This is a genomic window from Acetivibrio sp. MSJd-27 (assembly GCF_018918095.1).
GTDB lineage: Bacteria > Bacillota > Clostridia > UMGS1840 > HGM11507 > HGM11507.
The window spans coordinates 1-115,343 of sequence record NZ_JAHLPV010000006.1 but is presented as its reverse complement, the minus strand read 5'-3'; the positions used below and the strand labels follow the sequence as shown (position 1 = coordinate 115,343).

Sequence of the window (115,343 nt, the reverse complement as noted above, 5' to 3'; positions counted from 1 at the left end):
GTTACATGACCATGGCAAGCCGCGGCTGCGACCATGTAAGTGCCGGCTTCAATCCGATCGGGAATCACACGGTGATCTGCACCGGACAAATCTTTTACTCCGCTAATTTTTATCGTATCTGTTCCGGCACCCGAAATTTCAGCACCCATACTGTTTAAAAAATTGGCTAGATCTGTGATTTCGGGCTCAATCGCCGCGTTTTCAATAACAGTCTGTCCTTCTGCCAGACACGCTGCCATGATCAGATTTTCGGTTGCCCCCACACTTGGAAAATCCAGATAGATTTTGTTTCCGGTCAGCTTATCTGTAAATATTTCAATATATCCATTCTGTTTGCTGATGATAGCTCCAAGAGCTTCAAAACCTTTGAGATGCAGATCTACCGGTCTGGCACCGATAGCACATCCTCCCGGATAAGAAATCTCAAGATGTTTATATTTTGCCAGCAGGGGACCTGCGATCAGAAAGGAAGCTCTCAGTTTATTGGTGAGTTCATAAGGAAATTTTAAATTTTTCAGCGGTTTTGGCTGAATCGACAGGGTGGTATTCCGCCTTCTTACCTGATAACCGGCATGCTTTAAAATTTCACACATATTCTCAATATCCGCAAGAGGAGGAATGGATTTTATAACGCATGGCTCGTTTGCGAGAAGTGTTGCCGCCAAAATAGGAAGGGCTGCATTTTTTGCACCGTTAATTTTAACGCATCCTTGTAAGGTATCTGCTTTCGTCAAAACAATTTTAGACATATTTTCCTCCTCGATTTATGTATTTATGCTTCTCTTATCATTATGAACAAAAAGAACAGGTTCCATTCACTCAAAAATGTAACAAAAATGTAATAAAAAAAAGATGACAAACAGCATAAAAAAATATATAATAAAGATATTAAGGAAACTGAGGTGGAAGCATGCCCTCATCATACTTTTTATCGACAATCCGTTTTACAGATATCCTGGATATCCTGATTGTCGCTTATCTGATTTATAAAATAGTGGGATATTTTAGAGAAACCCGGGCTTTTCAGCTTTTGAAGGGTATTGTTATTCTGCTTGTTTTTATGCAGTTAAGTGAGTTCATGCAATTAAACACGATCAGTTTTATTTTGAGAAATACCATGCAGGTCGGGGTTATCGCGCTTATTGTAATATTTCAACCAGAGCTTCGCCGCGCGTTGACTCAAATTGGAAATAAAAAACTGAGTCTTTTCGGCGTGGATGAAAACGAGGCAAAAACAAAGACGGAATACGTGGTTGGTCAGGTTACGGAAGCCTGCGAAATGTTATCAAAACAGCGAATTGGCGCACTGATTGTTTTTCAGAGAGAGACGAAAATCGGTGATATTATCCGGACTGGAATCAATATGGACTCAGAAGTTTCCTCTGAGCTTTTGATCAATATTTTTATTCCAAATACACCTCTTCATGACGGTGCCGTTATTATCGGAGCAAACAAAATCAAAGCTTCTGCCTGCTTTCTTCCGCTTTCCCAGAATGAAAACCTGAGCAAGGAACTCGGAACGAGGCACCGTGCCGGAATAGGAATTACAGAGAGTTCAGATGCAGTGGCCGTTATCGTATCGGAAGAAACCGGGAAAATTTCGATTGCTATGAACGGTACCCTTACCAGAAATATAGCTGGAGAAACGCTGCAAAAGGCACTTCTGAAGATGCTGGCCAGTGAAAAAAGCCAAAAGGCGGATAAGAAAAAAAGCGTCTGGAGGTTTGGGAAAAAATGAACAAAATCAGAAATGTCTTAAGACATAATATCGTTTTAAAAATTATTTCTGTCATTGCAGCTATCCTTTTTTGGATCTATGTCCAAATGGTACAAAATCCGGATATTGAATATACCTTTACAAAGATGCCGGTCAATCTTGTCAACACCAATTATCTTCAAAAAGAAGGATTTGTTCTGCCGGATAAATTTGAGGCATTCGTGGATGTCACTGTCAAATGCCAGCGGTGGAAGCTGAATGAAATCGGCAGAGATGACTTTACTGTCTATGTGGATTTGACAGAAGTCTATGAGGATGGAGATGTCACCTTGCCGGTCAAGGTTCGTGTGAACAATGAAAATATTGTGGTAGCAAATAAAACCCCTTCTTCCGTCACAATGTTTGTCGACAAAATGATCAAGGAAGAAATTCCGTTGGAGCTTCGCCTAAACGGGAATTTAAAATCCGGCTTTTATACGGATGAAGATTTGGTTTCCACAACGACTCAAAAAGCGGTTGTAAGCGGTCCAAGCACACTTATCAGTAAAATCGATAAGGCGGTCGCTGAAATTGATATATCGGATAGAAACGATTCCTTTACACAAGAGTGTAAAATTATATTGATGGATAGTGAGGAAAAGGCGGTGACCAACGACAATCTTACGATCGTTCCTCAAAACGCGGAGGTGAATGTCCGTGTACTTGCCAAAAAGGTTGTACCAATTGAAATTTCAGGAATTGATCCAAATATACAGTATGAAATTTTGCCGGGTGGTCTTGAAATAGCTGGAAGTCCGGCTATCTTGAACGCCATTGATAAATTTACCATACAGGATTTTCATCTTCTCTCCACCAATATTGGGTATGAACAGAAATATAAAATCTCTGTTCCCAGTGATATCATTCTGCTAAGTGAAGGGGAGATAACGGTGAAAATTACGCAAAATGCTGTGGAAGTTCCTGCAGAGAACCAATAGAAGGAGATTTATTTATTGAAAGCGATTTTAAGCAATATTGCCATGCCATTGGGTCATACAGAGGAAGAGTTGTTTGCAAAATGCCGGCAGAAATTAAGATGCGGCAAAGAGCAAACGTTTCAGGTTGTTAAAAAATCGGTAGATGCCCGAGACAAAAAGAATATTAAAATTGTTTATTCTGTTTCCTGTGACATGGAACGGATTTCAGGACATGCAAAACTTAATAAAGAGGTTAAATTAAGTTCTGAAAAAGAACCATTGAAGTTAAAGGAAGGAAAAGTCTTGCAGCCCGATCGTCCGATTATCATCGGAAGCGGGCCTGCAGGGCTTTTTTGCGGTTATTTTCTGGCTGAATATGGATTTCGTCCGATTATCATAGAGCGCGGCAGCGAGGTAGAACAGAGAACCAGGGAAGTACAAGATTTTTTTGAGACAGGAAAATTGCTTCCAGATTCCAATATTCAATTTGGAGAGGGCGGGGCAGGCACCTTTTCGGATGGAAAACTGGTTACCCGAATCAATGACAGCCGATGTGACGAGGTTTTAAAAATTTTTCACCGATTCGGAGCACCTGCGGAAATCTTATATGAAGCAAAGCCTCATATAGGGACAGACAAGCTTCGGCAGGTGGTCAAAAATATGCGGCTGCATATGATAGAGCAGGGCGCATCCTTTCTTTTTAACACCACTGTCAAATCTCTTCTTGTATCCAGCGAAAGAGTTAGAGGAGTAGTTACAGAAAAAGGCGAAACGTTCTCTTCCAACCTAATCATTCTCGCTGTAGGTCACAGTGCAAGGGATGTCTATGAATATCTCGCCCGGACTGGGATAGAAATGGAGAAAAAGCCTTTTTCTGTGGGTGTTCGGATAGAGCATAAGCAAGAATTCTTAAATCGTGCCCAGTATGGAATATTTTGGAATCATCCTCAGCTGAAAGCGGCGGATTATCAATTGTCCTATCGGGAAGGCGAACGGGGCTGTTACAGTTTTTGTATGTGTCCTGGCGGAATGGTTGTCGCATCCCAGTCAGAAGAGGGGACTGTTGTGACGAATGGAATGAGTGAGTATTTACGAGATGGAGAAAATTGTAACAGCGCAATTGTGAGTTCCGTATTGCCAAATGACCTGGAACATGATATATTAGCAGGTGTGCGTTTTCAAAGAATGCTGGAACGCAGGGCTTTTTCTATGGGCGGAAACGATTATTGTGCACCGGTTCAGCTCTCCCAAGATTTTCTGAATCATGAGAAAAGTACAAAATTTTTTGATGTGATACCCACCTATCCGATTGGAACTGCTTTTTCGGATTTTCATGAAATTTTTCCGGCATCCGTAAAAAAAATGCTGGAGGCCGGACTGAATGCTTTTGATAAGAAAATCAAAGGTTTCTCCAGCCAGAGCGCGGTTCTGACCGGCGTGGAGACCCGCACCAGCGCTCCGCTTCGTATCCTGAGAAATAGCGAAACGCTGGAGAGTATTTCAGCAAAAGGACTTTTCCCTGCAGGGGAGGGCGCCGGGTATGCAGGCGGTATTACCAGTGCTGCGGTAGATGGTATCCGAATCGCAGCAAAAATCATTGAAACCTATCACCCTTGCTAAAATATATTCGGTTTTTAAAAACCGAGTTTTATATATTTTAAATATTTATTTTAAGGAGGACCCAACATGGGTAAATTATTTGGGACAGACGGCGTAAGAGGCGTTGCAAATACGGAGTTGACAGCTGATTTGGCGTACAAAGTTGGTAAAGCTGGTTCCTATGTTCTTGCAAAAGAGACGCATCACAGGCCGAAAATCTTAGTGGGCATAGACACTAGAATTTCTTGTGATATGCTGCAAAACGCGCTTGCTTCCGGGATTCTGTCAGCCGGGGGAGATGTTTATATTCTCGGCGTAATCCCGACGCCTGCCGTAGCTTATCTTGTCAGAAAGCACAAGGCTGACGCGGGAGTTATGATATCCGCTTCCCACAATCCAATGGAGTATAACGGGATAAAATTTTTCAATGGCAGTGGGTTTAAGCTGAATGATGAAATGGAGGATGAGATTGAAGAGATCATTTTTCATGGCATGGAATCCCTGCCCACACCTACGGGCGGCGATCTGGGAAGAATTTATGATCTGACATCTGCAGCACAGGAGTACCGTGATTTCATCAAGAGCAAAAATCAGGAGGATTTAAGCGGGCTGAAACTGCTTTTAGACTGTGCAAACGGTGCGACTTCAAACTATGCCGGCAGTATTTTTTCGGATTTAGGCGCAGAGGTGACTGTTATTCACAATCAACCGGATGGGACGAATATCAATCAAAATTGCGGTTCCACCCATATGGAAAGTCTGAAAGAAAAGCTTCTTTCCGGAAGTTATGATCTCGGAATAGCCTATGACGGGGACGGCGACCGTGTGCTTACTATGACAGCGGATGGCGAACTGGTGGACGGTGATAAAATCATTGCAATCATCGGTAAATACTTAAAAGAACAGGGAAAACTTTCAAACAATACCATTGTAGGTACGATTATGAGTAACCTGGGATTAAAGCTCATGGCGGAGGAAAACGAGATGGATATCATTCTTTCCAACGTTGGTGACCGCTATGTTCTGGAAGATATGCTGAAAGGTAACTTCAGTATCGGAGGCGAACAGTCCGGTCATATCATTTTGCTGGATTACAACACGACAGGAGATGGTATTATGTCTTCTCTGGTTTTGCTCAATGTGATGAAACACAGCAAAAAAACATTAAAAGATTTATCTGAGATTATGACGACAATGCCTCAGGTTTTAGAGAATGTTAAAGTGCCAAACGATAAAAAAGCAGCGGTGATGGCCGATAAGGAAATCGCAAAGGAAATCAGCCGTATTGAGGAATTGCTTAATGGGAAGGGAAGAGTTCTGTTAAGACCATCCGGCACGGAACCCTTGATTCGGATTATGCTGGAAGGACCGGATGTTTCAGTCATTCAGGATGAAGCCGATATCCTTGCAAAATTAATTCAAACAAAACTTTTATAATATTTTAAAAATAAAAACAGGAAAGGATTTGATTCGTAGTATTTATAAAGCGCCAGTACTATTCTCTTTCTAAGAATAGTTGACGAGGTTCAGGGCTATCGAAGTTTTCGGCGGATACCCTGACGGAGTGCTTCCTTCGTAATGATTCTGACAAAAACTCAGGTGACTGGGAAACAAAACGGGATCAGCGAAGCAGAGAAAATTGAATAGAAATGCTATGAGTTGCTCCCTTTCCTGTTTTGGAAAATTTAGGAGGACTTTAAACATGTGCGGAATTGTTGGTTATATTGGGGAAAAGAAAGCGGCACCCATTCTGCTTGACGGGCTGTCCAAACTGGAATACCGGGGCTATGACTCCGCTGGTATTGCGACCATTGAAAACGGCGAGCTGAGTATTGAGAAATGCAAAGGCAGATTGCAGAATCTCTGCGATAAAATTCAAAACGGAGAAGCACTTCAAGGAAAGATTGGAATCGGGCATACCCGCTGGGCAACCCACGGCGCGCCTTCCGATTTGAATTCCCATCCTCATAAGTGCAGTCAATCTCTCTTTACTGTGGTGCACAATGGAATTATCGAAAACTATCTTCCGCTGAAGGAAGAACTCACCGTACATAAACATGTACCGTTCGTCTCGGAAACAGACACGGAAGTGATTGCTCATCTGCTGAGTTATTATTATAACGGTAATGTTCTGGAAACCATTCAGAGAGTCATCAATGCAGTAGAGGGTTCTTTTGCGCTTGGCATTCTGTGTCGAGACACACCGAACACTTTGTACGCTGTCAAAAAAGATAGCCCTTTGATTGTCGGAAAGGGAAATGGAGAAAATTTTATCGCATCGGATATTCCCGCTCTTTTGAATTACACAAAGGATTTCTATCTGGTTGATGACGGGGATATTGTAATGCTGAAAAAAGACAGTCTGTTCTTTTTTGACAGGAAGCTGCATCCTCTGAAAAAAGAACCGTTTGTTGTGGATTGGGATTATTCTCAGGCTGAAAAAGGCGGATACGCGCATTTTATGCTGAAAGAAATCCATGAACAGCAGAAAGCGGTCAACGATACGGTTAGCGAGCGAATCGGTGAAGAGGATATTGTATTTGAAGATTTTCATTATGGGGAAGATGAACTGAAGGCTTTACACAGCATCCGGATTGTGGCCTGCGGTTCTGCTTACCACGTCGGTGTGATCGGAAAATATGTGATTGAAAAACTCGCGCGGATTCCAGTCGAGGTTGATGTGGCCTCCGAGTTCCGCTATAAAAATCCCATTCTCCAAAAGGATGTTATGTATATTATGATAAGTCAGTCCGGTGAGACTGCGGACAGTCTGGCTGCCATGCGTGAAATCCGAAAACAGGGATATAAAGTTCTTGCGGTTGTGAATGTTCTCGGAAGCTCTATCGCCAGAGAGGCAGACAGTGTAATTTATACGCATGCCGGACCGGAAATTGCAGTGGCCACAACCAAAGCATTTAGTGCCCAATTGGCCGTGATGGATATGCTGGCGCTGAAAATAGCGCATGTAAAGGAAACGATCACCAAAGACGCCTATAAGGAAGCTTTGATGACACTCCGCAATATACCTGCCAGAATTGAAACAGTGGTTTCCAATGCGGACAAGGTAAAGAAACTTGCTTCCAGATTAAAAAATGTGGGCAGTGTTTTCTTTATTGGCAGAGATATTGATTATGCGGTTTGTCTGGAGGGTTCGCTGAAGCTGAAAGAAATTTCTTATATTCATTCTGAAGCTTATGCCGCAGGAGAGTTGAAGCATGGAACCATTTCTTTAATTGAGGAAGGTGTTGTCGTGGTTGCAATTGTAACACAGCCACATGTCCGCGAAAAAGTAATTTCCAATATCAAAGAGGTGAAAACGCGAGGGGCTTTTGTGTTTGCAGTTGCGAACGAAGGGGATGAGGAGATCCGAGATATCGTTGATTTCGTCTATTATATTCCCAAAACGAATCCGGTGTACACACCAAGTCTGTCCGTTTTGCCGCTTCAGGTGTTTGCCTACTGTGTCGCAAAAGAAAAGGGATGTGACATTGATAAGCCGAGAAATTTGGCAAAATCCGTTACAGTGGAATAAAAAAGTTTTTCTTTCAGAAAAACACAGGCTTGCTTCGCTCGTTGTTTTTTGCAACATACCACTGTGCGCAATTCCGCAAAGTTTACTATGTTGTAAAAATAAATCCGAAAACCGGTTGTAATTTTCCTTCTTCTGTAATATAATAATGATACTAATTATAAAAAGAAGGAGTGGTTGCTTTGAAAAAGAAAGGCTTTTTTATCGCATCTGCTGTCGCCGCGGTTTCAGCTGCAGCCGGCGCTGTCGCTTTTAAGTTTAATAAAGACAGAAAAACCTTTACAAAAGAGAGATGGGACAGAGATGTTGCTAACCGGTATAAAATGGCTGATTCTCTTATCCGGGATCACATTGTGATAGGGATGTCGAGAACGGAAGTGATTGAACTGCTTGGCATTAACGGAATCAAAAATAATAAAAAAGATTCTATGGAATATTATGTAGGACTGGAAACGGATCAGCCGAAAATTCTCATCATTGATTTTGATGAGGAAGATAAGGTGCAAAAATGTACAGCATGTGTTTAATATAAATAATGGCTGTATTATATCTGTCAAAAAGACGATGCAAAAAAGCATCGTCTTTTTGACAAATTGCTTGCTGTGTTTTCTCAGGTTATATTTGACTTATGCATAAATTTATAATAAAATATTTTTATGGCAAATGAAGGAGAGAAAGCATGCTGGTAAATTTAATTGATATACAAAAGAATTTCGGTGCCTTTGAAGTACTGAAACATATTCATTTAAAAATAGAAGATAACGACAGAATCGGCTTGATCGGCGTCAATGGCGCAGGGAAAACGACTCTTTTAAATATTCTGACCGGAGAAATGGAGTGTGACGGCGGGGAAATTGTCACAAAAAACGGCATTAACATCGGCTTCTTGAAGCAGAATACCGGATTGGATACTGCCAATACGATTATGGATGAAATGAAACTGGTATTTCGAGATCTTATTTGTATGCAGAAGGAATTAAAACGCCTGTATGATGAAATGGCTCTGCTTTCCGATCATCACTCAGCTTTATGTCAGGAGCTATCTTCAAAAATGGCTAAACTGCAAACCGTGTTTGAGCAGAAAGACGGCTATCAAATCGAGGTGAAAATTAATACAATTCTAACTGGTATGGGATTTCAGGAGAAAGACAATGATACCATTATTTCTACTTTAAGCGGCGGGGAAAAGACACGGCTTGCTCTGTGCAAAATCCTTTTAGAGGAACCGGATTTACTGGTTTTGGATGAACCGACCAACCATTTGGATTTCAAAGCATTGACTTGGCTGGAGGAATATCTAAAAAACTATAAAGGCGCTATTCTGATGGTATCTCATGACCGTTATTTTTTGGACGCTCTTGTAACGGAAATTTGTGAACTGCGGAAAAACGAATTGATCCGGTATCCTGGAAATTATACAAAATATAAAGTGCTAAAGCAGGAACGGTTGGAGTTTCTGGAAAAAGAATATGAAAAACAGCAAAATGAGATTTCCTCTTTGAAAGAATATATCGCCAAGAATAAAGTGAGGGCCTCCACGGCGAAAAGTGCCCGCAGCAGGGAAAATACATTGGAACGTATGGAGTTAATCGAAAAACCGGATGATTATGACAAGACCGCAAAAATCCGTTTTGAATATGATTATGAGCCGGTGAAGGATGTACTTCAGATTGAAAACCTGAGACTGACGGTGGGGGATGGCATCGTTTTAAGTGAAAGTATTAATTTTCACGTGTTAAGAGGAGAAAAAATTGCGTTGGTTGGAGCAAACGGCGTTGGAAAGTCAACTTTGCTGAAAACCATTCTTGGAAAGCTTCCCGTTTCCGTAGGAAAGATTCTGGTAGGACGCAATGTCAACACCGCCTATTTTGAGCAGGAAAATACAGAGCTTCACATGGAAAAATGTCCGTTTGAAGAACTTCATGACCGCTATCCCAATCTATTTGAACAAAAAATACGCACTGCTCTTGGCTGTGTGCTTCTCACCGGAGAGAACGTGTTTAAAAAAATCAAAAGTTTAAGCGGCGGGGAAAAAGCCAAACTCAAATTTGCAGCTATGGTACTGAAAAAAGGGAACTTTCTGATTCTTGACGAACCGACCAACCATTTAGATTTGAATACCAAGGAAATTATCGATCAAGCTCTGCAGGCATATAAAGGCACAATTCTTATGGTATCGCATGACCGCTATCTCTTAAAAAAAGTGCCGACAAAGATCATTGAAATGACAGGAAAAGAACTTTTTATTTATCCTGGAAACTATGAGGATTACCTGTCCAGGAAGAGACAGATATCTACAGAGCATGAAACGCCAAAGGAAAAGAAAGCAGAAAATAATCGTTATTACCGTTCCAAAGAGGAAAGGGCCGCGGAAGCAAAACGCAGAAATGAGTTAAAAAGACTGGAGAACGCGATTGCGGAATATGAAAATGAAATAACGGAATTGGAATCAGCTATTTCAGACGAGCAAACGGCTTCCGATTATATGTTGCTGAGTGAAAAATGCAGCCGGATGGAAATATGCAAAACAGAGTTAAACAGACTTTATGAGGAATGGATGGTATTGCAATAATGATTTTGGAAACAGAAAGGCTTATTCTGCGTGAAATGGATCAGGGGTATTTTTTTGCACTCTGTAAAATTTTACAGGATAAGGACGTGATGTATGCTTATGAACATGCCTTTGAAAAGGATGAAGTCCAGAACTGGCTAGACAGGCAAATGGAAAGATACCGTGAATATGGATTTGGACTTTGGGGTGCTGTGCTGAAAGAAACAGACGAAATGATAGGACAATGCGGCCTTACCATGCAGGATTGTGCTGGAGAACAGGTGCTGGAAATCGGTTATCTGTTTCAAAAAGCTTATTGGCATATGGGATATGCAACGGAAGCTGCTGTAGCCTGCAAGAATTACGCTTTTGAAGTACTTGGGGCAGAGACCGTTTATTCCATTATCCGGGATGTTAATCTTCCTTCTAAAAAAGTGGCTTTGCGCAACGGTATGTCAAAATGTGGTGCTTTCTTGAAACATTACTATGGGGTGGATATGCCACATGATATTTATTGTATTACAAGAGATCAGACGAATTGCTGAAACGTTCAAACGTATCATCTGTGTGAGGTTTCTTTCTATTTCCTATTAGAAAAAAGATAGTTTTTTGATGGATATTATGCTATAATGAAATCAATATTATTTGCAGATAAGCAGTAATAAACGATAATGAAATGGAGTGAATGCGAATGGAAAAGCAAATTCTTGAAATTCTTGCCGAAAACGGAAGAATGAGCGCTGAGGAGATTGCCGTTATGCTAGGCGCCTCTAAAACTGAGATTGCTGAAAAAATAGCGGAATTGGAAAAACATAAAGTGATATTTGGATATAAAGCTTTGATTGATTGGGAACAAGTGGACAAAGAAAATGTGAGTTCCCTGATCGAATTAAAGGTAACTCCACAGATGGGAGAAGGCTTTGATCAGATTGCCAACCGTATTATAACGGAATATCCTGAGGTGAATTCTGTGTCATTGATATCCGGCGGCTATGACATTCTGGTGGAACTGGAAGGAAAATCAATGAAGGAGGTCGCTCTTTTTGTCGCCAGAAAAATTGCCCCAATGGACTGTGTCCTTTCTACCGCCACGCATTTTGTTTTAAAAAGCTATAAAAAAGACGGTGTGGTGCTGGCCAATAAACCGGAAGATGAAAGAAGAGTGATTTCCCTGTGAAGAGACAATTTGACCCAAATGATTTTCTGACCAAAACAGCAAGGGAAATTCCTCCTTCCGGCATCCGGAAGTTTTTTGATTTGGCTGCAGAAATGGAAGATGCAATTTCCCTTGGCGTAGGGGAGCCTGATTTTGTGACTCCTTGGCATATCCGCCAAGCTGGTATAGAGTCTCTGAAAAAAGGCCACACCTATTATACCTCAAACTGGGGTCTGTTTGAGCTGAGACAGGAAATCAGCAGATATATGGAGCGAAAGCGCGGTGTCCACTATGATCCTGCCGATGAAATACTTGTAACGGTTGGGGGCAGTGAGGCTTTGGATCTGGCAATTCGTGCGCTTATCTCACCGGGGGACGAGGTGTTGATTCCGGAACCATGTTTTGTTTGCTATAAGCCATGTGTCACACTTTGCGGCGGAGTACCGGTCACCATAGAAACGAAGATGGAAGATCAATTTAAGCTTACGCCGGAATTATTGCGGAAAAGCATTACCCCAAAAACAAAGCTTCTTGTTTTGACGTATCCGAACAATCCTACCGGAGCTGTTATGACCAAGGGCGATTTGGAACGTATTATTCCGATTATTGAAGAACATAATCTGATGGTGATATCGGATGAGATATATGGAGAGCTGACCTACAGCGGTGAGCACACCTCTATTACCCAATTTGAAAACATGAGGGATAGGACGATTTTAATCAATGGCTTTTCAAAGACTTATGCAATGACGGGATGGCGTCTTGGATTCACCTGTGCACATAGAGATATTGTGAGCGTCATGACAAAAATTCATCAGTTTGCGATCATGTCATCTCCTACTACCAGTCAGTATTCTGCGATAGAGGCTCTGAAAAACGGCGATGAGGATGTCGCTTATATGAAAAAAGAATACAATTATCGCCGCCGCTATTTGGTGGACGCATTAAATAAAATCGGATTGGATTGTTTTGAGCCGTTTGGAGCATTTTATGTTTTTCCTTCCATTCGTTCGACCAAAATGACATCCGTGGATTTTTGCGAACAGCTTTTAATGAGGGAAAAGGTTGCTGTTATCCCGGGTACTGCTTTTGGAGAATGCGGAGAAGGGCATATCCGGATCTCTTATGCTTATTCTTTGGATCAGTTGAAGGCGGCATTGGAACGAATCGAAAAATTTATCAACAATTTATCGAAAAATGGTGATAGAGGTTGAGTAATGTTTGTATTTTGAAATGTGATACGTATGACCAGCATCAGGTGGACAAAACCATTTCAGAGCTGTTCGAGCGTTTTGGAGGAATCGGTGCCTTTGTGAAACCTGGCTGTAAGGTGCTGCTAAAACCTAATCTGATTGCAAAAAAATTGCCGGAGACAATGGCGGTGACTCATCCTGCGGTTGTCAGGGCTGTGGCAAAGCTTGCTTTGGACGCTGGAGGAGTTGTCACCATAGCAGATAGCCCGGGCGGTATATACAAAGAAAATTATCTTAACAAAATATATGAGGCGGCAGGTTTAAAAAAATTGGCCGAGGAGATGCCTGTCCGTTTGAACTATGATACCGGTTATCAGGATATCACGGCGGATATCAATGGGAAGAAAAGAAAATTCAGTATAATTAATCCGGTTATTGAAAATGATATTATTATCAATCTTCCAAAGCTAAAAACACATGTCATGGCAAACTATACCGGTGCCGTAAAAAATTTGTTTGGAACGGTTCCCGGGCTGACCAAAGCGGAATATCATTACAAATATCCAAAGAAGGAAGAGTTCTTTTCCATGATAACCGATCTGTGCGCTTATATCAAGCCAATGTTTAGTGTGATGGACGGTATCTGCATGATGGAAGGAGATGGTCCATCCAACGGTACGCCAAAAAAGGCAGATTTGCTGATAGGTTCGCCTGATCCTTTTGCACTGGACGAGATTGCGCTTCAATTGATCGGATTTCACAGGGAGGAAGTGTTAACCGCAAAAATAGCTTGGGAAAGCGGGTACACCACACAGGAAGAGATTGTAATGCTCGGACAAAGTTTGAAAGAGAGCGTTGTGCCGGATGTAAAGAAGCCAAACATTCAATCGACCACATTTGAAAAACGGATTCCCGGGTTTCTAAATAGGCGGATTAATGCCTTTTTGAATCCTGCACCGAAAATTATACAGGAACGATGTATTCTTTGCGGAAACTGTACAACAATTTGTCCTGCCAAAGTATTAAAGAAACAGAGTGGACGGATCGTGCTGATGGATCATAAGAAATGTATCAAATGTTATTGCTGTCATGAGATGTGTCCAAAGGATGCGATATATATCAGAAAACTGCCAAAATTTTTAAGATAGGATGAGATAGAATTGGGACTGAATATAGTATTAGTGGAACCTGAAATTCCGCAGAATACAGGGAATATTGCCAGGACGTGTGCGGCAATCGGAGCTGATTTGCACTTGGTTGAGCCTTTGGGATTTTCAATTGAAGACAAGTATTTGAAACGTGCGGGATTAGACTATTGGAATCTTGTTAATGTGAAAACCTATAAAAATTTAGACAATTTTTTTCAACAAAATGCAAATGGAGTTTATTTTTATGCGACGACTAAAGCGGACAAGACGTATTGCGACGTCTCTTATCCGAAGGATTGCTATATTTTATTTGGAAAAGAGACAAAGGGCTTGCCGGAGGAATTGCTTTGCGACAATATGAAACATTGTATAAGGATTCCGATGGTATCCGACGCGCGAAGTCTGAATCTATCCAACTCAGTGGCAATTGTTGTCTACGAAGCGATGCGTCAGCATCAGTTTTCTCATCTTTTACATATCGGGCACCTAACAAAATATTAGGAGGATTTCTTATGGAAAAAATTAAAATTATCACTGACAGCGCTTCCGACGTGACAGCAGATGCAATCAAAAAATACAATATTGAGGTGTTGCCTTTTACCATTGTATTTCCTGATGGTTCCGAATATTTGGAACAGGTAGATATTACATACGATGAATTTTATGATAAGCTGTCAAAATTGGAAGACTTACCGACAACCTCCCAGGTGACGGCCTATCAGTTTGAGGAGAGCCTGAAACAATTTATTGAAGAATATGATTCTATCATTATCATAACAATTTCTTCTGTGGCAAGCAACACCCATCAAAATGCTGTATCTGTTGTAAAACAGTTGAAGGAAAGTGGTGTGCAGACGAGACTGGAAATTGTGGACTCCATGACATATACCGGAGCTTATGGAGCTGTTGTAACCCATATGGCTCAGATGGCGTCAGAAGGGAAGAGCACCGATGAAATTTTGCAAAAAGGGCGCTTTATGCTGTCTCATGACCGTGTTTATGCAGTGATTGATGACCTGAAATATCTCAAAAAAAGCGGACGTATCAAACCGTTGACTTTCACCTTGGGATCCCTTTTGGATATCAAACCCATTATCACGGTGGAAGACGGATTGGTCGCTCAGTTTGATAAAGTGCGGGGTGTCAAAAAGGCCGCGGGAAAAATAATTGAACTTGCGAAAAAAGAGTCAGCGGATGGCAGTGATATGATTATTTTTGTGGGTCATTCGACCGATAATGGAACCTATGCATCTTTTTATAAACGCATGCAGGAGGAATTCCCCAAAGCAGAGTTTGTGGAAGGGAGAATCGGCAGTACAATCGGTGTTCACTGCGGTACGGGCGTTATTGTTATCTGTATGATCAAAAAGTGTTAAACATTTAACAAAAGTATTGAAATCACTTGCATTTTGTAGTAAAATATCTTTGGCAAATTTTATGGTAAAGATAAATAAATATATGAGGTGAATCAAATGTTAAACAAAAAGACAATTGAGGACATTGATGTTTCCGGGAAAAAAGTTCTGGTAAGATGTGACTTTAATGTGCCGCTGGATGCAGACAAAAACATTACTGACGAAAACAGAATCGTCGGCGCTCTGCCCACCATAAAATATCTGATTGATAAAGGCGCAAAAGTGATCCTTTGCAGCCATCTTGGCAGGCCGAAGGGAGAGTTCAATGAGAAATACAGCTTAAAACCGGTTGCAAAAAGATTGTCTGAAGTTCTTGGGCAGGAAGTCAAAATGGCAGATGATGTTATCGGTGAAAGTGCGAAAAAACTTGCTTCGTCACTAAAAGACGGCGAAGTTATGCTGCTGGAAAATGTGCGTTTTCATAAAGAGGAAGAAAAGAACGATAAGGCGTTTGCCAAAGAACTGGCTTCTATGGCTGAAATCTATGTGAATGATGCCTTTGGAACAGCTCACAGAGCACATGCTTCCACAGAAGGTGTCGCAAATTATCTGCCAGCTGTCTGTGGTTATCTCATAAAAAAGGAAATTGAAATTATGGGTAAAGCTTTGGCAGATCCGGCTAGACCGTTTGTCACAATCCTTGGCGGTGCAAAGGTATCTGATAAGATCGGTGTTATCAACAATCTGATTGATAAAGTGGATGCTTTGGTAATCGGCGGCGGGATGGCTTATACCTTCATCAAGGCAAAAGGTGGAGATATCGGTCAGTCTATCTGTGAAGATGATAAACTTGACCTGGCAAAAGAACTGATGAAAAAGGCCGATGAAAAGGGTGTCAAAATCCTTCTTCCGATCGATAATGTTGCCGCAAAAGAATTCAGTAATGATGCAGAATCCATGGTCGTAGACGCTGGAAAAATTCCTGCCGGTTATCAAGGCTTGGATATTGGACCTGAAACCATTCAGTACTTCAAAGAAACTTTGGAAAAAGCAAAAACAATCATTTGGAACGGACCGATGGGTGTGTTTGAAATGCCTAACTTCGCAAACGGAACCAAAGCAGTGGCTGAGATTGTTGCCAACGCCGATGCTGTCACTATTATTGGCGGCGGTGACTCTGCAGCTGCAGTAGAACAGCTTGGATTTGCGGATAAGATGACGCATATTTCAACTGGCGGCGGCGCTTCTCTGGAATTTTTAGAGGGGATTGTTCTGCCAGGCATCGCTGCATTAAACGATAAATAAATAGCTTTAAAATTTGGGCAGGTAGGATACCTGCCCAATCAAATGTTTACTGCTTCTACAAACACGTGCTCCTATGTGTTGTCCCCATTTCGCGGAGTTAAAACACTTGTATAGTGGCTTTTGCTTACAATGTGCGGCAAAAGCATTTCATCTTGTTATAAAATTTCGGAGGTAGCTATGAGAAAAAAAATTATTGCCGGTAACTGGAAAATGAATAAAACCCCCAGTGAAACCATTGGATTAATCAATGAAATAAAAGAAAAAAATCCCGCTCCAGACTGTGATGTAGTTGTATGTACGCCTTTTGTCTGTCTGTCCAATGCAGTGGAGACCGCAAAGGGCACAAATATCAAAGTTGGTGCGCAGAATCTATATTTTGAGGATAAGGGCGCATATACCGGGGAAGTTTCCGCGGATATGCTGAAAGATTTGGGTGTAGAATACGTCATCATTGGTCATTCCGAGAGAAGACAGTATTTCAATGAGACAGATATCACGGTCAATAAAAAAGTAATAAAGGCGCTTGAAAAAGACTTGCTTCCGATTCTTTGTGTCGGAGAAACATTGACGGACAGAGAACAGGGAGTTACTGATGATGTGATAAGAAGACAAACCAAAATTGCTTTTCTGAATGTTTCCAAAGAGGACGCTAAAAAAGTAATTATCGCTTATGAGCCGGTATGGGCAATCGGCACCGGAAAAACAGCAACACCGGAACAGGCAAACGAGGTTTGCGCTATGATCCGTGATTGCATTGAAACATTGTATGATAAGGACACCGCTGATGCACTGCGCATCCAGTATGGCGGCAGTATGAATGCAGGAAATGCCAAAGAACTCCTTTCTAAACCGGACATTGATGGAGGATTAATCGGCGGCGCAGCACTCAAATCGGACGATTTTACCACCATCATTAAAAGCTGCTAGGAGGAATATATGAAGAAGCCAATCGCACTGATTATCATGGATGGCTACGGCCATAGTGATAAGGAAAAAGGGGATGCCATCAAGGCATTTGGAAAAGGCAATATCACAAAACTGTGGGATGAAAATCCCCATACTTATATCAATGCAAGCGGTCTCGCGGTGGGATTGCCGGATGGTCAGATGGGCAATTCCGAAGTCGGTCACACAAATATTGGTGCCGGACGGATAGTATACCAGGAATTGACCCGGATCACAAAAGCAATTAGCGACGGAGATTTTTTTACAAATCCGGAACTGATTGGCGCAATCGAAAATTGCAAGACAAACGGTACAGCACTTCATCTAATTGGACTATTATCAGACGGCGGCGTTCACAGTCACAATAAGCATTTGTATGCTTTGCTGGAACTTGCAAAAAAACGCGGTTTGGAAGAAGTCTATGTGCATGCACTTTTGGATGGCAGAGATGTTCCGCCGTCTTCCGCCAAAGGATATCTGGCGGAGCTGGAAGCTGAAATCAATAATATCGGAATCGGAAAAATTGCGACCATTATGGGAAGATATTATGCCATGGATAGGGATAATAGATGGGAAAGAGTTTCAAAAGCCTACGAAGCAATGGTCTTGCTAAAAGGAGATCATGCAGTGACTGCCGCGGAAGCAATAGAAGCTTCTTATCAGAAAGAGGTTGTGGATGAGTTTGTCATCCCCTGCGTGATAGAAGGGGCAAAAGCTATTTCTGCTAACGATTCCGTTATCTTTTTCAATTTCCGCCCTGACCGGGCAAGAGAAATTACCAGAACCCTTGTAGATCCCGACTTTGGAGGATTCACCCGGGAAAAAGACTTCTTTCCATTGTATTATGTTTGCATGACACAATATGATGCCAGTATGCCCAATGTGAAGGTTGCCTTTAAGCCGGAAGCATTGATCGACACGTTTGGAGAAGTGGTCAGCAAGCAAGGTCTAAAACAGCTCCGGATTGCTGAAACAGAGAAATATGCACATGTTACCTTTTTCTTTAACGGTGGAAAAGAAGCTGTATATGAAGGAGAAGAGCGTATTTTAGTCCCTTCTCCGAAGGTTGCAACCTATGACATGCAGCCGGAAATGTCAGCATACGGCGTCACCGAGAAAGTTCTGGATTGTATTGAAAAAGAAATGTATGATGTCATTATCTTAAATTATGCAAACTGTGATATGGTTGGACATACCGGTGATTTCGATGCTACGGTAAAAGCGGTCAAGACGGTGGATGAATGCGTTGGCAAGGTAACGGAAAAGATTCTTGCCAAAGGCGGTGTTGTTTTGATCACGGCTGATCACGGAAACGCCGATGATATGTGGAATGAAACGGAGGGCATTGTCACGGCACATTCCACCAATCCGGTACCATTTATCATTGCCGGAGAAGGTGATTTAACCTTGAAAGACGGCGGAAAGCTGGCTGATATCTGTCCCACCATGCTGGATTTGATGGGAATTGAAAAGCCTTCGGCAATGACCGGAGAAAGTTTAATTCAAAAATAGAATAAATTTATTTTATCAAAAAAATGAAGAGTTATAAAAAATGCCGCAAATTTGACTTTTAAAGTCTGCTTGCGGCATTTTTATAATGAAAATCAAGCGTATGACTGTATTTTTATGGATGAGGAACCGTAAAAATACGATTTATTTCTATCAGTCATCGGATTCAATCTTTCGATCAGGGCTATATTTTCGTTCCATTTGATGACGTATCTTACGGCTTTCCACCGTGTCAAACAGGATAGAAAAATCATAATTTTCGGGATATAATTCTTTGGCAGGGATATGAAGTTTTAAGCGTTTGTGGGAAATCAAATTTTTCTCTTTTTTGATCTGAACGCCGATTTCTCCTTTTTCATTGCTTTTTTGATACACGATTCCGATTTTTTTCTGCGGATAAACGATAACACTGTCACCAATCTGAAAGCTATCCTGCCTTTTTGACGTTTTTATTGTTTGACTTTTTCGCTTTTCAAATAATATTTCTTTTTCTTCCGGAAACGTTTTTTCACTATATGCAGCTGTCTGTGCTATCTTTAATAGTTCCTCTGGAAATCCAAGGCGTTTTGCGATAAACAAAGCGCAGCTCGCTCCGGCTTCTCCAAGTTCCAAGCAGTATAAAGGCTTAAGCGTTTCCCGATCAAAGGTCATCCTCGCATTTAAAATATTCGGTGTATTTTTCGCATATTCTTTCACTTCCGGATAGTGGGTAGTCGCTATAAAAAGGCATCTTTTCTTTCTCAAGGCATGCAGGATTGCAACTGCAATTCCCATCCCCTCCGCCGGATCGGTTCCGGAGCCAAGTTCATCCAGCAGTATGAGGCTTTCGCTGCCGGATTTCTCTAAAATCGAAATAATATTTGACAGATGAGCTGAAAAAGTGGAAAGATTTTCTGTGATACTCTGACCGTCGCCAATGTCACAGAGTATGTTTCTGTGTATTGAAAAAACACTCTGACTCTCGGCTGGTACATGCAATCCTGACTGTGCCATTAAGGATAATAAGCCAATGGTTTTCAGCGCCACTGTTTTTCCGCCGGTATTCGGTCCCGTGATCACAACTCCAGATATGGAGCCGCCAATCTCAAAATCCAACGGTACACAGGATTCCTTTTTCAAAAGAGGATGTCTTCCGTTTATGATTCTTATTTCTCGTATCTCGGTAATCATTGGCTCGGAACCGCTCATTTCACAGGAAAGTTTTGCTTTGGCGAAAGCGAAATCCAGCGTTTCCAGTACTTCTATATTTGCCTGAAGGGAGGGGATGCAGTCGTCAACAAGCGACGTGAGAGTATAAAGGATTTTCCGAACTTCATTTTCCTCTTCAATCTGTAAATCTATTTCTTCTTTTTGAAGCTTCTGGATCGAATCGGGTTCCATAAAATAGGTTTCACCGGTTCCGGACACTCCGATAACAGTACCTTTGAGCTGCTGTTTGTAATCTTTTTTTACCGGCAAAACAAAACGACCGTTCCGTTCCGACACATAGGCGTCCGAAAACCAATCTTTTTTATTTCTCAGAATAGATTCCAGCTTTTGCTTTATTTGAATATGACAGCTTTCTATCTTTCTGCGAAGATTTTTTAGTTCGGTAGACGCGAAGTCATCAATTTCACCGTAGCGGATCGAACATTCTAATTCTTCCAAAAGTGCCGGAAGTTCATCCAATATTTTTCCATATTGTGAGATACCTGTCCCAAGGAGTTCCGCTTTTGTGAGATACGCCTTCATACGTTTGCAGGAGGAAAGAAATTGTGATACCGCTGTCAGCTGTTCCACAGATAACAGTGCATCTTTTCTGCAAATTTCCAGAATTTCCTTTAACTCTGCCATGATAGGCAGGGGAGGAGAACCGAAACATTCCAATATTTTTTTGGCTTCCGTAGTCTCTTTTAACCGATTTTTACATGCTTGTAAACTGGTATAGGGACTTAATTTTCTGCATTTTTCTTTGGCAGCAGGTGACAGAGCATATGCAGCCAGCAGTTCCTGAATGGTATCGAATTCTAATAATTTATTATTGTTCATTGATTATTCTCCTAAAATAAAAAGGTAATCTTTCTGCCTTTTCAGATTGAAAAAACACAAGATTACCTGTGAGAGACAAAGGAAAAAGTGTACAGTAACCAGCACACTTTAAAATCTATCCATTTGTTTAAAGTATCTGTAAAGGCAGAAAGAGGTAATAAAACAAACGGAATGAAACATTCCGCAATTTCCGCTTTCCGAATCGATTCAATTTAATGATTGAATACCGTTACAGATTCAATTAACAAACAAAACATCCTTCCTATATAAATTGTAATTATCATAACACAGGTTCGGTATTTTTTCAATATTTTTCAGTAAAAAAACTTTTCACCTGGAAATCAAAGGATATGTGAGAAAAAAGAAATATGTTTAAATTTGAGGGCTGTGATTTTCTATATTTCCTGGAATATGTACTTATCTGAGTCAGATTCCCGTTTTTCAACAATTGATTTATCCGCATGGCTTGAGTATACTATACATACTTTTGACGGGGAGGGGAAACCAATGTAGATTTTGAGAAATCACAGCGGTTATTTGAAATAAAGGAGGGGAAAGAATGAACAGACTGCGTTATCTTATGAAACTGCTGGAGGGCTTCCGGCTGAAATATTTTTTTAATCTCATTCTGGTTTTGGCTGTCGGCCTGTTAACATTGGTGAATCCATATCTGACAAAGGTTATGTCGGATGATATTATTATGAACAGAAAACTGGATATCCTGTTTCCTGTTTTGTTTTTATTCTTAATTACCACCATAGCAAGAAGCTTTATCAAATATTATTATTCCCTTAGTTATGAAAAAATTTCACAGAAAATCAACTTTGATTTGAAAAACGAAGGCTATAAAAAAATTATGCATCTGGATCAGGAATATTTTAATACTCACCGTACAGGGGATATTATGACATTAATGACGTCAGATATTGATTTAATACGCCACTTCTTTGGATTTATATTTTATAATATTATCGAGGGACTTACCATCTTTTTTGGTGCAGTGATCATTATGCTTTGCACGGTCAATATCGGTTTTACCATGTTTCTGGTAATTATGACGCCTATTATCTCGCTTTATGCAGTCAGTTTTACAAAAAAGATGTTTCCGCTTTTCAAAACAATCCGGCAGATGCGTTCCAAACTCAACAGTGTGGTTCAGGAGAATATCAGTGCAAATAGAGTTGTCAAAGCGTTTGTCCGGGAAGACTTTGAAAATCAGAAAATGCGAGAGGCAAATGATGACTTCAGAAGAGCACAGCATAACCACAACCGGGTTTGGCGTAAATTCGCGCCTTATATCACGAATGTACAAAACCTATTTTTATTATATTCCATGACAGTGGGCGGTGTTCTCGTCATGAACGGCGTCTTTTCTGTTGGAGAGCTTCTGATGTTCAACGCATTGATATATCAAATTGCTAATCCGCTTAACAACATCGGATGGATTGTAAATGATCTGTCCAACGCAATGGCCTCGTTGGATAAAGTAAAGGAATTTCTCGAGACGCCGATTAAAATAACGAACGAACAGAATCCAGTGGAGAAGAAAGCATTAAAAGGTGAAATAGAATTTATGAATGTTACCTTTAATTATGGCCAGGAACATGCACTCAACAATGTCAGTTTTCACATTTATCAAGGGCAGAAAATTGGAATTATTGGTTCTACCGGTTCTGGAAAATCAACCATTATCAGCCTAATCTCAAGGTTTTACGACCCAGATGCCGGACGCATTTATATGGATGGTATTGATATCAAAAAGATAGATTTAAATCTTTTGCGGGATAGCATTGCCATTGCCCATCAGGATGTCTTTTTGTTCTCTGAATCGATCGCCCAGAATATAGCCTACGGAAGAGCCAGCGCTTCCGAACAGGAAATCAGGGATGCTGCAGAGGCTGCGGATGCGGATTCCTTTATCAGCGAAATGGAGGAGGGCTATCAGACCATCGTCGGCGAACGGGGCGTAGGTTTGTCAGGCGGTCAAAAACAGCGTATTGCTCTGGCGAGAGCACTTTTAAAAAATCCCTCTATTCTGGTTCTGGATGACACCACATCCAGCCTAGATGCACAGACTGAACGTTACATACAGAACCAGCTGAAACGAAAAATGGGCAACCGGACCGTTTTTATCATATCCCAGAGAATATCCAGTGTCAAAGACTGTGATTTGATACTGGTTCTGGATAATGGAAAGATCATTGAACGGGGAACGCATGAGGAATTGGTTCAGCTGGAAGGATATTACCATATAATTTTCAAGCATCAATTTGGAAATTTCAATAGGGAAGAAGGTGTGAAAAATGCCTAAAGTGAACACCTTCAAAGAGGATGAGACGCTGGATATCAAGATCAATAAAAACTTTTTGCTGAAAGCGTCTAAATACGTGAAGAAGTATAAAAAAGAATTTATTCTAACTTTGATTGTTATGCTTGTATCTACCATTGCAATCATGGCGGGGCCATATATCATTAAAATTGCCGTTGATACGATGATACCGGAAAAAAACATAAAAGGTCTCATGATTTTAGGGATTATCTTTTTGATTACTGTGGTGATTGGAATCTATTCCATGAATTTTAAGCTAAAATATATGAACTATGTCGGAAGGAATATCATTTATGACATCCGCACGGATCTTTTTGCCCATATGCAGAAGCTTCCATTTCGCTATTTTGATTCCAGACCTCATGGAAAAATTCTTGTCAGGGTAGTAAACTATGTGAACTCCCTTGCCGATATGTTTTCTAACGGAATCGTGAATGCTGTGATGGAAACCATCAGCCTGATTGTCATTTTGATATATATGTTTATCACTGACTGGCGTTTGACTTTGGTTGCTTTGTTAGGAATACCTCTTCTGGTGTATGCCATTGCAAGGCTGAAAACCCGTCACAGAAGAGCCTGGCAGGATTACAGCAATAAAAATTCAAATCAGAATGCGTACCTGCATGAAAGCATCAATGGAGTAAAAATCACACAATCTTTCGTGCGTGAAAGAAAAAACCAGAAAATCTTTACATCGTTGAGTTCTGACTGTTTCAGAGCATGGATCCGTGCAAAGAAGATCGAATTTCTGATCGGTCCTCTGGTAAATGTTATTTCTGAAGTTACTATTTTTGCTGTCTATGTGGTCGGCATTCTTGTTTTAGATCCCGCCACAATCAGCGTTGGAACCTTGATTGCCTTTGTCAGTTATATCGGCCGGTTCTGGGCCCCAATTAATAATATGAGTAATATTTATAACGGGATCATGACAAATGCCGCTTACCTGGAACGGATCTTTGAAATGATGGAGGAAAAGGTTGAGATTGTGGAAAAGGCGGATGCACAGCCACTGCCCGAAATTCAGGGAAATGTTTTGTTTAAAGACGTCACATTCTCCTATGATGGAGAAAACAATATTCTGGAAGACTTTAATTTGTCTATCCGTAAAGGGGAAACGATTGCCGTAGTTGGGCATACGGGAGCGGGGAAGACAACACTTGTCAATACGCTTTGCCGCTATTATGAGATTCAGAAAGGAGAAATTTTTGTTGATTCTCATAATATCAAAGATGTGACGGTTGCTTCTCTGCGCACACAGGTGGGCTATATGATGCAGGACAGTTTTGTCTTTTCTGGAACAATTCTGGAAAATATTCGTTACGGCAGATTGGATGCAACCGATCAGGAAGTAATGGAAGCTGCCAAGGCTGTTTGTGCCGATGAATTTATTCGTGAAATGAAAGACGGTTATAACACTTTTGTCAGCGAACGAGGTTCTACCCTGTCTGTGGGTCAACGACAGCTTATCTCGTTGGCAAGAACAATGCTGAAAAATCCAAGGGTTTTGATTCTGGATGAGGCAACTGCCAGTATTGATACCAATACGGAGAAAAGGTTGATAGAGGGAATCCAGCACTTAATTTCGGGAAGAACTTCGATTATTATAGCCCATCGACTTTCCACAATCGTAGGAGCTGATCGCATTATTGTCCTTGGAAACAAAGGAATTATGGAGCAGGGAACACATGAAGAACTTATGAAAAAGCACGGAGAATACTTTCAGTTTTATCAGATGCAAAACACTATATAAGAAAGATTGCCGCCATGATGTAATCATGGCGGCAATCTGTATAAAATTTTGTTTATTGGATATTCTAAATTTATTATGTTTTAGGGAGGAATCAATTTGGAAGTAAAATTCAAAGGAAATCCAATAAGACTAAATGGTATACCGTTGAAAAAAGGAGATATTTTTCCTGACTTTAAGGTAAAAAACACACAACTGGAAGATGTAACTTTCAAAGATACGGATGGAATGCGAATTTTTTTAACCGTTCCATCGATTGATACGCCGGTATGTGATTTGGAAGTAGCACGGTTTAATAAAGAACTGATTCATTATCCTTATGTATCTTGCTATACGATATCTATGGATCTGCCTTTTGCTCAGGAAAGATGGTGCGGTGCAAAAAGAGTAGAAAATGTAACGGTACTGTCCGATTACAAGGAGCATAGTTTTGCCTTAGCAACTGGAACCTATCTGCAGGAACTGGGGCTTTTGACAAGAGCTGTTTTCGTCGTGGATCCACAAGACAAAATAATTTATCTGGAATATGTTTCTGAAGTGACCGAACATCCGGATTATGATGCGGTGTTGGAAGAGATCAAAAAACAAAACAACTAAAAAGTATTTTCACTTTACATTGAATAATATATTGAAAATAAAGAAAATTTATCGAATTATATAACTTTATGTAAATTTAATTTATAAAACAGATTTACTGTTATAAATGAAAAAATCCTTTCATAAATATTGAAAGGATTTTTTCATTTCATCTTTTATACATTAAAGCGAAACAGAATGACATCTCCATCTTTTACAATATATTCTTTTCCTTCAGAACGTACTAATCCTTTTTCCTTTGCTGCCAAGTGGGATCCGCAGGCTATCAAATCATCATATGCAACTACTTCAGCACGGATAAAGCCCCGTTCAAAATCAGAATGAATTTTCCCTGCAGCGCCCGGTGCTTTGGTACCCTTCCGAATTGTCCATGCTTTTGTCTCCATTTCACCTGATGTGATATAACTAATTAGACCTAAAAGGGAATAGCTGGCTTTTACAAGCCTGTCCAGACCGGATTCATGAATCCCCAATTCATCCAGAAATGCAGCTTTTTCCTCTTCATCCAATTCAGCTATTTCGGATTCTATTTTGGCTGAGATTGGCAGTACCAAAGAGTTCTCTTTTTTTGCAATCTCTTCTACCATTTTTACATATTGATTTTTTTCAATTCCATCAACAAAGTCTTCTTCCGATACATTGGTCGCATAAATGACAGGCTTTGCAGTCAGTAAGGAAATATCCCGGATAACATCTTTTTCTTCGTCGGAAAGCTCCATAGAACGAACACAGATTTCATTTTCCAAGGATGTTTTGATTTTTTCTAAAACATCAATTTCTTTTTGAAGTGATTTGTCTCCTTTCAACGCTTTTATAGAACGAGATAGTTTTCTTTCCAAGACATCCATGTCAGCCAGAATCAATTCCAAATTGATTGTCTCTATATCACGTTTTGGATCTACACTGCCTTCTACATGAACAATATTTTTGTCATCAAAGCATCTTACAACATGAACGATTGCATCCACTTCCCGAATATGGGATAAAAATTTATTTCCAAGCCCTTCTCCTTTGGATGCCCCCTTCACAAGTCCGGCTATATCTACAAATTCAATAACAGCGGGGACAATTTTAGCGGAATGATTCATTTTAGCCAAAACCGGAAGTCTAGCATCCGGCACACTTACAATTCCCACATTGGGTTCGATGGTGCAGAAGGGATAATTTGCAGATTCTGCTCCAGCTTTTGTGATAGCATTAAAAAGGGTGCTCTTGCCTACATTGGGTAATCCGACAATTCCTAATTTCATTTTTATTCAATACTCCTTAAACGATTAATAGACAAATTTATTATACTCGAATTAGAATAAAATTTCAATCTTTAATCTTTATTGGAAAATAACGAATTGTTTTTTATAGCTTTACAATACACAATATATATGGTAAGATAAATAAGCATTGGGCATATATTGTATGTCTTGAGATAATCACACTTTCTATGGTTTATCTAAAAAAATATATTAATAGGTTATTTGGAGGGGTTATTCATGGCATTTCCTACGGAAGAAAACTGGTTCATGACAGAACTTCAGAAAGACATCTGGTTAAAGAAATACAAAACCGGAGATGAAAACTTTGAGGAGTTTTTTGAAAGGGTCAGCGGAGGAAATAAAGAGATCAAAGAATGTATGCTGCAAAAAAAATTCCTTCCGGGAGGAAGAATTATTGCAAGCAGAGGGTTGCATAAGGACGGCAGAAAAATTACATATTCCAATTGTTATGTTATAAGTCCTCCCGAGGATAATATTGAAAGTATTTTTGAATGCGCAACAAAGCTTGCCAGAACCTATTCTTACGGCGGTGGCTGCGGCATTGATATCTCCGGTTTGGCACCGGCAGGCGCTGTCATTCATAATGCCGCAAAACAGACCACGGGCAGTGTTTCATTTATGAACCTTTACTCTCTGGTCACTGAACTGATTGGCCAGTCGGGGAGAAGGGGAGCACTGATGATTTCATTGGACTGTGATCATCCGGACTTGCTGAGTTTTATTGATATAAAGAATGATTTGACAAAGGTTACGAAAGCAAACATTTCTATCAAAATCTCTGATGACTTTATGACGGCGGTAAAAACAGATGATGACTGGACGCTGTCTTACACCAGAAAAGAAACCGGCGAAGTGATTGAAAAGAAAGTAAAAGCGAGAGAAATCTTTGCAAAGCTGGCTTTCAATAACTGGGATATGGCGGAACCGGGAGCTCTTTTCTGGGATAGGATAAAAAAATGGAATCTGCTCAGTGAGGACAAACGTTTTTCCTTTGCCGGAGTGAATCCCTGTGCCGAGGAACCTCTGCCGGCAGGGGGAAGCTGTCTGCTTGGAAGCATTAACCTCTCTGAATTTATCCTCAATCCTCACGATGTCAGTGCTGAATTTGATTTTGATGAATTCAAAAAAGTGGTTGAATATTCTGTTCGCTATTTGAATGAGGTTTTGGAAGAAGGGCTGCCTCTTCATCCATTGTTAGAACAGCGTGAAAGCGTTAACAATTGGCGGCAAATCGGTTTGGGCATCATGGGATTGGGTGATGCTTTAATTAAGCTAGGTGTACGTTATGGAAGCGAAGAAGCCTTAAAACTATGTGATAAAATCGGATTTATCATGGCGGATACTGCTATTTATACCTCCTCACTGCTTGCAAAAGAGTTTGGTGCGTATCCTATGTATGATGAGAGTGCAGTCATGCAATCTCCCTATTTTATTGCCAATACCAGCAAGCGTACGAAAGAAAGCGTGAAAGAACATGGAATGCGAAATTCCCAGCTATTGACCATTGCCCCCACCGGATCCATATCGACTATGCTGGGTATCAGCGGCGGAATTGAACCGATCTACAACATATCTTACACAAGAAAAACGGAATCTCTGCACGGAGAGGATCGCTTCTATAAAGTGTATACGCCAATTGTCAAAGAATTAATGGACAAAGCTGGCATTGAAAAGGAAGAAGATCTTCCGAAATATGTTGTCACTGCGATGACACTCTATTACAAGGAAAGAATTGATATGCAGTCCGTCTGGCAGAAACATATTGACGCTTCTATCAGTTCAACGGTAAATGTTCCTGAAGAATTTACGATAGCAGATGTTTCAGAACTCTATATGACAGCTTGGGAAAAAGGCCTGAAGGGAATTACAATTTATCGTGACAATTGCCGCAGAAGCGGAGTACTCCTAAACAGTCCAAAAGATGAGGAGGAAGATTTCAAATTTGATGCGGTAAAACCGATCAGCCGTGCCAAGTTGGGTAAAACCTTTGGAACAACTACAAAATATACAACAGCCTGTGGGAATTTATATGTGACAATCAACCGAGATAAAAATGGAAACATTGTGGAATCCTTTGTGAATACATCCAAGAACGGTATTTGCAAATCCAATATTGACGGATTGAACCGGATGATTTCACTTTGCCTGCGCAGCGGCGTTCTTGTGTCCGAAATCGTGGATCAGCTCCGAAATATTTCTTGTCCGGCCTGTGTAAGGGTGAAATCAAAAGGAGAATCTTTGGACGGTTCCTCGTGTCCTGATATTATTGCAAAAGCTATTAAAGAAGAATACGATACAGAATTGTTTGTAAATGGTTCTGGAAAGAAACAGGAGATTGCTGAAGAAGATAAAAATCAGGTGAGTTTTGATTTAAGCACCAATGTAGAGCATTTAACCGTTTGTCCGGAATGTGGCGAAAGACTGAGGCACGAAGCCGGCTGTGTTCAATGTGTTTGCGGTTGGTCAAAATGTATGTAAGGAGTCATTCAAATATGAAAATAAGAGGTTTTGAAATCTGTAAAGGATTTTCTGAGATTAATTTGCCTGCTAGAAGTACAAAATGCAGTGCTGGTTATGATTTTGAGGCGGCAGAAGATACGGTTATTCCTTCCTACTTTAAATTGATTTTAAAAAAAATAACAGCCAAAGAGGAAGAGATTATCAAACCCACCTTTATAAAAACCGGAGTGAAGGCTTATATGCCGCAGGATGAGGTGCTTCATATTTATAATCGTTCCTCCAATCCTGGGAAAAAGGGATTGGTGATGGCTAATTCTGTTGGAATCATAGACAGCGACTATTATGGTAACTCGGATAATGACGGTCATATCATGTTTGCTTTTTATAATTTTTATCCTTTTGATATTACAATCAAGAAAGGGGAAAAAATAGGACAGGGAATTTTCCAGAAGTACTTACTAGCGGATAACGATGCTGCCGATGGAGAGAGAACTGGTGGCTTTGGCAGTACAGGAATTTAATAGAAAGGAACGGTTTAATATATGAGAAAAATAAAAAAAATATCCAGTATATTTCTGGCGGTTGGAATAATGATTTCACTCTTTGGATGTTCTTCTGCCCAAAATGAAACGACTGGACAGCAGGAGAGCAAGCAAAGTTCACAGTACCCATTTGAAATACTCGATACAAAAGAGCCAATCAAAGCGGAAATCGAGATGGAAGACGGAGGAATCATCGCATTGGAATTAGATCCTGAAACAGCTCCAATCACTGTTTCTAACTTCGTTTATCTGGCAAAAAAAGGTTTTTACGATGGGCTTACCTTTCACCGAGTCATAGAAGGGTTTATGATTCAGGGCGGTGATCCGCAGGGAAGCGGCACAGGTGGTCCTGGATATACTATCAAAGGCGAATTTTCCAATAATGGAGTAAAAAATAATATAAAACATGAACGTGGCGTCATTTCCATGGCAAGAACGAATGATATGAATGGCGGCGGCTCACAATTTTTTATCATGCATGCAAATAATGAAAGCTTGAACGGAAATTATGCTGCATTCGGCAAGGTTACCAGCGGAATGGATATTGTAGATAAGATTGCAAATGTCCAGACGGACAGCAATGATAAGCCATTGAAGCCAGTCGTTATGAAAACAATCCGAATCTTAGAGTAAAATTTTTTAATAGCTTGTACATAAAAATGTACAAGCTATTTTTGTGTCAGCGAAAACCACCAGCAATTTGATGGTGTACCAAAAAGCTTTAGCTTATGAATAGGTTCACCAAAATAAGAAAACAATTTTTATTTTATACAAAATAAAAATTTTGTATAAAATATACTTAAGAAAAAAGAACTTTTATAAAAGTTCTTTTTTCTTAAGTGTTTATTGATTGAAGAATTCATTTGCAATATCAACGCTTCGCTTTGCATCCTTTGCATAATAATCAGCACCAATTTTCATTGCATAATCTTCAGTTAGTACTGCACCTCCGACAAATGTTCTGCAGTCCAATCCAGATTTTTTTAATGCCTGAATCGTCTCTTCCATACTGACTAAAGTGGTTGTCATAAGTGCACTCAAACCGATAAGCTTTACCTTTTCTTTTTGAGCTGTCTCTACAATTTTTTTAGCCGGAACATCTCGCCCTAAATCAATGATTTCAAATCCGTAATTTTCCATGATAACTTTCACAATATTTTTGCCGATATCATGAATATCTCCTTTTACCGTGGCTAAAATAACCTTGCCTTTTGAAATGCCGATGGTTCCTTTTTGCTGGATTTTTTCTTTGATTACTTCAAATGCCACTTTTACAGTTTCAGCGCTTTGAATCAACTGTGGCAGGAAAATTTCTCCTTTTTCATATTTCAATCCCACAATATCCAAGGCAGGAATTAGATATTCGTTTACAATAATCATTTCATCCATGTTTTCTAACATTTTTATGGTTTCTTGACGCGCTTCATCCTTTAGCCCTTTAATAACAACTGTTTTTAAATCTTTGACGGAAGAGGATGGTTTTTCTGTTCTCACTTGCATATCTGCATACTTTTCAATATATTGATTTGCATTTTTATCAAGATTATACAGCACTTTATAGGAAGAAATTACTCCCATCATTCCCTGCGCATTTGGATTGATAATCGGTAAATCCAAACCATTCGCCAAAGCAAGGGAAAGAAAGGTTTCATTGATAAGTGCTCGGTTCGGAAGGCCAAAAGAGATGTTTGAAACTCCCAGAACTGTCTTTAGACCTAACTGTTCTTTCACCATTCGGACAGCCTTCAGTGTCTCAGCAACTTCTTCCTGTTGAGCAGAAACGGTTAATGTCAAACAATCAATGAAGATATTTTCTTTCGCAATTCCATATGAGAGTGCCGTTTCGTAGATTTTTTTTGCAATTGCAAAACGTTGCTCTGCTTTCGGTGGAATCCCCTCCTCAGAAAGAGTTAAACCTACCACGGCGGCACCGTATTTTTTGACGATTGGAAGAATATTTTTTAATACTTTTTCTTCACCGTTTACAGAATTAACAATTGCTTTCCCGTTATAATACCTTAAACCTGCCTCAATTGCCTGAGGGTTGGAGGAATCAATTTGCAAAGGAACAGGAAGTATACTCTGAATTTCCTTGACTACTTTAACCATCATTTCTTTTTCATTAATCTCTGGCAGTCCAACATTTACATCAAGAATATCAGCGCCTGCATCCGTTTGCTCCACAGCTTGCTTCAGAATATATTCCATATTATGCTCAACCAAAGCTTGTTTGAATATCTTTTTACCGGTAGGATTGATTCGCTCCCCAATCACTTTCACGGAATCAAGTTCAATCAACTGTGAAGGAGTGCATACAGCGGACGTTTTAACCGGGTTGTTTCTGCCCTTCTCCACCGTACGCAATCCATTTTTGATTTCATCGATATATTCCTGGGATGTACCGCAACAGCCTCCTACAATAGAGACGCCTGCTTTTACAAATTCCAATACAATTTCAGAAAATTGGTGTTTGTCAATATCAAAATTCGTCTTACCGTCTATTATAACAGGAAGGCCTGCATTGGGCTGTACCATGACTGGGACAGAAGAATATTTAAGAATTTTGGAAACAACCGGTTTTAGCTGCATTGGCCCTAAAGAACAATTCACACCTAATGCATCAACACCCAATCCGGAAAGCGTCGCAACCATACTCTCTACGCAGCATCCTGTGAAGGTTCTCCCGTTTTCTTCAAAACTCATTGTGACAAATACCGGAAGCTCACAGGATTCTTTTGCCGCTAAAACCGCTGCTTTCACCTCATATAAATCCGTCATTGTCTCAATCAGAATAATATCAACTCCCCCCGCTTTTACTCCAGCATCAATCTGACGTTTAAAGATAGCGTAGGCATCGTCAAATTCTAAAGTCCCCAATGGCTCCAGCAATTCACCGATCGGTCCAATATCAAGCGCAATGAAAGCATCATCATAGCCTGCTTTTGCTTCTTTTGCAATCTGAACAGCGGCAGAGATGACCTCTTCCACAGAGGCGCCGCTGCCGGCCAGTTTATGTTCGTTTGCGCCAAAAGTATTTGTGGTTATCACCTGACTGCCACTATGCAGATATTCTCTATGAATTTCTTTGATAAGTTCCCTGTCGGTCAAATTTAAAAGTTCAGGAATTCCACCCAGCTTTAAGCCTTTCTTCTGGAGCATTGTTCCCATTGCACCGTCAAAAAGCAACACATTATCTTTGATATATTCTCTGACTTTCACTTTACACTCTTCTTTCTGAATTTACAGTTTGCAGTACAATTTTCGCACTTTACACCTTTTTTGCAGATTTGATGCTCTGTTACACCGAAAAATCCGACCACTGACTTTTGGGGCAAAAGGCCATAGTGCTCGGTTATGTGGACTCCAATTCTTTTTTGAGCATCCAGTATATCTACTATCCGCTTATTCCATTCCAGTGGAATGTCCTGATTGCCGGGACACATAATCTCCGTAAGATAGAAAGTATCTGTTTCATATAGATTTTGAAGATACTTTTCTAATTGCTCAATAGCATTTTCCATCATTACATTTGCGGCAGCATCCGCAATAATTGCCTTGGTCACATAAGTTTTCTCATAATACAGTATTCTGTTATCAACTGCCGCACCTAATGTGAGGACAAATAAAATGTTTTTTTTAATTTGTTCATCTGGCACCAAATTTCTATCTACTGTCAGATGACAAAACTTTACTTGGCCAATTTCAATTATCTCCTTGATAACTTCCTTTATCAATAATTCCAAATTGTCTGGAATCTTTGAATTTTTATGTTCCAAAAAGTCTAAGACTCTGCGATAATCTATTTTCTTTTCTATCATTTGTCTATATTTTCTATAATATAACTTGCAACTTTCGGATTATTCATTGTATATAAATGGATTCCGTCTATGCCATGTGCAATCAGATCGTTGATTTGTTCTACTGCGTAATCCAAACCTGCTTTATAAAGCCCCTCATCATCATTAAAATACTGACTGAGTACTTTAGAAAGTTTTCCGGGAATTGATGCGCCGCACATACCAGTCATTCTCAGAATCTGCTTTAAATTGGTCACAGGCATAATTCCCGCATGAACAGGTTGATGGATCCCCAATTTTCTGATATCGTTCAAAAAACGATAAAAAATTTCATTGTCAAAAAACAATTGAGTAATCAGATGCTCGACTCCGAGCTCTACTTTATGCTTCAGATGAAGCAAATCTTTTTCATAACTTTCACATTCGGGATGAGCCTCTGGATAGCATGCTCCATAGAGATGAAAATTGCCGTTTTCTTTTATATATTGAACCAGTTCATATGCATATTTAAAATCCTTTGTTTCTTCCATATCTGGATTCCGATCTCCGCGAAGAGCAAGAATATTTTCAATTCCGTGGGCTTTTAAATCTGTCAAGATTTCCGAAACCTGATCTTTAGTGGAATTAATACAAGTCAAATGCGCAATCGCCTTGATATGATGTTTGTTTTTCACCAGAGAAGCCAGCTCGCAAGTTTTATTACTCTGCCTGCTCCCCCCTGCTCCGTAAGTAACGCTAATAAAGTCCGGGTTCATCTGAGCAAGATTTTTAATGGCATCATAAACCGTTTCTATGGAAGACGTTTTTTTAGGAGGAAATATTTCAAAAGAAATTTCATAAGATCTTGTCAAGCTTAACAGCCCCTTTCCGTTTATAGGTGAAAAACCACACTTTAAATATGCTTTTGTAAAAATAATTAAAATTATTATATAATAATCTAAAGAAAAAGTAAAGGGAAAGCTTGGGAAAAAACATTAGAAAAAATTTATTTAACAAAACATCTTTACAAACAAAATAATTTGTGCTATAATTCTTTTTGTTGGAAAACAAATGCACCTTTAGCTCAGTTGGTAGAGCAACTGACTCTTAATCAGTGGGCCTAGGGTTCGAGTCCCTAAAGGTGCACCAGATGTTAAATCCGAAATTATTTCCTATTGGAGATCGTTTCGGATTTTTAACATATTTATTTGTTTTATTATATTTTTAAATTTAATTGTTGACAAGTATTATAAAGTCTGTTATAATATAATCGTTGTGGAGAGATGGCTGAGCTGGTCGAAGGCGCACGACTGGAACTCGTGTAACGGGGAAACTCGTTCGAGGGTTCGAATCCCTCTCTCTCCGCCAAATAAGGACTTCAATTTTTCTAGAAAAATTGAAGTCCTTACTTTTTTAATCAAGTTGATATAAACTGAAGGAGGAATTTTGATGAAAACAGTACTCAAGCTCTTGGTTGCACTGATGAGCATTGCCACTGGCTTATTCTTAGGAATTACATTACTTCAAGGCTTTATATTGTGGAAAGTGCTTGTTTTCGCAGGATCATGCGGTGTCATTGGGCAATTTGTTTATAAACTGCTGCGTGTCATAGATAAAAAATATAGTGTAAAATAGCAGTAAGCTCCTTTGTAATTTATTTTCAAATAAAACTTGCTGATGCAGAAATCCTTATATCAAAATTAAGATATAAGAATTTCTTATAATATAGAAAATTTAAAAATTATAAGAAAATAACAAAAGCCTCATTTTTTTGCTTCAAAGTGAATTTGAATAATTTCCGGACGATTGAAGATCCGAAATGGGAAAATGCTTTTTCCCAGTCCACGGGATACAATCATTTTTGTATCATTTTCCTCATACATATCGCGATAATATTTTGGAAAGAAACCCTGCTGAGGTGCACAGATTCCTCCAATCAAGGGAAGGATGATCTGTGCACCATGCGTGTGTCCGCATAAAATGAGATCTATTTTATAGTCTTTATACTGAATCTGCCGAAAGTGAGAAAAATAGTGAGGAAAATGCGATAAAAGGATCTTATATGCCCTTTCTCTCTCAAAACTCTCTGCAATTTGTTTTACTTCTTGTTTTGTAATCAGACGTTCCGCCATCCCTAAAAGCGGAATTGTATTTCCTTTGACAGAGATGCTTAAGGTCTGATTTATCAGCAGATGGACGCCGGTTTCGCGAATTTTGCGAATAACCTCTTCCCTATACGGATATTCACACTCGTGATTTCCCAAAATCATATAAACAGGTGCGATCTGATTTGCGTCGTATAAAAACCGAATACCGGTCTGATAATACTTAGAGCGCTTATAAATGACATCTCCTGTATAAAAAATAACGTCTGGCTTTAATTCTCTGACTTTTTCCAGCAATTTTTTATTCTGTCTGCCAAAAGATTTATTATGCAGATCAGAGAGATGAACAGCAGAAAAAGATGCATTTAATTTTTCAGAATGTATGGAATGCTCACTGACGCAAAGCCTATTGTTCTGATCATATAAAAACCAGATAAGAAGAGCTATGCATCCTATCAGCCCTAACAAAACTACAATAATTTTCATAAATAATCTCCATCGAAAGGAAGGGCCGTATTTTTTAATACAGCCCTTTTTTATAACCTTCTTACGAAATATTTTCTACCTCCGCATGCGGTCAGGATTCGATTGCTTCTTCTTCATCTCTGCGCAGAAGCTCATTGTAAGCTTTCATCTCTTCCTGTTCATCCTCGATAAAAGAAAAGACTTCTTCCCCATCCTTTTCGATTACCTTCAGCATGGAAACTTCCACTGTCTCATCTTCATCAACATCCAGTGATTCCGTGACTGCGGCATAGACATTGTCATTCAGCTCAAACACATCAATGATCTCAAATTCAATTGGATTGTTATCCTCATCATAAAGGACAATAATATTTTCATCCATAGAAAAATCCTCCTTTAAAGACTATCCAGATAGCCCTGTAATATAAATACCGCAGAAACGGTATCAACAATATTTTTTCTCTTTTTGCCTCTGACATTGTTTTCCGAAAGCACACGGTGCGCGCTGACTGTCGTCAGCCGTTCATCCCATAGGATAACCGGAAGATTGGTTTTGTTTTTCAGTTTTTCACTGAATTTTTTTGCCTTTTCACAGCGTTCCCCTATGGTACCATTCATATTTTTGGGATAGCCGACAATAAATTTTTCAATATCATATTCTTTAACAGCTTCCAATACTTTTTTGACAGCATCGTCAATTCCTGTATTCTGAACCGTGCCAATCCCCTGCGCAAGAAATTTCATTTCATCGGAAACAGCTACTCCTGTTCGCACATCGCCATAATCAATTCCAACAATTCTCATGATTTCTCCCAACTACTTTACAACAATATTAAACAGTTTGCCGGGGACATAAATCACTTTGACAATCGTTTTTCCATCGGTATAGGACTTCACGGCTTCTCTCGCCAAGGCGACAGCCTCAATCTCTTCCTTGGAAATATCCTTTGACACAACTATTTTATCGCGTACTTTACCGTTAATCTGAACGGCTACTTCGATTTCACTGTCAATGGTTTTTGCTTCGTCAAACACCGGCCACTTTGCTTCATTCAACATGCCGGAAAAACCGGATATCTGCCACATTTCTTCCGTGATATGCGGTGCAAATGGATTAACTAAAATCAGCAAATTCCGCAACTCTCCTTTTGTAATTTTTCCGGCTTTATTTATTTCATTCAACAGGGACATGATTGCAGCAATTGCTGTATTAAATTTCAGGTTTTCAATATCTTCCGTTACCTTCTTGATGGTCTTGTGGAATGATTTTTCCAAATTGGGCTGATATTCTTCCCCATCCTTCACACATTCCAAAAGCGCCCAAATTCGTTCCAGAAAACGGCTGCATCCCTTGATTCCCGCGGCACTCCAAGGAGCGGATTTTTCAAAGTCCCCGATAAACATCTCATAAAGACGCATCGTATCCGCACCGTAATCTCTTACAATATCATCCGGATTGACCACATTTCCCCTGGATTTAGACATTTTCTCGCCGTTCTCACCAAGTATCATCCCATGGGATGTACGCTTTGCGTAAGGTTCTTTTGTGGGGACAACGCCGATATCATACAAGAATTTATGCCAGAAACGGGAATAGAGCAAATGCAATGTCGTATGCTCCATACCGCCATTATACCAATCTACGGGAGTCCAATATTCCAATGCTTCTTTTGAGGCAAATTCCTCATCATTGTGTGGATCCGTATAACGCAGGAAATACCAGGAAGATCCAGCCCATTGCGGCATTGTGTCGGTTTCCCTTTTTGCGGGCTTTCCGCATTTCGGACAAGGAACATTGACCCAATCATCCATTTTGGCAAGCGGAGATTCTCCGGTTTCGGTCGGTTCATAGGAATCTACATCCGGCAATGTCAAAGGAAGTTCTTCCTCTTTCAGCGGTACTGCACCGCAATGCTCACAGTGGATAATCGGAATCGGCTCTCCCCAGTAACGCTGCCGTGAGAATACCCAATCACGCAGTTTATAGTTTATTTTCTTTTCTCCGATTTTGTGTTCTTCCAGCCATTTTATAATCGCTTCCTTTGCATCCTTGACTTCCAAACCATCTAAAAATCCGGAATTTACAAGTTTCCCTGTCGCCACATCTGTAAAAGCTTCTTCCTGCACGTTACCGCCTGCGACAACTTCTATAATCGGCAGATTAAATTTCTTCGCAAATTCCCAGTCGCGGGTATCGTGAGCCGGAACTGCCATAATTGCACCGGTACCGTAGGACATCAAAACATAATCTGATACATAGATCGGAATATGGGTTCCGGTTAAAGGATTGATTGCGGAAACGCCTTCGATACAAACACCGGTTTTATCTTTTGCCAGCTCCGTGCGTTCAAAATCAGATTTTTTCATTGCCTGATTCCGGTACTCGATCAATGCAGTATAGTTTGTTATCTGCTCTTTCCACTTTTCAATATACGGGTGCTCCGGCGAGATAACCATATATGTAGCCCCAAATAGTGTATCCGGCCGTGTGGTAAAGACGCGCAGTTTGTCTTTGGCAGTTGTTTCAAAATCCACTTCCGCTCCGATGGATTTTCCGATCCAGTTTTTCTGCTGTACCTTAACTCGTTCAATATAGTCAACATCGTCCAAATCCTGAATCAACCGCTCTGCATACTCGGTGATTTTCAGCATCCATTGGCTTTTTACTTTGCGTACAACCTCACTGCCGCAGCGTTCACAGACCCCATTCACAACTTCCTCATTGGCAAGCACTACCTTACAGGAGGTACACCAATTGACCGCCATTTCTTTTTTATAGGCCAAGCCTTTTTCAAATAATTTCAAAAAAATCCACTGAGTCCATTTGTAGTATTCCGGATCGGTTGTATTGATTTCTCTCGACCAGTCAAAAGAAAAACCGAGAGACTTTAACTGTCTTTTAAAGTTAGCAATATTATCCTCTGTCACTTTTTTTGGATGAATCTTATTTTTTATGGCATAGTTTTCTGTCGGAAGTCCAAAAGCATCCCAGCCCATTGGATACAATACGTTATAGCCTTCCAGTCTTCTCTTTCTTGCCACAATATCGAGTGCGGTATAGGATCTGGGATGCCCTACATGAAGTCCTTGTCCGGATGGATAAGGAAATTCAACCAAAGCATAAAATTTTGGTTTTGTATAATCGTCGGTCGCTTTAAACGTTTCTTTTTCGTCCCAGATATTCTGCCATTTCTTCTCTATTTCTGAAAAATTGTAGTTCATTTGTTTTTATACTCCTCTTTCGTGCTTTTCTTGACATCTACTCACTGATCCATTCGGATACGTCTACTTTTTTGGCATCTGTCCAAAGTCGTTCCAGACTGTAATACATTCTAGACTCTTTGTGAAAGATATGAACGATAACATCCGAATAATCCAGCAAAATCCAGGAAGCCGTTGCATATCCTTCAATATGGCCAACAGGGACCCCTCTTTCTTTCATCTGATATTCGACTTCGTCTGCAAGCGCTTTCAGCTGCGGTTCCGAGTTGCCTGTGCAAATTACAAAATAATCAGTAATTGCCGTTACATCGCCGATTTCGATAACGTCAATATCATATCCCTTCTTTGAATCAAGAATTTTTACAATCTCTTTTACTTTTTCCAACGAATTCATAGATGCACCCCTTTGTTTAATAAACTTTCTTTGATATGATAAGATTCCTTTAAAACGTTCAAACCGTTTTTCTTTAAATAATTGATATTATTTTCGATCGATAAGAGAAGAGCTTGATCCAAATTGATAAAAGCGAGAGTCCTCATCCTCTCAACCAATGCAAAAGTCCTGTTCTCCTCGATCAGATCAGCCAGATAGATGATTTTTTCCAGAAGCGTCATATCAACTCTGCCAATGGTATGATAGCGGATGGCGGATAAAATTTCTTTATCCTCTATTTCAAAAACCTCTTTGGCAATGACACTGCCGGCAATGCTGTGCAGCAGCTGGGGATTATCGAGTTCCCCGTCATAAATAGGAAAGCTGCTTCTCTTTGTAAGATTCCGAAGTTCATCCTCCGGCAAATTTTTTGCACAGTCATGCAATAGCCCAGCCAAATAGGCCTTTTCTTTATCAATTTGATAATGTACAGCCAATTTTTCTGCCATTTTTGCGACGCCAATCGTATGGCGGAACCGCTCGGGGCAAAGGAATTCCTTTAACTGCTTCATATACAGCATATATTCCGGCTGGTACAGGCGATGCTCCTTTATATATTGTTCCACCTGTGGAGGAACCAATCCTGTGATCGGCTTTCCAATCTCTATACGTTTGCGGATATCTGTTGCAGATATATCAACTTCATCCACCGAAAATACTTCGATAGAAGCATGAAAATCTTTTTTTAGCTTTTCTATCTCCGTCCAGTTGATCGGATAATGCGGACGCGCAAAAAAAATAACATCAGCAAGAAGAAAAATATCTTTCGGCCTCCGCCAGCCTGCAATTTCATCTATATTGTCCGCTCCGGCGATAAAATATAATTTGTCATCCGGATATTTTTTTTTCAAATATCCGAGGGTATTATAAGTATAACTATACTCCTGACCGTTTACCTCATATGTGTCAACAAAAAAGTCTTCTCTGTTTGCCGCTGCAAGTTCAAGCATAGCCAGTCTGTCTTCCGCGGAAACAGAAACGGTTTGCTTGTGCGGAGGATTGCCATTGGGAATCAAAATTAATTTGTCCAAATGATAATATTCTGTCACTTTTTCGGCTACAAACAGATGCCCGTTGTGTACCGGATTAAAGGTACCGCCTAAAATCCCGACCTTTTTCAAAGCTTTCACCTACTTCTTCGGCAATATGATCTGCTTGTTCTTTTTGGATTCGCGGTAGAGGACAATTTTTAGCCCAACCGCCGAAACCGGTTCTGCTTCAAGAGACTTCGCCAAATCACTGAGTGTTGTCCTAGGATCTAAAAAGGCATTTTTCAAAATCGTTATCTTGATTAATTCTCTAGCCTCTAAAGCGTTATCAAACTGCGTGAGCATATTTTCGGTTATGCCTTCCTTTCCAATCTGATAAAGCGCATCAATTCCGTTTGCTAATCCGCGCAGATAAACGCGCTGTTTGCTTGTTATCACTGTGTCACCTCATATTTCATTATATGTTCCAATAAGGATTTGCTTTGTCATTCCATGATTTCAGCGGGGTTAAAGCTTCCGCTGAAAAGTTATGCGGAACTCCCCTGCCCCCAAAAAGATAACGGACATTGTTAAAAATATCCTCTGCTTTCGAGGTTGAAACGCGTTTAAGGCAATTTGTGTAAAAACGTTTTCATCTTATTATAAACACATAACAGGGCTGTTGAAAGCCCTGTTATGTATAGCATTCCCATTTAAATATATTTTACAACACTTGACTGCACTTGTAAATACTTTTTTCTGTTATCCCTGTAAAAAAAGCGGAATCGAGAAAGCAATTGTACTAAACAGCATCAAAATCACAATAATCATTGCAACAATACGCCTTACTTTCATTTTCTTTTTCAATTTTAAATCATCTCCTATAAAAAGCTTTTAAAGGCGAGAAAGCGGAACTTAACGTCTACGGGGCAGGAGTACACTTCATTTTCTTATAATTTAATGTTTAAAAGGATGTGCAAGGAAAAATTTCCAAGCACATCCCCTTTTGTTATACACAGCAACGGAGAATATCGCCTAAGTATTGTGATTCAATGATTCTCCGAAGCTCTTGACCTTTTTAATGTCTTATAGTGCAAAGCGGGCTTTTTTCAGAATAAAAACCTTTTTAAATTCGCTTTTCTGCAATTTCCTGCAATAACTCTGCTTTGAAGGCTTCCAGACTGACGGTTCCCTTATCTCCTTCTTTTCTGGAGCGAACAGCAACTGTATCCATCTCCATTTCCTTATCGCCCACAACCAGCATATAAGGAATCTTTTCCAACTGCGCTTCACGAATTTTGTAGCCAACTTTTTCATTGCGCAGATCCGTTTCAACACGTACGCCATAGCTTCTCAGTATATCTCCGATTTGTTTTGCATAGCCATGGTGTGCTTCCGCAATTGGAAGCACTTTAACCTGAACCGGTGCAAGCCATGTCGGAAATGCACCTGCATATTTTTCAATCAGTAAAGCCAATGTTCTTTCATAGCAACCGATAGAAGTCCGATGTATGATATAAGGATTCTTTTTGATACCGTCCTTATCTACATATTCCATACCAAATTTTTCAGCCAGCATCTGGTCAATTTGAATGGTGATTAAGGTGTCCTCTTTGCCATGAACATTTTTGATCTGAATATCCAGCTTTGGACCATAGAAAGCTGCTTCTCCTATGCCTTCGACATAGGGAATTTCCAAGTGCTCCAAGATCTTTTTCATCACGCCCTGCGCCTCATCCCATTGCTCGGGTGTGCCGATATATTTCTCTCTGTCATCTGGATCCCATTTGGAAAAACGGTAGGAAACATCCTCATAGAGACCAAGTGTCTTCAGCATATAAATAGCAAGTTCCAGACAACCTTTAAATTCATCTTCCAGCTGTTCCGGCGTACACATCAAGTGCCCTTCGGAGATGGTAAACTGCCGTACACGGATAAGGCCGTGCATCTCTCCGGAAGCCTCGTTGCGAAACAGAGTGGAAGTCTCGTTGTAACGCAGAGGCAGATCGCGGTAGGAACGTCCGCGGTTTAGATAAGCCTGATACTGGAAAGGACAGGTCATAGGGCGCAGGGCAAATACTTCTTTATCCTCCGGATCTCCCATAATAAACATGCCATCCTGATAATGATCCCAGTGTCCGGACAGTTTATATAAATCACTCTTCGCCATGTAAGGAGTTTTGGTCAGCTGCCATCCGTGTGCGGCTTCCGTATCCTCCACAAAACGCTGCAATACCTGCAGGATCTTAGCTCCTTTCGGAAGCATAATCGGCAACCCTTGTCCAATTAAATCCGAAGTAGTAAAAAGCTCGAGCTCTCTTCCAAGTTTATTGTGATCTCTCTTTTTGGCTTCCTCAACCTGCTCCAGGTAAGCAGTTAGTTCACTGTTTTTTGGAAAAGCAGTACCGTAAATACGGCTGAGCATTTTATTTTTTTCACTGCCCCGCCAATAAGCACCATTGACGCTTGTCAGCTTAAATGCTTTCACGCTTCCTGTCCGCAGCAAATGAGGCCCAGCGCATAAATCTGTGAAATCCCCCTGCCGATAAAAAGAAATCACCGCATCTTTCGGCAGATCATTGATCAGTTCTTCTTTATAAAGCTCTCCGGCTTCCTTCACTCTTTTGAGTGCTTCTTCTCGAGGCAGTTCAAAACGTTCCACCGGGATATTCTCTTTGATGATTTTTTTCATTTCGGCTTCAATTTTACTCAAATCGTCGTTGTCAAATCCGCCGTCTCTGTCGAAGTCATAATAAAATCCTGTATCAATTGCCGGACCAATTGCCAGCTTTGCCTCAGGATAAAGCCTTTTGACTGCCTGAGCCAAAATATGAGAGGTTGTATGCCAATAAATATGTTTTCCTTCTTTATCCTGAAATGTAAGAATGGAAACCTCGCAGTCCTCCGATAATTCAGCGCTCAGCTCTGCAACCTGCCCATTCACCAATGCGCCCAACGCAACTCTCGCCAGACCTTCACTGATATCCTTGGCAAGTTCAAGAACGGTAAGCGGCTGATTGTATTCTTTTACTGAGCCGTCTTTCAAAGTAATCTTGAACATAAAAAACTTCCTTTCGTTTGGAACTTCCCTACAACAGAAATTCCGAATTTGGGAACATTCAGTTCCAAGCCTCAACCTTCCCTATTATATAATTTATATCCTCTATATCATATTTGTCAAGATATTTTTCAATTCCTTCCACTGTATCGCGCGCTGCGTATGGATTTACAAAGTTTGCTGTCCCCACAGAGACAAGACTGGCACCGGCCAGCATAAATTCCACCGCATCCTCACCGGTGGAGATACCGCCCATGCCGATCAGAGGGATTTCAACGGCGTTTTTCACCTGCCATACCATGCGGACAGCGATCGGCTTCACACAGGGGCCGGACAAACCGCCCACATTGTTTCTAAGAATCGGCCTTCTTTTGTGGATGTCAATGGACATTCCCAAAAGCGTGTTGATAAGGGATAAACCATCCGCACCGCCAGCTTCCGCTGCTTTTGCCATCTCTGCAATGTCGGTCACATTCGGAGATAGCTTTACGACCAATGGAATTTTGCAATGCTTTTTCACCTTATTTGTAATCTCATAGATGGTATCCGGATTTGTGCCGAAAGCAACACCTCCCTGCTTCACGTTCGGACAGGAGACATTCATCTCAATGATATGGCATCCGCTGTCTGAAATGATATCAGCCATCTCGCAATATTCCTCCATTGTATTTCCAGAAATATTGACAATGATATTGGTGTCAATTTTTTTCAGCTGAGGAAGAACATATTTTAAAAAAGATTCCACACCGGGATTTTGCAGGCCAACGCTGTTGAGCATGCCGGAAGGAGTCTCGGCAACACGAGGCGGAGGATTTCCTGTTCTGGGTTTTAAAGTAAGGCCTTTGACGCCGATTCCGCCCAGAGCTGAAATATCATAGTAATCATTATATTCCTTTCCGAATCCAAAGGTACCCGATGAGGTTACCACCGGATTTTTAAACTTCACACCGCAAAAATCAATCTCCATGTTTCTACTCATCCAGCATTACCTCCTTTGCATCAAATACAGGCCCTGCCTTGCAGACATGAAAGTAGGTATAGTCTTCCCCAACCACCGGACTTTTCACCTTTGTCGCACAGCAAAGACAGGCGCCGATACCGCATGCCATCCTTTCTTCCAGGGAAACCTCACAGAATATGTTGTGTTCCAAAGCAATTTTGCGCACCGCTTTGATCATTGGCATCGGACCGCAAACAAAAATGGCATCCACTGTTTTTTTCGATAATATTTCACACAGACTGTCTGTGACCAGCCCTTTTCTGCCATAGCTGCCATCATCTGTTGTGATGATAACATCCTTGCTTACTTTTTTAAAATCATCTTCCAGTGTAATCAGCGACTTATTCCGGAATCCAAGAATTGTGATCGGATTCACTTCCTTTGCAACCTGCAAAAGAGGATAAATACCGATTCCTCCACCGATAACCACTGGAGTTTGATAGGTTTTATTGGTGGTAAACCCGATTCCCAAGGGACCCAAAATATCCAGAAAATCCCCTTGCTCATTCTCTGCCAGTTCCCGGGTACCTTCTCCTTTTACTTCAAAAAGAAACCGTAGTTTATTCTCAAAAAGCTCACAGATGCTGATAGGGCGGCGGAGATAAACTCCGTCGCCGCATTTGATATGAATAAACTGACCGGCCTTGCTCTCCCGAAGCGCATTGTCCGCATCGATAATAAATTCAAAAATATTGGGAGCAACTTCTCTTTTTTGCAATATTTTTGTTTTGACCAGTTCCTTTTTCATACATTTCAACCTTTACTTTCTCAGAGTTGTAATATCAATCAGCGAAAGCTCTTTTTTCCGCTTTTTGTCTTCCAATGTTTTCGCAACCGCGCGCGCCGTATCCAAGGAAGTAAAACAGGGAATGGAATGTTCCACAGCTTTTCGACGGATTTTAAACCCGTCTCTTAAGGGTTGCCGTCCCTTGGTCGGCGTGTTAATGATTAAATCAAATTTATTCTCATTCATCATATCCATAACATTATTTTCGCCATCATCAATCTTTTTAACCACATTTGCTGCAATAAAATTATGGTTCAAAACGTTTGCTGTTTTTCCGGTTGCAAAAATATTATATCCCAAATCCTGATATAACTCCGCAATTTCTACAGCCTCCTGCTTATCACTGTTACGGACGGAAATAAACACATTTCCGTTTTCCTTCACATTGATCCCAGCTGCAACCACGCCCTTATAAAGCGCTTCGTCAAGTGTTTTGCCGATCCCGAGAACTTCCCCCGTAGACTTCATTTCCGGCCCGAGACTAGCATCCACACCGTGCAGCTTTTCAAAAGAGAAAACCGGTACTTTCACACAGACGTATTCACTTTCACGATACAATCCTGTGCCATATCCCAGTTCCTTCAGAGGAGTCCCCAGAATAACTTTGGTAGCCAAATCCACCATCGGAACGGTCGTAACCTTGCTGATATAGGGAATGGTTCTGGAAGAGCGGGGATTCACCTCAATGATATAAACCTCATCCTTATAGACAACAAACTGGATGTTGACAAGTCCTTTGACATGTAAAGCCATCGCCAGTTTTTCCGTGTAATCAATAATCGTGTTTTTAATACGGTCAGACAGAGACTGTGCCGGATAGACAGAAATACTATCGCCTGAATGAACGCCTGCCCGCTCCAGATGTTCCATGATACCTGGAATCAGAATATCTTTTCCGTCGCAGATGGCATCTACTTCAATTTCCTTGCCTTCCATATATTTGTCAACAAGGATGGGATGTTCCTGCGTGTGAATGTTGATGATATCCATAAATTCTATGATGTCATCATCACAGTAAGCAATTTCCATTCCCTGCCCGCCAAGCACATAAGAAGGGCGGACGAGAACCGGATATTCCAGTTCATGAGCAGCATTTAAAGCTTCTTCTGTCGTAAATACAGTATGCCCCTGCGGTCTTGGAATATTGCACTGTTCCAATATTTCATCAAATTTTTCACGGTCTTCCGCCGCATCAATATCTTCAAGCTGTGTACCGATGATCTTAACTCCCAACTCTGTCAATGCTTTGGTCAATTTGATTGCGGTTTGTCCGCCAAACTGAACAATGGCGCCGTCCGGCTGTTCCACGCGGATCAGATTTGCCATATCCTCTTTGGTCAGCGGCTCAAAGTACAGCTTGTCCGAAGTATCGAAATCGGTGGAAACCGTTTCCGGATTATTGTTTGCAATGATGGTTTCATAACCCTCTTCTTTAAGTGCCCAAACACAGTGGACCGAGCAGTAATCAAACTCAATTCCCTGTCCGATACGGATCGGTCCCGAACCCAGCACAAGAATTTTTTTCTTGTTCGTACGCAAGCTTTCATTGACCTCGTCATGGGTGGAATAATAGTATGGTGTCTGCGCCTCAAATTCGGCCGCACAGGTGTCCACAATTTTATAAACGCCTTGTTTTGATTCGAATTCCAATGGCTTGCCGGATAAACGCTCAATAACAGTGTCCAAAAATCCATATTTTTTTGCGGTATCATAAACTTCCAGTGTCAGATTTTTTTGAATCTGTTTTTCGATCTCAATGATATGTTCAAACTTTTTCAAGAAAAACAGATCGATCTGGGTTATCTTATGAATTTCTTCTATTGACGTAATTTCTCTGCGCAGACCTTCGCAAATTGCATAAATACGCTCGTCATCGCAGGTGTTAATTTTTTCTATAATTTCTTGATCGGAAAGGGATTTATGTGCTTTAATTTCCAGATGATCCGTTCCAATTTCCATTGAGCGGACAGCCTTTAAAATTGCCTCCTCAAAATTGTTGGAGATTGCCATAACCTCTCCGGTAGCCTTCATCTGAGTCCCAAGAGTTTTCTTGGCTTTTACAAATTTATCAAACGGAAAGCGCGGAAATTTAATCACACAATAGTCAATGGTAGGTTCAAAACACGCATATGTTTTCTTTGTAATGGCATTTACAATTTCATCCAATCCGTATCCGATTGCAATTTTTGTCGCCACCTTTGCAATTGGGTATCCAGTCGCTTTTGAAGCAAGTGCAGAGGAACGGCTGAGACGGGGATTTACCTCGATCACCGCATATTCAAAACTGTTTGGCTCCAAAGCAAACTGTACATTACACCCACCCTCAATTTTAAGAGACGAAATAATATCCAGCGCAGAGCTTCTAAGCATCTGATATTCCTTGTCTGCCAGAGTCTGGCAGGGCGCTACAACGATGCTGTCACCGGTGTGCACACCAACCGGATCAATGTTTTCCATACTGCAGATGGTAATGACATTTCCCTTGGAGTCCCGCATAACTTCAAATTCAATTTCTTTCCAGCCGGAAATACATTTCTCAATCAGCACCTCGTGTACACGGCTTAGACGCAAACCGTTCGTTCCGATCTCCGTGAGCTCCTCTTTGTTATAAGCAATACCGCCTCCAGTGCCACCCAGCGTATAAGCCGGACGGACAATGACAGGATAGCCAATCTCCTCAGCAAAATCCAGTGCATCCTGTAATTCATGTACTACCTTGGATGCGATGCAGGGCTGGTTGATGCTTTCCATCGTATCCTTAAACGCCTGACGATCCTCCGCCCGCTTAATCGAATCGACATTGGTACCCAGCAGCTTTACATTGTGTTCCTCAAAGAATCCTTCCTCCGCCAGTTCCATTGCCAGATTCAAGCCGGTCTGTCCGCCCAGTGTCGGCAGAACGCTGTCCGGTTTTTCTTTTAATACCACTTTTTTGACTGTCTCTGTATTTAAAGGCTCAATATAGACATGATCCGCAATGTTATCATCGGTCATGATTGTTGCTGGGTTGGAGTTTATCAAAACAACTTCCAATCCTTCCTCTTTCAGCGCTCGGCATGCCTGGGTTCCGGCATAATCAAATTCAGCGGCCTGCCCGATTACAATCGGACCAGATCCAATGACCAGTACTTTTTTAATATCCTTATTCTTCGGCATCTTTTTTGCTCCTCCCTTTCTTCTCCACCATCAGTGATACAAAATCATCAAACAGATAACCGGTATCCATTGCACCTGAAGAAGCCTCCGGGTGGAACTGAACCGTAAAGACTCCGTTATTATAACGAACGCCTTCTACCGTATCATCGTTGATGTTAATATGGCTCACCTCTCCTATTTCAGGAGAAATCGAGTCAGCCAACACAGCATATCCGTGATTCTGACTGGTAATATAGGTTCTGTCATGCTTCAGATCCTTGACAGGGTGGTTGGTTCCACGGTGTCCGTATTTCAGTTTTGCCGTATCGCCTCCCATTGCCAAAGCTGTCAGCTGATGGCCTAAGCAGATGCCGAACATGGGTATTCCGCTTTGAAACAGCTTTTTGATATTCTCAATGATATCCTTACAGTCCTTCGGATCCCCCGGCCCATTGGACAGCATGATACCATCAGGACACGTCTTGATGATCTCTTCTGCGGATGTACTTGCCGGATAGACAGTTACTTCGCATCCCCGGCGAACCAGTGAACGCAGTATATTTCTTTTGAAGCCAAAATCATACAGAGCCACACGGCATTTTGTGTTGTCACACACATGTGTTTCTTTTTCGCCCACTGTTACCTCATAAACCGGTTCTTTTATGGTATACTCGTCAATCTCTTTTAAGTAGGACGCAATTTCGCTTTCGGTTGGCTCTCCGACAATAATTGCTCCGTTCAGTGAGCCCTTTTCCCGAAGTATCTTTGTAAGCGCTCTTGTGTCAATTCCTTCGATTGCCACAATATTGTTTTCTTCTAAAAATTGATCCAGTGTTTTATCACATCGGAAATTGCTTGGATAGCTGCACATTTCTCTTACAACAAAGCCTTTAACAACAGAACCATGGGATTCATAGTCAAAGTGATTGATGCCATAGTTTCCGATTAAGGGATATGTCATTGTCAGAATCTGTCCTGCATAGGACGGATCGGTCAGGATTTCCTGATATCCTGTCATGGATGTATTAAATACAACTTCACCAATAGAATGATGCGGCTTTCCATGAATGATGCCTTTGAATACAGTGCCGTCTTTTAATAGTAAAATACCCTTTTGCATTCTATATACCTCCTAAATACCGCAAAATACGGCTCTTGTTTTTATCGGCCCGTAAGCGCGTTTATGTTTCTTATGCGGTTATTTTTTCAGAATGAAAAAATTTTTTATTTGATAAAGCTGACGATTTCATCCCGCATACGGATAGCTTCATCCCGTGCGGCGGCAGCGTAATCTTCTTCTTTATAATTACCTTTCTTATAAGCACACATAATGCCTCGAGAAGAATTTACAATCGCTCCGAGACCATCTTTATTAAAGGAATTTGCAACATCCTTTGCCTTGCCTCCCTGAGCACCGTATCCCGGCACCAGAAAGTAAGTATGCGGAATCAGTTCCCGCAATTTTTTTGCTTCTTCCGGATAAGTGGCACCGACAACAGCCCCCACATCGGTATAACCTGATTTTCCAACAGACTGCTTTCCCCACTCATCGACGAGAAGAGCCATTTTTTCAAATACGGTCTGGCCATTTTCCAATCTCATATCCTGCAGTTCTCCACTGGATGGATTTGAAGTTTTCACTAAAACAAAAATACTTTTCTGATATTCTTTGCAGTTCTGCAAAAAGGGAAGAATGCCGTCACTGCCCAGATATCCGTTTACTGTCAGGGAATCGGCCTCAAATGCCGGAGAAAAAATATCATTTTCATAGACTGCTGTCCTGCCAAGATAGGCTGTAGAATAAGCTTCGGATGTGGCTCCGATATCGTTCCTCTTCCCGTCCAGAATAACATACATCTCTTTGCTTTTTGCATATTGGATGGTTTTATAGAGGGTTTCTATTCCATAGTATCCATACATTTCATAGTAAGCACTCTGCGGTTTTACAGCCGGTACAATATCGCATAGTGCATCTATCAAACCTTTGTTATAAGAAAGGATGGCTTCCGCTGCCCCCTTCAAGGTTTTTCCGTAATTTTTAAAGCTTTCTTTTACGATATATTGGGGTACATAATCCAGTTTGGGATCCAAACCCGCAACCGATGGATTTCCCTTTGCCTTAATTTTTTCAATCAGCAGATCCATGGACATTTTCTCTTCCTCCTATGCAAACATTTCATTTTCTATCACAATTTTTCCATTTACAATAACATCTGTAACTTTAACATGGAAATTCCAGCCGCTGAAAGGTGAATTTTTACTCTTGGATACAAAACTATCCGGGTCACAAATCCAATCCTTTGAACAGTCAATTAGAATGATATCCGCCTTTTTTCCTTCGGCGAGCTTTCCGCCCTCAATCCCCAGCAAATTGGAGGGTTGATAACTCATCAGCTTCACCAAATCCTTTATATGAAATCCATTTTCCTCAACCAGAATCTGATACGCCAGAGCAAAGGCGGTCTCAAAGCCTACAATTCCATTCAGCGCTTTGTCAAATTCACAGTTTTTTTCATCTCTGTGATGAGGAGCATGATCGGTGCCTATCATATCTAAGGTGCCGTCCCTAAGTCCCTCTATTATGGCAAGTCGATCCTCCTCTTCTCGAAGAGGAGGATTCATCTTCGCATTGGTATTGAAGCCTTCGCAAGCTTTATCTGTCAAAGAAAAATAATGCGGGCAGCTGTCCGCCGTTACTTTGACTCCCTGCTTTTTGGCAGTTCTTATCATTTCCACTGCGTTTTTTGTGCTGACATGTGTAATATGAACCGGCGTCCCCGTTGTTTTTGCCAAAATGATATCCCGTGAAGTCATTGTCTCCTCCGCAGCTCGGGTAATGCCCTTGATTCCCAGACAGGTCGCGGTAAACCCTTCATTCATTGCACCGCCTTCCAGCAGTGTCAAATCCTCGGCATGAGAGATAACCGGTATTTTCAGCATATCCGCATAAATCATAGCTTTTTTCATCAATCCGGAATCCATCACCGGCTTTCCGTCGTCGGTAACCGCCACAATTCCTGCTTCCTTCATTCTTCCCATCTCAGAAAGCTCTTTTCCTTCCAAGCCCTTTGAGATGGTGCCAGCCTGATAGACATGAACAACAGATTCTTTTTCGGCCTTGTTCAGAATATACTCTACAACAGACTTATTGTCAACAACCGGCTTGGTGTTCGGCATCGCTACAATTCCTGTAAATCCGCCTTTTGCAGCGCTTCTGGAACCGGTTTTAATGTCTTCTTTGTATTCATACCCAGGATCGCGCAGATGGCAGTGAATGTCAATCAAACCAGGAAGAACCATTTTTCCAGAAGCGTCAATTACCTTATCTGCTTCTTCCTTTAATCCTTCACGCATTTTCACGATTTTTCCATCCACTATATATATATCACATTTTTCTTCTTTATCATAGTTGATTACTGCTGCATTTTTGATCAAAATTTTCATGCTATTTCTCCTTTCTGGTCAAAAGATATAGCACAGCCATGCGGACGGCTACACCATTTTGAACCTGTTCATCAATAAATGACCTTTCGTGGTCATAAAGGGAAGATGAAATTTCAACACCGCGGTTGACCGGCCCCGGATGCATAATAATGGCGTCCTCTTTTGCCAGCTTCAGTCTTTCATCGTTCACACCGAAAATTTCAGAATATTCGTCAATAGAAGGAAAAAGACCTGTCTTCTGCCGTTCCAGCTGAATGCGTAGCCCCATGACTACATCTGCATTTTTGAGAGCCTTTTCTACATCAGTATACGCTTTTACGCCCAATTTTTCAATCTCATAAGGCATCAATGTGGAAGGTCCCGCCACAACAACTTCAGCTCCGAATTTGTTGAGAAGATAGATATTGCTTCTCGCCACTCTGCTGTGAAGAATATCACCTACAATTGCGACTTTCAGCCCTTCCAGCTTTCCTTTTTTCTCTACCATGGTGAAAGCGTCCAGAAGTGCTTGTGTGGGATGCTCATTCATTCCATCTCCTGCATTGATGACAGAAGCATCAACATTCTGGGCCACTAAATGGGGAGCTCCCGCGGATGAATGACGTATGATAAGAACATCCGTTCCCATCATGTCAATGGTTCTGGCTGTGTCGATCAGGGATTCGCCTTTCTGAACAGAGGAGGAAGCTACTGCGACATTTGCCGCATTTGCACTCAGATATTTAGAAGCTAACTCAAAGGAAAGCCGTGTCCGTGTACTGTTCTCGTAAAAAAGTGTAATGACGCTCTTTCCCTGCAGATGCGGTCCTTTCTTATTGTTCTGCTGAAGCAATGTCTTCATGATTTTTGCATTTTTTAAAATCTCATTGATTTGGTCCACACTCAGGTTTTTAATCCCAAGGAGGTCTTTTTCAAAAGTCATAGGAATCACCTCAATGTTTCGAAATGTTTTTGGAAAAGGAGGAAGTCAACAAAAAGTTTTTTGTTGTTCTCCCCCCTTTCTGAATTAGTCTTTATTCTCTTCTGACATAAATACGTAGTCGTTGCCCGGGATTGCTGCATTCAGCACAATCCCAAGAATTGCGGCGATTGCCAGTCCTGTCAGTGTAATGGATACAGAGCCGATATGGAAGGTAAGTCCAGTATCGGCAAAACCAAGGGCTGTAACCAATATTACCGCGACAATAATCAGATTGCGGCTTTTTGTAAAATCCACTTTATTCTCCACAACGCTCCGCAAACCAATACCGGAAATCATTCCGTATAGGATAAGGGAAATACCGCCGATAATCGCATAAGGAATGGTGCTGATAATTGCAGCAACCTTTGGAGAGAAGGACAATACTACTGCTACACAGGCGGCAATCCGGATGACTTTTGGATCATATACCTTTGTCAGTGCCAAAACTCCTGTATTTTCTCCATATGTAGTATTTGCAGGTCCTCCGAAAAGAGAAGCAAGTGTTGTCGCAACGCCGTCCCCCAGCAAGGTACGATGAAGACCGGGGTCAGCCAGAAAATTACGGTTACAGGTGGCGCTAATTGCAGAAATATCACCGATATGTTCCATCATAGTAGCCAGAGAAATCGGGACAATTGCAATGATAGCGGTTATTGCCATCGAACTATTCTGAAAGGCATTAAAAGCAAATGCTTTGGAATCCAGAGGAAGACCAAACCAGGCAGCTTCCTTTACCGCAGTAAAATTAATCTCACCCATAAATATTGCAACAATATAGGATACCACAATCGCTATGATAATCGGGATGATTTTTACCATGCCTTTTCCCCAGATATTACAGACAATGATTGTTCCTAATGCAATAACAGCCAAAATCCAATTCTGCTGGCAATTAGTAATCGCACTGGGAGCTAAAGTTAAACCGATCGCAATGATAATCGGCGCGGTAACCACCGGCGGAAAGAACCGCATAATTTTGTTGACTCCAAACACTTTGAAAAGCGCTGACAAAATAAGATATACAAGACCCGCAGCAGCAACTCCCAAACACGCATATGGAAGCATTTCCTTATTCGGCACATTATCTGCAAGCATTGGTGCAATGGCCGCATATCCGCCAAGAAACGCGAAGGAAGAGCCCAAAAAAGCAGGCACTTTTCCTTTTGTAACCAGATGGAAGAACAATGTTCCTAAACCGGCCATCAGAAGTGTCGTAGAAACGCTTAGACCTGTCAGCAGCGGAACCAAAACAGTTGCGCCGAACATTGCAAACGCATGCTGCAATCCCAAAATAAGCATTTTAGGCAAACCAAGTTGCCTTGCATCATGGATCCCCTCAGATCCGATATTTGTTTTCATCCCCATTTTATTTCTCCTTTTATTTTTTTTGCTCAATTACAATATTCTCTTCTCCGTCAAATTCAGTAATGTGGACTTTGACCACTTCTCTTGTGGAAGTTGGAAGATTCTTTCCCACATAGTCTGCCATGATAGGAAGTTCCCTATGTCCCCTGTCTACCATGATAGCAAGCTGAATACATTTTGGCCTTCCCAGATCCATAATCGCTTCAATAGCAGCCCTCACTGTGCGACCGGTATAAAGCACATCATCCACCAGAACGATTTTTTTTCCTTCAATCTGAAAATCGATGTTGGTTCCGTTTAAAACAGGGTGTTCATTCAACAGACTCAAATCGTCACGGTAAAAAGTAATATCTAATATCCCGCGTTCTACTGGCTTCCCTTCAATCTCTTCTATTTTTTCCGCAATCCGCTTGGAAAGGCTCACGCCTCTTCTCTGAATTCCAATGAGCGCCAGATCTTCAATTCCTTTGTTTTTCTCAATGATCTCATAGGAAATTCTAGTCACTGCCCGCTCCATCGCCGCCGCGTCCAAAATAATTTTTTTTCCCATGATATCCCCCTTTCCGCTTGTCCTGTTTCAGACAAAATAAAAACCGTTTATCCAGACTGATAAACGGTGTATACACTCTTATAACCCTACAGCATGACTCAGTTATGCCAAGGACTTAAATATAATACCTTACCAGCCTCACAGGACTAATTTAAAGGAACTTTTTTCATATTTTCTTTATTATACAGGAAACTTTGCAATTTGTCTACAAAAAATTCAAATTTTTATATAAAAAATTTCCCCCCAATATTTGTTCAGTAAATTTCTGCGATTTCGCCATCCTCATAAGTAAACTCCTTTTCTTTTATGTTATCACATTCAGGAATGAATTTTCTGGAAGCATCATTTTTATAACCTCGCAGTGATGTTTTTACGATTATTTTTCAAGACTGGAAAGCAATTTCGAAGCAAACGAATTGTAGATGCTTCATTTAAAAACGTTTCCATTTCATTTTTCCGCAATCTATTATTTTGTGATATTTCTCAGTTTTTCTAAAACCTGTTGAAATAGTTCCGGCGGCTCTTTGGAAAATTCCATATACTCCCCTGTTTTCGGATGGATAAATCCAATTTGATAGGCGTGAAGCAGCTGCCCAATCAGATGAGGAAACCGTTTATTATTTTTGGGACCATATACCGGGTCTCCGAGAATTGGCTTGTTTAAAGAGGCCATATGCACTCGAATTTGATGCGTTCTGCCGGTTTCCAATTTACATTCAATCAGAGTGTACCCTTCAAAGCGCTCCATTACTCTGTAATGAGTTATGGCCTCTTTTGAATTTTGATAGACAATCGCCATCTTTTTTCGATTTTTCGGATCACGCCCAATCGGTGCATTTACCGTTCCCTCTTCCTCTTTTACAACCCCAATGGTAACAGCCATATACCTTCGGTTTACACTGTGGTCCTTAATCTGCTGTGCCAAAGACAAATGCGTTTCATTGTCCTTCGCGATTAGTAAAAGCCCACTGGTATCCTTATCGATACGATGAACAATACCCGGCCTGATAATCCCATTGATCTGGGAAAGCGACTCCCTGCAATGCCCCATCAAGGCATTGACCAGTGTGCCTTCAAAATTGCCGTAAGCCGGATGCACTACCATGCCCTGTGGCTTATTGACAACCAGCAGGCTGTCATCCTCATAGACAATGTCAAGCGGAATCTCCTCTGCCTTTGCGGCAAGCACCTTGGGAACAGGCAAGTGTACCGTAATTTCATCTGACTCCCGCAGTTTATAGTTTGATTTTACCGCTTTTCCGTTTACAAAAACTTCCTCCTCCTCGATCAATTTCTGAATATGGCTCCGGGTGAGATCGGTAATCTGCTCTGCCAGATATTTGTCTATTCTGCATTTCTCATTTTGCTTTGACACCTTTTCAAGCGTTAAGATTTCCATCTTCTGTTTCTCCGTTCTTTCCGTCAAAAAATAGTATATATATACAGAGTAAAATGCATCCGCAGACAACACAGATATCCGCTATATTAAACACGGGAAAATGAATCAGCCGCACATCAATGAAATCAATAACATAGGAAAGACTGATACGATCAATCAGATTGCCGATTCCGCCCCCCAGAATCAAGGCCAGCGATACAAGCAGCATTTTATTTTTGGGTTCTTTCCAGGCAATATAAACAATAATCGCAATCATTGCCAGTATCGTAACAGTAATAAAAATCCAGCGGTGATTTTGCAGTATGCCAAAAGCAGCTCCTCTATTTTCAACGTATGTAAAATACAAAACGTCCTTAATAACAGGAATTTCTTCCAAACGAAACATATGGTAAGCAAGCATTTTGGAAAAGAAATCACTAATTACGCAAACTGTAAGAATGATAAATACAAAAAGCATATTGATACTCCGTTTCTCCGACCTAAAGGCTATTAATTTAATAATGAAACCGATGTTTCAAATCTTTTTTCAGCTGTTTGCTGGAAAAGACAAACATCGCAATCAAAGAAAGAACAGCGCTCAGAGCACATACTGCGCTGGGCCAAAGTATTTTGGTGACTTTACATACGAATAGTAATACCGGAAGAAAACCCATAGCTGTCATAGCAATCGCATAGCCGATATATTCGTTCCACATCTTTTTTCTCGAAAAAAAGGCTGTCATCATGGAAAGGATAGATGCTGTGAGCAAAAAAGGAATCGCCCAGTTTAACGACCATCGATGATAGCCTGAATTGGCATCAATAATATATAGTAACAAAGAAATACCAACTGTCTGTAAAATAAGCTTCGCCCCTTTTCGCGAAGCGGATAAGATGGTATTGCCAATCAAAAGCCATAGATAAAGAACCGCTGCCACCACATAGAGAAACCAAAGTTTATGTCTGGCCTGTTCATAGGTTAGAAGATTGACAAAGCCACTGATCAAGCAGAGCGCTATCGAGAGAAAAAGACAGATTCTGTATGATAGGCGCTGCATTTTCTTTAAGCGGGGCGTTTCATAATCAGGATACCAGCGTTCCTCCCTGTCTTGCTCTTTCCTCATTTTCTGGTGGCATAAAGGACAGCTTGCCAAATTTTCTGATACAAACACATGACAATTGCCACAACGATTCACTCTTCCATCCCCCAATCATTAGAATACACCGTAATATCCAATCCTGTCTCATCGGCAAGAAAGCGAAAAAAGTATCGAATGATATCCGTTTCAGCGATATTGCGGGTAAACGTGATATTCAATTTGTCATTCATAGAAAGAATACTGCAATTTACAGGACTGTTTATAGTAGGATATAAAATAGCCTCTCCAAAATCAATATCCTTTTTCATCTCTTCTGGAACTAAAATATTCCCCAAATTTGTCAATGTTGCTGTTCTTCGCTTTTCTGCTCGATTTTTAAAAGATAGCTTCAATATAAATTGCTTAATAAATAAGGGCACAAATTTTACCATTAAATTTTTTTCCAGTCGGACGTTTTCTGCTATCGCCCGTTCTAAAAATTCCTGCTTTGTTTTTTCTTTCATTTGGCAGACAACTTCCGCTAAAATTTTTTCAAAATTCAATTCCTGTCTTGCCGGAACGCTGATATAAATGACGCAAAAAAAGTTACGCAGGGTTTTGGATGGAAATTTCTTTCTCAAATTAACCGGCACAGCAATTGTAATAATATCATGATAAATACCATATCTCATGTTTTGAGCATAGATAGAATACAGAAAGAGCGCCACCAGATATTCCGTTATGGTTGCATTCTTCTGTTTCGCGGCTTGATTCATTCCGGAAGCAGACAAAACACCCTGTATAACATTATGACCAAAAGGTTCTAACGGTGTCCCTTCAATACGAAAAGCTTTTTTTAGCTTCTCTTCTTTGGAATACTTAATGCCCCGATCATATTTTAAATAGCTGTCTTCCATTTCATATTTGCTTATCATACTTTCCGGCAGACGGATTAAGTTCTGCGCTTCTATTTTTCTGCCGCTGAGAATAAGATACTCGTATACGATTGTTTTCAAAAATTCTAAAGCCCCTGTTCCGTCGGTTAAGGCATGAAACACCTCTAGGGAAATTCGTTTCTGAAAATACAGTACTCTCAGAAAGTGTCCATGATTTTGATGCGGATGTATATCATGACAGGGATATTTGCTTTCCTTCTGTACCAACAGAATCATCTTATTTTCATCAAAAAAATTCCAAAATAGTCCTTTGCGAATTTTGACACATAGCATAGGAAAACGCTTTACTGATATATCAACCGCATTTTGCAGCAATGCGGGATCGATTCTCTCTTTGAGGATAATCGATACACGGAAAGTAGCACTGTTTGATGAATTCGCCACGGCTGGGAATAGCTTCGCCGCATTATCAAGCATATAGTATGTGTCCAATTCTATTCCCTCCTTCTTTATATAATTCTTATGTACCTTTAATGGCATAATATCCAATTTCAGTATCCGGATTTATTCCGTATGAGATGTCTAGACATCCTATATAAGATGCCTTGCACATATTATACCACAATTTGCATAAGGAAAAAAGAGTATTTTTTCTTCTTTTTCTTACTGTCATATTTTCGTTGCGGACAGCATACCTATTCTATAAGAAAAAGGTTGGTGCTTCCGTTGAAATCTTATGAACCTGTGCGGGGGCGGAAGCTGTTATGAAAAGCCGGCGCACAGCGGCAGAATGGAGTAAAAAATGAGTGCAGTAATTTCTTCTGAAAGTATGAAAACATCAAAAACAATCGCGGTGGATTCCAATAATGTTATCTGTGAATGGGACATCATCGTGCCGGATTCCAAACCGGATATCGGTTCGGTTTTAAAAACGGATACCTATGCGGATATCACCAGCTGTGAAGTGATGCAGGATCGGGCTGTAGTAAACGGAGTGTTAAAGCTCAATATTCTTTACATTTCAGCGGAGGAGGAAAGCCCTTCTGTAAAATCAATTGAAACTTCTCAGAATTTTTCACACGTAATGGAATTAAAAGGGCTTCGACAAAATATGGATCTTGCTTTGGACGCTTCTGTCAGTTCTTCCAGCACCAATGTAATCAACAGCAGAAAAATAAATTTTGCATCTACCATATCTCTGGATGCCTGTGTACAGGATCAGAGTGAAATGGAATTTGTCTGTGAAATGGAGGATGAAAACATCCAAACATTATCTAAGGAACTGAAAACCTATAAAACAGTATGTGAAGGGCAAAATGAAATTGTATTGCGGGAAGATCTGGAAGTCCCCATGGGAAAACCATCTATTTCAGATATTTTAAAAGTTGATGTCAAATTGGCCAACAAAGAAGTAAAACCGATCAATAATAAAATTGTGGTAAAAGGAGAACTCAGTGTTGCAACGCTATATAACGGTGATATTGAAGATACAGGACTGCAGTATATGGAGCATGAAATTCCCTTTACTGAAATTTTGGATGTGGAAGGTATGCAGGAAAACTGCGAGTGCGATACTGATTTTGTCGTAGCAGATCTTCAGTACTTTGCACAGGAGGACGAAGAGGGGCAAAAACGCCAGCTTTGTTTGGAAACAAAATTGAAACTGAGCACAAAGTCCTATGAAAATGTAACTTTTCATGCAATTGTAGATGCCTATTCTACAAAATACGAAATGGAGATTGAAAAAACGGACTACAGTATCGATGAAATAGTAGGAGATATCAACACGCAACTTTTAAACAAATCAGATGTTCATTTTGATGATATTCCAAGCATCAGCAAAATCTATAGCTTTAATGCAAATCCTAAGATAGATGCAATTTCCGTTACAAATGGAAATATTAGAATTGAAGGAACTGTTCAAACAGATATTCTATATACATCAGCAAATGCCGAAAAACCGATTTACAGTGTATCAAAAGAAGTTCCGTTCGTTAACAATCTTCCCTGCGATGATGCCAAAGCAGGTACGGAATGTGAAGCAAAAATTGATTTGATACATTCCGGTTATAACATAACAAGCGACTATGATATAGAGCTTCGAACCACTTTAGGGTTCCGCGCAAGACTGAAAAATACCTCTAAGAATAATTTGATTAAGAGTGTCAGCATTGATGAAGAGAAGGCATTGGTGAAAAAACGTCCGAGTATTGTTATTTATTTTTGCAGCGAAAATGAAAATTTATGGGATATCGCAAAAAAATATAAAACGACAGTAGGCGATATTATAGAAGCCAACGGCCTCTCAGGTGATAAGGCTGTCGTCTCCGGGATACAGCTTTTAATTCCATAAAAGACATAATAAAACTTTTTAAAATCATCTCCGCTATAATTTGACATAATATTATAAAAATATTAAATTAGTTTATTTAATCAGTATTTTAAATGATGTAAAGCAAAATAACTTTTCAGCAAAAATCAATAAAATAAAGGGAGCTGTACAGAATGTACAGCTCCCTTTATTTTATAACATAGGAAATTGCGCAGAATCGTGCGCAATTGCATGTTTCAAAAAACAGCATACGAAGTCCGACTGCGTTTTTCGGCATGAAAAACTTTTTTATTTAAGCATTATATTCATAGCCTTTTTTTATGGCTGTCTGATTCAATTCCAAAAGCTCCGGTTTAGACGCTGGAACCAGCTTTTTCACAGCTTCCAGTACTTCTTCCAATGTGAATACACCAGTTTCTTTAATCATTTTTCCTGTAATAATCATATTTGCAAGTTTACTGGCATTGATATCATCGGCCATCTTAGTCGCAGGAATTGCAATATATTCAATGTCTGCTCTTACGGGTTTCACATCTATCAATGTACTGTCATATATCATTTTTCCGCCTTTGACAATACTGTTTTCGAACTTTTGGAAGGACGGTCCATTCAACGCAATCACTTCCGTTGGTTCAACAACAACAGGAGAACCTACCAAATCATCTTTTAATATAATATGGCAATTACAGGTTCCGCCTCGCATTTCAGGCCCATAGGAAGGCAGCCACGAAACCTCTTTGTCCAGCATCATTCCGGTATACGCCAGTAATTTACCGGCAAACAGAACACCCTGTCCGCCAAAACCTGCGATTACAATTTCATTATTCATTGTTTTCCGCCCCCTTATCTTTAAATACGCCCAGCGGATAGTGTACCATCAAATTGTTTCTCAGCCATTCCAGTGCTTCCACCGGAGACAAGCCCCAGTTGGTAGGACAAGTTGACAGAACTTCAATCAAATTGAAGCCCTTTCCTTCGATTTGATATTCAAAGGCTTTCTTAATAGCTTTTTTGGCATTTTTAATATTCTTTACATCGTCTACGGAAACCCGTTCCAAATAGGAAGGACCCTCCAGAGTGGCTAGCATCTCACAAACTCTGATTGGATAGCCTTGCGTTTCAATCTTTCTTCCGTAGGGGGTTGTCTGGGTAATCTGCCCCACCAAGGAGGTCGGTGCCATCTGGCCGCCTGTCATACCGTATATTGCATTATTGATAAAAATAATCGTAATGTTTTCGCCTCTTGTTGCCGCATGAATCGTTTCTGCCGTGCCGATGGCAGCCAAATCACCGTCTCCCTGATAGGTAAAAACAATATTATCCGGATTTGCCCGTTTAACACCTGTTCCAACAGCCGGCGCGCGCCCATGAGCTGCCTGTACCATATCACAGTTAAAATAATTATAAGAGAAAACGGAACAGCCAACCGATGCGACGCCAACTGTTTTCCCCTCAATTCCCAGTTCATCCATTACTTCTGCAACCAAGCGGTGAACGATACCATGGGTACATCCGGGACAGTAATGAAAAGGCACATCTGTCAGTGCATGTGGTTTATCGAATACTGTTTTCATTATTTGATACCTCCCGCAACTTCTTTGATTTTTTCCAATATTTCAGTTGGCTGAGGGATGATACCTCCGGTTCTACCTGTGAAGTAGACCGGCGCTTTGCCATTTACAGCAAGTCTGACATCTTCCACCATCTGACCCATGCTCATTTCTACTGAAATAAATGCTTTTGCCGTAGAAGCGATATCGTTGATCGCTTTGGCTGGAAACGGCCAGAGGGTAATCGGTCTAACCAATCCAACTTTAAGCCCCTCTGCTCTGGCTTTTATCATAGCATTCTTCGCTACTCTTCCGATTGTGCCATAAGCAACCAAAACAATATCCGCATCTTCCACGGAATCCGTTTCATATTTCACTTCATTTTCCAAAATATAATCATATTTTTTCTGCCGTGCAATAACCGTATCTTCCAATTCTTTGGGATCGATATACAGGGAGTTGACAATATTGTGTTCCCTCTTCATATTTGTACCGCTACAAGCCCATGTTTTTTCAGGAATTTCTCTTCCTTTATGCTCGCCGAATACAACCGGCTCCATCATCTGACCAAGCATACCATCTCCCATTATCATAACAGGAAGGCGATATGTATCGGCAATATCAAATGCTTCAAAGGTTAAATCTACACATTCTTGAATAGAGGAAGGAGCGAGGACAACCAGATGATAATCACCGTGTCCACCGCCCTTTGTGGCTTGAAAATAGTCGGACTGCGCCGGCTGAATTCCTCCCAGACCAGGGCCGCCCCTTACGATATTTAAGATAACACAAGGCAAATCAGCACCTGCAATATAGGAAATTCCCTCTGACTTCAGACTGATGCCGGGACTTGACGAGGATGTCATTGTTCTGACACCTGCGGCTGCAGAGCCGTATACCATATTGATTGCCGCCACTTCACTCTCGGACTGTAAAAACAGACCGCCTACCTTCGGCATCTTCTTGGACATATATGCAGATACCTCTGTCTGAGGGGTAATAGGATAACCATAGAAATGCCGGCAGCCAGCTCTGATTGCGGCTTCGGCGATTGCCTCATTCCCCTTCATTAATAACTTTTCCATAACAATTCCTCCACCTGTTCTACTTTTTTACGCGGATGACAACGTCCGGACAGATTGTTGCACAAAAACCGCATCCGATACATTTATCCTGCTCGATCACTTCTGCCGGATGAAACCCTTTTATGTTCAGTTTATCTTTTGATAAATGGACAATTTTCTTGGGACAAGCGGTTGTACACAATCCACAGCCTTTACATGCATCCTGGTTGATAATTACCTGCGCCATATATTCACACCTCCGATTTATTCCTGCCAAGGCATAACCATAAATTTATGCAGCGGCATAACTTCGTGTTCTGTATGCTTTTTATATTCCTCCGCCAAATCTTCTTTGACAGTACTCCAAATAAAAGGCACATCAAGTTCTTTTGAGACTTCAAGGACAACTTTTTCACCGTCTTTGATATCTTCTATCCGCGTATCCGCGGCAATATTGGTATTGTTGATCAACCCTGTGGGTTTCAATCGAGATTTCTCAGCAATGCCTAATAGAATTATTATAATATTTTCTTTCGTCTCCGTCAAGGGGCGTTTGGTATTTATAACAACAAACATGTCATACGAGTCATTTTGAAAATGTGAAAAGTATTGCCCCAAAGCAGTTGCACCGTCGTCATCTCCTCCGACATCAAAAATTACCTTTTTAGATTTGTTGGCAAATACCTTGTACACATCAGACGGCAAAGTCATCATTTCTACATTTGTGTTTGCAAATAATGGCGAGATCACTTCAATCCCTTTTTCCTGCAAAAAAATTTCCGCATCCTTCGTGCGGTAATACGGATTGACAATGTCCAGGTCTACGATCACAACCTCTTCCCCCTGCTCTTTCAACTTCAGCGCATAATTGATTGCATTTTCCGTTTTTCCGCTTCCATAGTGACCTGTAAATATCGTAATTCGTTTCATCTGCTGTACTCCTTTCAAGTATCATCCAAAAAATTTTCGGTGAAAATTTTGATTTTTCAGCGAAAACAAAAGATACCCCCTGCTGCAGAAACAGTCCTTTTTCTTTAATTGTGAATAATATCGGTGATCTCACTGTCTATTATCAACTTTTTTTCGCATTTCTTTAACACAAAATAAAAAAATCCTACCAGAACGACAGAAAAGCAAATAGAGAACATTGGTTCTAAATATCGCGAAGACACCAAATATACTGTAATAAACACCAAAATGGGTAAAAAATATAAAATAAAAGCAGATTTCAGTACCTGTCTGCTGCAAGAAGTTATTCTTACAACATCACCGCATTTGGCTCCCATAGGATTTTTCACAACCGTTAGGATTTCCCTATTGCCACAGGCATTGCAGGCGGCACAGTTTCCCCCGCAGGAGCTTTCCCGCACTACCTTGACAACAGCGGTTCCATCATTCACTTGCTTTACCAATCCGTAAGTTTCCATGTCATTTTTCCCTCTTATACATCCTGGAAAGTGCAAGCATCTCACCGGCATTTTCCAGGGTAGAGTCAGTAATTTTTACGCCGCCGATGATTCTGGCGATTTCCTGTACCTTTTCCGCTTCGTTAAGGTGTGAAACCGTTGTAAGCGTCTCATCCGCAACCACATTTTTTTCAATTAAATAATGATGATCGGCCATTGCAGCAATCTGAGGTAAGTGAGTAACGCAAAGTACCTGACGATTTTTTGAAACTTTATAGAGTTTCTCAGCAATCTTCTGTGCTGCCCGACCGCTGACACCGGTATCAATTTCATCAAAAATAAGAGTCTCTGCACCATCCTGCTCAAAAACTGCTGATTTGATTGCCAGCATAATCCGTGACAACTCTCCACCTGATGCAATTTTAGACAGCTTGTCCATGTTTTGTCCCACATTGGCACTCAGCAGAAATTCAATTTTTTCCTGCCCGTATTCTGTAAATTTCTTGGTATCTTCTATCATGGAAAAAGAAACATGAAACTTGGTATTGGGCATATTCAATTCCGACAATTCGGACATAATCTGCTGTTCCAGTTTGACCGCTGCCTTCTTACGGGATTCTGTCAGGATTTCCGCTGTATTTTGAAGCTTTTTTTCAGCCTGAGAATACAACACCTTTAACTCGGAAAGCTTTTCATCTAAATGAAGAATGCCGGAAAGCTCTTCCTTTGCCTTCATAAGATATTCTTGAATATAAGCCAAACTTCCGCCATAACGTCTTTTCAGATCATTTATCAAACTAAGTCTAGCTTCTATCTCATTGACTTCCGCTTCATCGTACTCAAACCCATCGCGGTAATGCCGGAGAGATTCCGCTACGGACTCCATATTATAATACACATCATAAGCGCTGTCTTTTATCTGATTCAAAGAAGTATCATAACGGCTGGCCTGTTCAATACACTTTACCGCATCCCCCATATCCTCATATGCATTTGCCGAACCATATAAAAGCTCATAAGCTCTGCTCACATTCTTTAAAATATTCTGTGCGTTAGACAGAATATTTCTTTTTTCTGTCAGCTCTTCTTCCTCATTCGCTTTTAAATCAGCTGCTTCAATCTCTTGTATTTCAAACTCCAGCATTCTCTGCCGGCGTATTTTTTCTTCTTCATCAATATGAAACTTGCTGAGTTCTTTTTCTATTTGTCTATATCGGTGATAAGCTTGCCGGTAATCATACAGCTCTTTTTCGTTGTTGCAGAATTCATCTAGGATATGTAAATGTTTTTCCGGATTCATCAAAGATTGATTGTCATGCTGTCCATGAATATTTACCAAGGAATCTGCAATTTCTCTCAGAATAGAGGCCGTAGCCAATTTCCCGTTTATCCTTATCGTGCTCTTTCCGGAAATATTTATTTCACGGTAGAGCATCAGCTCCCCCTCCTCACAGGGAAAACCATTTTCTGAGAGATAATCCTGCACTTTTTCCTGCACCATAAAAATAGCTGAAACACTGGCAGACTCTTCACCAGTGCGTATCAAGTTTTTTGACACGCGGTTGCCTAAAATCATATTGAGTGCATCGATAATAATCGATTTACCGGCACCGGTTTCCCCGGTTAAAATATTAAGACCTTTATCAAATTCAATCTGAACGCTTTGGATTACCGCAATTTGATGGATTGTAAGGCTTACCAGCATAACTATCCCTCTCTCAGTTCGAAAAATTCAATAAATTTTTTAGCTTTTCAGAAAGTTCTTTGGCTTTCACTTCACTTTTCGTGATGATCATAATGGTGTTATCGCCGGCAATTGTGCCCATAATACTATCATCATTCAGAGCATCCAAAACAGCTGCAACCCCCTGCGCCATACCCTCCAATGTTTTTATAACAACCAAATTCACCGCATAATCAACCGATAGAACCGTATCATTAAAAATACTGGTCAATCGGTTCATCGCATGGCTGGCCGGATTTGTGTTTCTTGTCTCCAGATATCCATATTTGCTGCCCTTGCTGTGTTCGGATGGTACTTTCAGCAGCTTTAGTTCCTTGATATCGCGGGATACCGTTGCCTGCGTCACCTTGAAACCCATTCGGTTTAAATATTCAGAAAGTTCTTCTTGTGTTGTAATCTCCTCTTTTTTTATCAAATCGAGTATTGCACGTTGTCTTTTTATTTTCACGTTCAAACACCTCTTTCCGTCAATTTCTCTTTCAAAATAGAATAAAAATTTTTGTCCGTAACGCGAAGTAATTTCGTGGTGTATTCCGCCTTCTCTATGATAATGCTGCTGGAAGGAGGAACGATAATGTTTTCCATTCCATCCACACTGATAAAAGCGGTCGCATTATATGCCTCATCTAATCCGACTTTGACCTTTCTTTGCCCGCTTATAATCAACGAACGGGATTTGATGGAATGGGGACAAATGGGCGTTGCAATAATCAAATCGGTGCTCGGTTCAACAATAGGGCCTCCTGCAGAAAGAGAATAAGCAGTGGAGCCGGTTGGCGTCGCCAAAATCAGACCGTCGGCAATGTATTCTTCCACACATTGATTTTCCACATGAATATTAAAATGAATCATCCTTGGCATTGCACCTCTGGATATCACAATATCATTCAGACCATAATAACATTTTGATTCCCCGTCAGATAAGATGGTGCATTTTAACATCATGCGCTCTTCAATTTGATACCGACCATGAAGCATACGCTCTAATATTTTTAAATCTTCCTTTTCCAGTTCCGATAAAAATCCCAGATGGCCGAAGTTAATTCCTAAGATCGGAATGCCGTGAATTGCTGCATCCTGTGCGATTTTTAAAAGAGTTCCATCCCCTCCGAGCACAATGATTAAATCCACAATCTGATAAAATTTTTCAGCCGATACCATGTTAGCAAACGGTTTCTTTGGCAGCTCACAGCTAAAATAGATTTCTTTATTGTGATTATGAAGCATTTCAATCAGATTGTCCAAAATGTCAATCTGGCTTTCGCTTTTTAGAATAATTCCAACCTTTTTAATTTCCATTCTGCTATCCGTCCTATAATTCCGTATGAGATTTCTCGACAACGCTGTCCATTGCGGAAAGATCATACATTTCTTGGCCTTCCCCTTTTACAAGATGTATCAGATATTCTATATTGCCTTCCGGTCCTTTAATAGGAGAAAAATCAAAACCGGTGACGGAAAAACCCGCTTCCACTGCAAAGTCCGCTATCATATGGCACACTTCCTTGTGAACGGATAAGTCTCGTACGACACCTTTTTTACCGACCTTTTCTCTTCCCGCTTCAAATTGTGGTTTGATTAATGCCACAATCTCTTTTCCATCGTTCAGGAGTTCTTTTAAAACCGGCAGTACCAATTTTAATGAGATAAATGCCACATCAATAGAGACAAAATCCAATTCATCAATAATCAAAGCGGGATCCAGATAGCGGATGTTTGTCCGTTCTAAATTGACAACACGGTCATCTGTGCGCAGCTTCCACGCCAACTGACCATATCCCACATCAACGGCATAAACTTTTGCCGCGCCATTTTGAAGCATGCAGTCCGTAAATCCGCCTGTAGAAGCTCCTACATCCATACATATTTTCTCATTTAAATTCAGGGAAAAACACTGCATTGCCTTTTCCAGTTTATGTCCGCCGCGGCTGACATATGGATCCCGCTGTCTCACCGTTATCTCAGAATCCACAGGAACCGCCATGCCAGGCTTGTCAAATTTTACTTCACCGATATATACATTTCCGGACATCAGAATGCTTTTGGCTTTTTCACGGCTTTCCGCCAGTCCTTTTTCAACCATCAGCACATCAATCCTGGCTTTTTCTGTTTTCAAGCAAAAAGCACCTCTTTCATTTCTGAAAATACAGATTCGCTGTCCAATCCGCAAACCTTATGAAGCTCCGAGACACATCCGTGTTCAATAAACGCATCTGGAATACATTTAAGAAGCAGTTTTGTATTGGGAATATCCTTTATACAATCTAAAACAGACTGCCCCAATCCACCGCTTTTTACATTTTCCTCAATCACGACCATTCTGCCTGTGCTCCGGGCATACATTTGCATCAAATCAACATCCAAAGGTTTAATGGAACGAACATTAATTACAGCCGAATAAATATTTTCCTGACGAAGACGGTATGCGGTTTCCAATGCTACGGAAACCATCCTACCTTCCGCTACAATAACCGCGTCCTCCCCGTCCAGGAGCACGACGCTTTTTCCGGTTTCTATTGGAGGACATTTGGGCAGAACCGCTCCTTCTCCGCCTCTTGGATAGCGGATAGCCGTCGGCGAGTTCATATACTGCACCGCATATTCCAACATCATTTCCAATTCCTGAAAACTGGCAGGAGATAAAATGGTTAAATTCGGAATATGGCTAAGATAAGACAAATCAAAAATTCCCTGATGTGTCTCTCCGTCTTCTCCGACCAATCCCGCCCGATCGACACAAAAGACTACATGTGTATTCATCAAGGCTACATCCGTTAAAACCTGATCATAACCTCTCTGCAGAAAGGAAGAGTATACTGCAAAAACAGGAATGCATCCTCCCAATGCAAGACCGGTAGCCAAGGATACTGCATGCTCCTCCGCAATTCCTACATCATAAAAACGTTCCGGATATAGGCCGGCAAACGCACTTAATCCGGTGCCGTCAGGCATAGAGGCAGTGATGGCTGTGATACGCGAATTCTGCTGGGCAAGTGCACAAAGTTTTTCCCCAAAAACAGAGGAATAATTTTTCTTCTTCGTCTTTGCAATACCGCAGCTGGAATCAAAAGCAGGCACTCCGTGATATTTTTCCGGTGCAATTTCCGCCGGCAGATATCCCTTGCCTTTTTTGGTGATTACATGAATCAAAACCGGATGTTCAATATGTTTTACTGCTTGAAAGACATCGCACAGTTCACTGATATTATGTCCGTCATAAGGGCCGTAATAGGAAAAACCCAGTTCTTCAAATATTGCCCCTGACACCAAAACATGTTTCAATACATTCTTTGTATTATGAATCAGTTTTTTCAATTTCGGTGTATTTTTAAACATATTCTCAATGGAATTTTTTGCATCCAGATAGCGGATCGTTGTACGAATTTTACTCAGATAGTTTGAAATTCCGGTAGTATTTTTGGAGATTGACATCTGATTGTCATTGAGCACAACTATGACATTGTCTCTGCCTTGTCCCGCATCGTTCAACGCCTCATAGGCCATTCCGCCGCTCAAAGCGCCATCCCCGATCAGAGCAACAACTTTACTTTTATTTCCTGTCAAATCAAAGGCGCGGCGGATTCCGAGCGCAACCGAAATAGAATTAGAACTGTGTCCTGTATTTAAGGTATCATATTCACTTTCATAGGTTTTTGGAAAACCGGAAAGTCCTTTATATTGGCGAAGAGTAGAAAATTGCTCTTTACGCCCCGTCAAAATTTTATGAACATAACTTTGATGTCCCACATCAAAAATAATTTTATCCTGTGGAAGCTGAAAGGATTTATGTAAAGCGATGGTCAGTTCCACCACCCCCAAATTGGAGGCAAGATGTCCTCCGGTTTCCGATACGGATTGAATCAGAAACTCCCTTATCTCTTCACAAAGGGCAGGAAGCTGCTCATCGCTTATTTTCTTTATATCATTTGGCTGGTTTATAAGATCTAATAATTTCATTTTTTTAAACAGTTTCCTTATCTTACTTTTTCCCAAAGCCGAACAAGCTTAAAACATTTGCTGCAAAATGAACAATATAATAAGATTTTTTTATGGCAAGAGATTTTCCCATTGCCTTGCCGCCGACTGTCAAAGCCGCAACCAGTGCGGTGACGATCATGCCCGGAACAATATCGGATTTTGTATGAAATGCATTCACAATATATATAACGATCACCGCTGAGGTAGAGCCGCTTATAATTCCGGCGATATCCCCCACAACGTCATTGCAGAAACTCGATACCTTCTCTGCGTTACGAATTAACCGAATTGCAGCTTTCGCTCCTTTTTTCTTTTTGGAAGCCAAGGCGTGAAACGGTGTTTCATCTGCCGCTGTAACCGCAATCCCAATGATGTCAAAAACAATTCCGACTGCGATAATAGACAACAAAATCAGTCCGGCAAATACAATATTTAAATTCTCGGTCAAACTATTCGTGACAAAGGACATTGTGATAGATATGACAAAAGTCATGGTAACCACTAAAGCAATCCATGACGCATTACTTTTTTTCTTTTTTTTCTTTTTGCACGTACTGCCATCGGTTTTATCCAACCAGTCCCACCTCTTCAAATTTATAATGAAATAATATCTTTTCTGGCTCTCCGCTTCTGTGTGCGGCGGTGAATCGCTTTCTTTTTCAGCAGGAGTTCTATCTCCTGCTGATTGAATGAATGATAGGGAATGCCCCTTATTGAATCAGATAATAAAAAGTAGACGGTGATAATTTGTGTAAAGTTTGTGGCTTAGGTCAAGTAAGATTTCCTAAAAGAGTGCCGCCCGTTGCCGTAGCGGTGGTTCCCCATTAAACCCTTTTTTGCATAGTCGCCTGATGCAAAACTTGATCACCACTTAGTCCACACTGCAATCCACAAATTACTTATAAAACAGTCTAGAAGATTTCCTCAACGACTTTCATCGAATCTTAGCCTCTTTTGCAAACATGGTTTCAATGAGCGATAACCTCTGCCTATAGGCCTCTAGGCAGAAATCTGATCTCACGTCCCCCATATCCACTTCAAGGCAGGCTACTCTACTCACAGCAGAAACACCGCATAGTAGGTTCTTATCCTAAGTCGTAGCCTCCTCCTTGCGCCCAAAGGCACAGAAGAGAAAGGCCACAAGCTTAAGTCTCCACGGAAGCAGGTACGAACTTCACATGCCATTGCGAAACGCCCCGCAACCTTAACTCCCAGCATCCACCCCAGACTGGGCGTCCAAAGCGGACACCAGGAACTTCATCGATATGCCCGACAGCGGATTTTTAGGCCCGCCTTCGAAATCGAATCAGCCGACTAGAATACTGCACCGTCTAATTTACAATTTATTATACCATAAATCTGCCGTCAAAACGAAGTTTTGAGTGCGCGAAAACGTTCGCGCCGTTGTCATGTTTGACAACACAGCAGTATTTTCGGTGTAATCAAAATCATTTTTGCATTTTATAAATACAAAAAGCTTGCTTTGCAAGCAATTGAAAAGATTTCTATCTTTTCAATTTGATTTTATTATACCATATTGTCTAATGAAAAGCAACCGCCTGCACTTCCTATTTTTTAACAAATGGCCTCTCTGCACTGAAAATTGCAAGTTTTTTCAACAGCTATAAAGGAAAGACAAGACCGATTGCAATACCCAAAATTGCCCCCATCAATACCTGCAAAGGTGTATGCCCAATCAGTTCCTTTAAACGGTCTTCCATCAGCATATCAGAATCAGGAAGCCATTCTTCTACAATCATATTTATGGTTTTCGCCTGCTCTCCGGCTGCTCTGCGGACTCCCATTGCATCATACATAACAATAACCGCAAATGCCAAAGCGAGGGCAAACGTCGTGGATGAGATTCCATCTGCTCTGGCAACCATAACAACCAAAGTCATAACCAACGAAGAATGTGAACTTGGCATGCCGCCTGAGCCTACAAATCTCTGCAAATCAAACTTACGGTTCGTTATCAAAACAAAAACAACCTTTAATGCCTGGGCAGTGAACCAACTCAAAAGTACCGCCATCAATATAGAATTTGAAAAAAATTCAATGATATACTTCATTTATTATCCTCACCCGGGATAAAATCACCCGTTATTTTTTCCTGTTTAACAGCCATAAGGCTAGTTCCTTTAAAAAATCCGCTCTCTCTTTAAAAAGATCCAGGCTTTTTATAGCTTGCTCCGTCAGCTGCTGATTCAAATTTTGACATTTTTCTAATCCAAACAGAGAAACGTAAGTAGTTTTATGATTTTTCTCATCGCTGCCAACCGGTTTTCCCAGTTCACTGCTTGTGGATGTTACATCCAAAATATCATCTTGTATCTGGAAAGCAAGACCCAGCAGTTTACCAAACTCTCTCAGATGTGCTGTCTCTTTTTCATCTGCCCCGCCGAGTACAGCACCGGCTCCGCAGGATGCAGAAAGCAATGCGCTGGTTTTCAATTCCTGCAATTTTTCCAATTTCTCAGCGGAAATTTCCTTTCCTTCACTTTCCATATCGATAACTTGACCGCCGATCATGCCTTCGCTGCCAGCATAGAAAGAAATGATTTCTCCCGCTTTCATCGCTCTCGGATGAGAGGAAGAAAAAATTTTCTCATAAGCTCTGTTAAGCAATGCATCCCCTGCCAAAACAGCCATTGCTTCGCCAAATTTCACATGACAGGTAGGATTTCCTCTCCTGAGTTCATCATCATCCATACAGGGCAGATCATCATGAATCAGGGAGTAGGTATGAATATACTCCATCGCCGCACAAAAAGGCAAGGTTTCTTCCGTATTATCGGAAAACAGCTCATAACATGCCATCAGAAGAACCGGGCGAATGCGTTTTCCGCCGCTTTGTACACTGTAATTCATAGCCTTGTAAACTGTGCTGTAATAGCATTCTTCTCTTTTCAGATCGCTTTGAAGATATCGATCAATTTTAGCCCGTTTCGTCTGCCATTCCGATTGAAATGTTTGCATATCCATAATAAAACTCCGTTCTTATACTCCGGATCCTTCCGGAAAATCTGTCTCTTCTATCGCATCTCCGTCTTTCACCAACAGCTTCACTTTTTTTTCAGCCGTTTCCAGCATTTTTTGCATTTCTTTTGTCAAAGCAACTCCGCGCTCAAACAAAGTGATGGATTCATCCAGGGCAGCCTCTCCCCGTTCCAGTTTAGCTACAATGGATTCCAATTCCTCCATTCCTTCCTCAAAGGTGACTTTTTTTACAGACATATTCTCTCCCTCATTTCTCAATATCATGAACGACACATTTTGCTTTTCCGTCATGAAAGGACAGATGTAGAATGTCCTTTTCATGTACTTTGGCAATACTATCAATGACCTGTCCATCTTCTTTTTCCACAAAAGAGTACCCTCTCTTTAAAACCTGCAAAGGGCTGAGAGAATCCAGTTTCGAAACATTACGAATAAAATTTTGCTGTTTTTCTTTCAGTGTTTTCTCAAAATATAAACTCATTTTCAGAGAATAATCGCTGAGACGTTGTATTTTATCTTCTATTAACAGCATTGGATGACTCAAAAAACGATTTTCTGCGGCATGCTTCAGCTTCGCCTTTTTCACATCGACAGAACTTTTCAAAGCGTTCATCAATCTCACGTGGGAGATTGAAACATATTGAATTAGCTCTGTGATATCAGGAACCGCAAGCTCTGCCGCCGCAGACGGCGTGGGAGCCCTCAAGTCCGCAGTGAAATCTGCAATCGTAAAATCTGTCTCATGCCCTACTGCAGAGATCACCGGAATTTCAGAATCAAAAATCGCCCTTGCCACCATCTCCTCATTGAAACACCATAAATCCTCGATAGAACCTCCGCCTCTGCCCGCTATAATTGTATCCACTTTCTGTACTTTATTAAAGTACAAAAGCCCTTCCACAATCGTATATTTTGCTTCTTCGCCCTGTACCTGAGCGGGAAAAATGTAAACTTGGCATATGGGATAGCGGCGGGAAATAACATTCAGAATATCCCGAATCGCCGCACCTGTCGGGGAAGTTATAATGCCGATTTTTTCAGGATATTTCGGGATCCCTTTTTTTAACCGTTTGTCAAACAGCCCCTCCTTGTCCAATTGATCCTTCAATTGATTGTATCGGATATGAAGAGCACCTATACCGTCTGGCTGCATCTCGTTGATATAGAGCTGATAAACACCGTCCCTTTCATAGACAGATACCCGTGCATTGACGATCACCTTCATGCCGTTTTCCGGTGCAAATTTTAATTTGGAGGCAGCGCTTCGGAACATAACCGCTTTTACAACACCGCCCTCATCTTTCAACGTCATATAGCAATGCCCAGAAGCATAATGCAGTTTAAAGTTGGAAAGCTCCCCCTTTATATATACATTATTTAAAAGTTCATCATAGTCCAGCAGCGTTTTAATGTATTTATTCAATTGTGATACTGTTATGATCTGCATGATTGCCGCCTTTCTATTTGAGCTCCCAGCATACTGAGACCTACAGCGTTGTCAGAGGATAATTCCAGAGACGCGAAGTGAATGTGCTCTTCTTCCAGAAGCTTCCGAATGATAGAATTTGCAGCCACACCGCCAGAAATGACAACCTGCCTTATTCCATATTTTCTTTGCGCTGCATTCACCCAATCTTTTGTGAGTTCACCAATTGTCCGAAACAGAACCGACACCTGTTGTCCCGGGGGCAAAGCCGAAATTTTATTCTCCAAGCCTGATATATTAAATTGGAGATCCTCTGACATTTTTACACGAATTTTTTTACAATCTGCAGAGATTTCTCCTGCGTTATCCATATGTTTTCCGCAAGGAAACGGATACCCCAAGGAAACACCAATCCGGTCAATAAGCTGTCCAAAATTCAAGTCCAATGTCCCGCCGATCTTTTCAATATGCATTCCGCCGCATTGTCTGTGAACCTTTAGTAATTCCGTCGTTCCACCAGAAAGATGAAGGGCCAGAAAAGGAACTGAAACTTCTTCCGTTCCGTATAAAGCGGCCATCACATGACCTTCTTGATGGGAAAATGTTTGAAAAGGGATATTAAGAGATGCGGCAATTGCCTTCCCGTAGCCCGTTCCGACAGTGAAAACCGGCATATAAGAGCCTTCTAGCCTTCTTGGCCAAGCGCTTACATTGACGGAAGAAATCGTTTGAAGGTTTCCACGGAAAGACTCCAAAAGTTCAGGCAGATTTTTATTGTGTTGAAAAACCGCTTCACTCTGCCGAAGACCGCGGTCGCCTGATTTTACCGCTAATACTTTTCTTTCCTGCACATATGTATTCTTCTCATCATTATAAAGCGCTATCGATGTGGTATAGGCACTTGTGTCGATTCCCAGATGAAGTGCCATTATCCTTCTCTTCCCCGGACAAAAGAACCTAAGATCCCATTGGAAAATTTCTTCGACTCCTCTGAATCAAATTGTTTTATAATTTCAACCGCTTCATTGATTGAAACATTTTCAGGCACATCCTTCTGAAAAAGGATTTCATAGATTGAGAGACGCATTGCAGCAAGCGCAGCACGCGATATCCGCTCCAGACGATAACCTTTCGAATAAGTTTCAATGATTGAGTCGATTTTTTCCAAATTTTCTTCCACACCCAAAACAGTCTGTTCAATGTACTTAAGATTCTCCGGTTCCAGCTCGTCCTTATCAATCACTGAGTTGATATTGTTAAGCGCTTCTTTCGCCGTATACTTGGTAAACGGCAGGCTAAAAATAATATAGAAGGCATATTCCCTTAATTTTCTTCTGCCCATAATGATCCTCCGCTTCCTAATTCACTCTGTATATTATACAGCATTTTACGAAAAAAATAAACCCTAAAAAAGGGTTTATTCAGTTTCCTCGACATATATTTCCTCGACAAGAACGTCAATATTTTTTACTTTGATACCGATCATATTTTCAATTGCATCTTTTACTTTTTCCTGAACCGCTGTAGAAACGGAAATGACATTGCTTCCATAATCCAAAACAACACTGATCTCCAAGGAAAGCTCGGTTTTTCCTTCAAACATAACCTTGACACCGCTTACCTTCTTTGCACTCTTATTTAGAAAGCCTACGGATCTTTCCAGCGTCATAGAATGAACGCCAGGTACTTCAAGAGTCGCCTTTTCTACCATAGCTGCGATTACATTTTGTGCCACATTTACATTTCCGCTCTCCGCAATAAACTGATCTAAATTCTTCTTTTCCACACAGCTCACTCCTTTTAATCAATATAAAACAGCATATCTGAATAAGTCGGCAACGGCCAGATATCCTTTGATACAATCTTCTCCAGTTCATCACCTGTTTTCCGCAAAGCCTCCATAGCAGTCGCTACCTTGTCACGGTATGCGCATGCCGTTTCATAGGTACCGCTGACAACGTTCTTTGCAAATTCGGTTTCCTTCTCCAGAACCTCAATCTGGCTGCTGAACAGATTCATCAAGCTATTTGCTTTCTTTAATAGTTTCTCCTGTTCTTCCATATTTAAATCAAGCCCGGTGCTTTTCATCTCATTTAATGATACAGCGATCTCTTTTGCAAAACGCATAACAGCAGGTAAAATCTCTCTTCTTGCAATTTCGATCATGGTGAGAGCTTCGATATTAATTTGCTTGATATAAATGTCTGTATATATTTCATAACGGGCATCAGACTCCACACGGCTCATAACGCCAAACCGCTCCAGAACCCGGATATTTTTTTCCACTTTGTAAGCCATCAATGCGTCAACCGTATTTGTGATATTGGGAAGTCCTCTGCTTTCTGCCTCTTTCACCCAATCGCCGGAATAACCGTTGCCGTCAAAAATAATCTGTTTATGATTTTTCACAATGTCACGAACCACACGGTTGACTTCTTTTTGAACGTTTTCCGCCTTTTCCAGACGGTCTGCAATCTGACTTAACGCTTCCGCCACAATAGTGTTCAGTATGATATTAGGACCGGATATAGACGCGCTGGAACCAACCATACGGAATTCGAACTTATTTCCTGTAAACGCAAAAGGTGAAGTGCGATTTCTATCCGTGGAATCTACAGGAATTTTGGGCAAGGTAGATACGCCTATTTCGATCACTCCAGAATTTCCTGCTTTGGAATCCTCCGGATCTTTTTCCTCAATTCGACGCAATATTTCTGCCAGCTCTTCTCCAAGGTAAATTGAAATAATGCTGGGAGGAGCCTCATGTCCGCCTAAACGGCAATCATTTCCGGCATTTGCCGCCGATGCCCGAACCAAATCAGCATATTCATCCACCGCCTTGATCACAGCACTCAAAAATACCAGAAACTGCGCATTATGTTGTGGAGTATCTCCCGGATCAAACAAACAGAAGCCGTCATCCGTCTCCAAGGACCAATTATTATGTTTGCCGGATCCATTGATTCCCTGAAAAGGTTTTTCGTGAAGCAACGCTACAAAATCATGGTGGCTCGCCACTTTTTTCAAGGTTTCCATAATCAGTTGGTTATGATCTGCGGCAATATTATTGGAAGCATAAATCGGCGCGAGTTCATGCTGGGCAGGCGCAACTTCATTGTGCTTTGTTTTTGCGGTCACCCCCACTTTCCAGAGTTCCACATCCAGTTCCTTCATAAACATTGCAACCCGCTCTTTTAAAGCGCCGTAATAATGATCTTCCATCTCCTGGCCCTTTGGAGGCATAGAACCAAAAAGAGTTCTCCCTGTAAAGATCAAATCCTTGCGCTTTGCATAGCATGCCTTATCAATCAAGAAATATTCCTGTTCTGCACCAACACAGGTGAGAACCTTTTTCGACGAGGTGTTTCCCAATGCGCGCAAAACCCGCAGCGCTTGAGAAGAAACCGCTTCCATAGAACGAAGCAACGGCGTTTTTTTGTCAAGAGCAACCCCTGTATAGGAATAAAAAGCAGTTGGAATGCAGAGGGTGAGACCTGCCTTATCTTCTTTTAAAAACGCAGGAGAGGTACAATCCCAAACAGTATAACCTCTTGCTTCAAAGGTTGCGCGCACTCCTCCAGATGGAAAGGAAGACGCATCCGATTCACCTTTTACCAGTTTTTTGCCTGAAAGTTCATCTATCACGCCGCCGTCAGCCGTTGGCATCAAAAAAGCGTCGTGTTTCTCGGCCGTTACACCATTTAAAGGCTGAAACCAATGGGTATAATGGGTTGCTCCTTTTTCCACCGCCCAATTTTTCATAGCGTTGGCAACCACATTTGCCACCTCTGGTTCCAAAGGTTTGCCCAAAAGTATTGTTTTCTTTAAAGAAGAATAAATATTTTTCGGCAGCCTTTCCTTCATAACCCTGTCGTCAAAAACATGAGTGGCGAATATATCCTTTACATCAACGTTTTTATAATCCATATGTCTCCTTTTCCCCCTGTTTTATATCTACTACAATATCATAACATTTCAGGCCATATTTTTCAAACATTTTTTTGTGTTTCACCATCGGTCCTATCATTTTTGTAGAAATGATAAATTTTTTTTGATTTTCTTTCAAATTTTTTACCATTTGCTTCTTTTTTATGGTATAATAACCTCACGAAACAAAACGAAATCAGAGATTTCTGTGTTTCGGAGAACAATTGTATCATGCCACTTTCCAATATGTGGCTTGTGACCATGGTATACTATAAAATCAAATTGCAAATGTTGGAGTGAAAAACCTATGGTAAATTTGTTAAAACGTTGGAATAAATGCTTTAAACCTGTTGTTCATCCCTTTAACTTAAACAATGACGGCATAAAAACCTATTCTATGTGGCAATATGAAAAGGGAGAGGATACGATAAAATTTTATCTGGATTATCTCTCAAAGGATGAAATGTTTCGCGACAAAGAAATCCTGGACATCGGCTGCGGAGCCGGTGGAAAATCTCTTTACTATGCATCCTGCGGTGCAAAAAAAGTAACCGGTGTTGATATTGTACCCAAATATGAACAAGATTCTATGGAGCTTGCAAAAAAATTAAATCTTCAAAACAAATTTCAATTCTTTATAGCTGACGCTTCAAAGCTTCCTTTCCCATCCCACAGCTTTGATACAATTATCATGAATGATGCGATGGAACATGTGGCTCAGCCGGAAGCAGTTTTAAGAGAAGTGATGCGCGTTTTAAAAAAAGGCGGAAAAGTTTTTATCAATTTTCCTCCCTACAATCATCCCTTCGGAGCGCATTTAAGCGATGTGATTTTTATCCCATGGGTTCATCTGTTTTTCAGTGATAAAACCTTAATCAAAGCTTATAAAGAGCTTGTTAAGGATCTGCCCGACGGTGAAGAGCGCATTTCTTTCCGTATTTCAAAGGATCAAAAAGGCAGAGAATACTTTTCTTATATCAATAAAATGACTTTGAAACGATATAAAAAAATATTGAACAAATTACAGCTCACTCCTGTATATTATAAGGAAGTACCTTTGAGGGGATTCTTGAAACCAGTTGCAAAGCTTCCTTTTTTCCGAGAATACTTCGTTAAAATGGCAGTCAGTGTTATAGAGAAATAGCAAAGGGGAAAAATCCGTCCGGTTTAGATGATAGAGAGTGGACCGCCACATACCCCTGCACTTATTAAATTCCCGCCTTTTCGGATTGTTAGTCTTGCAAGACGTCAGACGTGTTGCACCCTTACGCGCAGAAAATTTACTTGTATAAATTCATTATTGTGTTCAACTTCCTAAATACTTAAGAGCAATGTTCGCTTTTGATCCGTAAAAGCGTTTTTCTTATTCTTAAATAAAGCAGAACAGGTTGTGCTACATTTGATACGGCACAACCTGTTTTTTCATACTTTTTAATAAGATGCTTTCATTGCCATTTAACAAAGAAAGAAATATTTTATTCTGTAATTTCCACATGGTTTAAATGAAAGTCCTTCTGTTTTCGAAAAACAGAAGGGGCTTGGCCCATATATTTTGAAAATACTCTGGAAAAATAGTATGCACTTTCAAAACCTGCTCGCAAAGCAATATCTGAAACAGACAGATCGGTTTCTTTTAACATAACCAAACTTTTTTCCAACCGGTACTGTGTCAGATACTGAAGCGGCGACATATTCAACTCTTCCATGAACAAACGGTATAAATGGCTTCTGCTCAAACCCACATGGCCTGCAATATCCGTCACCGAAATATTGAAATAATAGTTTTCAGAAATATAGTCAAAGGCTTTGTGTACATACAGCTTTTTATAATCTTCATCCTTTCCGGAACCCGAAGAACGCTCTATTATCTCTGAAAATAAAAGATAAAGGCAACCAATCATATGGGATTGCTGATAAGGATATAGCCCTTGTTTTTCTGTCATTTTCTCGATATACGGAACCAAGCAGTCTGGCAGATGCATAATAGGGCTTTCTTTTGTGAAATCCGTATTTTTTAATAGATCTTTTAATACCGCACCATTAAAATTAACCCAGTGAAATATATAAGGGATCGTAAAAGTATCAATTGTTGCCAATGAATTCGGATAGATAAGAACTGCATCACCGGCTTTTGTATGGAACTCGTTTCCAAGTACAGAATAACTGCCTGTACCTTCCAGCACATAGTGCAGTGTATAGTATTCAACCGGCTTAGATTCCCAATGCCAAGGCTTTTTATAGGTGTTTTTTCCAACGGAAAAAAGGTTTAGTGATACGTTATAGAGACGCTCTGTTAAAAAACCATAATTCTGTTTTTCGTAGATTGCCATCTTATTCTTCCTTTCAGCACCAAAGCTATAAATAACTACTTGCACAATTATCTATTTTCTTTATTATCCCATTTCTTTTTAAAAAAAGCAATCAAATATCGATATTTTATGAAAAATCACTGCATAATAGAAAACACTTTTACAAATCAAAAATCGCCATAAAAGCGTCCCAACCTCACTAATATTGTACATTTTCTGAAAATCTTAATAAATTTAATTGACAAACTAATTGTAAACAGCTATAATGTCTTATATAGCGATAAAAACCCCTTTATTGCTGTATAAAATGAATTCGAAATCCCCACTGAGTTCATTTTAAGCTTACTCCTTTATGGAAAGGCCGCTTTTTAGTGGTCTTTTTATTTGTGTTAAAAGAAATTATATGATATACTTACTTTAAATAAACGAAAAAAGAAAGAGTGCTGTTTTAAAATGTACTGGACGATACTTCTGCTTTTCATCTCAAATATTTTTATGACGTTTGCCTGGTATGGGCATCTGAAATTTAAATCTGCTTCCCTCTTGATTGTGATACTGTGCAGTTGGGGAATTGCCTTTTTTGAATATATTTTTCAGGTTCCGGCAAACCGCATCGGTTCAAACTATTTCACCACCGCACAGCTTAAAATTCTTCAGGAAGTTATCACATTGATTGTGTTTTCTCTGTTTACCATCTTCTATTTAAAAGAAAGGTTTACCTGGAATTATGTGTTTGCCTTTCTGTGCATGGTAGGCGCTGTATTCTTTGTATTCAAGGGTTAGGAGGTGTTTTAAATTGATCGCTTTTATGCAGTGGATTCAAAGTTTTTCGACTCCTGCTCTGGATCAATTTTTTCTGTTAATCACAAACCTGGCAAATGAAATGCTGTTTGTTTTTTGCGTTGTAATCCTATACTGGTGTGTCAGTAAAGAAAAAGGGCTTTTGCTGGTGTGTTCTTTGGTTTTCAGCATTTTCATCAACATTGATTTGAAGCACATATGGAAAGAATCGCGCCCTTTTTCTTACAGCGACATAATTCGAAAGGATTTGAACACCAGTTATGGTTATTCTTTTCCAAGCGGTCACTCACAAATGACAGCATCCTTTTTCACTTCCCTATGGCTGCAATTCCCTTCGCGTATTCTTCTGATTTTCGGAATTGTTATGACACTGTTAATTGGGTTTTCCCGAATTTATCTAGGTGTACACACTCCGCTGGATGTTTTCTGCGGAATTTTAATTGGTATTTTTCTTATCATTGCAGTACAATTGCTGATGAAAAAAATACTTAGTAACAAAAAATACTGGATGCTGTATCTGTTTCTCATACCAGGTCTCCTTGGTATTGCGCTTACGGACGATCCTGACATTTTAAAAGTGTCTCCTCTGTTCTTAGGCTTTTTATTGGGTTTTTCGCTGGAACAAAAATTTCTTGATTTTCAAGTGAAAGCAAAACTTTCAGAACAGATCCGGAAGGTGACAAGCGGTATTTTGATATTGGTGTTTATCCAATTTGGCCTCAAATTAATTGGTGATTTCTTCTGGCTGAATCTAATACGGTATTTTCTGACCGGTTTTGCTATCACATTTATCTGTCCTTATCTCTTTCAAAGATTCAAAAAAATAAGGGTTAGTAAAAACTAGCCCTTATTTTTTATCAAATAATTCTCTATATCTTTTACCGTTTTAACCGGTTCAAATTCTTCGTCCTTGATATCGATATGAAAAGCATCTTCAAAAGCCATCATCAAATCTGCATAGTCCAGAGAATCTGCTCCTAAATCCTCCTGCAGTTTTGTTGTCCTGGAAATGTTGTCTTTTGAAACATGAAAATGCTCTGCAAGAACCCTTTGAATCTTTTCAAACATTTCCCGTCACCTACATTTCTTCAAACATACCGATGGCACGGTATTTTTCATATCGTTCTCTCAGCAAATCGTCTATGCTTTTCGTTTCCAGCTTGGCAAGCGTATCCTCCAGATAACGTTTGATATTTTCGGCGGTTCCCTCCACATTTTTGTGGGCAGCGCCGTCCGCCTCCTCAATAATTGCATCACACACGCCAAGTTTATATAAATCTTGCGCAGTGATACGCATCATATTTGCCGCTTCCTCTTCACGGGTAGGATCTTTCCATAGAATTGATGCAAAGCCGCGAGGTGAAATGACAGAACAAATTGCATTGGAAAGCATCGCAAATTCATCACAAACACCTAACGCAAGTGCACCGCCAGAGCCTCCTTCCCCCATCACAATACTAACAACAGGTACTTTCAGATCAGACATTTCCAGCAAATTTTTTGCGATTGCTTCTCCCTGACCGCGCTGTTCCGCTTCGATGCCGCAAAAAGCCCCTGACGTATCAATAAAGCAGATAACAGGACGATGAAATTTTTCTGCCTGCTTCATCAAACGAAGCGCTTTTCGATATCCCTCCGGGTGGGGCATACCAAAATTTGTTTTTTTATTTTCATTGATATTTTTTCCTTTTAAATGACCGATAACAGTCACAGTCTGTCCTTCAAACACACCGATCCCGCCCAAAATTGCCCTGTCATCGCCATATAGGCGGTCACCATGCATTTCATAAAATTCGTCAAATATCAACGGAACATAGTCCTTTAAATTCGGCCGTTCCTTATGGCGAATGAGCTGCAATCTTTCGTATGCTGACTTTTGATTTGCCATTTCCTAGACCTCCTTTTCGCTGTGATACCGCAGCAATTTGGCCAGTACGTTCTTCATTGCTTTCCGGTGAACAATCATATCAACAAAGCCATGCTCCAGCAAAAATTCCGCACTTTGAAATTCCTCCGGAAGTTTTTGCTTGATCGTGCCTTCAATGACTCTTCTGCCCGCAAAACCAATCAGCGTTTTCGGTTCAGAAATAATAATATCTCCAAGCGAAGCAAAGCTGGCAGTCACGCCGCCTGTCGTAGGATCGGTCGGGACAGCGATATATAAAAGTCCTGCTTCCGAATGTTTTTTGACTGCTGCGCTTGTCTTGGCCATCTGCATCAGTGAAATAATACCTTCCTGCATTCTCGCACCGCCTGAGGCTGTAAAAATAATGACCGGAAGCCGCTTCTCAATCGCCCGCTCAAAGAGCCGTGCAATCTTTTCTCCCACAACACTTCCCATAGAGCCCATCAGAAATTTGGAATCCATTGCTCCAATGGCGCAGGGGTAGCTATTAATCGTACATTCACCAGTTACCACCGCCTCATTCAAGCCGCTGATACTTTTCTGTTTGCGCAGCTTTTGCTCATATCCATCAAAGCCGATGGGATTGACTGAATGCATCTCCTTATCATATTCTATAAACGTGTTTGTGTCTGCAATCATATCAATCCGTTCTTTTGCACTGATTCGAAAATGATAACCGCACTTCGTGCAGACCATATTTTCCTTTTCCACATCATCTCGAACCAGAGTCGCATTGCATTTCGGGCATTTCAGCCAAAGGTCATCCGGAATGTCCACCTGGGATTTCAATTCTGAAATTTTGATTTCCTGCCCGTCATCATAAAATTTATCTTTTACGTTTTTTAATAAATCTTTCAGCATATTCATTCAGCACCACCTAAAATTTCTTTTCCGTCAGAAAAGAAACATTGAAATTTCCCTCTACATAATCCTTGTCCTTCAGGATTGACAAAAGATAGTCCTCATTCGTTTCAATATCCGCAATAATCATTTCCGCAAGAGCGGAACGCATTTTAACAATCGCTTCTTTCCGGTTATCTGCATGTACAATAATCTTTGCTATCATAGAATCATAGTATGGTGGGATCCGATATCCCTGATACACCGCACTATCCACTCGAACACCGGGACCTCCTGGAATATGAAGACCAGTAATCTCTCCAGGACAGGGACGAAAATTTTCTTTTGGATTTTCCGCGCAAATCCGACATTCGATGGAATGCCCGTTCAGAATAATGTCTTCCTGTGAAAAGGACAGCTTTTCTCCCTGTGCAATGCGTACCTGTTCTTTCACAATATCCACGCCGGTAATCATCTCAGTGATCGGATGCTCCACCTGCACCCGGGTATTCATTTCCATAAAGTAAAAATTTTTATATTTATCAACCAGAAATTCAATGGTGCCCGCATTTTTGTATCCGACTGCTCTTGCTGCATTTTTGGCTGCCTCTCCCATTTTTCCGCGGATTTCTTCCCCTAGGAATTCAGCGGGAGCCTCCTCGATAATCTTCTGATTTCTCCGCTGAATGGAACAGTCTCTTTCACCGAGATGAACAATATTTCCGTGTTCATCAGCGAGTATCTGAATTTCAATGTGCTTCGGTTCTTCGATGAATTTTTCAATATACATTCCGTCGTTTCCAAAGGCAGCCTTTGCCTCCGTTTTTGCGGAAAAGAAACTGTTTTCCAATTCTTCCTTCGCGCGTACCAGACGGATTCCTTTTCCCCCGCCGCCGGCTGACGCTTTGATCATGACGGGATAGCCTATCTCCTCCGCAACCTCATAAGCAGATTCAAGATTGTCCACTTCTCCATCGGAGCCTGGCACAACCGGAACTCCCGCATTTTTCATTGTCGTTTTTGCTGTAGCCTTATCGCCCATCATCTCAATGATGGATGCATCCGGACCGATGAATTTGATTTTTAAAAGCTCGCACATACGGACAAAATTGGGGTTTTCAGACAGGAAACCAAATCCGGGATGAATTGCCTGACATCCAGAAGCAATGCAAGCCGTTAATATATTCTGCATATTTAAGTAGCTGTCCTTCGACTGAGGAGGACCGATGCAGATAGCTTCATCTGCCAGTTGGACATGCAGGGCATCCTCGTCCGCTTTGGAATAAACCGCCACGCTTTTAATACCAAGCTCGCGCAATGCACGAATGATCCGGACCGCAATTTCTCCCCTGTTTGCAATCAATACTTTTTGAAACATGTCACACCTCATTCAATCGCAAAGGTAATTTCACAGGAGCACACAACGTCACCATCACCGTCATAGGCCACCGCAGAACCAATTCCGATTTTAGACAGACTGCGGATAATTTCCACTTCCAGCCGCAGTGTCATACCCGGCACTACCTTTTTGCGGAATTTCGCTTTGTTTAATCCGGCGAAATAGGCTGTTTTCCCCTTATTCTTCTCCAGGGAAAGCGCGCAGACCGCTCCGGCCTGCGCAAGAGACTCTACCTGCAAAACCCCTGGCATCACCGGATTTCCGGGAAAATGCCCTTTGAAATAATATTCATCCTCGGTCACATGCTTCAGCGCCACTACCCGTTTTCCAGGTTCCATTTCCAGTACTTCATCGATCAGGAGAAACGGTGCCCTATGAGGAATGATCTCCATGATTTGTTCTTTGTTCAGCATTCCAATCCCCCTATTCTATAATCATGATCGGCTGTCCGTATTCCATCAGATCTCCATCCTGAACCAATATCTTTTTTACAACACCGCTGTAATCGCTCTGCACTTCATTGAACAGTTTCATCGCCTCGATAATACACACGACATCCCCTTCCTGAATCGTTTGACCGACTTTTACAAATGGTTCTTTCTCTGGGGAGGATGACTGATAGAATGTTCCTACAATAGGAGCCGTAACAATATTCCCTTTTAATGCGCTTTCCTGCTTTTCTTCCTGTCTTGCGGCATTAAGAGAACTATTTTGGGAGATGGAATCCGGTTTGACAGAAGATGTTACATCACCTTTTTCCAACTTTAAGGTAAACTCTTTTTCTGTCAGTTCCAGATTTGTAATGCTTGAATTTTCCATTTTTTCAATCAATTCCAATACATGCTTAAATTCCATTCTTTGCTCCTCCTAAACCCTTTTGAATAATACAGTAGCATTATGTCCGCCAAATCCCAGCGAATTGGAAATCGCCACATTAACCTCTTTCTGTATCGCCGTGTTGGGAACAATGTTTAAATCGCATTCCGGATCACTCGCTTTATAATTCGCGGTAGGAGGGATCACCGAATCCCGAATCGCAAGGCAGCAGGCAATTCCTTCTACCGCGCCGGCAGCACCCAGCAAATGCCCTGTAACACCTTTGGTGGATGAAACATTCAGTTGATAAGCATAATCGCCGAATACTTTCTTAATAGCCGCTGTCTCAAATTTATCATTCAAGGGCGTACTCGTTCCATGCGCATTAATATAGTCTACATCAGAGAGATTTAAACCGGCATCTTGCACCGCCATCCTCATGGCAGCTGCAGCTCCCTCGCCTTCCGGATCGGGACTGGTAATGTGGTATGCATCAGAAGTGGATCCATATCCGGCTACTTCCGCATAGATTTCAGCGCCTCTTTTCACCGCATTTTCATAGGTTTCCATAATGAGGATACCCGCGCCTTCTCCCATGATAAATCCGTTGCGTTCTTTATCAAAAGGCATGGAACAGCGATCCGGATCCTCCGAAGTGGAAAGTGCCTGCATATTTTGAAATCCGCCTACAGCAAGCGGTGTAATAACCGCTTCCGCACCTCCGACAACCACTGCATCCATATAACCGTGTTTAATAGCCCGGTAAGCCTCACCTATTGCGTGGGTAGAAGATGCACAGGCGCTGGTTACGGCAAAGCTGGAGCCTTTTAACTGATAGCGCATCGAAATCATACCGGACGCCATATTCGATATCATAGAAGGGATCATAAATGCTGAGATACGCACGGAATCCTTCGCAAAATACTTGTCACACTCTGTTTCAAAGGTCTTAATTCCGCCAATACCGGAACCGATGATACAACCGACACGGTACGGATCATAGAAAGAAAAGTCAATGCCGCTGTCCGCAACCGCTTCCTGTGTCGCCGCAATCGCAAACTGACAAAAGCGGTCCATTCTCTTCGCTTCTTTTTTATCAATGTAATCCTCCGGATGAAAATCTTTGATTTCTCCGGCCAGCTTTGCCTTAAAACGTTCTGTGTCAAAGGATTCGATTTTGGAAAAACCATGTTTTCCATTTACGATATTTTTCCAAAAGGTTTTGATGTCTTTTCCGACCGGAGTGATGACTCCAATCCCTGTAATCACTACTCTACTCACGTTATTCTATCCTCCGTTTTGTTATAACTATAAACTCAAACCGCCGTCCACCTGGATAACCTGGCCTGTAATATATCTCGCTTTTTCCGATGCAAGAAAAGACACCGCATTGGCAATATCTTCTGCTTCACCAAGGCATTTGAGCGCCGTGTTTTGAATGATCGTCTCCTTAAAAGTATCGCCGAGAACATCCGTCATTTCTGTCTGGATAAAACCGGGAGCAACTGCATTTACTGTAATTCCACGGACGCCAATCTCTTTGGCAGCACTCTTGGTCATTCCAATCAAGCCAGCTTTGGAAGCGGCATAATTCATTTGTCCTTTATTTCCGTAAATACCGACAACAGATGAAATATTGATAATTCTCCCGCTTCTCTGTTTGAGCATAATCGGTGTAACGAAAGACATCATGTGAAACGCACTGGTCAGATTTGCGTCAATGACATTTGTAAAATCCTCTGGTTTCATTCTAAGAAGCAGATTATCCTTCGTAATTCCAGCATTATTTACCAGAACATCAATGCTTCCGAAGGTTTCTTTTGCCTTGGAAACCAACTGGCGGCAGGCCTCATAATCCGATACATTTGCCTGAACTGCGATGGCCTTCACCCCGTAAACCTCACATTCAGCCACCGTCTCGAGCGCCTTCCTTTCATTATTTAAATAGTTGACAACAATTTGGAATCCATCCTTTGCCAATCCAATCGCAATCGCCTTGCCGATTCCGCGGGATGCGCCTGTTACAATTGCACATTTCATTAAAAACTCCTCCTACCATTCCAGCAAAAAAGCACCATAGGTTAATCCTGCGCCAAAAGCAGTGAAAATTACTTTATCCCCTTTTTGTGGTTTTCCCTGTTTTATCAAACTGTCAAAGCAGAGAAGATTACTTGCTGATGACGTGTTTCCATATTGCCGAATGGTTTTAACCGCTTTTTCCGGATTTAATTTTAATCTCTTTACAGCAAAATCTATAATGCGCTCATTTGCCTGATGGGGAATAACATAGTCCACGTCATCGATCGTGATTCCCGCTTTTTCACAAACTTTTTGGCAGGCGTGTACCATCGCACGAGTGGCGAATTTATAGACCTCAGGTCCATCCATTTTTAGAAAATAATCATTGCAATCCGGAAATTCATTATATTTTTCCGCAATCTCCGGCTTCACAAAAGGGCTGTGATTTGTAATCGCTTTGCCATACAGGCTGAAACCGCCTTCCCCTTCCGAGGCAAGATGAGATGCCAGCATTTTTCCGTCTCCTACGGAAGAAACAACACAAGCTCCCGCGCCGTCGCCAAACAAAACACAGGTGCTTCTATCCGTATAGTCCGTCACAGCGGAAAGACATTCTGAACAGACGATCAATATATTTTTATATTCACCGGTTCTCAAATATTTCTCCGCCACGTCAGCAGCATAGATAAAACCGCTGCAGCCGGCAGTCAGGTCAAAGCAAAACGCATTTACCGCTTTGATTTCTTTTTGTACCAGACAGGAAAGCGACGGATAAAAAAAATCAGGTGTTGCAGTTGTAGCAATAATCATGTCGATGTCCTCAGGTTTCATTTTTGCATGATCCAAAGCCTGCAAAGCCGCGCATTTTCCCATATACCAGGTGGATTCTCCCTGAGAGATACGGCGTTCTTTAATCCCCACCCTTTTGGTTATCCACTCGTCATTGGTATCTACTATATTAGAAAGTTCTTCGTTGGTAAGAACATATTCCGGAATGTAAGTTCCCATCCCGCGTATATTAAAATTTGCCATTATGCTTCTCCTTCTTCAAATGGTAAGTCATAAAACTTCTTTTATTCATTTGGTCAAAACCGCCGCTCTCTACAGTGACATTTTCTCAAGGAATTCCTCTAAAGTTTTGCAGTCCTCTATATGGAACGTCCGCACGCTGCGGTTTATTTTTTTGATTAGTCCGCACAGTGTCTTGCCGGATCCAAGCTCTATAAAAGTGTCCACTCCATCGGCACACATATTTTCTATTATGGTAACCCACTGCACCGGGGAGATCATCTGCGTTTTTAAATAATTGGCATCGATTCGCTCCACAGGCTTTCCCGTAATATCCGAATAGCAGATCATCTGCGGCTTTTGGAAAGAAAAGCCGTTCAATGCTTCTCCGAAAGCTTCTGATGCGGATTGTATCATTTTGCTGTGGAAAGCTGCATTTACATTTAATCGAACGGTTTTAGCACCATAATCCTCCGCCAGCTTTTTTGCCGCAATCTGTACTGCCTTTTCCTCTCCAGCAATTACAGTCTGTTTCGGCGCGTTGTAGTTGACAGGCGCAACATACCCCTCCGTGATTCCATTGCAAACGGCTTCAATCGTTTTTGCATCACTGTTTAATATAGCATACATTATCCCGCCGAATTCTTCTGCGGCCTTTTGCATCGCTTCTGCGCGAAGTTTAACGATTTGAAATCCATCCGATAAACAAAAAACTCCAGCACAGCAGCAAGCCGAGATTTCCCCTAACGAAAATCCTGCAATTTCATCTGCTGTTATTCCCTTTTCCTTCAAAATCTCTAAAACAGCCATAGACAACGTAAAAATAGCAGGCTGTGCATTTAAGGTTTTGGAGAGTTCCTCCAGTTCCCCTTCAAAACATAGTTGCAGGAAGGATTCTCCAAACACCTCTCCCGCCTGATCATAGACCCTTGCTGCTGCTTCATATTTTTCAATCAGCTCCCTGCCCATTCCGATATACTGTGAGCCCTGGCCAGAAAATACAAATGCTGTTTTTCCCATATCTTCACTCCTCATTTTTCTTGTAGTTTTTATATTTTCTCATCAATGTCTGTATTGTAATTAAAGCGTCATTCAAACGGATAATTTCATGGTCAGTAAAACAGCCAAATTTTTTGCTCAATCCCCTCATATATACCTTTTTATAACGCATGAAGATTTTTTTCCCTTTTGGCGTCAGCGCAACATAAATTTTTCGCCGATCCGTCTGATCATTGACCCTTGTAACATATCCATCCTGGAGAAGTTCCTCAATATACTTGGAAAAATTAGAACGGCGGATATTAAGCACATCTGCAATGTCCCTCATCGAAGAACTTTCATACTCGTAAATCACCGATAAAATATTAAATTTTAAAATACTCAGATTCCGCTTTTTTTCCGCTTTCTCAAAGCGCATCACATTTCGCAGGGAGAAACCGGTTTCCAGCAGAAGCAATGCGGTGAGTTCCTTGTTACTCATCATCATTGTTGAGATATCTATATTTTTCTCCATAAAAACACCTCTGCCTAAATTCAATAAGGGATATTGTCATAATTTTTTATTCAAAACAGCTCCGGTAAGATTATCACGTTATCTCACAGTTTCAAAGAGAATGTTTAATTAGTTATATTATATAACTATTGTATTATATAACAATACGGTTAAAATTGCAATGATTTTCTGAAAAAGCCTCATAACTAGTGATATTTCGACATAAAAAAAACAGATGAAAGGAATTCCTCTCATCTGTCATCACTCATATATTATTCGGCATCCGTTGTTTCTTCAGCGACAGGTTCAACTGTGGTTTCTTCCGATTTTACTTCCTCTGCAGCAACTTCTTCTGACGGAACTGCTGCCTCAGCCGCTTTTCCCTCTTCAATCAGAGCACGGATACTCAAACTGATTTTTTGTTTCTCAATATCTAGTTCGATGATTTTGGCATCAACCTGCTCTCCGATTGTAAGAACATCCGCTGGTTTTGCAATTCTCTTATCCGAAATCTGAGAGATGTGAATCAGACCATCCACAAACGGAATCACTTCTGCAAATGCACCGAAAGGAACCAGTCTCACGACTTTAACATTGATAACATCGCCGACTTTCATTTCATTCTGCACTTTCAGCCAAGGGTTGTCCTCTGCTTTTTTGAAGCCCAGAGAAATCTTTTTGTTCTCTGTATCCAAATCCTTGATATATACGTCAACGATATCGCCTACATTAACAATTTCAGAAGGATGTTTGATTCTTCCCCAAGACAACTCTGTGATATGAATCAAACCATCGACACCGCCTAGATCGACAAATGCACCAAAGTTTGTAAGAGATTTCACAACGCCTGAATAAGCCTTCCCCACTTCAGCATCCGCCCAGAATTTTTCCTGCTGTTCTTTTTTCTTTTCCATCAGAACCGCTTTAATGGAACCCACAGCCCGTCTTCTCTGCTCATTGAAATCTATGATTTTCAAGGAAACTTCCGTCCCCATCAAAAAGCTGATATCCTCTGTATATCTCTCGGTCGCCAAAGAATTGGGAACGAATACCTTCACGTGGTTCACAAGAGCGGAAAGACCGCCTTTGTTAATCTCAACCACTTTACCGGTTAAAATTTCCTGCGTTTCAAAAGCTTCTTTTATTTTCTCAATGTTTTTCATGGAATCAACGCGTTTCTTAGAAAGCTGCACAATTCCTTCCACATCGTTGGTCTTAATAACAAACGCTTCGATTTCATCACCAACATTCAAAAGATCATTCGCTTTTACCTGGGGATCATCTGTCAAATTATCAAGAGAAATGACACCTACCCCTTTATATCCCGGGATATTTACATTCACTTCGGTAGCAGACACGCGGTCTACTGTACCCTTAATCACCTGCCCTGTATGTATAGATGAATTAAGATATTGCTCTAAAATATCAGCGAAGTTTTCTTCACCATTTGAAATATTTTTTTCTTCTGACATAATGTTCAGAACCTCCTTAATTATATAAGCCGGTGTTGAAGCACCCGCTGTAATTCCAATTTTTTTGCCGGAAAACCGCTCTTTACCGGCTAATTGATCCGCTGTCTGGATCAGATAAGTCTGCGGACAGAGATGTTTGCACTTCAAATACAGTTCTTTGGAATTAGAGCTGTCTTTCCCGCCGACTACAATCATTACGTCAGATTCCTTTGCTATCTTTTCCGCTTCGTCCTGACGCTTGGATGTTGCACTACATATTGTATCAAAGATTTGTATCTCATTACAATAGTTTTTTAAAATTTTAATAATTTTGTAAAATTTCACTTTATCAATAGTAGTTTGCGCAACAATCGCCATTTTATCATACTTTTTCAAATCTTGCAAACATTTTTCTTCATCATAAAGAATTGTAGCCGTATTTTCACACCATCCGTTGATGCCAATCACCTCGGGATGCTGGCTTTTCCCAATGACTACAATATGATATCCATCCAAAAATTTTTCATGCACAATATTATGAATTTTTTTTACATAGGGACAAGTACAGTCCAAATATTCAATGTTTCTCGCTTCCAATTCATCATAAATTTGTTTTGATACGCCGTGTGCCCGAATAATAACTTTGTCGGTTACCGGATTGACATCTTTCAGATTTTCAATCACAGAAACCCCTTTCTTTTCCAAATCGGCAATAACTTGTTCATTGTGAATGATTTCACCCAAGGTAAATAGTTTTTTTTCGCTTTCCTTGAGCTGTTCATAGGTCGCCGATACCGCCCGGTCAACACCAAAACAAAATCCAGCGTTTTTTGCCACCTGTATCATAATTCCCCCATCAGTTTGCCTATCTCTTCCATTACACATTTCGTCAATGGCTTTAAATCTTTTGTATCTGCATATTTTTCCATATCAATTGGTTTGCCGTAAATAATTTTTGTTTTTCGAAAGAGCTTTGGTTTTCCATTTGTCGCACAAGGGATTACCGTAGCTCCGGTTTTCTTTGCAAGAAGAGACACACCGTCTTTTCCCTCTTGAAGTTTTCCATCTTTGCTGCGCCTTCCTTCCGGAAATAAAACCAGTGCATGCCCCTCTTTTAAGATGGTCATCGCCTTTTTGATTGCCCCTAAATCACCGCTGTTTCGTTTCACAGGAAATGCATGCAGACTTCGTATCAACCTTCCGAACAGCGGCACCTCAAACAATTCTTCCTTTGCCATGAAGGAAAAATCCCTTTGCTTGATGCAGCCAACCATAACCGGATCAAGATTACTGTTGTGATTGCAGCAGCAAATCACAGCTCCTTTGGCGGGGACATTCTCCTCATTTAGATATTCAATTCGAAAGAAAATTTTCAAATAAATTCTGCAAACCTGCCTTGCAAAATGATAAAAACTCATTTTAACCGTTCCTTTATGATATTTTTAATTCTCTCCACTGTCTGTTCCAGCGTGTCCTGCGTATTGTCCACCATAATTGCATCAGAAGCCGGCTTTAGCGGATCTATTTTCCGGTTGGAATCATTTTCATCCCGAAACCGGATACTTTCTAAAATCTCATCGTAAGATGCTTGCATTCCTTTTTCACGCATTTCCGCCATTCTTCGTTTTGCCCGTTCCTCACAGGTTGCGGTCAAAAACAATTTCACATCAGCATCCGGAAACACTTTTGTGCCAATATCACGTCCGTCCATCACGACATTTTGCTTTTCCCCAATTTCGCGTTGCAGCTTTACCAGCTTCTCTCTGACACCACCGATAACGGCCACTTGCGAAGAGCCGGTTGATACTTCCGGCGTCCGGATCAAATCCGTCACGTTTTTTCCATTCAAAAAGATGTTCTGCATTCCATCTATGTAGCGAAGAGATATTTCAATGTCATTTAAATGGGAAAGCACAACCTCTTCATTTTCCAGCGGAAGACGCTTTTCTATATAATACAGGGCAATCGTTCGGTACATGGCTCCGGTATCCACATAGGTAAAGTGAAAAAGAGAAGCCAGTCTCTTGGCTATCGTACTCTTTCCCACACCGGCTGGTCCGTCAATCGCTATTTTGTATGTTTTCATTTATTGCACTGCTCCTTACATCCAATACTCTGTGTCCCAGGCCAATGGCAATCTCATTTAGGTGAAGCAGCCCTATCCCGAAGAAAACAGCAACTGAAATATGGTCTTTATACCGCGCAACTGCTATCTTGCCCCCCACATTCAGTCCAATCGCCTTAGGCATAATCTGTGCCAGTGCCTCTCTTGTTGCTCCGGCTACCGAGCCCTCTTCCACATGGGAGTGATCGATCACCCCTTCCCTCTTTGCGCATACCACTGCCCGCTCAATAATTTTCATAATGGAGGAGATAAATTCTCCGCCAAAATTCACAGCACAGCAAAGGATATCCTTATCCCGGTATTCTTTTTTTAATCGGTCCTCTTCCGATTGGTTTTTCGAAACGCTTAGCGTCACTGCACAGGCAGCAATGTCTTTACTGTCATAATGATAATCCATAAGGCCTTCCACCTCTCTTTTTAAACATTCTCCCCCGCCAGATGACCAGTGGAAAAAGCGACTTGCAGATTAAAGCCACCTGTATATCCGCAAACATCCAAAACCTCTCCGGCAAAAAATAGATTGGGAAGCAATTTCGATTCCATCGTTGACGGATTGATTTCCTTTACATTGATACCACCGTCAGTGATAATGGCCTCCTCGATCGGCCGTTTCTTTTTATAAGTAAAAGTGAATCCTTTTAAAACGGAAATCAACGTTTTCCGCTGTTCCTTTGTTATCTGGTTGATTTTTGTATCCGGATGGATACCGCTGTTCTTTATTATAACGGAAATCATCTTTTTAGGCAACAATTCATTTAAACTATTTTTAAAATCCTTATTCTGAAATTTTTCAAAGTCCCTCAGCAACCGTTTTTCCAGCTGCTGTTCCGTAAGTGCAGGTTTTAAATCGATTACAATACGGTAACTCCCCTGTTCTTTTATATGGGAAGATGCGGATATCACCAGCGGCCCGCTAATCCCAAAGTGAGTAAATAACATCTCGCCAAAATCTTCATAAACGGCTTTTTCCCGCTCCGAATCGATCACTTTCAAAGACACATTTTTTAGAGATAATCCCTGCAGCTCTTTTACTTCCGCTTCTTTCAGTTCCAGCGGAACCAGCGCGGGCTTGGGCGGCACAACAGAATGACCTGCCTGTCTGGCAAGCCGATAGCCGTCTCCTGTACTTCCTGTCAGCGGATAGGAGACGCCTCCGGTAGCGACTATCACCTTGTGCGCCTCCAAAATGTTATTATCTGAGAGACAGACGCCCTGACAGCGTCCTTCTCTTATAAACAGGCTTTTCACCGTTCCTGATATAAACTGTACATTCCCTCTTTGACAATACCTTTTCAGTGCGCCGGCAATATCCCCTGCCCGATCCGATTCCGGAAAAACTCTCTGTCCCCGTTCAATCTTCAAAGGTACGCCCAATTCGCGAAAAAGTGCCATCGTATCCTCATTGGTAAAAGAATAGAAGGCACTGTACATAAAGTTTCCATTTCGAAATATCTGGGGGAAGAAGTCGCTGATATCCGCTGCATTTGTCACATTACAGCGCCCTTTTCCGGTGATTAAAATCTTTTTTCCCAAACGGCTGTTTTTCTCAACAATCCCAACATTTTTATATTTCCCGGCAGCTGTGCCGGCTGCCATTAATCCCGCGGCTCCGCCGCCGACAACAATCACATCATACATTTTTACACCTATTCCTGGGAAACATCATAAACCTGATACTCTTCCCAAATTCTTTCCAATTTCTCAAAAGTTTGCGCCATTTCATCCTTCTTATTCATTGCGAGGGATACAATCAGTGCATTGATAAGACTCAAGGGGGCAACGAGAGAATCTACAAAAGAAGCCATATCACTTCTGGCGATCAAGGAATAGTCCGCTGTCTTATTCAACGGAGACATATTGCTGTCTGTAATAGCGACAACCTTTGCACCGCTTTTATGTGCGAACTCCATCGCTTTTAAGGTTCTCCTGGAATAACGGGGAAAACTGATACCGATCGCCACGTCCCCTTCCCCTATCCCTATTAGCTGTTCGAACATTTCGCTGACAGAGTTCGTGTGGATCAATTTTACGTTTTCAAACATCAGGTTAAAATAAAATCCAAGAAAGCTGGCCAGAGATGCTGCGCTTCTGACACCCAGTATATAAATTTTTTTCGCTTTTTGAATGGAATGAACCGCTTGATTAAACGAATTTCTATCCACTGTATTAAGTGTCTGTTTCAATTTGTAAATATCGGAATGAATCACATTTTTCAGAATATCCTGTTCCTTAAAATTTGAGGATGCAATCTCAATTCTCTGAACGGAAGTAAGCTTTGTCGGAACCATTTCCTTCAGCTGTCGAAGAAGTTCCGGGTAACCGTCCAGTCCCAATTCAGCTGCAAATCTTACCACGGTTGATTCCGAAACCTTTACCACTTCCGCTAATTTTGCAGCCGTCATAAAAGCAACCTTTTCATAATTATTGACAATATAATCTGCGATCAGCTTCTGACTTTTTGAAAAAGTATGATAGGATTCCTGAATGACTGTAATAATATTTTTCTGCATGATAAAAGTTCCCCTTATATCAAAATATGTCAAAGTATAGAACAACAAATATCTTAATCAAGAAGCAGATAAAATACAATATAAGCTTCCTTTTTATAAAGTACAAATTGCATTGAAAAGAAATTTCCGATTGATTATATAATTAGCTGATGATATAGATGCCCAATGTATTATATGCACTCTATTGCTGAGTTGGCATTGCGAACTACTATATCGCAACAACGAAGATGACAGGATGTCACCACAGTATTGTGATTCAATCTTCTTCGAAACTCTTGATATTTTTAATGACTTAGAGTTATGAAAGTTATTATATCATAAAACAGAAATTTCCGCAATCATTTTGCAAATTTCAAATACAAAAATTGCAAAAATACATATTTTATCAATTGATTCAATAAATATATTGTTTACAAACTGTCTGCTCCGTCTTCAAGATTACAGAAATATATCCAATTTATTTTCCGCAAATTTGCTGATTCCAAGAAAGATATCTTTCTAGATCAATGCAATAATCTTCCGATACTTTGATCCCCTCTTGCACGAGTAACTGCTTTTGTATTTCCATTCCGCCAAATGCCTTTCCTCCGCTTAAGTATCCCCGGGTATTGACAACGCGGTGACAAGGAAGTTCTAATTTTTCCGGACAAACGCGCAACGCATGTCCCACAGCACGGCTTGCGTTGGGTTTCCCTGCTAAGGCCGCAATCTGACCGTATGTCATTACATTTCCCTTTGGTATTTGAGCAACAATTTCATACACTTTTTCATAAAACGTCAAATGACTCATCTCTTTCTTATTCTAATAAGGATTATTTTATCACGTATAGATCTATCTTTCAATTCTGATTTCATCATAAATACATCATCAAAGTATACATTTTCTTTTATTAAAATTGTATTATCATCATTTTTTTGTATTATTATACTTTTCCCAGTTGTGATAACTATACAAAAGTTAATTAATTAACAAAGTCTCTATTAAGCATTTCCACGTTTTTTCTCTGTTGGCAAATATATATGGTGCTGTAAGGTTTACAACACCTCAGAAAGTATGTTAATATATCTAAGGAAAGATAACAGGAATGGTTATTGTTAAATAAAGGAGAGATGAGAAATGGATTTCAACACAGAAAAAGCGTTAAAAGATATTAACGTAAGAGACTTTATTGTCGAAAACTACACCCCTTATGACGGTGATGACAGTTTTCTGGTTGAGCCGACAGAACGTACAACCAAATTATGGGATGAACTTTCTGAACTGCTCAAAGAAGAGCGCAGCCGCGGTGGTGTATATGATATTGATGAAAAAACGATTTCCACCATTGCTTCCCATGAAGCAGGATATATTGACAAAGACTTGGAACAGATTGTCGGTCTTCAGACAAACGAACCTTTAAAACGCGCGATTATGCCGTTTGGCGGTATCCGTATGGTCAAAACATCTTTGGAAGCTTACAACAAAACAATGGACAAGGATGTCGCCAACGTATTTAAATACCGCAAAACTCACAATGACGGTGTTTTTGACGCATATACCGACGAGATGAAAAAGGCGCGTCATACCGGTATCATCACTGGTCTTCCGGACGCGTACGGCCGTGGCAGAATCATCGGGGACTATAGAAGAATCGCTCTTTACGGCGTTGACTATTTAATTGAACAGAAGCAGCAAGAGAAAAAAGATCTGGTGATGGACATTATGGACAGTCCAACCATCCGTCTTCGGGAAGAGACTTCCGAACAGATTAAAGCATTGAATGAACTCAAAGAAATGGCTGCAAAATATGGCTTTGATATCTCAAAACCCGCCAAAAATACAAAGGAAGCCATTCAGTGGCTGTATTTTGGTTACCTCGGTGCGGTAAAAGAACAAAACGGCGCAGCAATGAGTATTGGCCGTATTTCTACTTTTCTTGATATCTATGCAGAACAGGACCTGAAAGACGGTACTTTTACAGAGTCTGAAATTCAGGAGCTGGTGGACCATTTCGTTATGAAATTGAGAATTGTCCGTTTTCTGAGAACGCCTGCCTATGATGAACTTTTCTCCGGCGATCCTACCTGGATTACCGAGTCCATCGGAGGAATGTGCTTAGATGGCAGACACATGGTCACCAAAATGTCTTACCGTTTCCTGCATACGCTGGTAAATCTGGGGCCTGCTCCGGAACCCAATATGACAATTTTGTGGAGTCCCAGACTGCCTGAAAACTTCAAAAAATTCTGCGCTAAGATTTCGATTCAAACTTCATCCATTCAGTATGAAAATGATGATTTGATGATGGAAAAATTCGGCGATGATTATGGAATAGCCTGCTGCGTTTCCGCTATGCGCATCGGGAAACAGATGCAGTTCTTTGGTGCCCGTGCAAATCTGGCCAAGGCTCTCCTCTATGCCATCAATGGCGGCAAAGATGAGCGCTATGGCGATCAGGTTGGTCCGGAACTGGCGCCTATCACATCCGAATATCTGGATTACGAAGAAGTCATGCGCAAATTTGACAGTGTGTGCGATTGGTTGGCAAACCTGTATATCAACACTTTGAATATCATCCATTATATGCACGATAAATACTGCTACGAAAGACTGCAGATGGCACTTCATGACAAAGACATCTTAAGAACATCTGCCTGCGGCGTAGCCGGACTTTCTGTTATTGTGGACAGTTTGTCCGCAATCAAATATGCCAAGGTAAAACCAATTCGCAACGAAGCAGGTCTGGCAGTTGATTTTGAAATAGAAGGGGATTATCCGAAATTCGGAAACAACGATGATCGTGTCGATATTATTGCGGAAGAAGTTATCCGTGGTTTTATGAAAAAACTGAGAAAGGTAAGAACCTATCGCGACAGCATTCCTACTCTTTCCGTTCTTACCATCACGTCAAACGTTGTCTATGGCAAAAAGACCGGTTCAACTCCCGACGGCAGAAAAGCCGGAGAACCCTTTGCTCCGGGTGCCAACCCGATGCACGGGAGGGATGAAAACGGCTGTATCGCTTCTATGAAATCAGTTGCTAAAATCCCCTATGATTACAGCGAGGACGGAATTTCCTATACCTTTTCCATCGTACCCGGTGCTCTTGGAAAAGCGGACGATGAAAAAACCGCAAACTTGGTGCAGCTGATGGATGGATACTTTATGGACGAAGGTCATCATATCAATGTCAATGTGCTGAACCGTGAGGTGCTTCTGGATGCTATGGATCATCCGGAGAAATATCCTCAGCTTACAATACGCGTTTCCGGTTACGCTGTCAATTTCATCAAACTGACAAGAGAACAGCAGATGGATGTCATCAACCGGACATTCCACACCAGATTCTAATGATCCCCCCTGAATTGGTTATACTAAAAAGGACAAACAGTTTGTTTGTCCTTTTTACGGAAAGGAGAAGCGTTTTATGAGTATCACCGGAAGGATTCATTCTCTGGAGTCATTTGGGGCGGTAGATGGCCCCGGCGTGCGTTTTGTAGTGTTTTTTCAGGGCTGCCCGCTGCGTTGTCTATTCTGCCACAATCCGGATTCCTGGGATACAAACGGCGGTATGCTGATGGAGGCAGACCGTTTAGCTGAAAATATTCTTTCTTACAAAAATTATCTTTCCGGCGGTGTGACATTTTCCGGCGGGGAACCCTTGCTACAATCCGTGTTTTGCGAAGCACTGATGGACCAGCTGCAAGAAAACGGAATGCATATAGCAATTGATACCTCCGGAGCCATTCCTCCCGAAAATGTAAAAAATATTCTGGACAAAGCAGATTTACTTTTATTGGATATTAAGTCTATCGATCCAACAATGTGCAAGACAATTACAAGGATGGATAATCATAATGCGCTTAAAACATTGCAATACCGGGAAAAAATCGGCAAACCGGTTTGGATCCGCCATGTCATTCTTCCAGATTATACACTTGATTATCCCATGCTGGAACAAATGGCGGAAAAATTACAAAAGTTTTCCTGCATTGAAAAAATTGAGCTTCTCCCCTTTCATAAAATGGGAGAATACAAATGGGAAGCCCTAAAAGAGCCTTATCAGCTGGAGAAAATTGAGCCGCCCTCCAAAGAAGATATGGAAAAAATAAAAGAAATTTTTCGGAAACATCATTTTGAAGTATCTTAAAAATCCCCTCTGCAAGAATAAAATATTATTTTTAAATAAATAATGCCTGAGCACCCGAGGAGCCCAGGCATTATTTTCAGAGAAAAATCTTTCTCATATGATTCATTATTCCTTTAGCTCTTTCCCGGCATAAGTCTCATAAAAGTAATCCGCATACGGATTTTCCCATACCTCTCCATCTGAGAAAGTTACCTGATAAGGGCAGGCATACAAGTAGACAATCTCCCCCGCATTATATGCCATCCATCCGCTGTCTCCTCCTGTGGTTGCACCGCTTTTAATCTGTTGATCTGATTTTCCCCACAATTCATATTTACCTTCTTTATTGAACTCAGATTTTATTTTTACAGGCTTTTTATCCTTATCAAATCCCAAAATCAAAACTTCCATACAGTTAACTGTTTTATCAGATACATTCTGAAAAGAAACGGACAGCAGATCATATCCCCAATACTGCTGATTGAGAATTTTCGTGCCGGCAACCTTTACTTTTTGCTCTGATTTGGCTTTTTCGGCCATGAATTGATATGCCCTATGCACAAATTCATCATCTTCTTTCAGAAGATTCGCAACTCTGTCAATAAACACTTCACCCAAATTAAAGGTACCCGCGCTTTGCATACTATCTAATTCTTCCAGCGCAAGTTTCTTGATCTTTTCTGCATTTTCACTGATGAAATCAGACGCAATTTGATAATTCTTATCATCGAGCGGATCTACTTGCCTATATTCAATCGCAGCATTCAGGATATCTTGTTCGCTTTTATATTTATTCCCCTGCTGAAAAGCAAGCCTTGAATCGCTGATTGTTTTCAGATCCTGCTCATATCCTGTGATATTTACAAAATTTTCATAACAGCTCAGTTTTTCTATGGCAGTATCATAACTGTAATTTTCTTTTTTATAATTTTTATATATTTTATCAACCTGTTTGGTAGCAAAATACTCCATTTTTTTCATGAAGCTTTTGTTATGCCGGTTTTCTTGATAGATTTGTTCTATTCTTCCGTTGTCATTCGCAGAGATTGCCATTCTGCATGTTATATAAGCAAAATGAAATCCTGCATAGATAACCGCAGTTATCAGCATAACACTGGCAACGGATATCAATAGGATATTCCGTTTCCTTTTGTTTTTCCAAAATGGCTCTCTTTCTTCTGTCTCCATGAAGCCGCTTTCAACAGAATATGGATTTTCAGATAATTTACAGCCACAAGCAGGGCAAAACATGGAATCCTCTTCCACCACAGTACTGCAATCAGGACACTTCTTTTCTTCCTCTTTTACCTGCTGAAGCTCACTTGCTGCCTCTGAATGGCTGTTTAAAACGTCTTCCTTCCGTATTTCTTCGATACGGTTCCCGCAATTTTTACAGAAAATAGAATCTTCCTGATTTTCCGCCTTACAGTTTGGACATAACATCAAAAATCCCTTCTTTCATAAAGCATATTTTATCATTCCAGTTATTATTTTACATTCAATTCTTTCATTTGTCAACGTATTTTCTCCCAACCGATTAAATTGACTTCTATTTTGAATCATGATACAATAAATGATGCTATTCTCCTGCCATGCGGCTGTTTCCATATCTTTTCTGTTGGAGGTTGCAGTTATTGTGATCTCACAAAACGTTAACGACGCAATGCCCTTATTGAATGACTAAAAATTCAAGAATTTCTAGAAAATATTGCATCACAAATACACGCTGTAAGCGGAAACAAGCTTCTGACCAGCTGATTCCTTATTGAATCATCCATTTATTTTGTTGTGCAAAACCTGGAAAATACCGGATTTTACTTGCATAAAGTAAATTGTAATATATAGCAAAATCAATTTCTCAAAAATTACAAGATATATTTTTGAAATGAAAGTGTGATGATAATATGTTTCAATCGGATTCTCTTACAATGAATATCATTGCCGGACTTATCATGGTTTTTATTGCTTTTGTGACAGTTTGGGTTTTAATTTCTTTTATTCTGATTATCAAATACATAATTACAAAAAAATAACGAAAGAAGAAAGGTTGATTTTATGCCCTTTTGCCCGAATTGCAGAACGGAATATGTAGACGGCATTGTTACCTGTGCCGATTGTGGAGTGCTCTTGGTCGATAATTTGGAAAAACTGCCCGATTTACCGCCTGAGAAAGAGGAACCCATTTTTTTGATGACGCTGTCCGGCAGTTTTTACGCAAACTATATCGAATCTTATTTAAAAGAAAACCGTATTCCTGTTTTGAAAAAACATCACGGTGCCGGTGCCTATGTCGAGGTGGTAATGGGAAATTCCTCTATGGGCATTGATCTCTATGTTAGAGCTAGTGACTTCGAAAAGGCTACCCAACTGGTTAACTCCATAACGACGCCGGCGGAATTTCCAGATAAATTGGAACAGTATGAAAAAAAAGAAGAGTTTTCCTCCTCTTCTCATGTGATACAATTCTTCTTTTGCTTTTTTTTACTCTTTATTCTTCTGATATATTTCTTCAATATAAAAAAGTAATAGGAAGATATATTCGGGCTGAAAATGCCCTTGCCTTTTCAGACACTTCCTTTTTCAGCGGAAGTGCAACCTCCCGCTGAATTGTTGAATGACAGGGCAATGCCCTTATTAAAAAGGAGTTTTCGTACATGACAGAACAAATTATCAAACATTTTATCAAAAACAGAAATGATATCAAAAATCCCTCTGTGCGGGAAAGTTATGGTAAGCTGGCCGGCTGGGTTGGAGTTTTCTCCAATTTCTTTTTATTTCTCATTAAGATTTTGACAGGGATTCTGTTTCGCAGTATATCTATTACCGCTGACGCGGTCAATAATCTGTCGGATGCAGGCTCCTCTGTTATTACTCTGGTAGGATTTAAGCTCTCAGGCAAACCGGCAGACGAAGAACACCCCTATGGTCATGCCAGAATGGAGTATATCACCGGCTTGATTGTATCCTTTGTGATTATCTTTTTAGGTCTTCAGCTGATCTCTTCTTCTGCGGATAAAATATTTCATCCCGATGAAATTCATTTCAGTTATATTACCATTTTTGTTCTGTGTATTTCTATTCTTATAAAGCTTTGGCAGGGCATGTTTAACAAAAAGGTCGGAAAGATTATTCATTCTGCTGCTTTGCAAGCAACGGCTACCGACAGTTTGAATGATGTCTACGCAACTTCTGCCGTCCTTCTTTCCACGATCATTGCAAGGTTCAGCGGCTTTCAGTTAGACGGTTATATGGGGGTAGCGGTGGCACTGTTTATTATTGTATCCGGTGTGAAACTGGTCATAGAAACCGCCAATCCGCTTCTTGGAACCGCTCCCGACAAAGAATTTATAGATGTTTTTTATCAAAAGATTTTATCTTACGACGGCGTTATTGGGCTGCATGATCTGGTGATTCACAACTATGGTCCCGAACGCTGTTTTGCCTCTGTTCATGTGGAAGTTCCCGCCAAACAGGACATTATGTTAAGTCATGATATCATAGATAACATTGAATATGATTTTCTAAATGAGCTGAATATTCATTTGGTCATTCATTTAGATCCTATCGTAACGGATGACGAAAGAGTGAATCGTTTAAAAGAACAAATTATAGAAATTGTCCGAACTATCTCCGAGGAATTATCGATCCATGATTTTCGTGTTGTGTTCGGCAATACTCATTCAAATCTTTTGTTTGATATCACGGTTCCGTTTTCCTTTTCAATGAATGACAAGGAGCTCTGCCATGTGATTGATCAAAAAGTGAAGCAGATTGATGAGACTTATAATACCGTGATTACAGTAGACAGAAGTTATATCTCTACCACCACCAAGAATCAATAGGATGTTTTTCTTTATCCGCAATAGGAGGGGAACAAATGAACCATTCCAACTTTCTGTTTCGTATATTGGTACACCCTGTGAAATACATAAAAAGTGCGGACTGCATTACTTACGATTTTGAAAAACTGTTTCGTATTTACCGGTATGTGTGCGGTGTGATAGCCGCCGGCACTTCATTAAGAATGTATTACCCAAAAATCAACGGTTCTCCGTTTCATGCGGTTTTTGTCACTTTGATTGTCACGTCTCTATCCCTTGCATTGGCAAAATTCGGATATCATCTTAGAATTTATATCGATGAGGCTCTCTTTCATTTCATAGGGGCTAATCACGTTTTTTATGACCAGCTAAGGATTTTGTTTTTGCCGTTTATATTGATAAATATCGTTTTAAATTTTATATTTTTCTCCATTTCCGCTATATGTCCAATAATCAATTTAAAAATAATAGGAAGCGTAATTTTTGCAATTCATATCGGCATGATTTGTCACTATAAGCTGAAAATAAAAAACACAAAAATGATACTCGTTTTTCTATACTTACTTTTTAGCTGCATATTGAGTTTTCTCCCCAAAAAATAATACACGAAAAAGGGAGCTGAAATTTCAACTCCCTAAAAAATATTTTTTACAGATGCCACCTTTTTATTGCATTAATATTTTGCTACAATCGCCTTCATCTGCTCCATTTTCTTTTCCATATCCGCCACCAGTTTAAACTGGGTTCTTGTACGGTCTAGGTTCTGTTCCGGATAGTGGATTTTAAAATAGTGATCCCCCTCCAGATAGTCCGTCAGAAAGCGAATTCCGCACTCAAAGGTCATCAGCTTGGCAGAAAAGGGCATGAATTCCCGTTCCGTTTTCGTCAGCGTGCTCCCCATCTCTTCTATGAAGCCCTTGGAAAACTGTTCAAACAATTCAATATCCATATAGACCTTGGTCAAGTCTTTTTCATCCTCACTGGCAGGATTGGTGCCGAAACGCAGAGAATCGCCGTAATCATACAGCAAAGAGCCGGGCATGACTGTATCCAAATCAATCACACAGATGCCCTCTCCGCTTGCATCATCTATCATAATGTTATTGAATTTTGTATCATTATGTGTCACACGAAGCGGTATTTTCTTTTCTGCAATCAACTCCACCAGAATAGAGACGTCCTTTTCCCGTTCCATAGCAAAAGCGATCTCCGCCGCGACCTCTTCCTTCCTGCCCGCCTTATTTTCAGCAACCGCTTTTTTCAATGCCTCGAACCGCTTTAGCGTGTGATGGAAGTTTGGAATCGTCTCGTACAGTTCATCCGCCGGAAAATCGTTCAAAAGCTTCTGGAAACGCCCGAACGCCTTTGCGGCGTTGTAGAAATGGACAGGCTGTTCCACCACCTGATAAGTTTGCGCATTCTCGATAAAATCATACATTCTGAAATAGTTACCGTCCGGCGTCACAAAAAAACTTTCCTGTTCCTTTGTAGGAATAACCGTTAATGTTTCTCGAAGTGGATCGCCGCCGTTTTCCTCAATCTTCTTTTTCAAATGTTCCGTTACTTTTACAATATTGCTCATTAACTGCTCTGGATGATGAAACACATGATGATTCATTCTCTGAAGGATATATCTTTTTCCCTCGCATTTAACCTGATATGTATCATTGATATGCCCTTCCCCGTATGGTTCACAGCTGATAAAAGTCTCAGGTACCTGAAATTTTTCGACAATCTCTTTAAATTCCATGATATCTCCCTTCTTCCGTCAGTTTTATCATTGCCTGTTTCACCATTTCCATATCCTGGCGATAGGTGACACCATACCACTTTTCCGGAGTAGAGAGAACCCTTACTCGTTTTTCTCCGCTTTGAATCAGCTGGTCAACAACGCTTGGAAGAAAAAATTCACTTTTTTCTTCCGTTCCTTTTTCCTCGCAGAATTGGGAAAATCCTTCCTCGAGATAATGGAAAATGGAAGTGTCAAAGCCCCACAGATTCATGGAAGCTATGGAATCTTCGGGCAAGGGTACCCAATGCTCTCCATCCTCTGTATATTTGGAATCCTGAATTTTGGTACGCTCTGTAATTGTCTTTAAATAACCGTTTTCCGCTTCGCAGATCCCTCTTGCAACGGTTCCGTTTTCCGTCAGTGTGTTCTTCAAAAGAAAGCCTACCATTGCGTACTCTTTAGAACTGCTTTTCAAATGTTCCGCCATTGTCTGATAGGCAAAGGAGCCATAATAATCATCTGCATTGATAACTGCAAAGGGCGTCTTTATTCTATCTCTTGCGCATAAAATTGCATGACCAGTTCCCCAGGGTTTTTTTCTGCTTTCGGGAACGTGAAATCCTTCCGGAACCTTGTCAATCTCCTGAAACGCATAGTCGACATCAATCATTTTTTCAATATGCTTTCCAGTCATCTCACGGAATTCTTTTTCAATCTCTTTTTTTATGATGAAAACAATCTTATCAAATCCGGCCTTCTTTGCATCATAAACAGAATAGTCAATAATAATCTCACCGTTTGGACCGATAGGTTCAATCTGCTTTAAACCTCCGAAGCGGCTTCCCATTCCAGCCGCCATAACCGCCAATGTAATTTTATTTGTATCCATTTGGGTTCGCCTCCTGCCATCTAAAACTATCTTTGCACATATCAAACAATGATTTTTCCGCATGGAATCCCAGCTCATTTTCTGCTTTTTGCGGGTCTGCATAACAGCAGGCGATATCTCCCGGTCTTCTTGCAGTAATCTCATAAGGCACTTTTTTTCCGCTGGCCTTCTCATACGTCTGGATCATTTCAAGTACACTGTATCCGGTTCCTGTTCCCAGATTATAAGTCACTACGCCGACAGATTCCTTAATTTTTTCCAGCGCTTTTAAATGACCGTTTGCAAGGTCAACCACATGAATGTAGTCCCTCACTCCCGTTCCGTCCTTTGTATCGTAATCATTGCCAAATACGTTTACCTTTTCTCTTTTTCCAACCGCAACCTGTGCGATATAAGGGACCAGATTATTGGGAATTCCGTTGGGATCCTCGCCAATCATTCCGCTCTCATGCGCACCCACTGGATTAAAATAGCGAAGAAGAGCGATATCCCACTGCGGATCGGCATGATGCAAATCTCTCAGTATGGTTTCCAGCATTAATTTTGTTTGTCCATAGGGATTGGTTGCAGACAGCGGAAAATCCTCCTTAATGGGAACCGTATGTGGATTTCCATAAACCGTTGCAGAGGAACTGAACACAATTTTTTTCACACCATGTTTCTGCATGGTTTCGCAGAGAATTAGTGTCCCTGTAATATTATTATCGTAGTATCGAAGAGGCTGGGCTACGCTTTCCCCCACCGCTTTCAAACCGGCAAAGTGAATCACCGCATCAAAATTATTTTTCTGAAATACCGATTCAACCGCCATCCGATCGGTCAAATCGACCTTGCAAAAAGAAAATTCTTTTCCTGTTATCTTTTTCACTCTTCTGAGTGATTCTTCACTGCTATTGCAAAGATTATCCAATACCGTTGCCTCGTAACCGGCCTCCAGAAGCTGAACCAGCGTATGGCTGCCAATATATCCGGCACCGCCTGTAACAAGAATATGCATGATTTTAACCTCCTTCTTTTTTCTGATCCATATCATATCACTATCCCAACAAAAAATATTTACATTTTTGGTCAGAATATTTGCATTTTCAGACATTTTAATATATAATAATCATATTCTAAAAAATGGAGAAAGAAAAATGGAAGAGGAACAGTACATCAAAACAACGTTAGAGGAAGAGCTTATCATTAAACGAATTGTGACAATTCATTACTTTGAATACCGCAAGGATTTCGTCTTTACCGGCGAAAAGCACAATTTTTGGGAATTGGTATACGTAGATAAAGGAGAAATTAATGTAACAGCTGATGAGCGCGTTTTTCGTCTGGAACACGGTGAAATGATTTTTCATAAACCAAATGAATTCCACACGCTTTCTGCCAATGGAAAAGTGGCTCCCAATCTGGTTATCATCTCTTTTGAATGTAAATCCAAAGCTTCAAAATTTTTTCAGAATAAGCTTTTCTCCGTAAACCAGGCCCAAAAAAAACTTCTTTCCCAAATCATTAAAGAGGCTGAAGATTCTTTTTTAACTCCTCTCAATAATCCTTATACAACAGAGCTCATGAAATCCCCCAGCCATCCTTTTGCCTCTTTTCAGATGATTAAGCTTTTGCTGGAACAGCTGATGATCTCTTTATACCGCGCAAATCTGATGCAAAAGGAGGAAAAGAAGCCGGTTTCCATTATCAAAGAACGCTTTGAACAGGATATTGTGGAAGAAATTATCTCCTTTTTAAATGAAAATATCGGACAGACTCTGCATTTCAAGGATATCGCCGCCTATTCAAACATCAGTGAAACCGCCTTGAAGACCGCTTTTGCCGGAAAAATGGGAACCGGAGTCATGCATTACTTTAATCAGATGAAAATTGAAAAAGCAAAAATTTTCATCCGAGAGGAACAGTATAATTTCACCCAGATAGCCGCACTTCTCGGCTATGACAGCATTCACTACTTTTCCCGTCAGTTTAAACATTACACCGGCATGTCACCCAGTGAATATGCAAAATCAGTAAAAGCAGATTAACGCCAAAGGCTTTCCAGGAAGCAGGAAAAAACCGCAGTTTTTTATATACTGCGGTTTTTTCCTAATTATATTAAATTGGCAAAGATGAGGCTGATTGAGCTGGCATTTTTCCCAGCTGACGAATAATCCCATATCCGATAAAAAATAATATAACAGAAGCTGCAAGTTCCCATCCAGACGGTATGCCCGGAAAAATCTCCGGGACAGCTCCGCATACAAAGCCTATGATTAACAGAAAAGTACCTTTGGGGTGCTTCTGCATACACTTTTCTAATACACCTGTTGTCAGCAAAATGCCCGCAACTGCTCCTATCCCCAGCGGTAATAAAAAGAATACATCAAATCGGCTGATTGCCTGAAGTGTCAAATCATATAATCCAAGCATCAGCAGCATATAGGAAGCACTTATTCCGGGAAGTACCAATGCAATCGCGATGATAAAACCGAACACTCCCATCCAAATAAACGAAAAGTGTTCTGTGTCACCGGCTAACAGGTTTGAGGGCAAATTACCCAAAAGCAATACAATCAAAATTCCAAGCAGAACATATCCGGCTGAGGAAAAGGATACTTTTCTTTCTCCGGTTTTTTGAAACAGCATCGGAATACTGCCCAAAACTGCTCCGAGAAACAGGAACATCATCGGCTTTTCAAAGCATTCGACAAGATATAAAAGCAATCTTGCAAAGAGAAGAACTCCTGCCAAGCCTCCACAGAGAAAGGTAAGTAAATAAACTGTGTGATTTCGCATATCCTTCCGGAACGTGCTAACCGCATGAACCAGTTTATCATACTCTCCCAATATAATTGCCATTGTTCCTCCGCTGACGCCTGGAATAAGCATGGATGCACCTATACATACACCCTTTATCACTGTCTGTACTGTGTTTTTTTTCATTTTTGATGCCCTTCGTTTGTTTTCCGTGATTGATTCTAATACGTTTTTGGAAATAATGCAATCATCCGATTTTGGCCTATATATAAATCGCAGATGTATTTTAAGACCATTTTTTCAATTTATCCCCCTATTTCCTTTCATTTCTGAGTTTTTCTTTTGATTTTCATAGGTTTTACTATTTGGTTTCTTTTTCGATTTATTGTATAATAAATCATATTATCTGTTGAAATGTGGGTTCTTTATGTCCATGAAGCTTAAATTTGCCTTTATATACATCGTTATGGTTTTCTGTATTTTAACAGTCGGCATCGTATCGACCGTTTCTTTTTATTCCATCAGTGAGGATATCGATTCCATGATTGAAACCAATTACAGAAATATTCAGTCCGTTGATGAAATGCTGGAGATTATTGATCGTCAGGACAGCGCTACACTGATGTATATGACAATTGGTAAAAATGATGGAATTGCTGTTTTTACGGAAGGAATGCAAAACTTTTTAAATTGGTTTTACCTGCTGGAAGCAAACAATCCGGAAATGCAAAAAATTCGTTCCAATTATGATATTTATTGTAAAAATTTTTCATTTTTACAGGAAGAGGTAGCGAAAAACGGATTAAATGCGGGTGTTGATTACTATAACCATTCTCTTTCTCCGCTATTTCAATCACTGAAAGAAGATATCAGGGCGATCCGTGATACAAATATCAACGAGATGCTTGCCAGAAAAAAGCAGGCGACTGAAAATGCGAGGATGCAGTCTGTATTTATTTTTCTTTTAACTTTGTGCGTAGCACTTGGCGCTTATTTCTTCGCCACAATTTTAGTCAGGCGAATGCTAAGCCCCTTGACTGTTTTGAGTAATCATTTAAAAAAGGTTTCAAACGGAGACTTTACGCAGCCGGTTCATATGAACCGTTCTGACGAAATCGGTGTAATTGCAGATGAATTTAACCATATGCTCACACGTTTGCAGGAATATGAAACCATAAATGTGTCAAATCTCCTGGCCGAAAAGAAAAATTTAGAAACGCTCACCAACAACATTGAAAATCCCTTTCTGATTGTCGATTTCCAGTTTATGATAGAACTTCTGAATCCAGCAGCGGAACGTTTTTTTGAGACAAATGCAAAATCTGCTGAGAAACGGCATATTATTGAAATCATTCAGAATAAAGAGATATTGGAGCTTCTGAAAACCCTTTCTCTAACAGAGGAAGAGCGAAGGGAAAAAGTTGTCTTTTTTCCGGTAAAAGAAAAAACCTACCATGTAATTGCAACAAAAATTACAGATCAAAAAAAATATAGTCTATTAATGCAGGATGTCACCACCATTAAGGAAACGGAAAAAATCCGCACCGATTTTATCGCGACCGTTTCACACGAACTGAAAACGCCTCTAACCTCCATTCTGATGGGTTCCAGTATCTTGAGCAACAGCGGATTGGAGAAGGGACAACAGGAGATTATAGATACAGTAAAAGATGATGTAAGCCGGCTTTCAAAATTAATTGATGAACTGCTGGAACTTTCTAAAATACAATCGGGAAACATTACTTATCATCTTTGTCCCGAATCTGTATTTGAAATTGCAAATCATTCTATATCACAATTTAGTGAAGTTTCAAAATATCATAAAGTTACCATTATAAACGAAATTTCAAAAGAACTCCCTCCTGTCAAAGCTGATTTTGAAAAATTGACACTTGTCTTTAATAATATTTTAAACAACGCTTTTAAATATACAGATGAAGGCGATCTTATCCGTTTAAATGCGATTGAAGAAGAGAATTTTATCAAGATAAGTATTCAGGACACCGGTCTTGGAATTTCAGAAGAAAATTTAAAGCAGTTATTCCAAAGTGATTTTCGACATAGCGATGACAATATAGAGTACAGAGGCAGCGGGCTCGGTCTTTATTTATCCGGTCAGATTATCAATGCCCATCACGGTACCATTCGTGCTGTGAGCCAGCCCGGAAAGGGCAGCACTTTTGTATTTACTATACCAACTTTTAAGGAGGAAACCAATACTTGAAAAAAGTTCTGATTGCGGATGATACAAAGAATATCCGCCTAATGCTTCAAAAATTCTTTGAAATAGAAGGATATCATGTCACCTTGTCTGATAACGGATCCGACACCCTTGCCAAACTCCGCAAAGAAAACTTCGACTTGGTTATGCTGGACATCAAAATGCCGGAAATGTCCGGTACGGAAGTTTTAAGGCAAATACGCAAAGCGGGAATCAAAACGCCGGTTATTGTGATGACCGCATACGGCACCATCAAAAATGCAGTGGAAACCACCAATTTGGGAGCCGTTTGTTATCTTCAGAAACCTTTCACAACAGACAAAATGCAAAAAATTCTGACACAGCTGAATGATGACAACGTTTTATCCGCTTTGGACGAGCAGCTTTCCTCCATTAAGTTTATGATAGCAGGCAGTCAATATCAGGAAGCTTTGGACAAGTTAAAAGTTCTTTTAAAAGAATATACATTGAATCCGGAAATTTACCATCTTCTCTCTATCTCGAGTTATGCGCTGGAGAATTTTGAGGAAGCAAGACAATATGAGGCTTTATGCAAAGCCTTGCAGGAATCCGTATAAAAGGGAGTAGCTTGCAGCGATATGCTGTAGTATGTTGCGTCATTCCGGCAGTACTTCTGCCCGCACTTACTTGAAAAAGCAAGACTTTTATTGCAACCGTTTTTGATTGCAGTAGAAGTCTTTTTTTATAGATACTTAAAGCAAAGGAGAAATGAAATGGAAACACTTTTTGCAAACATCTTTGAAATCCAGTGGCAGCAGGTTGTAATGTGGCTGATTGGGGGGCTTTTGATTTATCTGGCCATCAAAAAGGATATGGAACCGACACTTCTTCTGCCCATTGGTTTTGGAGCCATTCTGGTCAACCTGCCCCTTTCAGGAGCAGTCAACCAAATCTTTGACGGGGTAACAGAATACGGAGCAATTGATACACTGTTTCAAGCAGGGATTGCCAATGAACTGTTTCCTCTGCTGCTCTTTATCGGGATTGGTGCTATGATCGATTTTGGTCCGCTTCTTTCAAATCCTAAAATGTTATTATTCGGCGCGGCGGCACAGTTTGGAATCTTTTTCACTCTGAGCGTGGCTTCCCTGTTCGGATTTGATTTGAAGGACGCCGCTTCCATCGCCATCATCGGCGCCGCTGATGGCCCAACCTCTATTTTTGTGGCAAACTTTTTTAACTCCAACTACATAGGCGCCATCATTGTGGCAGCATACTCTTATATGGCGTTGGTTCCTATCGTACAGCCGCCGGTCATTCGCCTGATTACAACAAAAAAAGAGCGTCTAATCCGCATGCCGTATGCGCAGACAAGCGTATCCAGAACGACAAGGATTCTCTTCCCTGTCATCATCACAGTAATTGCCGGTATTATCGCGCCAAAGAGTGTTTCTCTGATTGGCTTTTTAATGTTTGGAAATCTGATAAGAGAATGCGGTGTTTTAAATTCCCTTTCAGACAGCGCGCAAAATCAACTGGCAAATCTAATTACCCTGCTCCTGGGACTCACTATCTCGACAAAAATGCAGGCGGCACAATTTCTGACTCCCCAAACACTGCTAATTATGTGCTTAGGCCTGGTAGCGTTTGTTTTTGATACGGTAGGCGGCGTATTCTTCGCCAAATTTATCAATCTCTTTACCAAAAACAAAGTGAATCCCATGATAGGTGCCGCAGGAATTTCCGCTTTCCCGATGTCAGCGCGCGTCATTCATAAAATGGGACTGAAAGAAGATCCGAACAACTTCTTGCTGATGCATGCGGTTGGCGCAAATGTTTCCGGGCAGATTGCTTCCGTCATTGCCGGCGGTTTGATTATCGCCCTAATTGTTTAAGGAGGGATCAAGATGAATATACAGGCTTTGCTCCATTCTCTTCCCATTATGGGAAAAGGAATGCTGGGAATCTTTATTGTTATCCTTGTGATATATGTTTGCATTAAATTGCTCAATAAGCTATTTCCTGCAAAATCAGAATAAAAAAGTGAAATGCCAGGAAGATGAATAAAATCTTCCTGGCATCAGCCTGTCGAAAAACGCATGGATTCCATCAAGCGAATCCACGCGTTTTTGTGTCTATTGGGAATAAAAACATGAGTATCCGATGCAGCGTGCCATGGTTCCCATCCCGCCACTTCCACATGGCCAGC

At 40.7% G+C, this 115,343-nt stretch carries 107 protein-coding genes and 2 tRNA genes (1 of these 109 running past the window's edge); 38 read left to right on the top strand and 71 right to left on the bottom strand.

The window, feature by feature from the left end:
• A protein-coding gene (murA, locus tag KQI32_RS03960) for a UDP-N-acetylglucosamine 1-carboxyvinyltransferase (protein ID WP_177689853.1) crosses the window boundary here: on the bottom strand, window positions 1–749 show its 5' portion. Its footprint begins 499 nt before the window's first position; only the first 749 of its 1,248 coding nucleotides appear in the window; its start codon is at window positions 747–749; its stop codon lies beyond the left edge, outside the window.
• A 161-nt stretch (window positions 750–910) separates the two neighbouring features.
• Here murA and cdaA point away from each other — a divergent pair, with 161 nt between their 5' ends.
• From cdaA to gpmI, 16 genes are all read left to right on the top strand, one after another.
• Window positions 911–1,738, top strand: a complete 828-nt coding sequence (gene cdaA, locus KQI32_RS03955; RefSeq protein ID WP_177689852.1) for a diadenylate cyclase CdaA — start codon at window positions 911–913, stop codon at window positions 1,736–1,738.
• Window positions 1,735–2,694: a YbbR-like domain-containing protein gene (locus KQI32_RS03950; RefSeq protein ID WP_216424056.1), complete on the top strand. Its 960-nt coding sequence runs from the start codon at window positions 1,735–1,737 to the stop codon at window positions 2,692–2,694. Before cdaA ends, KQI32_RS03950 begins: the two co-directional genes overlap by 4 nt.
• Before the next feature lie 15 nt (window positions 2,695–2,709).
• Window positions 2,710–4,293 (top strand): NAD(P)/FAD-dependent oxidoreductase, encoded by a 1,584-nt coding sequence (locus tag KQI32_RS03945; RefSeq protein WP_177689850.1) that lies wholly within the window; start codon window positions 2,710–2,712, stop codon window positions 4,291–4,293.
• 66 nt (window positions 4,294–4,359) lie between these two features.
• Window positions 4,360–5,709: a phosphoglucosamine mutase gene (gene glmM, locus KQI32_RS03940; protein ID WP_216424055.1), complete on the top strand. Its 1,350-nt coding sequence runs from the start codon at window positions 4,360–4,362 to the stop codon at window positions 5,707–5,709.
• Window positions 5,710–5,974: 265 nt separating this feature from the next.
• Complete coding sequence (glmS, locus tag KQI32_RS03935) at window positions 5,975–7,804, top strand: glutamine--fructose-6-phosphate transaminase (isomerizing) (protein ID WP_177689848.1); 1,830 nt, start codon at window positions 5,975–5,977, stop codon at window positions 7,802–7,804.
• A 179-nt stretch (window positions 7,805–7,983) separates the two neighbouring features.
• A complete protein-coding gene (locus KQI32_RS03930; RefSeq protein ID WP_216424054.1) occupies window positions 7,984–8,328 on the top strand; it encodes an outer membrane protein assembly factor BamE in 345 nt (114 codons plus the stop codon).
• A gap of 152 nt (window positions 8,329–8,480) precedes the next feature.
• A complete protein-coding gene (locus tag KQI32_RS03925; protein ID WP_216424053.1) occupies window positions 8,481–10,373 on the top strand; it encodes an ABC-F family ATP-binding cassette domain-containing protein in 1,893 nt (630 codons plus the stop codon).
• Window positions 10,373–10,897 (top strand): GNAT family N-acetyltransferase, encoded by a 525-nt coding sequence (locus KQI32_RS03920; RefSeq protein WP_216424052.1) that lies wholly within the window; start codon window positions 10,373–10,375, stop codon window positions 10,895–10,897. The genes KQI32_RS03925 and KQI32_RS03920 overlap by 1 nt, the downstream gene beginning before the upstream one ends.
• Before the next feature lie 146 nt (window positions 10,898–11,043).
• On the top strand, window positions 11,044–11,529 hold the full coding sequence (locus tag KQI32_RS03915) for an Lrp/AsnC family transcriptional regulator (protein ID WP_177689844.1): 486 nt from the start codon (window positions 11,044–11,046) through the stop codon (window positions 11,527–11,529).
• Window positions 11,526–12,722, top strand: coding sequence for an aminotransferase class I/II-fold pyridoxal phosphate-dependent enzyme (locus KQI32_RS03910; RefSeq protein WP_308167034.1), 1,197 nt, complete (start codon window positions 11,526–11,528; stop codon window positions 12,720–12,722). The genes KQI32_RS03915 and KQI32_RS03910 overlap by 4 nt, the downstream gene beginning before the upstream one ends.
• Complete coding sequence (locus KQI32_RS03905) at window positions 12,719–13,849, top strand: DUF362 domain-containing protein (protein ID WP_177689843.1); 1,131 nt, start codon at window positions 12,719–12,721, stop codon at window positions 13,847–13,849. The genes KQI32_RS03910 and KQI32_RS03905 overlap by 4 nt, the downstream gene beginning before the upstream one ends.
• Window positions 13,850–13,861: 12 nt before the next feature.
• A complete protein-coding gene (gene trmL, locus KQI32_RS03900; protein WP_216424051.1) occupies window positions 13,862–14,350 on the top strand; it encodes a tRNA (uridine(34)/cytosine(34)/5-carboxymethylaminomethyluridine(34)-2'-O)-methyltransferase TrmL in 489 nt (162 codons plus the stop codon).
• Between the two features lie 11 nt (window positions 14,351–14,361).
• Window positions 14,362–15,225, top strand: a complete 864-nt coding sequence (locus tag KQI32_RS03895) for a DegV family protein (RefSeq protein ID WP_216424050.1) — start codon at window positions 14,362–14,364, stop codon at window positions 15,223–15,225.
• A 96-nt stretch (window positions 15,226–15,321) separates the two neighbouring features.
• The gene (gene pgk, locus KQI32_RS03890) at window positions 15,322–16,509 is read left to right on the top strand and encodes a phosphoglycerate kinase (RefSeq protein ID WP_177689840.1); all 1,188 of its coding nucleotides are present in this window, start codon (window positions 15,322–15,324) and stop codon (window positions 16,507–16,509) included.
• Between the two features lie 177 nt (window positions 16,510–16,686).
• Complete coding sequence (tpiA, locus tag KQI32_RS03885) at window positions 16,687–17,436, top strand: triose-phosphate isomerase (protein ID WP_177689839.1); 750 nt, start codon at window positions 16,687–16,689, stop codon at window positions 17,434–17,436.
• Between the two features lie 9 nt (window positions 17,437–17,445).
• On the top strand, window positions 17,446–18,966 hold the full coding sequence (gpmI, locus tag KQI32_RS03880; RefSeq protein ID WP_216424049.1) for a 2,3-bisphosphoglycerate-independent phosphoglycerate mutase: 1,521 nt from the start codon (window positions 17,446–17,448) through the stop codon (window positions 18,964–18,966).
• Between the two features lie 150 nt (window positions 18,967–19,116).
• Here gpmI and KQI32_RS03875 read toward each other — a convergent pair whose 3' ends face one another.
• A complete protein-coding gene (locus KQI32_RS03875; protein ID WP_216424048.1) occupies window positions 19,117–20,991 on the bottom strand; it encodes a DNA mismatch repair protein MutS in 1,875 nt (624 codons plus the stop codon).
• Between the two features lie 559 nt (window positions 20,992–21,550).
• Here KQI32_RS03875 and KQI32_RS03870 point away from each other — a divergent pair.
• From KQI32_RS03870 to tpx, 3 genes are all read left to right on the top strand, one after another.
• Complete coding sequence (locus tag KQI32_RS03870) at window positions 21,551–23,302, top strand: ABC transporter ATP-binding protein (protein WP_216424047.1); 1,752 nt, start codon at window positions 21,551–21,553, stop codon at window positions 23,300–23,302.
• On the top strand, window positions 23,295–25,070 hold the full coding sequence (locus tag KQI32_RS03865) for an ABC transporter ATP-binding protein (RefSeq protein WP_177689834.1): 1,776 nt from the start codon (window positions 23,295–23,297) through the stop codon (window positions 25,068–25,070). The genes KQI32_RS03870 and KQI32_RS03865 overlap by 8 nt, the downstream gene beginning before the upstream one ends.
• Window positions 25,071–25,166: 96 nt before the next feature.
• Window positions 25,167–25,664, top strand: a complete 498-nt coding sequence (tpx, locus tag KQI32_RS03860; protein ID WP_216424046.1) for a thiol peroxidase — start codon at window positions 25,167–25,169, stop codon at window positions 25,662–25,664.
• A 155-nt stretch (window positions 25,665–25,819) separates the two neighbouring features.
• Here the strand turns inward: tpx and ychF are convergent, their stop codons facing one another.
• Entirely contained in the window at window positions 25,820–26,914 is a 1,095-nt protein-coding gene (gene ychF / locus KQI32_RS03855) for a redox-regulated ATPase YchF (RefSeq protein ID WP_216424045.1), read from the bottom strand.
• Window positions 26,915–27,151: 237 nt separating this feature from the next.
• Here ychF and KQI32_RS03850 point away from each other — a divergent pair, with 237 nt between their 5' ends.
• From KQI32_RS03850 to KQI32_RS03840, 3 genes are read left to right on the top strand one after another with little or no spacing between them, the layout of a single operon-like run.
• Window positions 27,152–29,413 carry an adenosylcobalamin-dependent ribonucleoside-diphosphate reductase gene (locus tag KQI32_RS03850; protein ID WP_216424044.1) on the top strand — a complete coding sequence of 754 codons (2,262 nt, stop codon included), beginning with the start codon at window positions 27,152–27,154 and terminating at the stop codon, window positions 29,411–29,413.
• A 14-nt stretch (window positions 29,414–29,427) separates the two neighbouring features.
• Entirely contained in the window at window positions 29,428–29,916 is a 489-nt protein-coding gene (locus KQI32_RS03845; protein WP_216424043.1) for a dUTP diphosphatase, read from the top strand.
• 21 nt (window positions 29,917–29,937) lie between these two features.
• Entirely contained in the window at window positions 29,938–30,570 is a 633-nt protein-coding gene (locus KQI32_RS03840) for a peptidylprolyl isomerase (protein WP_216424042.1), read from the top strand.
• 210 nt (window positions 30,571–30,780) lie between these two features.
• Here the strand turns inward: KQI32_RS03840 and KQI32_RS03835 are convergent, their stop codons facing one another.
• Genes KQI32_RS03835 through metF form a run of 3 tightly spaced genes read right to left on the bottom strand, consistent with a single transcriptional unit; the run spans window position 30,781 to window position 34,585 of the window.
• The gene (locus tag KQI32_RS03835; RefSeq protein WP_216424041.1) at window positions 30,781–33,156 is read right to left on the bottom strand and encodes a homocysteine S-methyltransferase family protein; all 2,376 of its coding nucleotides are present in this window, start codon (window positions 33,154–33,156) and stop codon (window positions 30,781–30,783) included.
• The gene (locus tag KQI32_RS03830; protein ID WP_216424040.1) at window positions 33,153–33,755 is read right to left on the bottom strand and encodes a vitamin B12 dependent-methionine synthase activation domain-containing protein; all 603 of its coding nucleotides are present in this window, start codon (window positions 33,753–33,755) and stop codon (window positions 33,153–33,155) included. Before KQI32_RS03830 ends, KQI32_RS03835 begins: the two co-directional genes overlap by 4 nt.
• Window positions 33,752–34,585, bottom strand: coding sequence for a methylenetetrahydrofolate reductase [NAD(P)H] (metF, locus tag KQI32_RS03825; RefSeq protein ID WP_253291031.1), 834 nt, complete (start codon window positions 34,583–34,585; stop codon window positions 33,752–33,754). The genes KQI32_RS03830 and metF overlap by 4 nt, the downstream gene beginning before the upstream one ends.
• 201 nt (window positions 34,586–34,786) lie before the next feature.
• Between metF and KQI32_RS03820 the strand changes: the two genes are divergently transcribed.
• The 3 genes from KQI32_RS03820 to KQI32_RS03810 all read left to right on the top strand — a co-directional run bounded on the left by KQI32_RS03820 (window position 34,787) and on the right by KQI32_RS03810 (window position 35,348).
• Window positions 34,787–34,862, top strand: a tRNA-Lys gene (locus KQI32_RS03820).
• A gap of 128 nt (window positions 34,863–34,990) precedes the next feature.
• Window positions 34,991–35,081 (top strand) — tRNA-Ser (locus tag KQI32_RS03815).
• An 81-nt stretch (window positions 35,082–35,162) separates the two neighbouring features.
• A complete protein-coding gene (locus KQI32_RS03810) occupies window positions 35,163–35,348 on the top strand; it encodes a hypothetical protein (protein ID WP_216424039.1) in 186 nt (61 codons plus the stop codon).
• A 128-nt stretch (window positions 35,349–35,476) separates the two neighbouring features.
• On the opposite strand, the gene KQI32_RS03805 is transcribed toward KQI32_RS03810, so the two are convergent.
• The 21 genes from KQI32_RS03805 to KQI32_RS03705 all read right to left on the bottom strand — a co-directional run bounded on the left by KQI32_RS03805 (window position 35,477) and on the right by KQI32_RS03705 (window position 59,051).
• The gene (locus tag KQI32_RS03805) at window positions 35,477–36,304 is read right to left on the bottom strand and encodes a metallophosphoesterase (protein ID WP_216424038.1); all 828 of its coding nucleotides are present in this window, start codon (window positions 36,302–36,304) and stop codon (window positions 35,477–35,479) included.
• A gap of 91 nt (window positions 36,305–36,395) precedes the next feature.
• A complete protein-coding gene (locus tag KQI32_RS03800) occupies window positions 36,396–36,665 on the bottom strand; it encodes a DUF1292 domain-containing protein (protein ID WP_216424037.1) in 270 nt (89 codons plus the stop codon).
• A gap of 14 nt (window positions 36,666–36,679) precedes the next feature.
• Window positions 36,680–37,087, bottom strand: a complete 408-nt coding sequence (gene ruvX, locus KQI32_RS03795) for a Holliday junction resolvase RuvX (RefSeq protein WP_216424036.1) — start codon at window positions 37,085–37,087, stop codon at window positions 36,680–36,682.
• Between the two features lie 12 nt (window positions 37,088–37,099).
• On the bottom strand, window positions 37,100–39,505 hold the full coding sequence (gene leuS, locus KQI32_RS03790) for a leucine--tRNA ligase (protein ID WP_216424035.1): 2,406 nt from the start codon (window positions 39,503–39,505) through the stop codon (window positions 37,100–37,102).
• Window positions 39,506–39,542: 37 nt separating this feature from the next.
• On the bottom strand, window positions 39,543–39,899 hold the full coding sequence (gene rsfS, locus KQI32_RS03785; RefSeq protein ID WP_216424034.1) for a ribosome silencing factor: 357 nt from the start codon (window positions 39,897–39,899) through the stop codon (window positions 39,543–39,545).
• Entirely contained in the window at window positions 39,896–41,059 is a 1,164-nt protein-coding gene (locus KQI32_RS03780) for a nicotinate-nucleotide adenylyltransferase (RefSeq protein WP_216424033.1), read from the bottom strand. The genes rsfS and KQI32_RS03780 overlap by 4 nt, the downstream gene beginning before the upstream one ends.
• A 9-nt stretch (window positions 41,060–41,068) precedes the next feature.
• Window positions 41,069–41,365: a ribosome assembly RNA-binding protein YhbY gene (gene yhbY / locus KQI32_RS03775; RefSeq protein ID WP_216424032.1), complete on the bottom strand. Its 297-nt coding sequence runs from the start codon at window positions 41,363–41,365 to the stop codon at window positions 41,069–41,071.
• A gap of 667 nt (window positions 41,366–42,032) precedes the next feature.
• Window positions 42,033–43,967: a threonine--tRNA ligase gene (gene thrS / locus KQI32_RS03770; RefSeq protein WP_216424031.1), complete on the bottom strand. Its 1,935-nt coding sequence runs from the start codon at window positions 43,965–43,967 to the stop codon at window positions 42,033–42,035.
• A gap of 58 nt (window positions 43,968–44,025) precedes the next feature.
• Window positions 44,026–44,943: a dihydroorotate dehydrogenase gene (locus KQI32_RS03765; RefSeq protein ID WP_216424030.1), complete on the bottom strand. Its 918-nt coding sequence runs from the start codon at window positions 44,941–44,943 to the stop codon at window positions 44,026–44,028.
• A complete protein-coding gene (locus KQI32_RS03760; RefSeq protein WP_216424029.1) occupies window positions 44,936–45,712 on the bottom strand; it encodes a dihydroorotate dehydrogenase electron transfer subunit in 777 nt (258 codons plus the stop codon). Before KQI32_RS03760 ends, KQI32_RS03765 begins: the two co-directional genes overlap by 8 nt.
• A 12-nt stretch (window positions 45,713–45,724) precedes the next feature.
• On the bottom strand, window positions 45,725–48,907 hold the full coding sequence (gene carB, locus KQI32_RS03755; RefSeq protein WP_216424028.1) for a carbamoyl-phosphate synthase large subunit: 3,183 nt from the start codon (window positions 48,905–48,907) through the stop codon (window positions 45,725–45,727).
• Complete coding sequence (locus tag KQI32_RS03750) at window positions 48,894–50,006, bottom strand: carbamoyl phosphate synthase small subunit (RefSeq protein WP_216424027.1); 1,113 nt, start codon at window positions 50,004–50,006, stop codon at window positions 48,894–48,896. Before KQI32_RS03750 ends, carB begins: the two co-directional genes overlap by 14 nt.
• Window positions 50,007–50,110: 104 nt before the next feature.
• On the bottom strand, window positions 50,111–51,037 hold the full coding sequence (pyrF, locus tag KQI32_RS03745; protein WP_216424026.1) for an orotidine-5'-phosphate decarboxylase: 927 nt from the start codon (window positions 51,035–51,037) through the stop codon (window positions 50,111–50,113).
• A gap of 12 nt (window positions 51,038–51,049) precedes the next feature.
• Complete coding sequence (locus KQI32_RS03740; RefSeq protein WP_216424025.1) at window positions 51,050–52,330, bottom strand: dihydroorotase; 1,281 nt, start codon at window positions 52,328–52,330, stop codon at window positions 51,050–51,052.
• Between the two features lies 1 nt (window position 52,331).
• On the bottom strand, window positions 52,332–53,252 hold the full coding sequence (locus tag KQI32_RS03735) for an aspartate carbamoyltransferase catalytic subunit (RefSeq protein WP_216424024.1): 921 nt from the start codon (window positions 53,250–53,252) through the stop codon (window positions 52,332–52,334).
• 84 nt (window positions 53,253–53,336) lie between these two features.
• Window positions 53,337–54,656, bottom strand: a complete 1,320-nt coding sequence (locus KQI32_RS03730; protein WP_253291030.1) for a uracil-xanthine permease family protein — start codon at window positions 54,654–54,656, stop codon at window positions 53,337–53,339.
• A 13-nt stretch (window positions 54,657–54,669) separates the two neighbouring features.
• The gene (gene pyrR, locus KQI32_RS03725) at window positions 54,670–55,209 is read right to left on the bottom strand and encodes a bifunctional pyr operon transcriptional regulator/uracil phosphoribosyltransferase PyrR (RefSeq protein WP_216424062.1); all 540 of its coding nucleotides are present in this window, start codon (window positions 55,207–55,209) and stop codon (window positions 54,670–54,672) included.
• Between the two features lie 463 nt (window positions 55,210–55,672).
• Window positions 55,673–56,605: an RluA family pseudouridine synthase gene (locus KQI32_RS03720; RefSeq protein WP_216424023.1), complete on the bottom strand. Its 933-nt coding sequence runs from the start codon at window positions 56,603–56,605 to the stop codon at window positions 55,673–55,675.
• Window positions 56,586–57,062, bottom strand: coding sequence for a signal peptidase II (gene lspA, locus KQI32_RS03715; RefSeq protein WP_216424022.1), 477 nt, complete (start codon window positions 57,060–57,062; stop codon window positions 56,586–56,588). Before lspA ends, KQI32_RS03720 begins: the two co-directional genes overlap by 20 nt.
• Before the next feature lie 37 nt (window positions 57,063–57,099).
• Window positions 57,100–57,780 (bottom strand): DUF6320 domain-containing protein, encoded by a 681-nt coding sequence (locus KQI32_RS03710; RefSeq protein ID WP_216424021.1) that lies wholly within the window; start codon window positions 57,778–57,780, stop codon window positions 57,100–57,102.
• Window positions 57,777–59,051: an alcohol acetyltransferase gene (locus KQI32_RS03705; RefSeq protein ID WP_216424020.1), complete on the bottom strand. Its 1,275-nt coding sequence runs from the start codon at window positions 59,049–59,051 to the stop codon at window positions 57,777–57,779. Before KQI32_RS03705 ends, KQI32_RS03710 begins: the two co-directional genes overlap by 4 nt.
• 310 nt (window positions 59,052–59,361) lie before the next feature.
• On the opposite strand from KQI32_RS03705, the gene KQI32_RS03700 reads away from it, so the two are divergent.
• A complete protein-coding gene (locus tag KQI32_RS03700) occupies window positions 59,362–60,912 on the top strand; it encodes an SPOCS domain-containing protein (protein WP_216424019.1) in 1,551 nt (516 codons plus the stop codon).
• Between the two features lie 271 nt (window positions 60,913–61,183).
• On the opposite strand, the gene KQI32_RS03695 is transcribed toward KQI32_RS03700, so the two are convergent.
• The 20 genes from KQI32_RS03695 to KQI32_RS03600 all read right to left on the bottom strand — a co-directional run bounded on the left by KQI32_RS03695 (window position 61,184) and on the right by KQI32_RS03600 (window position 78,986).
• Entirely contained in the window at window positions 61,184–61,720 is a 537-nt protein-coding gene (locus KQI32_RS03695) for a 2-oxoacid:acceptor oxidoreductase family protein (RefSeq protein ID WP_216424018.1), read from the bottom strand.
• A complete protein-coding gene (locus tag KQI32_RS03690) occupies window positions 61,713–62,465 on the bottom strand; it encodes a thiamine pyrophosphate-dependent enzyme (RefSeq protein ID WP_216424017.1) in 753 nt (250 codons plus the stop codon). The genes KQI32_RS03695 and KQI32_RS03690 overlap by 8 nt, the downstream gene beginning before the upstream one ends.
• A complete protein-coding gene (locus KQI32_RS03685; protein WP_216424016.1) occupies window positions 62,465–63,526 on the bottom strand; it encodes a 3-methyl-2-oxobutanoate dehydrogenase subunit VorB in 1,062 nt (353 codons plus the stop codon). Before KQI32_RS03685 ends, KQI32_RS03690 begins: the two co-directional genes overlap by 1 nt.
• A 19-nt stretch (window positions 63,527–63,545) precedes the next feature.
• Window positions 63,546–63,752, bottom strand: coding sequence for a 4Fe-4S dicluster domain-containing protein (locus tag KQI32_RS03680; RefSeq protein ID WP_216424015.1), 207 nt, complete (start codon window positions 63,750–63,752; stop codon window positions 63,546–63,548).
• A gap of 17 nt (window positions 63,753–63,769) precedes the next feature.
• Window positions 63,770–64,435 carry an ATP-binding protein gene (locus KQI32_RS03675; protein ID WP_216424014.1) on the bottom strand — a complete coding sequence of 222 codons (666 nt, stop codon included), beginning with the start codon at window positions 64,433–64,435 and terminating at the stop codon, window positions 63,770–63,772.
• A 104-nt stretch (window positions 64,436–64,539) separates the two neighbouring features.
• On the bottom strand, window positions 64,540–64,932 hold the full coding sequence (locus KQI32_RS03670) for a SoxR reducing system RseC family protein (RefSeq protein ID WP_216424013.1): 393 nt from the start codon (window positions 64,930–64,932) through the stop codon (window positions 64,540–64,542).
• Between the two features lies 1 nt (window position 64,933).
• On the bottom strand, window positions 64,934–66,616 hold the full coding sequence (gene recN / locus KQI32_RS03665) for a DNA repair protein RecN (RefSeq protein ID WP_216424012.1): 1,683 nt from the start codon (window positions 66,614–66,616) through the stop codon (window positions 64,934–64,936).
• 13 nt (window positions 66,617–66,629) lie between these two features.
• Window positions 66,630–67,103 carry an arginine repressor gene (gene argR, locus KQI32_RS03660; protein WP_216424011.1) on the bottom strand — a complete coding sequence of 158 codons (474 nt, stop codon included), beginning with the start codon at window positions 67,101–67,103 and terminating at the stop codon, window positions 66,630–66,632.
• Window positions 67,104–67,105: 2 nt separating this feature from the next.
• Window positions 67,106–67,954 (bottom strand): NAD(+)/NADH kinase, encoded by an 849-nt coding sequence (locus KQI32_RS03655; RefSeq protein ID WP_216424010.1) that lies wholly within the window; start codon window positions 67,952–67,954, stop codon window positions 67,106–67,108.
• A 13-nt stretch (window positions 67,955–67,967) separates the two neighbouring features.
• Window positions 67,968–68,771 (bottom strand): TlyA family RNA methyltransferase, encoded by an 804-nt coding sequence (locus KQI32_RS03650; protein ID WP_256443629.1) that lies wholly within the window; start codon window positions 68,769–68,771, stop codon window positions 67,968–67,970.
• The gene (gene dxs, locus KQI32_RS03645; protein WP_216424009.1) at window positions 68,768–70,612 is read right to left on the bottom strand and encodes a 1-deoxy-D-xylulose-5-phosphate synthase; all 1,845 of its coding nucleotides are present in this window, start codon (window positions 70,610–70,612) and stop codon (window positions 68,768–68,770) included. Before dxs ends, KQI32_RS03650 begins: the two co-directional genes overlap by 4 nt.
• Before the next feature lie 22 nt (window positions 70,613–70,634).
• The gene (locus KQI32_RS03640) at window positions 70,635–71,207 is read right to left on the bottom strand and encodes a hypothetical protein (protein WP_216424008.1); all 573 of its coding nucleotides are present in this window, start codon (window positions 71,205–71,207) and stop codon (window positions 70,635–70,637) included.
• Window positions 71,208–72,255: 1,048 nt separating this feature from the next.
• Window positions 72,256–72,705 (bottom strand): divergent PAP2 family protein, encoded by a 450-nt coding sequence (locus KQI32_RS03635; protein ID WP_216424007.1) that lies wholly within the window; start codon window positions 72,703–72,705, stop codon window positions 72,256–72,258.
• Window positions 72,706–72,736: 31 nt separating this feature from the next.
• The gene (locus KQI32_RS03630) at window positions 72,737–73,618 is read right to left on the bottom strand and encodes a polyprenyl synthetase family protein (protein ID WP_216424006.1); all 882 of its coding nucleotides are present in this window, start codon (window positions 73,616–73,618) and stop codon (window positions 72,737–72,739) included.
• Window positions 73,619–73,633: 15 nt separating this feature from the next.
• Window positions 73,634–73,870, bottom strand: a complete 237-nt coding sequence (locus tag KQI32_RS03625; protein WP_216424005.1) for an exodeoxyribonuclease VII small subunit — start codon at window positions 73,868–73,870, stop codon at window positions 73,634–73,636.
• 10 nt (window positions 73,871–73,880) lie between these two features.
• The gene (xseA, locus tag KQI32_RS03620; protein ID WP_216424004.1) at window positions 73,881–75,080 is read right to left on the bottom strand and encodes an exodeoxyribonuclease VII large subunit; all 1,200 of its coding nucleotides are present in this window, start codon (window positions 75,078–75,080) and stop codon (window positions 73,881–73,883) included.
• Window positions 75,068–75,988: a hypothetical protein gene (locus tag KQI32_RS03615; protein WP_216424003.1), complete on the bottom strand. Its 921-nt coding sequence runs from the start codon at window positions 75,986–75,988 to the stop codon at window positions 75,068–75,070. The genes xseA and KQI32_RS03615 overlap by 13 nt, the downstream gene beginning before the upstream one ends.
• On the bottom strand, window positions 75,988–76,401 hold the full coding sequence (gene nusB, locus KQI32_RS03610; RefSeq protein WP_216424002.1) for a transcription antitermination factor NusB: 414 nt from the start codon (window positions 76,399–76,401) through the stop codon (window positions 75,988–75,990). Before nusB ends, KQI32_RS03615 begins: the two co-directional genes overlap by 1 nt.
• 75 nt (window positions 76,402–76,476) lie before the next feature.
• Window positions 76,477–76,845, bottom strand: coding sequence for an Asp23/Gls24 family envelope stress response protein (locus tag KQI32_RS03605; protein WP_216424001.1), 369 nt, complete (start codon window positions 76,843–76,845; stop codon window positions 76,477–76,479).
• 14 nt (window positions 76,846–76,859) lie between these two features.
• Window positions 76,860–78,986 carry a glutamine synthetase III gene (locus KQI32_RS03600; protein ID WP_216424000.1) on the bottom strand — a complete coding sequence of 709 codons (2,127 nt, stop codon included), beginning with the start codon at window positions 78,984–78,986 and terminating at the stop codon, window positions 76,860–76,862.
• Window positions 78,987–79,293: 307 nt separating this feature from the next.
• Between KQI32_RS03600 and KQI32_RS03595 the strand changes: the two genes are divergently transcribed.
• Window positions 79,294–80,130: a bifunctional 2-polyprenyl-6-hydroxyphenol methylase/3-demethylubiquinol 3-O-methyltransferase UbiG gene (locus KQI32_RS03595; protein WP_216423999.1), complete on the top strand. Its 837-nt coding sequence runs from the start codon at window positions 79,294–79,296 to the stop codon at window positions 80,128–80,130.
• Window positions 80,131–80,461: 331 nt separating this feature from the next.
• On the opposite strand, the gene KQI32_RS03590 is transcribed toward KQI32_RS03595, so the two are convergent.
• Entirely contained in the window at window positions 80,462–81,316 is an 855-nt protein-coding gene (locus KQI32_RS03590) for an AraC family transcriptional regulator (RefSeq protein ID WP_216423998.1), read from the bottom strand.
• A 432-nt stretch (window positions 81,317–81,748) separates the two neighbouring features.
• Here KQI32_RS03590 and KQI32_RS03585 point away from each other — a divergent pair, with 432 nt between their 5' ends.
• Both KQI32_RS03585 and KQI32_RS03580 read left to right on the top strand, forming a co-directional pair.
• The gene (locus KQI32_RS03585) at window positions 81,749–82,078 is read left to right on the top strand and encodes a DMT family protein (RefSeq protein ID WP_216423997.1); all 330 of its coding nucleotides are present in this window, start codon (window positions 81,749–81,751) and stop codon (window positions 82,076–82,078) included.
• A gap of 13 nt (window positions 82,079–82,091) precedes the next feature.
• Entirely contained in the window at window positions 82,092–82,940 is an 849-nt protein-coding gene (locus KQI32_RS03580; protein ID WP_216423996.1) for a phosphatase PAP2 family protein, read from the top strand.
• Here the strand turns inward: KQI32_RS03580 and KQI32_RS03575 are convergent.
• The 18 genes from KQI32_RS03575 to KQI32_RS03490 all read right to left on the bottom strand — a co-directional run bounded on the left by KQI32_RS03575 (window position 82,937) and on the right by KQI32_RS03490 (window position 98,452).
• A complete protein-coding gene (locus KQI32_RS03575) occupies window positions 82,937–83,164 on the bottom strand; it encodes an acyl carrier protein (protein WP_216423995.1) in 228 nt (75 codons plus the stop codon). The genes KQI32_RS03580 and KQI32_RS03575 overlap by 4 nt on opposite strands.
• A gap of 10 nt (window positions 83,165–83,174) precedes the next feature.
• On the bottom strand, window positions 83,175–83,984 hold the full coding sequence (locus tag KQI32_RS03570) for an acetyl-CoA carboxylase carboxyltransferase subunit alpha (RefSeq protein ID WP_216423994.1): 810 nt from the start codon (window positions 83,982–83,984) through the stop codon (window positions 83,175–83,177).
• Window positions 83,985–83,987: 3 nt separating this feature from the next.
• Entirely contained in the window at window positions 83,988–84,863 is an 876-nt protein-coding gene (accD, locus tag KQI32_RS03565) for an acetyl-CoA carboxylase, carboxyltransferase subunit beta (protein ID WP_216424060.1), read from the bottom strand.
• Window positions 84,864–84,879: 16 nt separating this feature from the next.
• On the bottom strand, window positions 84,880–86,220 hold the full coding sequence (locus tag KQI32_RS03560; protein WP_216423993.1) for an acetyl-CoA carboxylase biotin carboxylase subunit: 1,341 nt from the start codon (window positions 86,218–86,220) through the stop codon (window positions 84,880–84,882).
• Window positions 86,221–86,228: 8 nt separating this feature from the next.
• Entirely contained in the window at window positions 86,229–86,654 is a 426-nt protein-coding gene (gene fabZ, locus KQI32_RS03555) for a 3-hydroxyacyl-ACP dehydratase FabZ (RefSeq protein ID WP_216423992.1), read from the bottom strand.
• 10 nt (window positions 86,655–86,664) lie between these two features.
• Window positions 86,665–87,096: an acetyl-CoA carboxylase biotin carboxyl carrier protein gene (accB, locus tag KQI32_RS03550; RefSeq protein ID WP_216423991.1), complete on the bottom strand. Its 432-nt coding sequence runs from the start codon at window positions 87,094–87,096 to the stop codon at window positions 86,665–86,667.
• Window positions 87,097–87,108: 12 nt separating this feature from the next.
• Entirely contained in the window at window positions 87,109–88,338 is a 1,230-nt protein-coding gene (gene fabF / locus KQI32_RS03545) for a beta-ketoacyl-ACP synthase II (protein ID WP_216423990.1), read from the bottom strand.
• Between the two features lie 27 nt (window positions 88,339–88,365).
• A complete protein-coding gene (gene fabG, locus KQI32_RS03540) occupies window positions 88,366–89,097 on the bottom strand; it encodes a 3-oxoacyl-[acyl-carrier-protein] reductase (protein ID WP_216423989.1) in 732 nt (243 codons plus the stop codon).
• A 12-nt stretch (window positions 89,098–89,109) separates the two neighbouring features.
• On the bottom strand, window positions 89,110–90,108 hold the full coding sequence (locus tag KQI32_RS03535; protein ID WP_216423988.1) for a beta-ketoacyl-ACP synthase III: 999 nt from the start codon (window positions 90,106–90,108) through the stop codon (window positions 89,110–89,112).
• A gap of 69 nt (window positions 90,109–90,177) precedes the next feature.
• Complete coding sequence (locus KQI32_RS03530; protein ID WP_216423987.1) at window positions 90,178–91,104, bottom strand: ACP S-malonyltransferase; 927 nt, start codon at window positions 91,102–91,104, stop codon at window positions 90,178–90,180.
• A gap of 4 nt (window positions 91,105–91,108) precedes the next feature.
• Window positions 91,109–91,597, bottom strand: coding sequence for a MarR family winged helix-turn-helix transcriptional regulator (locus tag KQI32_RS03525; protein WP_216423986.1), 489 nt, complete (start codon window positions 91,595–91,597; stop codon window positions 91,109–91,111).
• A 251-nt stretch (window positions 91,598–91,848) separates the two neighbouring features.
• Complete coding sequence (locus KQI32_RS03520; protein ID WP_216423985.1) at window positions 91,849–93,873, bottom strand: bifunctional 4-hydroxy-3-methylbut-2-enyl diphosphate reductase/30S ribosomal protein S1; 2,025 nt, start codon at window positions 93,871–93,873, stop codon at window positions 91,849–91,851.
• A complete protein-coding gene (locus KQI32_RS03515; protein ID WP_216423984.1) occupies window positions 93,870–94,445 on the bottom strand; it encodes a 1-acyl-sn-glycerol-3-phosphate acyltransferase in 576 nt (191 codons plus the stop codon). The genes KQI32_RS03520 and KQI32_RS03515 overlap by 4 nt, the downstream gene beginning before the upstream one ends.
• Window positions 94,442–95,113 (bottom strand): (d)CMP kinase, encoded by a 672-nt coding sequence (gene cmk / locus KQI32_RS03510; RefSeq protein WP_216423983.1) that lies wholly within the window; start codon window positions 95,111–95,113, stop codon window positions 94,442–94,444. Before cmk ends, KQI32_RS03515 begins: the two co-directional genes overlap by 4 nt.
• On the bottom strand, window positions 95,088–95,549 hold the full coding sequence (locus KQI32_RS03505; RefSeq protein WP_216423982.1) for a HutP family protein: 462 nt from the start codon (window positions 95,547–95,549) through the stop codon (window positions 95,088–95,090). The genes cmk and KQI32_RS03505 overlap by 26 nt, the downstream gene beginning before the upstream one ends.
• Before the next feature lie 20 nt (window positions 95,550–95,569).
• Window positions 95,570–96,790, bottom strand: a complete 1,221-nt coding sequence (locus KQI32_RS03500) for an NAD(P)/FAD-dependent oxidoreductase (RefSeq protein ID WP_216423981.1) — start codon at window positions 96,788–96,790, stop codon at window positions 95,570–95,572.
• 8 nt (window positions 96,791–96,798) lie between these two features.
• The gene (locus tag KQI32_RS03495) at window positions 96,799–97,662 is read right to left on the bottom strand and encodes a MurR/RpiR family transcriptional regulator (protein WP_216423980.1); all 864 of its coding nucleotides are present in this window, start codon (window positions 97,660–97,662) and stop codon (window positions 96,799–96,801) included.
• A 457-nt stretch (window positions 97,663–98,119) separates the two neighbouring features.
• Window positions 98,120–98,452, bottom strand: coding sequence for an MGMT family protein (locus KQI32_RS03490; protein ID WP_216423979.1), 333 nt, complete (start codon window positions 98,450–98,452; stop codon window positions 98,120–98,122).
• Window positions 98,453–98,779: 327 nt separating this feature from the next.
• Here KQI32_RS03490 and pflB point away from each other — a divergent pair, with 327 nt between their 5' ends.
• Both pflB and pflA read left to right on the top strand, forming a co-directional pair.
• Complete coding sequence (gene pflB / locus KQI32_RS03485; RefSeq protein WP_216423978.1) at window positions 98,780–100,993, top strand: formate C-acetyltransferase; 2,214 nt, start codon at window positions 98,780–98,782, stop codon at window positions 100,991–100,993.
• A 76-nt stretch (window positions 100,994–101,069) separates the two neighbouring features.
• Window positions 101,070–101,792 (top strand): pyruvate formate-lyase-activating protein, encoded by a 723-nt coding sequence (pflA, locus tag KQI32_RS03480; protein ID WP_216423977.1) that lies wholly within the window; start codon window positions 101,070–101,072, stop codon window positions 101,790–101,792.
• Window positions 101,793–101,897: 105 nt separating this feature from the next.
• Here pflA and KQI32_RS03475 read toward each other — a convergent pair whose 3' ends face one another.
• Complete coding sequence (locus tag KQI32_RS03475; protein ID WP_253291034.1) at window positions 101,898–103,214, bottom strand: DUF5780 domain-containing protein; 1,317 nt, start codon at window positions 103,212–103,214, stop codon at window positions 101,898–101,900.
• A gap of 612 nt (window positions 103,215–103,826) precedes the next feature.
• On the opposite strand from KQI32_RS03475, the gene KQI32_RS03470 reads away from it, so the two are divergent.
• Together KQI32_RS03470 and KQI32_RS03465 are read left to right on the top strand one after the other, a co-directional pair.
• The gene (locus KQI32_RS03470) at window positions 103,827–104,297 is read left to right on the top strand and encodes a putative signal transducing protein (protein ID WP_216423975.1); all 471 of its coding nucleotides are present in this window, start codon (window positions 103,827–103,829) and stop codon (window positions 104,295–104,297) included.
• Between the two features lie 128 nt (window positions 104,298–104,425).
• Window positions 104,426–105,613, top strand: coding sequence for a cation diffusion facilitator family transporter (locus KQI32_RS03465; RefSeq protein WP_216423974.1), 1,188 nt, complete (start codon window positions 104,426–104,428; stop codon window positions 105,611–105,613).
• A gap of 652 nt (window positions 105,614–106,265) precedes the next feature.
• Here KQI32_RS03465 and KQI32_RS03460 read toward each other — a convergent pair.
• From KQI32_RS03460 to galE, 3 genes are read right to left on the bottom strand one after another with little or no spacing between them, the layout of a single operon-like run.
• Window positions 106,266–107,342: a phosphotransferase enzyme family protein gene (locus KQI32_RS03460; protein WP_216423973.1), complete on the bottom strand. Its 1,077-nt coding sequence runs from the start codon at window positions 107,340–107,342 to the stop codon at window positions 106,266–106,268.
• Window positions 107,332–108,213 (bottom strand): sugar phosphate nucleotidyltransferase, encoded by an 882-nt coding sequence (locus tag KQI32_RS03455; protein WP_216423972.1) that lies wholly within the window; start codon window positions 108,211–108,213, stop codon window positions 107,332–107,334. Before KQI32_RS03455 ends, KQI32_RS03460 begins: the two co-directional genes overlap by 11 nt.
• Entirely contained in the window at window positions 108,200–109,210 is a 1,011-nt protein-coding gene (gene galE / locus KQI32_RS03450; RefSeq protein WP_216423971.1) for a UDP-glucose 4-epimerase GalE, read from the bottom strand. The genes KQI32_RS03455 and galE overlap by 14 nt, the downstream gene beginning before the upstream one ends.
• 139 nt (window positions 109,211–109,349) lie before the next feature.
• Here galE and KQI32_RS03445 point away from each other — a divergent pair, with 139 nt between their 5' ends.
• On the top strand, window positions 109,350–110,240 hold the full coding sequence (locus tag KQI32_RS03445; protein WP_216423970.1) for an AraC family transcriptional regulator: 891 nt from the start codon (window positions 109,350–109,352) through the stop codon (window positions 110,238–110,240).
• A 70-nt stretch (window positions 110,241–110,310) separates the two neighbouring features.
• Here the strand turns inward: KQI32_RS03445 and KQI32_RS03440 are convergent, their stop codons facing one another.
• Complete coding sequence (locus KQI32_RS03440) at window positions 110,311–111,138, bottom strand: DUF368 domain-containing protein (RefSeq protein WP_216423969.1); 828 nt, start codon at window positions 111,136–111,138, stop codon at window positions 110,311–110,313.
• Window positions 111,139–111,379: 241 nt separating this feature from the next.
• Between KQI32_RS03440 and KQI32_RS03435 the strand changes: the two genes are divergently transcribed.
• The 4 genes from KQI32_RS03435 (at window position 111,380) to KQI32_RS13340 (ending at window position 115,173) form a co-directional block, all read left to right on the top strand.
• Window positions 111,380–113,176: an ATP-binding protein gene (locus KQI32_RS03435; RefSeq protein ID WP_216423968.1), complete on the top strand. Its 1,797-nt coding sequence runs from the start codon at window positions 111,380–111,382 to the stop codon at window positions 113,174–113,176.
• Complete coding sequence (locus tag KQI32_RS03430) at window positions 113,173–113,751, top strand: response regulator (protein WP_216423967.1); 579 nt, start codon at window positions 113,173–113,175, stop codon at window positions 113,749–113,751. The genes KQI32_RS03435 and KQI32_RS03430 overlap by 4 nt, the downstream gene beginning before the upstream one ends.
• A gap of 156 nt (window positions 113,752–113,907) precedes the next feature.
• Window positions 113,908–115,029 (top strand): sodium ion-translocating decarboxylase subunit beta, encoded by a 1,122-nt coding sequence (locus tag KQI32_RS03425; protein ID WP_216423966.1) that lies wholly within the window; start codon window positions 113,908–113,910, stop codon window positions 115,027–115,029.
• Between the two features lie 12 nt (window positions 115,030–115,041).
• Window positions 115,042–115,173: an OadG-related small transporter subunit gene (locus KQI32_RS13340; RefSeq protein ID WP_253291025.1), complete on the top strand. Its 132-nt coding sequence runs from the start codon at window positions 115,042–115,044 to the stop codon at window positions 115,171–115,173.
• The last annotated feature ends 170 nt before the right edge of the window (window positions 115,174–115,343 follow it).

What these genes read in the sequence shown, in the direction of transcription:
- cdaA (WP_177689852.1), top strand. Translation starts at nt 911, where the DNA reads ATGCCCTCATCATACTTTTTATCGACAATCCGTTTTACAGATATCCTG.
- KQI32_RS03950 (WP_216424056.1), top strand. Translation starts at nt 1,735, where the DNA reads ATGAACAAAATCAGAAATGTCTTAAGACATAATATCGTTTTAAAAATT.
- glmM (WP_216424055.1), top strand. Translation starts at nt 4,360, where the DNA reads ATGGGTAAATTATTTGGGACAGACGGCGTAAGAGGCGTTGCAAATACG.
- glmS (WP_177689848.1), top strand. Translation starts at nt 5,975, where the DNA reads ATGTGCGGAATTGTTGGTTATATTGGGGAAAAGAAAGCGGCACCCATT.
- KQI32_RS03925 (WP_216424053.1), top strand. Translation starts at nt 8,481, where the DNA reads ATGCTGGTAAATTTAATTGATATACAAAAGAATTTCGGTGCCTTTGAA.
- KQI32_RS03920 (WP_216424052.1), top strand. Translation starts at nt 10,373, where the DNA reads ATGATTTTGGAAACAGAAAGGCTTATTCTGCGTGAAATGGATCAGGGG.
- KQI32_RS03915 (WP_177689844.1), top strand. Translation starts at nt 11,044, where the DNA reads ATGGAAAAGCAAATTCTTGAAATTCTTGCCGAAAACGGAAGAATGAGC.
- KQI32_RS03895 (WP_216424050.1), top strand. Translation starts at nt 14,362, where the DNA reads ATGGAAAAAATTAAAATTATCACTGACAGCGCTTCCGACGTGACAGCA.
- pgk (WP_177689840.1), top strand. Translation starts at nt 15,322, where the DNA reads ATGTTAAACAAAAAGACAATTGAGGACATTGATGTTTCCGGGAAAAAA.
- tpiA (WP_177689839.1), top strand. Translation starts at nt 16,687, where the DNA reads ATGAGAAAAAAAATTATTGCCGGTAACTGGAAAATGAATAAAACCCCC.
- gpmI (WP_216424049.1), top strand. Translation starts at nt 17,446, where the DNA reads ATGAAGAAGCCAATCGCACTGATTATCATGGATGGCTACGGCCATAGT.
- KQI32_RS03875 (WP_216424048.1), bottom strand. Translation starts at nt 20,991, where the DNA reads ATGAACAATAATAAATTATTAGAATTCGATACCATTCAGGAACTGCTG.
- KQI32_RS03870 (WP_216424047.1), top strand. Translation starts at nt 21,551, where the DNA reads ATGAACAGACTGCGTTATCTTATGAAACTGCTGGAGGGCTTCCGGCTG.
- KQI32_RS03865 (WP_177689834.1), top strand. Translation starts at nt 23,295, where the DNA reads ATGCCTAAAGTGAACACCTTCAAAGAGGATGAGACGCTGGATATCAAG.
- ychF (WP_216424045.1), bottom strand. Translation starts at nt 26,914, where the DNA reads ATGAAATTAGGAATTGTCGGATTACCCAATGTAGGCAAGAGCACCCTT.
- KQI32_RS03850 (WP_216424044.1), top strand. Translation starts at nt 27,152, where the DNA reads ATGGCATTTCCTACGGAAGAAAACTGGTTCATGACAGAACTTCAGAAA.
- KQI32_RS03845 (WP_216424043.1), top strand. Translation starts at nt 29,428, where the DNA reads ATGAAAATAAGAGGTTTTGAAATCTGTAAAGGATTTTCTGAGATTAAT.
- KQI32_RS03840 (WP_216424042.1), top strand. Translation starts at nt 29,938, where the DNA reads ATGAGAAAAATAAAAAAAATATCCAGTATATTTCTGGCGGTTGGAATA.
- KQI32_RS03830 (WP_216424040.1), bottom strand. Translation starts at nt 33,755, where the DNA reads ATGATAGAAAAGAAAATAGATTATCGCAGAGTCTTAGACTTTTTGGAA.
- KQI32_RS03810 (WP_216424039.1), top strand. Translation starts at nt 35,163, where the DNA reads ATGAAAACAGTACTCAAGCTCTTGGTTGCACTGATGAGCATTGCCACT.
- KQI32_RS03805 (WP_216424038.1), bottom strand. Translation starts at nt 36,304, where the DNA reads ATGAAAATTATTGTAGTTTTGTTAGGGCTGATAGGATGCATAGCTCTT.
- KQI32_RS03800 (WP_216424037.1), bottom strand. Translation starts at nt 36,665, where the DNA reads ATGGATGAAAATATTATTGTCCTTTATGATGAGGATAACAATCCAATT.
- ruvX (WP_216424036.1), bottom strand. Translation starts at nt 37,087, where the DNA reads ATGAGAATTGTTGGAATTGATTATGGCGATGTGCGAACAGGAGTAGCT.
- leuS (WP_216424035.1), bottom strand. Translation starts at nt 39,505, where the DNA reads ATGAACTACAATTTTTCAGAAATAGAGAAGAAATGGCAGAATATCTGG.
- rsfS (WP_216424034.1), bottom strand. Translation starts at nt 39,899, where the DNA reads ATGAATTCGTTGGAAAAAGTAAAAGAGATTGTAAAAATTCTTGATTCA.
- thrS (WP_216424031.1), bottom strand. Translation starts at nt 43,967, where the DNA reads ATGTTCAAGATTACTTTGAAAGACGGCTCAGTAAAAGAATACAATCAG.
- KQI32_RS03765 (WP_216424030.1), bottom strand. Translation starts at nt 44,943, where the DNA reads ATGAGTAGAAACATGGAGATTGATTTTTGCGGTGTGAAGTTTAAAAAT.
- KQI32_RS03760 (WP_216424029.1), bottom strand. Translation starts at nt 45,712, where the DNA reads ATGAAAAAGGAACTGGTCAAAACAAAAATATTGCAAAAAAGAGAAGTT.
- carB (WP_216424028.1), bottom strand. Translation starts at nt 48,907, where the DNA reads ATGCCGAAGAATAAGGATATTAAAAAAGTACTGGTCATTGGATCTGGT.
- KQI32_RS03750 (WP_216424027.1), bottom strand. Translation starts at nt 50,006, where the DNA reads ATGCAAAAGGGTATTTTACTATTAAAAGACGGCACTGTATTCAAAGGC.
- pyrF (WP_216424026.1), bottom strand. Translation starts at nt 51,037, where the DNA reads ATGTCCATGGATCTGCTGATTGAAAAAATTAAGGCAAAGGGAAATCCA.
- KQI32_RS03740 (WP_216424025.1), bottom strand. Translation starts at nt 52,330, where the DNA reads ATGAAAATTTTGATCAAAAATGCAGCAGTAATCAACTATGATAAAGAA.
- KQI32_RS03735 (WP_216424024.1), bottom strand. Translation starts at nt 53,252, where the DNA reads ATGACTTTTGAAAAAGACCTCCTTGGGATTAAAAACCTGAGTGTGGAC.
- KQI32_RS03730 (WP_253291030.1), bottom strand. Translation starts at nt 54,656, where the DNA reads ATGGGGATGAAAACAAATATCGGATCTGAGGGGATCCATGATGCAAGG.
- KQI32_RS03720 (WP_216424023.1), bottom strand. Translation starts at nt 56,605, where the DNA reads ATGGAAATCTTAACGCTTGAAAAGGTGTCAAAGCAAAATGAGAAATGC.
- lspA (WP_216424022.1), bottom strand. Translation starts at nt 57,062, where the DNA reads ATGCTTTTTGTATTTATCATTCTTACAGTTTGCGTAATTAGTGATTTC.
- KQI32_RS03700 (WP_216424019.1), top strand. Translation starts at nt 59,362, where the DNA reads ATGAGTGCAGTAATTTCTTCTGAAAGTATGAAAACATCAAAAACAATC.
- KQI32_RS03695 (WP_216424018.1), bottom strand. Translation starts at nt 61,720, where the DNA reads ATGAATAATGAAATTGTAATCGCAGGTTTTGGCGGACAGGGTGTTCTG.
- KQI32_RS03690 (WP_216424017.1), bottom strand. Translation starts at nt 62,465, where the DNA reads ATGAAAACAGTATTCGATAAACCACATGCACTGACAGATGTGCCTTTT.
- KQI32_RS03685 (WP_216424016.1), bottom strand. Translation starts at nt 63,526, where the DNA reads ATGGAAAAGTTATTAATGAAGGGGAATGAGGCAATCGCCGAAGCCGCA.
- KQI32_RS03680 (WP_216424015.1), bottom strand. Translation starts at nt 63,752, where the DNA reads ATGGCGCAGGTAATTATCAACCAGGATGCATGTAAAGGCTGTGGATTG.
- KQI32_RS03675 (WP_216424014.1), bottom strand. Translation starts at nt 64,435, where the DNA reads ATGAAACGAATTACGATATTTACAGGTCACTATGGAAGCGGAAAAACG.
- KQI32_RS03670 (WP_216424013.1), bottom strand. Translation starts at nt 64,932, where the DNA reads ATGGAAACTTACGGATTGGTAAAGCAAGTGAATGATGGAACCGCTGTT.
- recN (WP_216424012.1), bottom strand. Translation starts at nt 66,616, where the DNA reads ATGCTGGTAAGCCTTACAATCCATCAAATTGCGGTAATCCAAAGCGTT.
- KQI32_RS03655 (WP_216424010.1), bottom strand. Translation starts at nt 67,954, where the DNA reads ATGGAAATTAAAAAGGTTGGAATTATTCTAAAAAGCGAAAGCCAGATT.
- dxs (WP_216424009.1), bottom strand. Translation starts at nt 70,612, where the DNA reads ATGAAATTATTAGATCTTATAAACCAGCCAAATGATATAAAGAAAATA.
- KQI32_RS03635 (WP_216424007.1), bottom strand. Translation starts at nt 72,705, where the DNA reads ATGAAGTATATCATTGAATTTTTTTCAAATTCTATATTGATGGCGGTA.
- KQI32_RS03630 (WP_216424006.1), bottom strand. Translation starts at nt 73,618, where the DNA reads ATGGATATGCAAACATTTCAATCGGAATGGCAGACGAAACGGGCTAAA.
- KQI32_RS03625 (WP_216424005.1), bottom strand. Translation starts at nt 73,870, where the DNA reads ATGTCTGTAAAAAAAGTCACCTTTGAGGAAGGAATGGAGGAATTGGAA.
- xseA (WP_216424004.1), bottom strand. Translation starts at nt 75,080, where the DNA reads ATGCAGATCATAACAGTATCACAATTGAATAAATACATTAAAACGCTG.
- KQI32_RS03615 (WP_216424003.1), bottom strand. Translation starts at nt 75,988, where the DNA reads ATGGCACTTCATCTGGGAATCGACACAAGTGCCTATACCACATCGATA.
- nusB (WP_216424002.1), bottom strand. Translation starts at nt 76,401, where the DNA reads ATGGGCAGAAGAAAATTAAGGGAATATGCCTTCTATATTATTTTTAGC.
- KQI32_RS03600 (WP_216424000.1), bottom strand. Translation starts at nt 78,986, where the DNA reads ATGGATTATAAAAACGTTGATGTAAAGGATATATTCGCCACTCATGTT.
- KQI32_RS03595 (WP_216423999.1), top strand. Translation starts at nt 79,294, where the DNA reads ATGGTAAATTTGTTAAAACGTTGGAATAAATGCTTTAAACCTGTTGTT.
- KQI32_RS03590 (WP_216423998.1), bottom strand. Translation starts at nt 81,316, where the DNA reads ATGGCAATCTACGAAAAACAGAATTATGGTTTTTTAACAGAGCGTCTC.
- KQI32_RS03585 (WP_216423997.1), top strand. Translation starts at nt 81,749, where the DNA reads ATGTACTGGACGATACTTCTGCTTTTCATCTCAAATATTTTTATGACG.
- KQI32_RS03575 (WP_216423995.1), bottom strand. Translation starts at nt 83,164, where the DNA reads ATGTTTGAAAAGATTCAAAGGGTTCTTGCAGAGCATTTTCATGTTTCA.
- KQI32_RS03570 (WP_216423994.1), bottom strand. Translation starts at nt 83,984, where the DNA reads ATGGCAAATCAAAAGTCAGCATACGAAAGATTGCAGCTCATTCGCCAT.
- accD (WP_216424060.1), bottom strand. Translation starts at nt 84,863, where the DNA reads ATGCTGAAAGATTTATTAAAAAACGTAAAAGATAAATTTTATGATGAC.
- KQI32_RS03560 (WP_216423993.1), bottom strand. Translation starts at nt 86,220, where the DNA reads ATGTTTCAAAAAGTATTGATTGCAAACAGGGGAGAAATTGCGGTCCGG.
- fabZ (WP_216423992.1), bottom strand. Translation starts at nt 86,654, where the DNA reads ATGCTGAACAAAGAACAAATCATGGAGATCATTCCTCATAGGGCACCG.
- accB (WP_216423991.1), bottom strand. Translation starts at nt 87,096, where the DNA reads ATGGAATTTAAGCATGTATTGGAATTGATTGAAAAAATGGAAAATTCA.
- fabG (WP_216423989.1), bottom strand. Translation starts at nt 89,097, where the DNA reads ATGAAATGTGCAATTGTAACAGGCGCATCCCGCGGAATCGGCAAGGCG.
- KQI32_RS03535 (WP_216423988.1), bottom strand. Translation starts at nt 90,108, where the DNA reads ATGGCAAATTTTAATATACGCGGGATGGGAACTTACATTCCGGAATAT.
- KQI32_RS03530 (WP_216423987.1), bottom strand. Translation starts at nt 91,104, where the DNA reads ATGGGAAAAACAGCATTTGTATTTTCTGGCCAGGGCTCACAGTATATC.
- KQI32_RS03525 (WP_216423986.1), bottom strand. Translation starts at nt 91,597, where the DNA reads ATGGAGAAAAATATAGATATCTCAACAATGATGATGAGTAACAAGGAA.
- KQI32_RS03520 (WP_216423985.1), bottom strand. Translation starts at nt 93,873, where the DNA reads ATGATACAGGTGGCAAAAAACGCTGGATTTTGTTTTGGTGTTGACCGG.
- KQI32_RS03515 (WP_216423984.1), bottom strand. Translation starts at nt 94,445, where the DNA reads ATGAGTTTTTATCATTTTGCAAGGCAGGTTTGCAGAATTTATTTGAAA.
- cmk (WP_216423983.1), bottom strand. Translation starts at nt 95,113, where the DNA reads ATGAAAACATACAAAATAGCGATTGACGGACCAGCCGGTGTGGGAAAG.
- KQI32_RS03505 (WP_216423982.1), bottom strand. Translation starts at nt 95,549, where the DNA reads ATGGATTATCATTATGACAGTAAAGACATTGCTGCCTGTGCAGTGACG.
- KQI32_RS03500 (WP_216423981.1), bottom strand. Translation starts at nt 96,790, where the DNA reads ATGTATGATGTGATTGTTGTCGGCGGCGGAGCCGCGGGATTAATGGCA.
- KQI32_RS03495 (WP_216423980.1), bottom strand. Translation starts at nt 97,662, where the DNA reads ATGCAGAAAAATATTATTACAGTCATTCAGGAATCCTATCATACTTTT.
- KQI32_RS03490 (WP_216423979.1), bottom strand. Translation starts at nt 98,452, where the DNA reads ATGAGTCATTTGACGTTTTATGAAAAAGTGTATGAAATTGTTGCTCAA.
- pflB (WP_216423978.1), top strand. Translation starts at nt 98,780, where the DNA reads ATGGATTTCAACACAGAAAAAGCGTTAAAAGATATTAACGTAAGAGAC.
- pflA (WP_216423977.1), top strand. Translation starts at nt 101,070, where the DNA reads ATGAGTATCACCGGAAGGATTCATTCTCTGGAGTCATTTGGGGCGGTA.
- KQI32_RS03475 (WP_253291034.1), bottom strand. Translation starts at nt 103,214, where the DNA reads ATGTTATGTCCAAACTGTAAGGCGGAAAATCAGGAAGATTCTATTTTC.
- KQI32_RS03470 (WP_216423975.1), top strand. Translation starts at nt 103,827, where the DNA reads ATGCCCTTTTGCCCGAATTGCAGAACGGAATATGTAGACGGCATTGTT.
- KQI32_RS03465 (WP_216423974.1), top strand. Translation starts at nt 104,426, where the DNA reads ATGACAGAACAAATTATCAAACATTTTATCAAAAACAGAAATGATATC.
- KQI32_RS03460 (WP_216423973.1), bottom strand. Translation starts at nt 107,342, where the DNA reads ATGGAATTTAAAGAGATTGTCGAAAAATTTCAGGTACCTGAGACTTTT.
- KQI32_RS03455 (WP_216423972.1), bottom strand. Translation starts at nt 108,213, where the DNA reads ATGGATACAAATAAAATTACATTGGCGGTTATGGCGGCTGGAATGGGA.
- galE (WP_216423971.1), bottom strand. Translation starts at nt 109,210, where the DNA reads ATGCATATTCTTGTTACAGGCGGTGCCGGATATATTGGCAGCCATACG.
- KQI32_RS03445 (WP_216423970.1), top strand. Translation starts at nt 109,350, where the DNA reads ATGGAAGAGGAACAGTACATCAAAACAACGTTAGAGGAAGAGCTTATC.
- KQI32_RS03440 (WP_216423969.1), bottom strand. Translation starts at nt 111,138, where the DNA reads ATGAAAAAAAACACAGTACAGACAGTGATAAAGGGTGTATGTATAGGT.
- KQI32_RS03435 (WP_216423968.1), top strand. Translation starts at nt 111,380, where the DNA reads ATGTCCATGAAGCTTAAATTTGCCTTTATATACATCGTTATGGTTTTC.
- KQI32_RS03425 (WP_216423966.1), top strand. Translation starts at nt 113,908, where the DNA reads ATGGAAACACTTTTTGCAAACATCTTTGAAATCCAGTGGCAGCAGGTT.
- KQI32_RS13340 (WP_253291025.1), top strand. Translation starts at nt 115,042, where the DNA reads ATGAATATACAGGCTTTGCTCCATTCTCTTCCCATTATGGGAAAAGGA.